The sequence below is a fragment of the Neobacillus sp. BF23-41 genome (genome assembly GCF_041106275.1).
Genome location: NZ_JBGBPR010000003.1, coordinates 288,357 through 384,225 on the forward strand (window position 1 = coordinate 288,357; position 95,869 = coordinate 384,225).

Below are 95,869 nucleotides of genomic sequence, written 5' to 3' on the forward strand. Positions count from 1 at the left end.
TCGATCCCGATACCTGCTTTAGCTGAAGCTAATACAGCTTCTGAAGCATCTAAGCCGATGACTTCCTCAATTTCACCGCGGACCCGTTCTGGGTCAGCACTAGGTAAGTCGATTTTATTGATGACTGGTAATATTTCAAGGTCGTTATCAAGGGCAAGGTAAACGTTCGCTAGTGTCTGTGCTTCAATTCCTTGTGCAGCGTCAACGACTAAAACAGCCCCTTCACAGGCTGCAAGGCTCCTTGATACCTCATACGTAAAATCGACATGTCCCGGTGTATCAATTAAATGGAAAATATATTCTTCTCCATCTTTTGCTTTGTATTTTAACTGGACGGCATTTAACTTAATGGTAATCCCGCGTTCTCTTTCAAGGTCCATTGAATCTAATAGCTGGTCTTTCATTTCCCGAGAGGTTAAGGCATTGGTTTTTTCCAAAATTCGGTCAGCCAATGTTGATTTCCCATGATCGATATGGGCAATAATCGAGAAATTTCTAATTTTTGATTGTCGTTTAAGTCTTTCATCATTGTTCACGGTATTTCACTCCTACTATACTCGCACATATACACTATTTTGAATTATAACAATAGGATTAAGAAGATTCAATGGAAACTCTAATAAGATTATTTCCTGAAATAAAATAGCGGCACCCAAAAGGTGCCACTTACACGTTTTAATCAGCTATGAGATCAACTATTTTTTCGGAGGCACCTGATATCCCTTCAGACATCTTCTTTCCCATCGAAGAAAAAAAATTATAAGCACTTATTTCTTCGAGTTTCTTCTTCTTTGCCTCAAGATCATGGCTTGAGATATCATTCCCCAGAAAGGTAGCTCTTAGGTCACTGTCCGTTTCATTTAAACTGACAGCATTTTGAAAATTGGGATCATCATAGCCTTTCATTTTATGAATACCATCATTAGCTAATTGCATTCCTACTAAAACAGAGATTAACATGAGAGCGCTTAAGCATAAGCTTTTTAACATGAACATCTTCATAAAAAATGCTCCCTTACATCTATTGTTTATTGGTTGATTGCTCAACATCCTGGTTAACTTTTTCAGCCTGCCAGTAAAATTCACTAAATACATCGGCAAGCGCGTCAGCCGAGCGATTTAATTCTTCAAACGTATTATCCACTCCGCCAAATTCAATCAAAAGTGCATTTTCAGACAGGTTTTGATTGTAGATACTGTTAGAGCCAGCAGCGTTTTTAATCATAACTCCCCTGCTTAAACCTTTATACTTCTTTTGTAGGAGATCGTGTAGCTCCTTTGCTAGTTTTGCATTCTTTTCATAATTTGGGTTTTTACCACCGATAATAAATGCAAGTCTGGCATATGATTTACCATTTATACTTACGGTTGTTTGTGGTTTTCGTTGTGAATCCCGATGAATATCAATAATATAATTTATATCTCGGTTTGATGCCATTGCTGCTTGAACAACCGGACGGGATTCTTGGTACGATTTAGCATAACTTAAATGTTTTTTATTTAAGTTCCCTTGAATATCAGTTTTATCAATAAAAGTACCGATTCCTCGATCTTCTAAGCTCGTTTTTAGTTGATCGCCGATTTTGGTAACGTTTATCTTTGAATGATATGCCGTATCAGGATCGTTGACCCCTTTTAGATATGGGATATACGATTCCCGATTATGTGTAAAGTAAACATACATAACCTTACGCTTGCCTGTTGTTTTACTAGGATCAGCAGGCGGCTTTTCACCTGCAGGCGTTTCGATACTATCTAAATTCTGCAGTGATGCCTCCCGCTCGGCTTTCATAATTTCAATCGGTGGGGCGGATTCTATTGGCATATTGGTATAGTTAGTTCCCTCGCCAGCAACAACAATTTTCCCATCAAATTGAAAGAATCCAGGAAGCTCTCTGCCAAGCAGGCTTCGGGGATCATTTAAATTTATATTGCTTGATAGCTTAAATACTAAGTTGGTTAATTTAGGAGTTGCCGTCCAGTCTTGTCCAACTGATAAAAAATGATGGTTTTCCCAGCCCATTAATTGATAAAGCAATTCTCCATTCACATTTGTTGCAGCCTGATTTACTGAAGATGACATAGGCCGATATTGTGGTTTTAACGAGGTTAATAATCCACTAATAGAGAAAATCATTATCATAAATATTAACAGTAATCCAGCGGCTTTAAGTAAACTTGATCCTTGTACCATAACAAACGTTCCTGAATTTCTAGCTTTCATGGTTCCACCTCGCAAATCGGATTCTAGTAAATGTTATGAAGATACTAGAATCGATAGAACCACTAGTTATATTTTCGAGGCACTTCCTGTAAAACATAGATTTCGAAAGCACCTCTAAAAATTCTGCTATTTTGTATAATACCCAGCATTCTCTTGGTCCACTGCACTATGAAGCGAGGAATTCAATCCGTTCGCAATCAAATTTGCCATATCTTCAATAAAAACGTCTACTTCCTTTGGAGTGACCATTAAATTATGTCCGATCGGAGATAACACCTCATAAATTAATTTTCTTTTTTCATCATCCTCTAGTGTACCAATCATCCCAAGAAACGTCTTACGGTGCTGTTCCTCAGGTAAATCCTCTTCGGTCAATTTTCGCTTTTCTCCGAAACTCATTCCTGCTGGTGCAAGTGCCCTCGAAGGCCGATTTCCTTCACGAAGTTCTTTCCCAAAATGCTTGAGAATAAAATCAATCGTATCACTTGTAATGGAGACGGCATCGACAACGGTCGGAACTCCAATCGCAATGACAGGAATACCCAAGGTTTCCTTACTCAGTTCTTTTCTTTTATTACCGACACCGGAACCAGGATGAATGCCTGTATCAGAGATTTGGATCGTCGAATTAACTCTTTCAATCGATCGTGATGCTAGTGCATCAATGGCAATCACAAAATCAGGTTTTGTTTTTTCAACAACTCCAAATATGATGTCACTTGTCTCAATCCCGGTTAAACCCATAACACCAGGTGATAATGCACTTACGGATCGATAGCCTTCTTCGACATTTTCCGGCTGAAGCTGAAAAAGGTGACGCGTAACCAACAAGTTTTCACATACCATGGGTCCAAGTGCGTCTGGGGTTACATTCCAATTTCCGAGCCCAACAACAAGACACGAATCCGTCTTTTTAATCCCAGTTCCCTCCAAAAAGTAAGCAAACTCTCTAGCGAAAATTTCTTCCACCTTTTGCTGTACCTCTGTATTTTGCTGGCGAATCCCTTGTACTTCTACCGTTAAATATCTACCAGCCTTTTTGCCCAGCTGTTGTTCACCCTGTTTGGTCACTTCAACTAATGAAATCTTTATGTCATCAACATCTTTTTCCTTAATAATCACGCCTTCAATTTGTGAAAGATCTTTCTCTTGCCCGACAGTTCCTTTCTGCTGTGTAAGGACCATTTCCCTTGCTTCAATTGCCAAATCCGTTCGAACGGAGTACTGACTTAAGTCAATCGACTCACCCATTGTTATTCACTCCCATCAAAATTTTCCTAAAATCTAGAAACTATTCCCTATTTTTGCCCTTTCCGGCATAAATCATGCAAATGATATTCTTCTTCGTAGAAACAAGTATTGCATTATAGGCTTCCATTTGATAAAATATTTCATGTTCTGAATTATTTTTTATGAATGTTAAGTCGAGTTCATATAGTGTCTCGATTCTTTGTAGGAGGTGAAAGTAATGCCTAATATTAAATCTGCTATTAAGCGTGTAAAAACAAGCGAAGCTCGTAATGCTCAAAATACAACTGCGAAATCTGCAATGCGTACTGCTGTTAAGAAAGTAGAAGCTGCTATTTCTACTAACGACGGTGCTGCTGCTAAAGAAGTATTTGCAACTGCTGCTAGTAAATTAGACAAGGCTGCTGCAAAAGGTCTTATCCACAAAAATGCTGCTGCTCGTAAAAAATCCCGTCTAATGAAAAAAACTAACGCTCTATAATTGAGCGTAAAAAAACGATTCCCTTTAACAGGAATCGTTTTTTTATTTCTTTAAATGAAATAGAAACATCTCAATTAATAAAGATTTATTCATGCCTCCTGTTTTCATTTGGTAGTCCGCTTCAGCAAGGAGGTCAATTATATTAGCCAATTCTTCATCTGTAAATTTAGGAGCTTGACCGAGAGCAAGTTTGACTCGGAATGGGTGTGTTTTCAAGAAACCTGCTATTTGCTGCTGTCCATATCCTCTTCTAGAGAGCTCCTTCACTTGATAAATTAACCTAAATTGTCCTGCCAACAATGCCAGAATCTTAATCGGCTCTTCATTTTGTTTTAACAAATCATAATAAATTCTTAGGGCCTCATCGAGTTTTCGCTGAACCACTTTTTCAATGAGCGTAAAAATATTTTGCTCTAGTGAACGAGCAACTAATTTTTCCACTAGGCTGACATCAATTCTTTTTTCATCTGCAGCATATAATGCTAATTTGTCCACTTCACTGGTAATCATAAACATATTTGTTCCAACCAAAGCGAGCAATTGTTCAATAGCATCAGGTTCAAATTCAATCCCACTTCTTTTCGCCCTGCTCTTTACCCAGTTCCGTAAATCATGTTCATTTAACTTTTTGGCTTCGACTATTTCAGCATTTCTTTTTAATTCTTTCGTTATTTTTTTCCGTTCATCCAATTTTTCATATGGTGCCGAAATAACTAATACTGAGTAGGGTGCCGGCTCTTTTAAATACATTTCGAACCTAGATAAATTATGATCAATCTTTTCTTTTGATTTTTCAGCCGTTAAAAAAACAGGATTATGTAAAAAGATAATTTTCTTTTCTCCTAAAAAAGGAAAAGTTTCCGCATCTTCGATTGCAACCTCAATTGGCGTTTCCTCTAAATCATAGCTCGCAAAATTAAAATCCTTTTCTTCTTCGTTTAAAATATGGTTAAGTAATAATTGCTTTGTTTCATTTATTAAGAATGTCTCTGTTCCAAATAATAAATAAATAGGAGCAATTTCCTTTTGTTTAATTTTTCTCCAAATATCCACTACCATTTGTCAGCGCTCCCCTTCTCCCACTCATATATATGGTAAAGAAGCTTGGACAATTTGACAAGCATTTAAAGGGAATTAGCACTTATCAATAAGTGCTAATTCCCAATCTATAATGAACGCCTGCAATAGAAGCCCTAGGATATTCTATTATCTGGCGGAGTTCCTTGTGTAAGTTTAGTGTAGCCTTTTATCAGTCTCACTATTTTGACAACTCTTGTCAGTTAAGGAAAGCATTTTGATGTACGCTGGATTTTTTCTTGAGAATGACTTATACTATATGTGAAATAGGAGGGGTAGACTGTGAATGAATTTGAAAAAGATGTGCAAAGTAAACGAAACGACGCGATTGATTCTGGGGTAGGATTTGGGGTTTCCTTTGGTTTTTTTGCCATAATGTTTATTGTTGCTACAGTCATTAAATTAATCGGTTCATAATGAATGGCTACATATGGGTAATTTAGGAGACTGCATTCGTGCAGTCTTTTTTAATTTTTCTTGAGATGCTTTATCCTATGGTAAATAGGGAGAAATGGTTCCTTTTCCTTGATAAAATTTATAGGTTATTGCTCCTTGCTGATCTGTTCGAAAAATAACTGTATTTGTTTTTCTTAACCGGTTAAGCACCTCTGAATGTGGGTGACCAAAACGATTTTTTTCACCGACCGAAATTAATGCTATTCTTGGGCTAATTTGATTAATAAAAGATTCTGCACTTGATGTTTTACTCCCATGATGACCAGCTTTTAAAACATCAACCTTTAAATTAGGATATTTTTTTATGATTTTCTCTTCCCCTTCTTGATCAAGATCTCCACCAAAAAACCAACTAACTCCCCCTAATTGAGCAATAAAGGCTATGGAGCCGCTGTTTCTTTCACCAGCAAAATTCTTTTCAGGTGAAAGGATATCAAATTCATTTTCCCCGATAATCCACTTGTCTCCTTCTGACACTTTTATGACAGTAATGTTTTTCTTCTTCGCCTCCTCCAAAATGGCAAGTTCAGTAATTGATGGCTCCACTACAGAAGGCATTAGGATTTGTTTTACTTCAAGCTCTTTTATAATCGAGAATGCCCCCCCAATATGGTCCATATCCCCATGAGTTAAGATTAGTTTGTCAATTTTGGTAATACCTTGTCCTTTTAAAAAGGGAACAACTACATCCCTTCCTACCTCAAAGGCTCTGGCTCGTTCCCTCCACTTTTCTTCTGTGTAGTTCATTGTCCCGCCTGTATCAATGAGATAGGTTCCTTTATCATGTGCAAGGTGAATCAAAATACTATCCCCTTGGCCAACATCAATCATGGTCACTTCACCATATGGATTTAACCAGTTCCAGCCTTGTTGAAAAATAATCAGCACAACAATCAATACGAAAAGATGGACCTTCCTTTTCGGATACGCTTTAGTTTCCCAAATAAAAAAAATCAAAAGCAGGATAAAAATATACACAATGAGTAAAAACCAATTTGGTCTTCCAGGGATAAAGCGGAAGAAGGTAAAGTCAGCAAGATATTCTATAAGATAATTGGAGAGGCTAATGATTGTTCTGAAAATGCTAATAAGTATAAGCGGAGTTTTTCCGAACATAAACTGGATGATAAACAAAAGGTACAATCCTGGGAGGTATACAAATGAAAAAAGCGGAATATAGACCATATTGGCGATGATACCTATCATTGAAACCTCAAAGTAATGATACAGTAAGAACGGGAGTGCAGCTAATTGAGCAACTAACGAAGTCGCAAGCATACGCGTTATCGTCTTTTCATAGCCTTGCAAAATATATGGAGCAGACAAAATGATCACCAGACTCACTGAGAATGAGAGTTGAAAGCCAGCATCAAAAATCACCATTGGGTTAAAAAATAAATAGGAAATAAATGCCAAGCTAATAGCATCCAGGGGAAAAAGCCTTAAGCGAGCTTTTAACTTTACAGTAAGTAACACGAGGAAAATCATCATCGCTGAGCGAATAACAGATGGTGAACCGCCTGTCAGAATGACATAAATCGGCAGGATGATGAGAAGAAAATTGATCATAAACTGTCTCGTTAGGCCAAATCGAATGCCGATATAAAAAACCATCGCAATTAATAACGAAACATGGAGTCCAGAAATGGCGAGCAAATGAACAATACCGGTTTTTTGGTACGCAGTTAAAACTTCCGGGTCAAACAAATTTCTGTCACCAAATAGTAAGGCGGCGGAAAGTGAAGCAATTTCTATCGGAAAATGTGACTCAAGATAATTAATACCAGAATATCGAAGTTGTTTTATCAATTCCACTGGAGAAGGATTCATCGGAGAGCAAGTTTGCAATGGGTTTTCTTGGATCTCGATGATCCAATAAATGTTCTTCCTAGATAAATACTTTCGGTAATTAAATGCATTAGGGTTTTTGGCAATCGCCGGTTTTCCCAGAGTGCCTGACACCCTGCATAAACAATGATAAAAGGTTTTCGTCTTTAATAGATCTTTTTCTTGTTCTGATTGGATTTTGTAGCGGATGAGGAGTTTTTCCTTGTACCGTGCATCAGCAGCCTGCACTTGTAATAAGTCACCATCAATTTTTGGGTCTTCGGTATATTGAAGATAAAAGGTGGTAGTGGATGAGGGGATCGCTGTTTTATTGGTTGAGACTGCATGTTGACCGATAAAAAAGAAGGTCAAAAAACACACAGCTACAAGCCCAAGTTGAAATTTCATAAATCGTTTATATTTATATAGAAGATAAAGATACAGGGTTTGTAATAAGAAAAAGGGGAGAAATGTTAATTGAACACATAACACACCTAATAAAGCTGCAATTGCAAAATAAATATATTTTCCATTCATTTGACTTCTCCATTTAGGTATTTTCATTACAAAATACGGAAGAGCCGGAAATAACCGGCATCAATCCGTAGAATTATTGACTAACCTTCCGTAAATCAATCACTGACTCATGCAGCTCTACCTTCTCAATGGTAACATTTGCCTGCTGAAAAAGTTCAATTGCATACGGGTGATTTTTATAATCCTCCGCGTAATAAACGGTTTTAATACCCGCTTGGATAATCGCTTTACAGCATTGTAAGCAGGGGAAATGGGTGACATAAATTTCAGCTTCTGCAGTCGGAACACCAAATTTAGCACATTGAAGCAGCGCATTCATTTCAGCGTGTATGGTTCTTACACAGTGATTGTCAATCACGAAGCAACCTTCATCAATACAATGGTCTCCACCAGCTATTGAACCATTATAGCCACCAGCAATAATTCGTTTATCCCTTACAATTGTAGCTCCCACTGTCAGCCTAGTACATGTGCTTCTTAGTGCGAGCAAATGGCTTTGTGCCATAAAATATTGATCCCATGAGATTCGTTCCACTTCTCCCACTCCCTTTTATGTTCATTCACTTAAGTTTAATAGTGATTGTCCCTATAGGTCAATTAGAGATTTACTATATAGCAAGTAAATCTTTAAATTTTTCGAAGGTTTTATCCCCAATACCGCTAATATTTTTCATGTCTTCAATAGCTTTGAAAGGGCCGTTTGTATTCCTATATTCAATAATGGCAGCCGCTTTGGCAGGACCGATGCCCGGGAGATTTTGCAATTCAGTTTCATCCGCCTTATTTATATTAATTTTTGATTCCTTTTGATTGCCGCCTGAAGAAATTTGGCTGCCTCCCAAGGGTGCAGAAGGAAGTCCTGCCTCACCCTTCGCTGGGATGTAAATGATCATTTCATCTTGGACATGTTCGGCAAAATTCACCTGACCTTGGTCGGCCTTGTCCGTTAAACCACCCGCTCGACTGATAACATCAATAACTCTCTCACTTGTATTTGCTTGGTATACTCCTGGAAGTTTGATTTGGCCCTTGACATCTACCATTATTTTCTCTGGTAATTCTGGGAGATTAGCAGGTTTCGTCTTTTCTGTTTCCTTCTCTTCCCCTTGAAATTTCTCTTCGATACTTTGGGAATTAGTGGGGATAGGCTCAGGGGCATCATTGACATAAAAAAAATAAAATCCACCGAGTGCAATAATCGCAACAACTACAACAATGATCTTGTGTTCAATCAACCAGTCTTTCACTTGAATCCTTCCTTTCTAAAGGTATATTTCACTTACAGATTTCATATGGTTATAAAAGAAACTTGCATGCGAAGGAGGGTCGGAACAATGAAAATAGGCATTATCGGTACCGGTAATATGGGGAGAATATTGGTGGAGGCCTTGATTGACGGAAAAGCCATTTCCCCTTCCTCTATCATGATTACAAACAGGACAAAATCAAAAGCTATGGTGCTTAAAGATAAATATAGGGAACTAAGGGTTGGAGCGAATCCAAGAGAAGTTGCCGCGGAGTCCGACTTGGTATTTATTTGTGTAAAACCATTAGATGTATTTCAAGTTCTAGATGAAATTAAACCACATTTAAGCCCAGAAAAATGTCTCATTTCTATAACGAGCCCTATCAGTACAAGCCAAATTGAAAAGAAGGTTTCCTGTTCAGCCGTTAGAGTAATCCCAAGTATTACGAATCGCGCATTATCTGGGGTGTCATTGATTACCTATGGGGAAAATTGCAGTGACCATTGGAAAAGGAAAGTGGAGAAATTAATTACGAAGATTGGGGTGCCGTTTCATATTGATGAAAAAATAACGAGGCCTGCCTCTGATATCGTTAGCTGCGGGCCAGCTTTCTTCAGCTATCTTCTCCAAAGTTTCATCCAAGCGGCAGTAAAAGAGACAGAAATTGACGAAGATGCCGCAACAATTATGGCAAGTGAAATGATTGTGGGACTGGGTGAATTATTAAAGCAAGGGCATTATACGCTTTCATCACTGCAGGAAAAGGTATGTGTAAAGGGCGGGATAACCGGTGAAGGTATAAAAGTACTGGATAACGAGCTCGGAGACGTATTTGAGCACCTATTTCAGGCTACGCAGGCAAAATTTAAAGAGGATCTAGATAAAGTAGAGGTGCAATTCTCTAATTATTAATTTCGCCATTTACTGACAAACTCCTTCTTTTCTCATAATAAAAAGCCATCTTTTTTTAGATGGCTTTCTCTATTTTTTTCGCTACAAAAAAGATTCGCTCTGATTGTGTTGAGGGCTTAGCATCTTTAAAATCAGCACAAACCTCCAACAATTCAAAACCAGTCTCGACTAACCAGTCTGAATATTGCTGGACTGGATATGTTCGTTGAAAATGAATCTCATCAAATCGGTCATACTTTCCTGTCCGTTCATCCAAAACAAAAAAGCTTAACTCATGTTCCACACTATTCGAACTTTCTCCAGGGAAGCTATTCCAGATAAATGAGACATGATCCTCACTGGAAGCAAAGGTTTGATTAATGAATAAATGAGAAATTTTATAAATCGAATGAACATCAAAAACGAATATGCCTTCATCGCTCAAATGCTGGAAGGCGTTTGAAAAAGTAGCCATTACCTCTTGCTCGCTCTGAAGATAATTTAACGAATCACAAAAAATACCGATGACATCAAATTCCCCCTGGCCCTCCAAGTCAGCCATATTCTGCTGAAAAAACGGAATTCTAACCCCTTCATCCTCGGCCTTCGCCTGTGCCACAGCTAGCATATCCTCAGATAAATCGACTCCCGTTACTTGAAATCCGTCTTTCGCTAACCGGACGGAGAGTACACCTGTCCCACATGCTAGGTCAAGCAAGCGAGTGCCAGTAACGTTATAGTTCACGCATTTATCTTTGACAAACTGGACCCACTCATCATATGGTGCGTCCTTCATCAGTTCATCATAGAGATACGCAAATTGCTGATAGCTCATGTATTTAGCGCACTGTGGATGTCTTCCAACGGCGCATCGCCCCATAGACGCTCCAATTTGTAATAGCTTCTTTCGTCACGATGGAATACGTGGGCAACAACATCGCCAAGATCAATCAACACCCATCTTGCTTCATCATAACCCTCAATTCTTTTTACGTCATATCCATGTTCTTGGGCTTTTTCTTTCATTTCCTTTGCAATCGCCTGTACTTGTTTATCTGAGTTTCCGTGACAAATGATAAAGTAATCAGCAATTAAAGAAATCCCCTTCATATTAAGGGCTAAAATGTCTTCAGCACGTTTGTCATCCGCTGCCTTAACAGCAATTTTTAGTAGTTCTTGATTATCCATTAATCAATCCTCCAGTTTTTTGATTAGATCATTGTACGTATAGAATGTATCAGGGTATATTGTTTGATTCTTTTTAAATAAAAACATGATCGTATTTTGAATGGCCTTAATTAGTGCTCTATCTAAATTTTCTTTAGCCATATCTCGTACCTCTTCCACGCCTGGAAAATGACGGCCTGGTTCAATGTAATCGGCTAAATAAATAATTTTATCCAGTAAAGTCATTCCTGGTCTTCCCGATGTATGATAACGGATTGCTTCCAATACTTCACGGTCGCTGATCCCCGCTTCTTTTTTCACCAAGTAGGCCCCTGCAGGTGCATGCCACAATTCTGAATTAAATTCAAGCAAATCCTGTGGAAATCCTTGACCAGTAATGATTTCCTTCATTTCGTCTTTTGGACGAAATTTTGCATAATCGTGAAAAATCGCAGCTAATTCGGCTTTTTGTTCATTGCCTCCATATTGCTTTGCAAGTGCTATCGCTGTCTCCATTACTCCCAAAGTATGCTGATAGCGATGATCGGTTAATTGTTCCTTTACAAGCTTTAACGCCTCTTCACGTTCCATATAAATGCTTCTCCTCGATATATTGAACGACCGGATCAGGCAGTAGATAACGAACTGTCTTTCCGTTTTTCACCCTATCCCTAATCATACTAGATGACACATCCAGTGCCGGAACATCTACATAAAGGACAGGGTAGTCTGTTTGACTGCTATATGCCGGTCTTTCAACTCCAACAAATTGGACAAGTTTAATAAGTTCGTCTATTTTATGCCATTTCGGCAGGTATTCAATCATATCCGCCCCAATAATAAAGAAAAACTGATGGTCAGGGTACTGGTCATTAATCATCTTCATGGTATCGACCGTATAAGAAGGACCTTCCCTATGAAGTTCAATCGTTTCCACTCGAAAAGCAGCATTTCCACCGATTGCTAATTCCAGCATTTGCAGGCGATCTTCATTTTTAATCGATTCTGATTTTCTCTTATGGGGAGGCTCTTGGTTTGGCATAAACCAAATTTCATCAAGCTGAAGAGTGGAAAGAACCTCATTTGCAATTAAAAGATGTCCATAATGCGGAGGATCAAAGGTTCCTCCCAATATTCCCACCTTCAACATGCGATCGTCTCCTTATACATTCAATTATGGAAGTTTAATTGTTTTCTTTTCCACAGACTCTTTATAAAGGACAATGGTATTTCCGATAAGTTGAACAATTTCTGCACCCGTACCTTCAGCTAACTGCTCAGCAACGGCCGCTTTATCTTCTTCACAATTTTGCAAAATGCTGACTTTAAATAGCTCTCTTGCTTCAAGTGCATCAGCTACTTGTTTAATCATATTTTCGTTTACTCCACCTTTACCTACTTGAAATATCGGATCTAGGTGGTGCGCCTTTGAACGTAAAAAACTTTTTTGCTTACCTGTTAACATGTTCTTCCTCCTAATTGTTTTAAAACATTATCTCTCATTCTTTCCACATCAGGGAAAATTCCCGTCCATTTTTCAAAAGCAAGTGCGCCCTGATATACAAACATATCTATCCCGTTTTGGATGCTTGCTCCATTAAGACGCGCTTCTTGTAAAAATTGCGTTTCAAGCGGATTGTATATGATATCACAAAAGACAGTTTGATTCCTTATTTTATTTAGTGGGAATGGCTGCTCATTAATTTTTGGGGACATGCCAATCAGTGTCGTTTGAATAACTAAATCATATTCCCCTAATGATTCACTTGCCTCTTCAAACGAACAAGCACTAGAACAAACTGAATAAGGACATTCTTTGATTAGTTCCCAGGCTTTCTCTATCGTGCGATTGGCAATGTTCAAGACGAGCGGGTTTTCCTTTGCCAAAGTTAAATAGATGGCTCTCGCAGCCCCGCCTGCTCCAATAATCAGAACCTTTTGGTCTGTTATTTTAGGCAGAAAAGCATTTAAGCCTTTTAGAAAACCAGGGCCATCCGTGTTATAGCCAATTAGTTGACCGTTTTCATTTACAACGGTATTCACAGCCCCGATGTTCGCGGCCAATTCATCTATGCCATCCAGAAAGGGAATGATTTTACTTTTATGCGGTACAGTTACATTAAATCCACTGACGCCCAGCGCTTTTAATCCCTTGACAGCATCATGTAAATCCACTTCCTTAACTTGAAATGGCAGATAGGCTGCATCAATGTTATAAAATGAAAATAAATCATTGATCATAACCGGAGACATACTATGTCCAATTGGATTCCCCAAAACAGCAAATAATTTCTTCATCTGAATTCCCCCCACCCATGTCAGCACGTGAAAACCTGACCTTAAAGATATCTATTTATATTAAGGATTTTCGAATTAATGCTTGTACACCTTTTGGTACATAGGCAGCTACTTTTGCACCCGCCTCATTTACGGTAATCCAACCAAGTCCTGAGAAAACGATATCCGTTTTTGCTTCTTTCACAATAAATTCCTGTTTCACAAGCTCAGGAAAAGATTCTAATTGTTCCATACGAGGCGGTGTCAGCATTTCCCCCACATGCTTTTCATAGAGTTCGTCCGCATTCTCGATTTTGGTCCTGTGAATATTCAATTCATTGGAAACATAACAAACAAAGGATCTACGGCCGCCACTAATATAATCAAAGCGGGCCAAGCCGCCAAAGAATAAGGTTTGTCCTTCATTCAATTGAAACACTTTTGGCTTGATTTCTTTTTTGGGGGTGATAATTTTTAAATCCCTCTTATCAACATAATGCGCCATTTGATGATGGTTGATAATACCTGGCGAATCAATTAATGATTTTTCATCATCAAGTGGAATTTTGATAATATCCAACGTCGTTCCCGGAAAATGGGAGGTGGTAATAACATCGGATTCTCCTGTTACTTCTTTAATGATTCGATTGATAAACGTAGATTTTCCAACATTAGTACACCCAACCACATAGACGTCTTTACCATTTCGGTGTTCATCAATGGCCGCCGCCGTTTCCTTAACAAATAAGCCTTTCGCAGCACTTACAAGGAATACATCTTCTGGCTTTAACCCCAGTTCTTTGGCTTCATGCTTCATCCAGTGAATTAGCTTACTATGCTTCACAGATTTAGGCAATAAATCCACCTTGTTTCCAACAAGAAGCACTTTATTGTTTCCTACAAAACGGTGTAAACCTGGAAGCCAGCTGCCATTAAAATCAAAAATGTCAACAATCATCACGATTAAGGCATCCGACTTTCCCATTTCATTTAATATTTTTAAAAAATCATCGTCGGTTAAGCTAACATCCTGAACCTCATTATAGTGCTTAAGACGAAAACATCGCTGGCAAATAATCATTTCTTTTTCCAAGGCCGATGTTGGGGCGTATCCTAGATCCTCTGGGTTTTCTGTTTGGACCTTTACTCCACAACCCATACAAATATGTTGATGTTCACTCACACATTAATCCTCCCATTGAAGCATACCTTTTTTTCGAAACCAATTTAAAATTCTTCTCTCGGCAAAGCGGTTAAATTTTGTAAAAAACCCGTCAGTCTGAGCAACAGGGACAACCAGGATCGTATGAAAACCACCCCGGTTCCCGCCAAGTACATCTGTCAGTAACTGATCTCCAATTACCACTGCCTCTTCTTTTCTAATTCCCATTTGTGAAATGGCCTTGTGAAAGGCAATGGCAAACGGCTTCCTAGCCCTAAAAATAAAGGGGATTTTTAAAGGATCAGAAAAGGCTTTGACACGTTCTTCATTATTATTAGAAACAATTGTCACGAGGATATTATGTTTTCTAATTTCATCAAACCATTTGATTAATTGAGGAGTGGCATAGGGGCGATCCCATTCCACTAACGTATTATCCAAATCAGTAATGATCCCCTTAATCCCTTTTGCATTCAACTGTTCAGGGGATATATCAAGAATGCTTTTAACATGTTCATTCGGTAAAAATTGTTTTAGCACTAAGCTTACACCTCATTGAATTCTAAATATAATCGTTCAATATTTTTTTCTTGTACAATCATAACCAATTTTAACCTTTGTTTCAAAGATTAAATGTAATTTGTTTATAGTCTTATTATTCATCAAAAACTGATAATACATGATTTTAAAATATTATTGCTTTTTATATGAGCGCCTAAATCTTTCTAAAATAGGATGAGATTAAAAAAATCAAAAAATATTTTTCGACAAAAATCTTCATTTCACACCTTTGTGGATAAAGTTATTAACATTATACCCATTGAATCATACACATTTCATCATTTTATAAACAAAGTAATCACAAGTTATCCACCAGAAGCTGTGGATAGTTAGAACGATTGTTCTATAGGAATAAATTTGGTAGATTTAGGGTACACCAATTGAACATACCATTTTATGCTTATGGTTCATATAATAGAACAATTTATTTTCAAATCGGAGGTGGATTCTGCCGTGCGGAAACTGTCAGATGAATTATTAATTGAGTCATATTTTAAAGCAAGAGAATTGAACTTAAGCCCTGATTTTATTGGACTTATTGAGTCAGAAATGCTCAGACGCTCCTTATACCATAAAATAAAAATTTCATCATAAAATTAGCAATAGCTCTATAAGGGCTTTTCTTTTTGTCTAGCCTCAAGACCAAGTCTCTGAGGCTGTTTTTTGTTACTGATTTCTCAAAACCCCAAGTTTTTCTCCAACCTTAATGTCCTTAGGGGTCTGAACGTTTGAATCCATTTGAAAAATATCTTTTTCGAATAACAGGACTACGGTCGAACCAAAACTAAAATAAGCCATTTCGCCGCCCTTCACTAATTCTGATCCCTTGTGTGTGGTTTCAATTGAATTAACAAACATAGCCCCAACCTTTACGATTGCAACATGCCCATAATCCGTTTTCACTTCAGTTATCACTCGATAATTCTTGGCGAGTGTTCGAACCCCATATTTTAGCCCCAGCTTATTGACTGGATATGATTTTGAACCAAGCGTCCATTGTTTGGTGACGATTCCATTGACAGGGCTGTGAATACGATGATAATGACTTGGGCTTAAATAAAGGATCATGTATGTACCATTTAAATACTTGGCTAATAGTTGTGGATTTCCCAGCATTTCTTCAATGGAATACGTCTTTCCTTTGACATGAATATCACTCGTCTCTTTAATCGGACCCACATCTTCGATAACCGCATCCACCGGACTGACAACTGAATTCTCACCTTTATCAATTTCTCTTGCATCCTTTTTCAATGTCCTGACGAATAAATCATGAAGAGTAGGATATTCTGACAAGTCCTTCTCCATTTCTTCTAGATTTAAATGATAAATCTTTGCAAAGGATGGTACCACGAAACGACTGACATGTGAACGAGCAAACCTTCTTAAAATTCCTGATGTCCACCTTCCATTTGTTAACTCAATCAATAGACGATAAAAGCCTTGGATCATCTAACTACCCCCAAATAGTGTAAAAATACTCTTTACGAAAAGACATAAAACACTTAAAATTAAATAATATAGAATGAATGAAAGAAATTAATTTACCTTCCGGCTTGTAAGAAAGGAGTGGTGTGGAGCATGTTTTTATTAGACGTACTAGATCAAACAATAAAAAAACTCAAATCACAAACAGCTAATGTTATCACTTTAACAAACTTATCATTGGGCGGTTTTGCCATTGTATTCGGGCTTCATGGGAATTTGAGATTAAGCCTGCTGTTAATTTTTATTGCCGCATTGGCCGATCGTTTTGACGGAATGATTGCACGAAAATTTAATATTGAATCTGAGTTAGGAAAACAATTGGATTCCATGAGTGATATTATATCATTTGGCGTAGCACCTGCACTATTACTATATCAAGGAATTTTACATGAATTTGGCGGACCGGGTTCATTTTTTACCGTTTTCTACATCGGTTGTGGCGCCTTCAGATTAGCACGCTTCAATATAACGGAAAGCAATGGTTATTTTACTGGTCTACCAATTACAGCAGCAGGATGCTTGGCAACCTTAAGCTTTTTAGCCATTCCCTATATCCCTTCCCAAACATTCTTATTTATCATCATCATTCTATCATTCCTAATGGTCAGTCCATTTAAACTGAAAAAAGTATAGAAATAGCAAGAAAGCACCAACCAGTCCTTGGTTGATGCTTTTTTTATAAGGATCTGTTAAAGGTTATTATTGATTTTGGCACATGTTGATTGGAGCGGAAATCAACAGCCAAGTATAAAGAGCCTTTTATAATAAAATTCCTACTTAAATAAAAAAGTTTATGGACAGACACAATTTCCCTTTTCCTTCATAGGAATTAATAATAGGCGAATAAGCCAAAAAAGACGGGGGTAGATGTGGATGTCTGGAATCTTAACAGCTCTCGGATATTTAATGAAGGAATTCTTATTTCTTGTTTCCTATGTAAAAAATAATGCCTTTCCTCAACCCCTATCTGCCGCAGAAGAAAGAAAATATCTTCGATTGATGGCAGAGGGAGATTCCCATGCGCGCAATATGTTAATTGAACACAACCTAAGATTGGTCGCGCATATAGTAAAAAAATTCGAAAACACTGGGGAGGATTCGGAAGATTTAATATCAATCGGAACCATTGGGTTAATTAAAGCGATTGAGAGTTACTCCGAGGGGAAAGGAACAAAGCTCGCCACCTATGCCGCACGTTGTATTGAGAATGAAATTTTAATGCATTTACGAGCTCTTAAGAAAACAAAAAAAGATGTTTCCTTGCATGATCCAATCGGTCAAGATAAGGAAGGAAACGAAATATCATTAATCGATGTGCTTAAATCAGAATCAGAAGATGTGATTGATACGATTCAGCTAAACATGGAACTGGAGAAAGTAAAAAAATATATTGAAGTGCTGGATGACCGAGAAAAGGAAGTAATCATCGGGCGATTTGGTCTTGACCTACAAAAAGAAAAAACACAACGGGAGATTGCCAAAGAATTAGGAATATCACGAAGTTATGTTTCAAGGATTGAAAAACGTGCCTTAATGAAAATGTTCCATGAATTCTATCGAGCCGAAAAAGAGAAGAAGAAAAAATAGAAACGCACGCTTCCTTTGCGCGGCGTATGGACTGGAGCGCTTCGACTGAGATAAAGGAAACACGGAGAGCGTAGCGATCCGATGTTGACTTATCGTAGGGAGAAGAGCGAAGTCCATTAGCCGCTGGGCGCTGGAGCTAGACAGTTATCTAAGTTCAAAATTTTATATTTTTTTCTTTTAACCTAAAAAAAAACAGAGCTAAAGATTATTTCAGCTCTGTTTTTCCATTTTGTAAAGGATTATTCCACTTCATTCCACCATCAATAGATTCATATACATCATTCTTATAAGTAGTGAAGGCGATTTGCTTCGGATCTCTTGGATTAATCGCTAAATAAGTAATTGGATTATCATAATCAAGGAATGGGAAAGCGATATTCTTTTGTTCTCCAGTTGCAGGATTGATTGTTTTTAATAGTACTTTTTCGTTTTCCACACTTGAAAATAAAATCGAGTCTCCACTAAATGTAAGTGCCGTAACCATAAATGGATCTGTAATTTGCTTCATAGTGTTCCCATTGTCGTTCGAATAAAAAATACCAGACCTTGTCGACATCGCGATAATATTGCCATTTTTCGGATGAACCGCGATCATCCCAAATGAATCCGCGTTAAAATCCTTTAATGCACTTTTTTTCCACGTCGCTCCATTATCCAGAGAATAATTCACGCCTTGACCCAGTTTTCCATTAGGTTCTTCGTTTATTACATAAAGACCTTTTCCTGAAAAACTCGCACCCACGAAATGGAAGAGCGACTGATTATAAAAGGATAATTTCTTGAGGGTTTGTCCTTTATCAACACTCTGAATTACACCGAGAGGGTCCTTAAGACCCGATCCTTTTTGAGGTTGACCACTTGCGATAAAACCAGCACTTATAGCTTGAAAGCCAAAGTAATCATGTTGGTTCGTTGTTGTTTCATACCATTCAGAACCATTATACATTTTTAGGCCGTCATCTGTAGCTACGTACAAAGCAAAATCATTTCCTGGATAGCCAATACCCAGAATCTGACCTACTTTTAATGATTTCGCCTGGATAATATCAAAGTTTACTTTTGCTATCTTTTCCTGTTCTGGTTTCTGTTCTTGGCTTTTATTTGTGCAGCCTAAGGCCAAAATCAGCATGATTCCTGTCAAAATAGCAAGATAGACTTTCATTGTAATCTTCACTTTTTTCCCTCCATATTAAACTATGAGGTATTCATTTATGAATCCTTATCCATCCACTTATACCCCAGTCCCCATACGGTTGTCAAATAATCGTCAACAGGAAATCCCGTTTTCCGTAATTTATCCCGTAAATTCCGAACATGGGAATCAATCGTCCGGTCTTCTGTTGGAGCAGCATAGCCCCATATCGTCGTCAATAGATGTTCCCGGGTAAACACTTTGTTATGATTCTTTAGTAAAAGCGCTAATAAAGAAAATTCCTTTGGTGTGACAGGTATATGCTGATTCTTGTATGAAACATCAAAAGAATCCTCGTTTAATGAAAGACCATTAAAGTCAATGAATGCTGGATGACCTGTTTGTCTTCTTAAGACAGCGTCGATACGAGCCGTTAACTCCTCTTCGTCGAAGGGTTTAGAAATATAATCATCAGCACCCATTTTTAGGCCTTTAACAATATCATTTTTTTCACTGCGTGCGGTTAGCATAATGATCGGGATGTCCCAGTTTTTTCGAATCTCCTTACATGCTTCCCACCCGTCCATTTCGGGCATCATAACATCTAACAAGATTATATCTGCTTTCTCCTTTTCCAAGTAACAAATTGCCTTGAGAGCGGAAGACATTTTAATGCAGGTATACCCTTTGGGAGTTAAATAAAGAGAAAGTAAATCTAACATTCTTGTTTCATCATCAACGAGCAGTATTTTTTTCACTAGTTTCCTCTCCCGTATATTAATTCTTGGATTAAATTATACTACATACGGTTGAAAAACAAATTTGAACATTAGGTGAATTACTTTTTTATTCCCTTTTGCATTCCATCCTTCGGGAAGCGTAATGTATAGAATTTTTAGAAAAATAACTATATAATAATGAAAGTACATAAATAAAGGAGGTATATTGAATGACAGCCACTCCATATTCGGATGTGTGGGACCTGGAAATAATTTTTAAAGGCGGCAGTGATTCCAAAGAATTTGCAGACCACTTAACCCTTACTTCAGAGTTAATTGATCTTTTCCAAGCAAAAGCTAGCAGTTGGACTCCACTCAATACAACTGAGGATTCAAAATTCCTACAAGAGTTACTTGAAGACTTTGAGCATGCCGCCAAAAAGCTTCGTCAAGCCGGTGCCTTTGTTGGATGTTTGCAGGCACAAAATACCGAAGACAAGAAAGCATATAACCTGGAAGCAAGAGTGACCAGTTTAAGTGCTGCTTTCCAAACTGCTCTTGGTAGATTTGATAGCTTATTAACAACAATCAACGATGACGTTTGGGTACAGTTGTTAGCAGATGAAAAACTCAAAGTGCTCTCTTACATATTAAATGAACGACGAGATCGTGCAAAAGATAAGCTCTCTAAAGAAGAAGAAGCTATTATCAGCGCCCTTGGTGTGGACGGTTACCATAGCTGGGGTCAACTGTATGATTTAATCGTTGGAAAAATTAAAATCTCATTTAACGAAAATGGCAAAGAGAAACTACTCTCTGTCGGGCAGGCTTTCAACAAATTTTCCAGCCCAGACAGGGAAATTCGAACAGCTATTTTTGAAAATTGGGAAAAAGCTTGGGGAGATCAAGCAGACATCTTGGCTAAAACACTTAATCATCTTTCTGGTTTCCGTTTAAATGTCTACAAAAAGCGTGGCTGGGAGGATGTTTTGAAGGAACCGCTTAGTATTAACCGCATGGAAAAGAGAACGCTGGAAACAATGTGGACAGTTATTTCGGAAAATAAACAAATGCTGGTTAAATACCTAGAGCGTAAAGCTACGCTGTTAGGACTTGAAAAATTAAGTTGGTATGATTTAGATGCTCCATATGGAAAAACAGCCTCAAAGGTTTCTTATCAAGAAGGTGCTGAATTTATCGAACAGAACTTTGCTATCTTTGGTGAGAAAATGGCTTCATTTGCTCAGAAGGCGTTTAAAGAACAATGGATCGAAGGAGAAGATCGCCCTGGAAAAGCACCTGGCGGCTTTTGTACTTTCTTCCCTGAAAGTAATCAATCCCGTATTTTCATGACTTATTCAGGCACTCCATCTAACGTCTCAACCCTCGCACATGAACTGGGACACGGATTCCATACATTCGCAATGAAGGGTGTTCATCATCTCAATCGAAATTATGCGATGAACGTTGCTGAAACCGCCTCAACCTTTGCCGAAATGATTGTAGCTGACGCGGCAGTGAAGAATGCGAAGGACGAAGAAGAAAAGCTCGTTTTATTAGATGATAAAATCCAAAGAACGGTTGCACTATTAATGAATATACATGCCCGTTTCTTGTTTGAAACGCGTTTTTATGAAGAAAGAAAGCAAGGTCCTGTTGCAGTAGAACGGTTGAATGAACTGATGCTTGCCGCACAAAAAGAGGCATATAGCAATGCTTTGGAAGAATATCATCCGTTATTCTGGGCTTCGAAGCTCCACTTCTTTATAACCGGTGTTCCATTCTATAACTTCCCATATACATTTGGTTATCTTTTTTCACTTGGTATCTATGCTCAGGCTCTTGAGGAAGGCAGGGGCTATGAAGATAAGTACATTGCCTTGTTAAAGGATACAGCCTCAATGTCGGTCGAGGACCTAGCGCAGAAACATTTACAAGTAGATTTGACGCAACAGGACTTTTGGGAGAAGGCAGTCCGTATTTGTCTTGATGATATTAATGAATTCTTGGCTTTGACTGAAGATAAATAAGATGAAAAAATAAAGCATCGACCGATTATTTTGGTCGATGCTTCTTAATTATTCCACACTAATTTCAGCTGAAATAACACAGCCGATTGCCGCAGTAATGACGATAGCCATCACAACCATGAACATACTCTCCACCCCTTAGATAGATCCTGTTCTTTCTAATATGAATTTATCATATTTTCACAGGAACTAGCTTAAGGAAATGTGGAGATTTTGTTAACAAACACTTATGGCTATTAGCAATTCGATTTCAATATGATATCATTATGACCCTTTTTTCTTTGGTATAAAAAATAGCGACAATAATAAAATATGCAGCGGCATGATTGTTACCTCCTAAATTTTATGACTAGCTAGGTGGTATCCTTCGAAACCCAGAGACTAGCGCCACGACCTTGCATTAGTAAAAACAACATATTTAAAACCACCTTTCTAATCAGCAAATTTTTTTCTAATTACATACCACGGTACATAGATGCTTGACGGTCTTTGTTTTGTTCGTAGAGCTTCTCAACCATTTCTTGATGAATAGCTTCTTCCGTGCTTACTTTTCGTTTCTTAATCGTAATTGAAAAGAAGATTATATTTAGCGTCATTTCTGTTCACTTCCTTATTTCATTCATTAATTATTTCCACTTACATATATCGATACATGGAAATTTGCCTATCCTTGTTTTGTTCATAAAGCTTTTCAACCATTTCCTGGTTTACTGCCTCTTCAAGACTCACTTCAAGTTTTTTAAAAGTAATTGAAAAAAAGAATATATTTAGGGTCATGATTAACCACCTCCTTTAAGTAATCATTTGTAGTGAAATCGCAACAAATTCAATTTATGCTGTACATATCCAAAATGCTCGTAAAAAGGGCACAAAAAGGCCGCAGAAGAGTATCCCTGCGGCTCTGGTTTTTTAGGCACAAAAATACCGCAAGACGTCATTCTCCCTGCGGCATGGATATGTATAGTAACTTAATTTAAAATTAAGCAATCCATTCCAGACTGGTCGAATGTTTGATATTCATATTCAATTGTTGCGATCATTCCAGTTGCTGATACCATTCCGTTTAACGCCATCGCTCCAGTTAATGTAAACATCATTTTCTTCGACCTCCTTTTTTGGAATTTTTTACTTACTACGGTAATTATATCCACACACAAATCCTATGTAAACCTTTTTATGGAAATTTTTTTAAAATTAATTCAAAAGCCCAAAAAGGTGTCAGGCACCATGTGAATTTTTCACATGGTGCCTGACACTCAATCATTTTAATGCATTCTCTAGGTCTTCAATAAGGTCTTCTACGTCTTCTAGGCCTACTGAGATTCTTACTAGGCCATCGGTAATCCCTAGTTCAGCTCGGCGCTCTGCTGGAATTGACGCATGGGTCATCCTTGCTGGTACTGAGATTAAGCTTTCAACTGCTCCAAGGCTTTCTGCCAAGGTAAAATATTTCACTTTACTAAGTAATTTGTCTGCATTTTCGGCACTCCCGACATCAAACGAAACCATACCGCCAAACCCTCTTGTTTGTTTTTTAGCGATCTGATGATTAGGATGGGTTTCAATTCCTGGGTAGTAAACTTTTTTTACATTTGTGTGCCCTTGTAAAAATTCCACAATTGCTTTCGTATTTGCTTCCATCTCTTCCAAGCGAATTCCGAGTGTTCTAATTCCGCGAATTAACAGCCATGAATCTTGCGGACCCAAGATCCCACCGGTAGAATTTTGCACAAAATGGAGCTCCTCAGCAAGCTTTTCACTATTTACCACAGCTAAACCTGCGACAACATCACTGTGCCCGCCAAGGTATTTTGTGGCACTATGCAAGACAATATCCGCCCCAAGTTCGATAGGGTTTTGCCAATATGGCGTCGAAAATGTGTTATCAACAATAGTTAAAAGATTATGTTCTTTTGCAAGCTTTGCGACTGCTTCAATATCAGTAATCTTTAGAAGCGGGTTTGTAGGTGTTTCTAAATGAATGGCTCTTGTATTTGGTCGAATCGCGCTTAATATCGTTTCAGATTTACTTGTATCCACAAAGGTAGAGTCAATTCCCAATCGATTCAATACTTTCGTCATTACCCGAAACGAGCCGCCGTAAACATCATCAGTTAAGATCACATGATCCCCACTGTTAAACAGCATCATCACAGCTGTCATAGCTGCCATTCCAGAGCCAAAGGCAAATCCAGCCTTGCCTCCTTCAAGTTCTTTGATCAATTCCTCAAGCGCATGTCTGGTCGGATTTCCTGTTCGTGAATATTCGAAGCCTTTATGCCCGCCGACACCTTCTTGCTTAAATGTACTCACTTGATAAATGGGAAAGGTAACTGCACCAGTAGCTGGATCGTTACTAATTCCTCCATGAATTAATTGCGTTTTTCTTTTCATTTTAAATTCCTCCTTCAAAAATCTTCTTACTTAAGTAACGCTCACTGCCGTCTGGAAAAATAACCACAATATTTGTTCCAGGCATTGCCTTTTCTGCCTCTTTAAGTGCAGCATAAAAAGCGGCACCAGAAGAACTGCCGACTAGAAGTCCTTCCTTTACAACTAATTCCTTTACATGGTTGAAGGCTGTCACATCCGGAACAGTATGGATTGCATCAAAGTAGTCCGGGTCCATATACCCTGGCAAGAACTCCATTCCGATGCCTTCGGTCCGATGCGGACCAGATTCCCCGCCATTTAGGATCGATCCTTCCGGTTCAACGATAACCGTTTTAACTGCTTTTTTATGGTCCTTTAAATACCGAGCAGTCCCCATAAATGTTCCGCCTGTACCTGCGCCAGCAACAAATATATCAATTTGACCGTCCATTTGATCCCAAAGTTCAGGGCCAAGCGTTTTATAATACGTAGCGGGGTTAGCAGGGTTGGCAAATTGCTGCGGGCAATAAGACCCTGGAATTTCTTTTAGAAGCTCCTCAGCCTTTGCAATCGCGCCCTTCATCCCCATTTCTGTTGGCGTGTGAACGATTTTGGCCCCTAGTGCTTTCATCAGCTCTTGCTTTTCGATACTAAACTTTTCAGGAACACATAATATTACTTGAATTCCTTTGTTTATAGCCGCAAGCGCTAGGCCAATCCCGGTGTTCCCTGCCGTTGGCTCAATAACTGTTCCGCCCGCCTGCAATCTCCCACTTGAAAAAGCTTCGTTTAACAGTTCGATCCCAAGGCGGTCTTTTACACTGCCTCCAGGGTTCATAAATTCTAGTTTTGCAAAAATACGAACTCCCTCAGACAAAGGAAATTGTGTTATCTCGACAATAGGTGTATGCCCAATTAGTTCATGTACATTTTTGTAAACCTTCATTTTTCCACCTCTACTAACTATCGTAAAGCTGCCACCATCTTCATAACTAATGTCGCAGAATTAGTTGCCGCTTTATCGATAAATTGGTCAAAAGAAACTTCAGATTCTTTTCCAGCAATATCAGAAAGTGAGCGAATAATGACAAAAGGTACTCCAAAACGATGAGCTACTTGTGCGATTGCCGCTGCTTCCATTTCCACGGCTTGCAGGTCATGAAATTTTGACCGGACAAAATCGACACGGACAGGGTCCTCCATAAAGGAATCTCCAGTGACAATTAGGCCTTTAACAATTTGGAAGTTTTCAAGTTCTGATGCTGCTGCTTCTGCGACTGTAATTAATTTTTCGTCCGCTAAAAAGGCAGCTGGCAACTGCGGAACCTGGCCATATTCATAACCAAAAGCAGTTACATCTACATCATGATGGCGAACCTCCGTTGAAATAACGGCATCTCCTACATTTAGTGCAGGATTAAAGCCACCAGCAGACCCTGTATTGATAATGCAATCAGGCTTATATTTCTCAAGCAGAATAGTAGATGACATGGCAGCGTTGACCTTACCAATTCCAGAACGAAGCAGAATGACATCCACTCCATGCATTTTTCCAAAGGTAAATTCACAGCCTGCTATAGTTTCCTGTGTTTGATTGTCGATATTATCTCTAAGTAAAGTTACTTCTTCTTCCATTGCTCCAATGATTGCGATTTTCATACTGTGACCTCTTTCTTGTATTCATAATTATTATCAGATTTACTGCTTATAATCTTCCTCGGAACCATACATTGTATCCGCAAACACTATTCTACCGCTTTTGATAAAAGCATGCTACAATGTGCTGCACCTTCTTACATATTCACTCCTAATTGAATACATCAATCCTATAAGTATACTATGGGTTCGTGAAAAACCTGTTCCCAACTTATCATATTTTACAAATTCGTCAATATTTTCGTTGTGAGAATGCCTCGAAATGTCTAAAATACCGCAAAAAACCTCTCGAGATTTCGAGAGGCTTTTTCAATATCGATTACTGATTTAATTCAGCCAGTTCTTCTACCTTAGTAGGTTTCCAACCTTGACCATCAACCCATTGGAGATATACATTAAACTTTTGCTGTTTATCCTTTGAAGCGACGGTGCCAAACGAGCCATTTGTTGTAGATCTATCTCTTCCCAGCCAATAAACGGTCATATTACCTTTATCTAAACCAGTTGCATAAGAAATGGCATTCAACATTTCTTGCCAGTCAGCCGAAGACTGGTCATAAACTGGAGTATGCTCGCCTGTTTGCGATGTACCAACAGGTTGCCAAGCAGGATTTTCAGTTGCTTTTACCACATTCGAATTGCCGTCTCCCTCTGTCACCACAGCCTGTGATTCATCTGCATCTTCCGGTGTCGCAGTATCCTCCGATGCGGAAGAATCCTCTGTTGTCGCAGCATCTTCACTTAGTTCTTCTTCGGCAGCAGGATCAGTTACACTGTCATCGTCATTTGTAGTGACAGTTTCAGACTCTTTTTGTTCATCTTTATTTTCCTTTTGCTCTGTTTTTGTACTTTCCTTTTTTGGTGATGCATTGTCATTTCCAGTAGCAAAGATATTATATGCGACAAAAATAATTAGTAAGAGCACAACGATAATTAAACTATTTAAGACGATATTGGTCTTTTTTCTTTTCGAACGGTAACCTGAACGCGAATTAGAATTCAAATCATTAGTCAAATTAATTCCCTCCTAAAATAAAATACGGAAGCTCCCTTGGTACAGGAGCCAGACATTTATAGACTCTCAATATTCTAACATGATTTTATGAGAACTTGAAGGAAAAAACATTACCTATTGCATCCCTTTATCTTTTTCATACAGCATTTTAACCATATCAGCAAACAACAAATTTACCCCGCCCTCTGAATCTAGGACATCCAAATTCACTGCCACAAGTACATATTTTGGATTCTCATAAGGAAAGTAACCAGCGAACCATTTATTATGCAACTGCCTGCCTGCTTCATATTTTCCTGTTTCAGCTGTGCCTGATTTTCCTGCTACCTCATAAGGCAAGTCCTTAAACCATCTTCCTGTGCCGTTCGGGTTCAAGACAACTTCCCGCAATAACTTTTGCAACTTCATCGCGGTATAGGGAGAAATGGTATCTCCCTTGAAGCTTTGCTCCGGAAAATTAACCATCGTCGTACCGTTTTTGTATTCAATTTTTGATACGACCCTAACCATCTCTTTTTCACCACCTCTTGCGATCGTCGCCATCATATTAGCGACGGCTAAAGGGGTAGCCCGTACTTCATGTTGTCCAATTCCAGACATCGCGGCGAAATTAGCGTCCTTCCTAGCGTCCTCAGAAAGAAACACTCTTCCTTTATCCTCATCCGCGAGCTGTTTAAAATCATTCGTATGATAGATATCCCCCTGCCAGCCAACCAAACCGGTAAGCGACAATTTTTCTGCATAATCTTCTAAAAGGTTGGGATTCATTTTTTGTAATTCACTAGCTAGCTCTCCAAAGGTACGATTACAACTTCTTGCAAAGCTATTCGTGAAATCCAACATTCCATAATTGTATATTAACTCTGGTTTACCATTGATTTTCTTACTACAATCAAATAGACGCTTCGGGTCATCAAGATTATGGTCTATCGCCGCAGCCGCTACAACCGTTTTGAAAACTGAGCCCATTATCTGTTGTTTCAACATCATATTTGTTATTCCAGCACCATTGTAGGGGTCATTTTTATTAATCGTTGGCCGCGAGACAAGTGACAAGACGCTATTATCCTGAATATTAAGGAGAACCAAGCCCCCTTTTTTTATCTGATAGTGGTCAACTAAATTCTCCGCTTTTTGTTGAAGTGTCCTATCCAGGGTTGTCCGAATATTGACAGGATAAAACGGATTTGCCGGATCTACATATCTTACATTAATTCCAAAAAGCGGTGCACCACCGCCGTCTACATGATAAACCAGCTTTGATTTACCTTCAGGGAGCAGGAATTCATCAAAACTTTCCTCCAGCCCTGACACGCCAATTAAGGTTTTCTCCGACAATTCCTTACTCGGATATCGCTTCTTTAACTCTTTAGAATTTTCACCTGTCATCCCAAGCAACTGTTCCGCTGGTACTTGGGCACGTTCAAACTTTTTTTCTATCGCAAATACACCAGGTATTTTTAAGCTATTGATTCTTTCCATTTGTGAACTAGTAAGTTCATATGGTTCAGGGTCCCCATAGGCAAAAGGCTTTTTCGCCCCTTCAACAGCCATTTTAAGGACAGTTACTGGTATTCCAGAAATACTTGAAACCTTGTCGGTCTCCCAATCCATTTTTTTTAAAAAGGGAAAAAGGACAAGAACTGCCACCTTTTTATGCGTGAGCATTGCACCATTTCGGTCAAGAAAGTTACCTCTGCCATTATCAATTACCAGTTCTTGAGTTCTTTGTTTGACACTTTCTTCAAGTAAATTTACGTTATGTTTAGAAAAGGTTTCTGTCTCAATTAACTGAATTTGCATTAAACGTACTAAAAGCAACAACAAACCTGTAATAGAAATAATAAGCCACCCAATGGCTCGTCTTCGCCACATAAAAAACACCTCGTCAAAAGTTTTGACGAGGTTTTCTCATTTCAAACAATATTCAAAAGAATAGTTATAATTTCGATTATTTAATGCTGACGATACGGACGCTCATTTCACCGCCGGGAGTTTGAACCGATACTTGGTCACCTACTTTTTTACCTAAAAGGCTTTTGGCGATTGGTGAATCGTTTGATATCTTCCCTTCAAATGGATCAGCTTCAGCGCTTCCAACAATGGAATACGTTTCTTCATCCCCATCTGGGAGCTCAACAAATGTAACGGAACTTCCTAATGTTACAGAGTCACTCGCCATAGCGGCTTCTGCAATAATCTTCGCATTGCGAACCATATTTTCTAAAGTTGTTATTCGCCCTTCAACAAAAGCCTGTTCTTCTTTCGCAGAATCATACTCAGAGTTTTCAGATAAATCCCCGAAACTTCTTGCGATTTTAATTCTTTCAACCACTTCTTTACGTTTCACTGATTTTAAGTATTCAAGTTCTTGAACAAGTTTTTCTTTACCTGCTTGTGTCATTGGAAATACTTTCTCTGCTGCCAAAACCCTCACTCCTTCTAGTCATTAAGAATTGTGTATGTAAAATATGTAATATTATGCCAATCGGCATAATAGATAGTAGCGCGTCCTTTAATAAAAGGGCGCGCAACAAAAATAATTTTTCCAGTCTGAATTTTTCTATTTAGACTTGTCTTTTGCTATTGTTTCATAAAATTGACTTTTGTTCAAGAATTGTTTGAATTTTTGTGACCATTAAATCAATCGCCACATGGTTATGGCCGCCTTCAGGGATAATAATATCTGCATATCTCTTCGTAGGCTCAATAAATTGGTTATGCATCGGACGAACAACATTTAAGTATTGGTCAATGACAGAATCAAACGTCCGCCCGCGATCTCTAATATCACGAGTCAAACGGCGGATTATTCTTAAATCAGCATCTGTATCAACGTACAACTTGATGTCCATTAAATTCCGGAGCCGCTCGTCCTCAAGTACTAAGATTCCCTCTAAAATAATAACATCTTGGGGTTGAACTGGAATCACTTTGTCTGAACGGGTGTGAATTGAATAATCATAAACCGGTTTTTGAATCGTCTCATAGCGTAAAAGCTTTTCGATATGTTCAATCAGTAAGTCGTTATCAAAGGCAAGTGGATGATCGTAATTTGTTTTTAAACGTGCTTCAAATGGTAAATCACTCTGGTCCTTATAATAATAATCCTGTTCTAGCACCAAAATGGAATGATCTTTCAAACTTTCATAAATTGCTTTTGTTACACTGGTTTTTCCGGAGCCGGAGCCGCCGGTTACACCAATAACAACGGGTTTGCGCATCATGCTAGTTCTCCTTTCGCATCATGTTGTTAGGGTAGACCGGTTTGTCCACTTTAAATTGTACAATTTGAAGTGGATGTCTTGCTGCGTCCAATTCAATACCTTTTTCATCCCAGATTTTATCAATGACATGGGTAAAGTTTTGTATCTCAGGTCCGAAAAACTCTACTTCTTCCCCTGGTTTAAAATGATTACGTTGTTGAAGTGTAACCATTTTTGTTTCTTCGTCATAATCCAGAACAAGGCCTACAAATTCAAAATTTGTCTTCTTGCTATGATTACCAAACATTTGCTCTTTATACCCTGGCACACCTTCAAAAAATGCAGGAGCCGTTTCCCGGTTTGCACATTTGTCGAGTTCCAATAGCCAGTCTTTCTGAATGACAAAATTCTCAGGATCCGCGCAATAGGCATCGATCACTTTCCGATAAACACTGACAACGGTTGCGATATAATGAATCGATTTCATTCGGCCTTCGATTTTCAAACTATCGATACCTAGTTCGATCATTTGTGGAATGGCTTGAATTAGATTAAGATCCTTCGGGCTCATTGCAAACGGTGCGTCACCTTCTTCAAAAAGGGCAACTTCCTGCTTGCTGCCTTCTAACTTGTAAAGGTCATAATCCCAGCGGCATGATTGACAGCAGCCACCGCGGTTCGAATCCCTTGCAGTCATATGGTTGCTCAATGTACAACGTCCGGAATAGGCAATACACATCGCCCCATGAATAAAGGTTTCAATCTCAACATCGACCTTTTCTTTCATTTCTCTAATTTCTTCTGCACTTACTTCACGTGCCAAGACAACACGTTCTGCCCCTGCCTCTTTCCAAAACTGGGCAGCTTTCCAGTTGGAGAGTGATTGCTGTGTGCTTATATGGATTTCAATTTCCGGAGCAAGACGGCGGCAAGTTTCAATAATTAACGGGTCAGCGACAATTATTCCCGCAATCCCAGTTTCCTTCAACCCAAGGATATATTCATCTAAACCGTCCAAATTTTCATTATGAGCGAAAATGTTGGTGGTCACGTAAATTCTTGCTCCGTATTCTCTTGCAAACTCCACGCCTTCCTTCATTTCTTCGAAGGTAAAGTTATCGGCATTTGAACGAAGTCCATATTCTTGGCCGCCGATAAATACGGCATCTGCACCATAATGTACAGCAATTTTTAATTTTTCAAGATTACCTGCTGGAGCAAGGAGTTCCGGCTTCTTAACAATGACACGTTTTCCGTCAATAATTTCAGAAATGTTATCTTTAACTGTATTCACAGCTGAACCCCTCCTTAATAAACCGTCTCTTTGAAATAAAATCCTGTATCTAATGAACGATTGGCCGGCTGAATTTCTTCAATTGCCGCTAACAACTCGTCCTTTTTATCTTCATAAGCGTCCGGATCTTCGCTAAACAAATCAATTGCTTCACGGTAAGCCTTAGTTACTGCAAGAATATATTCAGAGCTTTTTAGGATTCCGTCGATTTTAAACGAGTCGACACCCGCTTCAAGCATCTCTTGAAGTTCATCAATGATACAAATATCATTTGGACTCATAATATGTGTACCGTTTTCGTCTTCAAAGATTGGATATTTATTTTCTCGTTCCTTATCATGTAAGAACATGTTTTCTTGCATATTTCGATTTTCAATTTCCATTACTTTTCCTTGGTACTCATAATAATTTCCTAGCAGCGAACGTTTGGATTGGAACATACAGCTCATGCCGTGAACCTGCACTTCGATTTCCACTTCCGCATTTTCTTTCATTTCAACGATCGCATCCATATTAATTTCTCGTGCTAACACTGCCCGTTTCGCACCTTTTCTACCCCAATAATTGCAAGTGTACCAGTTTGTTCCTGTTGTTTCGGTACTCCAGTGCAGTTTCATATCTGGGGCAACTTCTCTTGCCGTCATTAAAACAGCCGGATCACCAAAAATGATCGCATCAGCCTTTGACGCTGACACAAATTGAATATACTCGCCGAGCTCTTCAATTTTTTCATTATGAAAAATCGCATTCATGGCCACATATACTTTTTTCCCTTTTGAGTGGGCTAGTTCGATCGCCTTTTGGACATCTTCTCGGTTAAATTCCCCTGCAAGTCGTAAGCCATACCGTTGTTCACCGACCACAAACGCGTCTGCACCAGCTTCACATAATGGCAAGATATCATTGACAGTCAAAGGAGTTACCAGTAATTCTGATTTTTTCATATCCTATCACCTCTCCTTTTGCTTATCGCAACCCCGTCCCCGACGGGCAGTATAACAGAATCAAAATCTGGATGATTCATTAACCATTGGTTAAATTCATCTATCTTTTTGACGAGATTCCTTATTCTTTTTGTTTCAATTACAGGTTCTGCAACCAGGCCTTTAAACAAAACATTATCGGTAATAATTAGACCATTATCCGTTAGATATTTAGAATAAATTTCAAAAAACTTTTTATATTGACCTTTCGCTGCATCAATAAAAATCGCGTCAAAAGAGGCATGTCCACCTACGGCATCCTCAACCTCTAGTGCATCACCCTTGATTAAAGTGATTTGATGACTATGTTCCGAACGACTGATAAACTGTTCAGCCAAGTGTATACGGTCCACATCGCGCTCGATTGTAACAATTTGGGCATTTGGGAGCGCCTCTGCCATTCGTAAAGCAGAATAACCTATCGCTGTTCCCACCTCAAGTATTTTCTTTGAATCTTGAATTCGTAATAATTGCAGCATCGTTTCTATACCTGACAGTTCCATAATAGGAACATTATGAACACTCGCATAGTTTTCCATTTCTGTAAACAATAGATTTCGTTCAGAAATAAGACCTTCAATATAAGAATGCAGCTTCTCATTTAACAAGCTGCCCTCACCTCTATCCCTAATAAGAATTGCGCTTGGGCTAGCAATTCTCTAAGTCAAATACTTTTATTATCTCTATAGATAAAACTATTTAGACATGAAAAAATAGCGTTCACAGTAATCTTCAGCATTAACGGGTAGAATTCCGACATAATGCGTTCCAGGCAGCTATGGCCAGGTTACCTTACTGTGAGTTACGCTATGGATCATTTATTAAAACACTTGAACTATTTTAACATAGATCAGTATAATATTTCAATAGAAAAACGGAGGAATGATAACATTTCCTCCGTAATGCAATTAATTTTTACTTGTAATATGCTTTGCTTTTTCCTTATTATGCTCTTCCAGAGTTTTTGTAAAAATAACATCACCATCTGCCGTTGCCAAGAAATAATAATAGTCAGTCTTCTCAGGCTCAAGTGATGCTTCAATCGAAGATTTTCCGGCATTGGCAATTGGACCTGGAGGTAGACCCTTATTTTGGTATGTGTTATATGGTGAATCCACTTCAAGATCTTCATATAACACCCTTTCCTTGTGTTTCCCTTGAGCATAGAGAACGGTCGGATCGGTTTGGAGCATCATACCCTTTTCGATCCGATTATAAAAAACACTCGCAATCGTTTTACGGTCCGCTTTTTCGGTCGCTTCCTCTTCAACTAATGAGGCCATGGTTAATAGTTGATGAACAGATAGCTTTTTTTTCTTACTTTGCTCTGAATAGGCAGATACAATCGTCCGGGTTTTATCAAGCATAGCAGTGACCATTTCTTCAACAGAGGGATTATGTTTGTAGAACGGATAGGTCGCCGGGAATAAATAACCTTCCAGTGGATATTTTACTGAAGAATTTAAGATTTCCTCGGTTAATATATCCGGATATTTAGCCATTAGCGTTTTAATAAATTCTTTGTCATTTAATTTATTAAAAACAACATCTTCCTTCTGTTTGGTTGCTTTCGCCATCATGGCCGCAATTTCTTTCAGTTGTTTTCCTTCAGGAATGGTAATTTTGAAACTGGCCTTAGCCAGTACCTTACCGGTTTTTAGACGGCTAACGATTTCGGGGACATCCATGGAAGGACTTAGTTGATACTCCCCTGCCATAAACCCGCCTTCATTCTTTAGCTTTACATAATATTTAAATACTTTTGCACTTTTTATGACCCCACTTGATTCTAACTTTTCGCCGATACCTGTGACTGATGAGCCAATCGGAATATCCACTGTTTTCAGTTTCTTACTGCCTGCGTCAACAGGATTAAGTGCTGATTCTATGTACAAATATCCTCCACCACTAATTAAAACTATTAATAATAGCAATATAATTGAAATAATCAAAACAATTTTTCTGACAACTTTTGCTTCGTTTTGATGTTCAAGCATTTTTTTACGGATAATATCTTTTTTGTCTGTTGTCATTTGACTCCCCCTTCCCTTTATACCAACGCAGATCTAGGTTTTGTAAACTACTAATGTGTAACATTAAAAAAATAGACATCTTAATTATTTCAGCACATAGTAAGAAAAATGTCAATTTAACAATAAATTTGTCAGTTTTTAATACAGTAAAGACAAAAAAACCGGCTATTAAATCAGCCGGTTTATCCATATTCTATTCTTCTTCCGCTGCTTGGTCCTCATTGAAGGTATTGAACACTTCTTCAACCATGTCCCATTCCTCGTCCGTTTCAATTTGCAATAACGGACCATATCCGCCATCTTCCGTAGGAATATAAGCGTAAACATGAATATCAACATCTTCTTCATCATCATCAAAAGATCCTACAGGATAAAAGAATACATAAGATTTTTCGAACTCATCAGAATCAAAAGTAAAAAGCACTTCATGTAATTGTTCGTTACCATTTTCGTCTACTAGTGTAATAAATTGTTCTTCATCATGTTCGTGTTCGTGATCATGTGCCATTTCTTCACCTCATTAATTTTTACTATCCAGATAGCCTTGCAGGATCATCACTGCAGCCATCTTATCAATTACTTTCTTACGTTTTTTCCGACTTACATCGGCTTCAAGTAATACGCGCTCAGCTGCCATTGTTGTTAGACGCTCATCCCAAAGGACAGTAGGCACTGCAAATTTACTTTCAATTTCTCTTGCATATTGCATACTCGCTTCTGCGCGCGGTCCAATCGTCCCGTTCATGTTCTTAGGCAGACCGATGACAACCGTATCTACTTGATACTCTTTTATTAATTGACCAATTTCCTCAAAACCAAACACATTTTTTTCTTCATTGATTTTGAGAGTTGTAAGGCCCTGGGCAGTCCAGCCAAATTCATCGCTTAAAGCGACACCGACTGTCTTAGTGCCTACATCTAAACCCAATACGCGCATTCATTAACCCTCTCGCTGTTGTTTTAGATAGGATTTCACTAATTCTTCAATAATTTCATCTCGTTCAAGCTTGCGAATAATATTGCGGGCATCGCGATGACGCGGAATATAGGCAGGATCTCCTGATAAAAGATAACCAACAATTTGGTTGATCGGATTGTAGCCTTTTTCCTGCAAAGCTTCATAAACTTGAAGAAGAACGTCATTGATATCATGCTCAAACGGTTCTTCAGGAAAATTAAATCGCATCGTTTTGTCAAATGAGCTCATTGCATACACCTCGCTTTTTATTTGAGGAGAGAATTGTATTGTCTAGCGGAAGCGCCTGGGCACTTCCGCTTTTTAGCTTAGTTACCTACATTTTACACTACTTTGTCCTATTATCAAATGGATTTTACCCATTCATCAACGAATTGAAGTGCAGCATCCAGTTTTTCCGGATCCTTACCACCTGCTTGAGCCATGTCAGGACGACCGCCGCCGCCGCCGCCGCAGCGAGAAGCAACTTCTTTGATCAACTTTCCAGCATGATAACCTTTTTCAATTAAATCCTTGGTCACTGCTGCAATTAAGTTAACCTTTCCTTCATGGGCACTACCCAGAACAATTACGACCGAGCCCAGTTTTTGCTTCAAATCATCAGCCATATTTCTTAAGTTATTCATATCAGCACCTTGAACATTTGCTGCTAACACGGTTACCCCATCAATTTCTTTCGCCTTTGATACGAGATTTCCGGCTTCGATATTTCCAAGTTTTGTTGAAAGAGATTCGTTTTCTCTGTGAAGTTGTTTGATTTCTAGCATTAAACTATCAATTCTATTAACAATTTCTTTCGGATTGGTTTTTAGTTTCTCAGCTGCATCCTTTAACAAGCTCACTTGCTCATTTAATGATTTGTAAGCTGATTCACCAGTTACCGCTTCTATCCTTCTCGTTCCAGCACCAATTCCGCCTTCAGAAATAATTTTAAACAACCCAATCACAGATGTATTTGGAACATGGCAGCCGCCGCAAAGCTCTAAGCTATAATCGCCAACTCTTACTACACGGACAATATCGCCATATTTTTCTCCAAAAAGAGCCATTGCCCCCATTTCTTTTGCTTCAGCAATTGGCTTTAAGCTGATGTCAAGCTCGATGTTTCTCCAGATTTTTTCATTGACGATTTTCTCGACTTGTTCAAGTTCTTCTGGTTTAATTTGACCAAAATGCGAAAAGTCAAAGCGGAGACGATCTGGTTCTACAAGGGAACCAGCTTGGTTCACATGTTCGCCTAGAACGTCTTTTAAGGCTTGGTGTAACAAATGGGTCGCTGTATGGTTTTTAATAATCTTCACACGGTTTTCAGCATCAACTTCAGCTGTCACCTTGTCGTTCGTTGTTAAGGTTCCTGATTTCACAACTACTTGGTGAAGGTTTTGACCATTTGGTGCTTTTTGAACATCCTTAACCGTTATGCTAGAATCTACACCTGTTATCAAACCACGGTCAGCAATTTGCCCGCCGCTCTCTGCATAAAACGGTGTCACATCTAGAATTAACTGTACTTCCTCACCGCTCGATGCTTTGTCGACAAGTTCACCATTTTTAATGATTGCTGCCACAGTAGAATTCGTTGTAAGTTCGTCATAGCCGACAAACTTACTTTCGACCTTAACATCTCTAAGGACACCGCCTTGGACCTGCATCGAGTCGACATCTTGTCTTGCTGCCCGGGCACGCTCACGCTGTTGCTCCATTTCTACTTCAAAGCCTTCATGATCAACCTTCATGCCCTCTTCTTCAGCATATTCCTCTGTTAATTCAACCGGGAACCCATATGTGTCATAAAGTCGGAAAATATCCGCACCAGTGATGGTTTCACTCCCTGTCTCTTTTTCCTTCTTAATCACAGTTGCTAAAATCGCTAAGCCTTCATGAAGTGTTTCATGGAAGCGTTCTTCCTCACTTTTGATGACTTTTTGAATAAAATCGGTCTTGTCTTTCACTTCTGGATAGAAATCATCCATGATTTCGCCTACGACAGGAACGAGTTCAAACATAAATGGACGATTAATATTAATTTGTTTAGCATACCGAACAGCCCTGCGAAGTAAGCGGCGCAGTACATAGCCACGACCTTCATTTGAAGGCAATGCCCCATCGCCGACTGCAAAGGCAACCGTACGAATATGGTCTGCAATTACTTTGAAGGCAACATCGGTCTCTTTGTTCTGTCCGTATTTTTCGCCGGCAATCTCTTCTGTTGCACGAATAATAGGGATAAATAAATCTGTATCAAAATTGGTAGGGACGTTTTGAACAACGGAAGCCATTCGTTCTAAGCCCATCCCCGTATCAATATTTTTCTTTGGCAGCGGTGTATAGGTACCATCCGGGTTATGGTTAAATTGAGAAAATACTAGGTTCCAGACTTCAAGATAACGGTCATTTTCTCCACCTGGGTAGAGTTCAGGATCCGTAGGATCATCTCCATACTCTGGACCGCGGTCATAGAAAATTTCTGTATTCGGGCCGCTTGGACCTTCACCAATATCCCAGAAGTTCCCTTCAAGACGAATAATGCGCTCTTCTGGCAGACCAATGGTGTTATGCCAAATTTCAAACGCTTCGTGATCTTCAGGATGGATCGTAACCGAAAGAAGTTCTGGATCCCAGCCAATCCATTTCTCAGAAGTTAAGAACTCCCATGCCCATTCAATAGCTTCTACTTTAAAATATTCACCGATTGAAAAGTTACCGAGCATTTCAAAGAATGTATGGTGGCGGGCTGTTTTTCCGACATTTTCAATGTCATTGGTTCTGATAGATTTCTGCGCATTTGTAATTCTAGGATTTTCAGGAACGACACGTCCATCAAAATACTTCTTTAAAGTTGCAACCCCACTGTTAATCCATAATAGTGATGGATCATCATGCGGCACAAGTGATGCACTCGGTTCAATAGTATGACCTTTTTCTATACTAAAAAACTCTAAAAACATCGAACGAATTTGAGAACCTGTTAAATTTTTCATTTTTAGACCTCCCTTTTTTATAAAAAAGCATACAAAAAAGCCCTCATCCCAAAAACAGGGACGAGAGCTTGTCTCGCGGTACCACCCTGATTACGGATACAAAAAACGTATCCATCTCTCAATAATCCCTTAACGCAGGAAACGGCAGTGGTTAGCTGCACTCCAGATTAGCTTTCTGTCGTCCTTCATCTAGAGCTTCTTTCAGCCAGGGAAGCTCCTCTCTTCTACGCAAATGCGTTACAGATGGTCTCTACAACATACTCAATCCTTCAACATTTTCATACAAATAATCATTCTATATCACGAATTATAGCTACCCGAAAAAAGTTTGTCAATCTATCACCCGCTTATGTGGAAGGTTCTTTTGCTTTCCTGCGAATAAAATGATTTTTCGCGTGAATAATAGCCACTTTTATTACCACTAAAACAGGAACAGCCAAGATAAGTCCAAGTATTCCACCGACTTCCCCCCCAGCGGTTAACGCCATCATGATTATTAAGGGGTGCATATGAAGACTTTTACCTACAATCAATGGAGATAGGATGTTTCCTTCTAGAAATTGAAGCCCAAAAACAATCACCATTGTAATCACAACTAATTTTACGGACGATGTGGCAGCGATGATGACTGCTGGTACAGCTCCGATGATGGGTCCAAAATAGGGAATGACATTGGTCACTCCAACAATCAAGCCTAAAATTAAAGAGTATTTTAGATGAAATATCCAAAACAAAAGGGCTGAGACACTGCCAATGATCACACATACCAGAAGTTGACCTCTTATGTAACTGCCCAGCGATTCATCAACGTCTTTTAGGAAAAGTGTCCCCTTCTTCCGCCACTGTTTAGGGGTAATATACCATAGGGATCGTTTAATCAATTGAAAATCCTTTAGCATATAAAAGGCAATGAACGGAATGATCATCATAATTAATGCAGAATTAAAAAAACTAATTAAAATATTTACAATGACCGACAAAAGAGAATCGAGCTTTTTTTCAAACGCATCAATTCCATCATTAATTCTAGTTTGCAAGCCGTCGGGCCATTCTCTTGTATGCGATTGAAGTTTATCAACCCAACCTCTGTATTGCTCTGCTAAAACAGGCGCGCTCTCGGAGAGGTCTTTTATTTGGTCGATCATTGCCGGAACTCCTTTATAAACGCAAATGCCAAGACCACCAAAAAATAAAATATAAATAAGAAAAATAGCGAGTCCTCGATGCAAGCCTTTTTGATGTAATTTTTCGACAATCGGATGCAGCAAATAGGTGATAAATCCTCCGATCACAAAGGGGAGGATAATAATTATAGCTACCCTAAAGACAGGCATCCAAACAAAGCGGATTTTTAGAAACACATAGATGGCACTTAATAAAAGGAGTAAAAACCCGATGCGGTAATACCATTTCATTTGAATCTCCACGTTTTAAGCCTCCTTTTCATGTTAGTTTTAGAGACACTTGGTGGAATTATGCATCAGAAAAGCGGTAGCGCATGTTAACAGGTATGAACCGAAACGCAAAAATCCCCCTCCAATTTGAGGGGGATTCAGTTCTAAAATATCGCGCGCCTTACTTTCTTTGTCATTCTTTTCATATTTCGGGCTGACATCATATTGTTTCTTGAGGCCACAGTATAGGCAGCCATCCCAGCACCAATAGCAATCATCGTCGTCGTCATAATTTTATTCATACGTTTCACCTCTTTAATAGACGTTAAATAAGTTTACATGGTTAACTTTGATAACGGTCTAACACAAGCGCTTCCGCTTTTTTATCTTAAAGGGTGTAACGACGCTCTTCTTCTTCAAACAAATCATCTAAGGAACTAAGTGACCCGTCTTCTTCGACTTGATGGGTACTGATTAGGCCTTTGTTTACTGTAAGTTCAATAAAGCAATTCCAGCAATAATATTGGTTGATACCAATTTTACCGATATCCTTGCTTTGACAATTGGGACACTTAAACATGGAAAGACACCTCACGTATTATTTACGTCTACGATAATGGCATCCTTTCCGATAGCTAAGGGCTTCCCGGATTGAATGACTTGTTTGCCTTCCGTAAGATCCGAAAAGAAGCCATCCGTGATTTCGTACCCTATGATTGTGCCCAATTCTTCCTGAAAATATACATCTTTTAACAATCCAAGCGATTCCCCGCTCTTAGATAGCATCATCATTCCATTTAGAGAATGTTGATGAGTAAGTGTATATTCTGGGTCATCTTTCAGTTTTACCAAATGGCCGTCGTCATCAATCATTATTCCATCTAAGCCGAAGGAAGCCACTTTCTCGATGTCCAGAAAAAAGGATTGTTTGAAAAAAACGCCTTTTTTAATCAATAAGCCGTTTACCTTACCGTTACTTGAGATACATAAATCACAAACCTCACCAATTTTCTGGCCGCTTTTTGTATTAAAAACAGGCTGTCCTTTCAGTAACGAAAATGTCCGCAAAGAGTGTCCCACCTCCTGTGAACATTTATAGTGTTAGTCATTTAACATAAAATCATAAGGTGAAACGTTTTCCATGCCAATCATTGGATCTTCCTGTATGAAAAGATCCTCGTAGGACAAGCCATCGGTAGAATTTTCACCTTCTGCTGATTTAGGAACGATTGATTCATGATTTTCTCCAGCATTTGGTCTAGCAGTAATCGATTCTTGGAGCTTTTGGCATAGGGTTGTTTGTCTAGAGAGTTCATCCGCTCTTTCTACTCCCATTTTAAGCGCATCTACTTCGCCGCAAAGGATCAAGGATTGTTTACTTCTGGTAATCGCTGTATAGATCAAATTTCTACGTAACATCCGATAATAACTTCTTGTCACTGGTAAAATGACAATCGGGAATTCACTGCCCTGCGATTTATGAACAGAACAGCAATATGCATGCGTGATTTGATTTAAGTCCTGCTTTGTATACTCGACTTCATTCCCTTCAAAGGAAATATAAATCATATCCTGCTTTTCGGTATTTTCCTTCGCATAAATTATCGAGATGATTTCCCCAATATCCCCGTTAAAAACATTACTTTCAGGTTGGTTTACAAGCTGTAGAACCTTATCACCGATCCGATACTTTACCTCACCAAAAGCAATTTCCTTCCTCTTGCCGTCAGGGTTGGGATTAAATATCTCTTGCAGCAATACATTTAAACGGTCGATTCCAGCAGGCCCTCTATACATGGGGGCTAATACTTGAATATCCTTTGCCGAATATCCTTTATTCTTGGCATTTAATGCAACTTTTTCAACAACCTGAGATACTTGCGCTGTTGAACATTTGATAAATGAACGGTCTGCTTGCTTCACCGTAATATCGGCAGGTAAATAACCCTTTTTGATTTCATGGGCAAGTTCGATTATTGAAGAACCCTCTGCCTGGCGATAAATATCGGTTAGGCGGACCGTGGGAATCCGTTCAGATTCCAGCATATCCTTTAAAACCTGGCCTGGTCCTACGGAGGGCAATTGATCCTCATCCCCGACTAGAATGACTTGAATATTTTCAGGGAGTGCCTTAAACAGTTGATTAGCAAGCCAAATATCAAGCATCGACGTTTCATCGACAATGATAATTTTCCCTTCAAGCGGGCTCGCATCATCACGGTCAAATCCTTCCTGCCCATTAAATCCGAGGAGACGATGAATGGTTACCGCTGGAAGTCCAGTCGATTCACTCATTCTTTTTGCCGCTCTACCAGTCGGTGCTGCAAGCAAAAATGGGAATGGCTCCCCCTTTTTATGGTAATCCTTAGGCTCTAAGGTACAGCCATGCAATTCGGCATAAAGCTCAACAATCCCTTTAATAACAGTCGTTTTTCCTGTTCCAGGTCCACCTGTTAAAATCAACATCGGCGACATTAACGCCGTTTGGATGGCTTCTCGCTGCGTCGGTGCATATTGGACCCCAAGCCGTTCCTCTAAACTTCCTAACGATAGCAGAAACTCAGATTCGGGAAATTGATCTTTATATTCGGTTTGTTCAAGGATCCGGTGGATATTCGTCACAAGCCCTTTTTCTGCAAAATATAAAGAAGGCAAGTAAACGCGTTTCTCTTCCCCAATTAATTTACCCTCTTCTTGCAGCTTAATGACTTCATTGGATATATCTATGTAGTCGATTTGATCACGCTTGTTATCTTCTAATAATGCTTTTACTTGCTCCAATAAGTCTTCAGCATTTATGTATACATGCCCTGTTTGCATGCTTTCATTTTCAAGGATGTAGAGACAGGCCGCTTTGATCCGGTCAGGATGGTTCCCGGAAATACCCAACTGGTAGCCAAGCTCATCGGCTCGGCCAAAACCGATTCCTTCAATATCCTCAACCAGTTGATATGGATTCTTCTGCATAATGTCAAGTGTTTCATCTTTATAGGCTTGATAAATCCGCATCGAAATCTGCGGTCCAAATCCATATTGATTTAAAGCAACCATTACTTGCTCGAGTCCTTGATGCTCCATCAACGTATCGTAAAGTAATTTTGCTTTTTCAGGAGGGAGCTTTGGGATGGAGTCCAGCAAAGACGGCTGATTAAGAATTTTGGATATGGCGTCTTCTCCTAAGGTTTCTACAATGTTTTCAGCGGTCTTTTTTCCGATCCCTTTGAACATTTCTCCAGATAAATAGTTGATAACCCCTTGTTTCGTTTGGGGCATGTCCTTGCGAAAATGATTGGTATGAAATTGCATCCCAAACTTTGGATGATCCTTAAATTCTCCGAAAAAGATATAGGTTTCTTGTTCATGAATTTTCGGAAAATAACCGGTGACCACTGCTTCTTTGTCCTCATAAGGATGATTTGTTTCATCGACGCGAATCCTTAGCACGGTGTAAAGGTTTTGTTCATTGTGAAAAATGGTCACAATCGGTCTTCCTTTTACGAATTTTCCTTGTTCAGTAAATAAATCAAGTGTATCTTGCTTTTCCATTCGGCTCCCTCCTTTCTGAAAAAATAAGAAAATTACTGGTTACCTTCGATTAAATTTTTCGCGTGACCAGCAAGTAAATGGTCGGGTTGAATATCAAGTGCTTTATTAAACATTTCAACTGCCTTCGCAGGATTTTCTTGAAAAGCGTAGGTGACACCTAAATTATAATAGGCATCGGAATGTTCCGGATCTAGTTCGATACATTTTTCAAATTGAATCACCGCTTCAGAAATTAACTCAAGCTGCGCAAGACATAACCCATATTGAAAACGTGCTTCCGCATCATTTTCATTTAACTCGACGCTTCTTTGTAAATACGGAAGCGCAAATTTCCCTTGATCCAACTGAACAAGTGTCAACCCTAACATGAAGTAATTGTCACTTGATTGCAGACCTTTTTTCATAGCTGTCTCAAACATATTCTTGGCTTCGTTGAAGAGGTCGTTACTAAATAACAAGGTTCCAATACTATAATAAGCCGCCGCAGCGTTTTCATCTATTTCAATTGCTTTTTGATAAAAATTCAGTGCCTTTTCGTCGTCCCCAACAGCGGAAAGTACATTTCCGAAATTAATATAGGCAACGGGGTCGTTTGGGTTTTCTTGAATGGCTTCATTAAAGGCCTTTGCCGCCTCTTCCAGGTTGCCATCATGCATGTATTGCACACCTAATTGGTTTTTATCCATTTATTTCAGCTCCAATCCTAAGTGAAAGTATATCATATTTTATAAAAAAAAAACCTGACTCCTTAAAAAGGAATCAGGGTCTGTATTAGCCGACATATGTTAACTGTTCACTATTTTTAAAGACGTGGTCAATTGTCCCTCCGCCAAGACATTCATCGCCATTGTAAAAAACAACAGCTTGTCCTGGAGTGATGGCACGAATCGGTTCATCAAAAACGACCTCAACTTGAGCATCTTCTAAAAGTCGCACGGTTACTTTATGGTCTTCCTGACGATAGCGGAATTTTGCCGTGCATGTAAATTCAGCAGGCTTTTCTCGGTCCGATACCCAGCTTACGCCGACAGCAGTAATCGAATCTGAATATAGTTTTTCATGATGAAAACCTTGGCCCACATAAAGGACATTTCTTTCTAAGTCCTTACCGATGGCAAACCAGGGTTCACCCGCTCCACCAATTCCTAAGCCATGTCTTTGACCGATCGTATGATACATTAACCCCTCGTGCTTGCCTTTGACCTCACCATCGAACGTCTCCATGTTTCCTGGCTGAGCTGGGAGATATTGACCTAGGAAATCTTTAAAATTTCGTTCCCCGATGAAACAAATCCCTGTGCTATCTTTCTTTGTAGCAGTGGCAAGATTCGCTTCTTTGGCAATTTCACGAACTTTTGGTTTTTCAAGATTACCTATCGGGAACATAACTTTACTAAGCTGTTCCTGCGTCAACTGGTTCAAGAAATAAGTTTGGTCCTTATTGTCGTCAAGACCGCGGAGCATCTTATATTCTCCATCACGATATTCAACTTGTGCATAATGACCAGTAGCCAGATAGTCCGCACCTAATTTCATTGCATGCTCTAAAAAGGCTTTAAATTTAATTTCCTTGTTACACATGACATCCGGATTAGGTGTCCTGCCTGCTTTATATTCTTCAAGGAAATAGGTAAATACCTTGTCCCAATATTGTTTTTCAAAATTTACCGCATAATAGGGGATCCCGATTTGATTGCAAACGCGAATGACATCCTCATAGTCTTCGGTTGCCGTACAAAAACCGGTATCATCCGTGTCATCCCAGTTTTTCATAAAAATGCCGATGACATCGTACCCTTGCTGCTTCAACAAAAGTGCTGCTACGGAAGAATCTACTCCCCCTGACATTCCAACAACAACCCTCGTGTTTTTTGGATCTTTTCTTTCCATTGATTTTCACCTCTCTTATGCTGCAAAGTCGTCGAAGATTTATTTTTTCAGACGAGTAACAACTTTAGCTGTTTCCTCAGCCGCCTTGATTACTTCCTCGGTTGTCGTATTATAGCCAAAGCTGAAACGAATCGAATTAGTTAATCGTTCTGATTGTTTCCCAAACATGGCAACAAGCACGTGGGAAGGTTCAATTGAACCCGCAGTGCAAGCCGAACCGCTCGAAACAGCAATTCCCGCTAAATCGAGATTAACTAGCATTGCTTCCACACTTGTCCCAGGAAAGCTTAAGTTTAATACATGTGGCAAAGAATATTCAAGCGATCCGTTTCTGTCAAATTCTACATCTAGCTGACGGAGCCTTTCCATCAAGTTCTTTTTCAAATCAAAGAATTTATCACGCTTGTCTGTACGTTCTTCATGTGCAATCAACACAGCTTCATGAAATCCAACAATCGCCGCAATATTTTCCGTCCCAGCACGTCTTTTTCTTTCTTGCTCACCGCCGAAGGAACGAGGAGACAGTTTCACATTGGACCTGGCATAAAGAAATCCTGTTCCTTTTGGCCCGTTGATTTTATGGGCAGAGACAGATAACAAATCAATCTGGCTTTCATTGACATCAATGTTTTCGACACCGTAAGCCTGAACGGCATCGGTATGGAATTTCGCTTGATGATCTTTTAATAACTGTCCAATCTCGGTAATTGGTTGGAGTGTGCCAACTTCATTATTACCATACATTATCGACACCAAAATGGTATCTTCCCTTAAGGCAGCACGAAGTTCAGTCATTGATATTCGCCCTGTTTCATCCACAGGTAAATACGTGACTTCAAAGTCCATTTTTTCTAACTTTTTGCAAGCATGAAGAACCGCATGATGTTCCGCTACGGAGGTAATAATATGCCTGCCATTTTGCTGATAGGTTTCCGCAACCCCAAATAACGCCATATTATCTGCCTCGGTTCCTCCACTTGTAAAAATAATCTCGTTTTCCTTTGCACCAATGCTGTCCGCTAGCACCGCGCGCGCTAAGTCAATCTGGTGCCGTGCTTCCCTGCCAAAAGAATGGATGCTTGAGGGATTTCCGAAAGTTGATTTCATCACCTCGAGCATTTTTTCAATAACCCTTGGATGCATGGGAGATGTGGCAGCATGGTCGAGATAGATTCGTTCCACATTTACACCTTCTATCAAAATAATTCTCCAATGTTACTTTTTACCCTAAATATAAAACATATAACCATCCGGCTCTTCATCATTACTATGATTTGCTAAATCTTCTAACGTAGTGTTTTCCAAAACATCCTTAATAGCATCCCGAATCCGAATCCACAGTTCCCGTTTGGCTGGTTCTTCATCTTCAATACCTTCAACAGGTGTGATCGGTCCTTCTAGGACACGAATGACATCACCAGCCGTAATTTTAGATGGAATGTCTGTTAAGATATAACCACCGTATGCACCCCTAATGCTTTTTACTAAACCTGCATTCCTCAATGGGGCAATTAATTGTTCCAAATAATGTTCAGATAAATCATTTGCTTGCGCAATCGTTTTTAATGAAGTCGGGCCCTCACCATGTTTTTTAGCAAGTTCAATCATGATCGTCAGACCATAGCGACCCTTTGTTGAGATTTTCATACCGCACCTCTATTCATATCTATATTAAAAATAAAAATCCTTAGTAATTTGATAGGCATTAGAATTATATCATATTCTTCTTTAATATGCTTTTTCAAGGAAAAATGATAATGTAAAGCTAAACATAATCTAAATGACAATTAGAAAAACCTTTTTTTTGGAGAGATGTAACATGCAGCAAAAGCCTTTAGCCTTTCGGATGCGGCCTCGAACGATTGAAGAAGTTGTCGGACAGGAGCATCTGGTAGGTGCAGGAAAAATAATTTCAAGAATGGTGAAGGCCAAACAGCTGACCTCGATGATCTTGTATGGACCTCCTGGTATTGGCAAAACTTCGATTGCCAGTGCAATTGCCGGCAGCACAAAGTACGCTTTTCGAACACTGAACGCGGTGACGAATAATAAAAAAGATATGGAAATTGTTGCTGCTGAAGCAAAAATGTCAGGAAAAGTTATTCTGCTCCTCGACGAAGTCCATCGTTTAGATAAAGCAAAGCAAGACTTTTTATTACCTTATTTAGAAAATGGAATGATTGTATTAATCGGTGCTACGACAAGTAATCCCTACCATGCCATTAATCCTGCGATCCGGAGCCGCTGTCAGATTTTTGAGTTAAAGCCGCTAACACCGGATGAAGTCAAGCAGGCCTTAATTCGCGCCCTGGAGGATGATGAACGCGGTTTTGGTAAATTAAAGGTTGAAATTGAGGATGCCGCGTTAATGCATTTTGCACAAGGTTCGAATGGTGATGTAAGGAGTTCTTTGAACGCACTAGAATTAGCGGTACTCTCAACCGATAAAGATGACAATGATCTTATCCATATCAATGTCGAAACAGCCGAAGAATGCTTGCAGAAGAAAAGCCTTGTTGCCGATAAAGACGGGGATGGCCACTATGATGTCTTGTCAGCCTTTCAAAAGTCGATACGTGGCAGCGACGTCAATGCTGCTCTTCATTATCTAGGCCGATTAATTGAAGCCGGTGACCTGCCGAGTATCAGTCGCAGATTGATTGTCATCGCCTATGAAGATATCGGACTAGCCAACCCACAAGCAGGCGCGCGCACGTTAGCTGCGATTGAAACCGCCGAAAGAATTGGTTTTCCAGAGGCAAGAATTCCACTTGCAAATGCCGTGATTGAACTATGCTTATCACCAAAATCTAACTCGGCTGTCTTAGCCATTCAGGCCGCACTCGAAGATATTCAAAAAGGCATCGTCGGCGAAGTACCTGACCATCTAAAGGATGCCCATTATAAAGGGGCAAAAGAGCTTGGCAGAGGAATTGACTACAAATACCCACATGACTATGAAAACGGTTGGGTACCGCAACAATATTTACCCAACAAATTAAAACACAAACAATACTACCAACCAAAGAAAACCGGAAAATTCGAGCAGGCACTTGCTATTGTCTATGAGAAACTATCAAGGAAGAAATAATAATAAGGGTGTCAGGCACCATGTGAAAAATTCACATGGTGCCTGACACCCTTTTCTTTATCTAGGCAGCCACATCTCGTTTTTTGAAGACAAGAAAGGCTAATAATTGGAATGCTATAAAGTAGATGAGGAGCATGATGACTGAGAATGACATTGACATTCCTTCCATCATGGGTGTCCCGTCCACATATTGCATTAGATCGGTGTTGGCAAACAAGATGTATTTGGCCCAGCTAAACTTTATCGAAAGCAATACTGTAAATTGAGCCCCTGTGAATAACAAAAATAATGATAAGCCAATTGCTAGAGAACTGTTCCGGAAAACTGATGAAATCATAAACGCCATCGTCGCAAGCATTATCGTGTCAATCGATCTAAACCCATAATAAATCATTAGATAAACAATAATATTTTGCTCCGATACCTGCCCATTGGCATAATTCAAATACGGCACAGGATGGTCTGGCGTTCCAAACAGGATGGCACCAAGTAAAGTAGAGAAAGCAAATAGGATAGCCAACATCAGCAACGCAAACAGTAAAACGGTAAGATATTTGGATGCTAAGATTTTGCTGCGATTTATCGGCCGGATTAATAATAGCTTGATGGTACCCCAGTTGAATTCACTCGCAACAATCCCTGCCGAAATAATTATCGTAAATAATCCTGCTAGGATAATGAGTTGTGACGCATCTTTTACGAACGTCCAGACATTATATTTTTCATTATAGGGAATATGATGCTTTATTCGGTAGTCATTAATAGCAATTTCTTCCTTATAAAACTGCTTCTCCAGCTTCGAATTGCTTTGCTTCATCTGCTTCTTTAGTGCATCATTTTCCTGCTGTGATGTTTGTTCCCAGTTTTTATCGAGGTTGAAATCCTGTTCCTGGTATTTATGAAAAATACCAAAAATAGATATGATAACTATCAGGATGGCAATCATTACATACGTTCCAGGGCGTCTAAAAATTTTCATCCATTCATTTTTAATTAAATTAACCACGACTTGGCGCCTCCTTTTCGGTTGTCAGTTCAAGGAAGCGATCTTCTAACGTCTTCGCTACTTCTTTGATCGCAAAAACTTGAATTTCCTCTGAAACAAATGTTTTCACTAGATTCGGAATTTCTTCTTTTGGAAGTTCCACAGTTATACCATTCCTTGAACTTTTAGCTCGAACATTGGGATAGTGGATCTCCAAAAGTGCCAACGCCTTTTCGCTAGGGACTACTTCCATTTCATAGGTCATTTCAGTTTCACCGTGGACTAGTTCATGGACAAGCTGCACATCGATCAAGCGCCCATTTTGAATAATCCCAATCCGGTCACACATCATTTCCATTTCTGAAAGCAAATGACTTGAAACGATCACGGCTAGGTTTTTTTCACGTGCCAGGAGACGGACATAGTCACGAATTTCCCTTATTCCAGCAGGGTCTAAACCGTTGGTTGGTTCATCAAGGATTAACACCTGTGGATCATGCAATAGACACTGTGCTAACCCTAATCTTTGTCTCATACCCAGGGAGTAGGTTTTTACCTTGTCATTTATGCGGTCAGTTAATCCCACAAGTTCCACTGTTTCGGCAATCTTCTCCTTAGAAATTCCTTTTGACATTCTTGCATAGTGGACCAGGTTTTGATAGCCAGTTAGAAATTTATACATTTCCGGATTTTCAACAATCGCACCAATATAACGCACCGCGTCTTCAAAATCACTTTTAATACTTGAACCGCCAACACTGATATCCCCTGATGTCATACTCATTAAACCAACTATCATTCGAATAGTTGTAGTTTTCCCAGCTCCATTTGGACCTAAGAAACCAAATACCTCGCCTTTGTTTACTTGAAAGCTAATATTATCTATTATGGTTCTTCCTTTAATTACTTTTGTAACATTTTTTAACTCAACGATTTTTTCCAACCTCTCACTCCTCTCAATGTATCCTCACATAGTTTATCTTATTGCAGAAGTATTTACCTCATAAAAAGGTTATCACCAAAAATGATTTCGGCAAATTTTAACAAAATATTCTTATACTTTCCCCTAAACCTACCCTCTTTTTTGTAAAATAAGATTAGGTTCTATTAAAATGAGAGGAAGTCGACTATGGCATTAAAGTCTCGTTGTGAGTCGAAGGAATTAAAAATTATGAGATCTTTAAACATACGAAGTAATTTATCTCCAACAGAAAAGAAGTACTTTTTTAAGCTTGAAAAAGGCTACCAAGGTGAATTGATGTTTGATCTGTTAACCGAAAAGCTTCAAGGTGATATGTTAGTAATAAACGACTTGTGCCTTGAGGTTAACGACACTGTGTTTCAAATTGATACTTTAATCATTGCTCAAGATAGGATTTATCCATTTGAGGTAAAAAACTTCTCCGGAGATTATTATTACGACACTGAAGGGTTCCATAAAATATCCGGGCCCGATATAACTAATCCATTAGACCAGATAAGACGCAGTAAATTATTACTCCTCCAGTTGCTTCAAAATCTTGGCTATAATATACCCGTTGAACCAACCGTCATTTTTATCAACCCCGAGTTCACCTTATATCAAGCGCCTCTTAACCAGCCGATTATTTATCCAACTCAGATTGATTGTTTTATGAAAAAGTTTGATGGGACACCGTCAAAACTAAATGACAGACACAAAAGGTTAGCGGACCGATTAATATCTTTACATTCGAACGAGTCACCCTATCCGACCCGATTACCTACTTATGAATATCGAAAACTTAAGAAAGGTATGGCTTGTAAAAAGTGCGACTCATTGATGATTTCTGGTGAGGATAATATTATTGTTGTGTGTAAAAAATGTGGGTATGTAGAACCGGTTGAATCAGCAGTACTACGTAGTGTCGTGGAACTAAAGTTCCTTTTCCCAGATATAAAAATTACCACTGTTTTGGTTTATGAATGGTGTCAGGTAGTAAAGTCTAAAAAGATGATTAGAAGGGTACTAATGGAAAATTATAAAGCAATAGGGTATGGTCGATGGTTCTATTTTGAATGAATCGTGGATTGTATCTTAAATTGAGAAAAACATTTATCATAAATACCCTTTCCTTCTTTTATTAATAAGTTTGGTCACTTAGTGGATCCTAAGTGACCATTTTCTTTTGCTTTTCATATTCACAATCACATAAAACATAAGATGTTGCCATCCCATCATTCTATTTACGGTTTCGGCCACGTAGACCCTTCCTACGTTACCCTTCCATCCTTTTTTGAACGGTTCCGGTCACGTAGACCCTTCCTACGTTACCCTTCCATCCTTTTTTGAACGGTTCCGGTCACGTAGACCCCTCCTACGTTACCCTCTCTTCCTTTTTTGAACGGTTCCGGTCACGTAGAACCCTCCTACGTTACCCTCCCATCCTTTTTTGAACGGAATCTGTCTCGTAGAGCCCTCCTACGTTACCCTCCCATCCTTTTTTGAACGGTTCCGGTCACGTAGAGCCTTCCTACGTTACCCTCTCTTCCTTCTTTGAACAGTTTCGGCCACGTAGACCCTTCCTACGTTACCCTCCCATCCTTTTTTGAACGGAATCTGTCTCGTAGAGCCCTCCTACGTTACCCTCCCATTCTTTTTTGAACAGTTTCGGTCACGTAGACCCTTCCTATGTTACCCTTCCATCCTTCTTTGAACGGTTTCGGTAACGTAGAACCCTCCTACGTTACCCCCCCATCCCTTTATTCCAAGTTTAAGTAAGCCTAGAACCTTACTACGTAAAAAAAATAACCCTAAACGAATAAAAGTTTAGGGCCCCACTATAACGCTTATTTCTCATCAGATACTCGTTGGATTTTTATGCTGCTCAATAATTGTCTTACCACATAGCTTGCCATGATCAGACCTGCCGCAGATGGAACAAAGGCATTGGATGCTGGAGGCATCTGTGCTTTGCGGATAGGTGCATTTTCATTGCCGACTTCTTTTTTAATATCCTCACGAATAACTATCGGACTTTCATCGGAAAAAACAACCGGAATCCCTTTATGGATTCTTTCCTTGCGCAGCTTCGTACGGATGACTTTTGCGATTGGATCCGTATGAGTTTTCGAAATATCAGCAATCTTAAAACGGGTTGGGTCCATTTTATTGGCTGCTCCCATACTTGAAATAATTGGAATATCTCTCTTCAAGCATTCCTTCATTAAATGAATTTTATAGACAATCGTGTCAGAAGCATCGACGACAAAATCCAAATTATGGCTGAAAATCTGTTCATAGGTCTCTTCTGTATAAAACATTTTTAATGAAATGACTTCACAATCTGGATTAATATCTTTGATCCGCTCTTCCATAATCTCTACTTTAGGTCGACCAACAGTGGAAAGCAAAGCAATCAGCTGTCGGTTGATGTTGGTAATATCAACATCATCTTTATCTATTAAAATTAACCGGCCAACGCCAGAACGGGCCAGAGCTTCAGCAGCAAAGGAACCTACCCCGCCGATACCTAAAACAGCAACCGTGCTATTTTTCATAATATCAAGGCCTTCTTTGCCGATGGCAAGTTCATTACGTGAAAATTGATGCAGCATTATGTTCACTCCAATTTATTAAATTCGTTAAGTTTCTTTTTCCCGATTAAAAATATATCATACACTCCATTAAAAACAAGTATCTTGATAGGAATAATAAAGTTGGAAAGCAAAATAAAACCTCCCGCAACGTTCAGGAGGTTGGTTTTAAGCAAATAGAAAAGAGTCCCAATTATGCCGTCACTCTTAATTCCTTAGTTTTGATCCCGCACTCAGCAGGTGGGTGTCCTATTCCCGAAATTGTAAGTCCCCTTACCCGTATAAGGGTGAGGCATTTACGCAATCAGGAAACTCTAGACTCCCGTATAAATAATGTTCGGTCAAAACTTCAGGCAACGCAACGTACATTTCAGGACTCTTCTTTGATGCTTTTATAATAACATATTAAAAATCGGTATTCAAGGATTCATGAAAGCGATTTCCTGCTATTTTTTTACATTTAGTGACAAATTTAATTCCTTTAATTGCGCCTCAGAAACTTCACCAGGTGCGTTCGTTAACAAGCAGCTTGCACTTGCGGTTTTTGGAAAAGCAATCGTGTCCCTTAAATTCGTACTGCCAGCAAGCAGCATGACTAATCTATCAAGACCGAGCGCGATACCACCGTGTGGAGGGGTTCCATATTCAAACGCATTTAACAAGAAACCAAATTGTTCCTTTGCTTCTTCAGGTGTAAACCCAAGTACGCTGAACATCTTTTCTTGGATATCACGTTCAAAAATCCGGAGTGACCCTCCGCCTAATTCATAACCATTTAAGACAATGTCATAAGCCTGGGCACGTACTTTAGATGGATCTGAATCTAAATACTCTAGATCTTCCCTAAACGGCATCGTAAACGGATGATGGGCAGCGTAATAACGACCATCCTCTTCATCATACTCAAGAAGCGGCCAGTCCGTGACCCATAAGAAATTGAACAAACTTGGATCAATTAAATCTAAATCTCTAGCCAGCTTTTGTCGAAGTGCACCTAAAGCATCGGCGACAACCTTCTTCTTATCAGCAACAAACAGAAGCAAATCCCCTGATGAAGCTTCAAGCGTACTCGTAAGTGCTTTTGCGTCTTCTTCAGAGAAGAATTTTGCAATCGGACCCTTAAGTCCTTCTGCGTCCACCTTAAGCCAAGCAAGCCCCTTCGCGCCATACACAGCAACGAAGTCTGTTAAGGCATCAATGTCTTTACGTGAGTATTTCTCAGCTGCACCTTTAACATTGATCGCCTTAACTTGCCCGCCATTTGCCACTGCCGAAGCGAATACTTTAAAGCCTGAGTCCTTGACGATTTCTGAAAGATCGACAAGCTCAAGTCCAAAACGAGTATCAGGTTTATCCGATCCAAACCGGCTCATTGCTTCGTCGTAAGTCATGCGTGGGAAGGCAGCAGGTACGTCTACTCCTTTTACTTCTTTCATTAACTTCGTCATCATTTTTTCCATCATACCCATGATATCTTCTTGGCTTAAAAAGCTGGTTTCGATATCGATTTGTGTGAATTCAGGCTGACGGTCAGCACGTAAGTCCTCATCGCGGAAACAGCGCGCAATTTGATAATAGCGTTCAATTCCACCTACCATAAGTAACTGTTTAAAAAGTTGTGGTGATTGTGGTAACGCATAGAATTCACCCGGATGAACACGGCTTGGCACTAAATAATCACGTGCACCCTCAGGTGTACTTTTTGTCAAAATGGGTGTCTCAATATCTAAAAAGCCTTCACCGTCTAGGAAATCCCTGATTTGCTTTGTTACTTGGTGACGCATTTTTAAGGTTTCAAAAATCACCGGACGGCGGAAGTCTAGGTAACGGTATTTTAACCGAACGTCCTCTGAAGCATCGGTTTTGTCAGAAATCATGAATGGCGGTGTTTTCGCTTCATTAATGATCGTTACTTTTTCCGCTTGCACTTCAATTTTACCTGTTTTCAAATTCTCATTGAAGGTTGCCTCATCGCGGGCTACCACAGTACCCACAATATCTAAAACAAATTCGTTACGGATCTTTTCAGCAATTTGCAACGCTTCTTTAGATAAATCTGGATTAAAAACTACTTGAACAACACCTGAACGGTCGCGAAGGTCGATAAAAATTAATCCGCCAAGGTCGCGTCTTTTTTGGACCCAGCCTTTCAAGGTTACTTTTTCACCAACTGCTGATTCAGGTACTTCCCCACAAAAATATGATCTGCCAAACATAAAATATCCTCCCCTTATTCCTGCAACTCTTGGAATTGTTTAATAAAAGTTGCTAAATCGATTTCTACTTGCTCACCAGTCGCCATATTTTTCACATTAATTTTATTATTTTTAAGCTCCTCATCGCCAAGAACCGCCACATATTTTGCTTTTAGACGATCGGCTGCTTTAAATTGAGCTTTAATTTTTCGATTTAAATAATCTCTTTCTGCTGAAAAGCCAGCCCTGCGCAGCTGCTGCAACAGTCCGACCGTGTAATCCTTTGCTTCTTCCCCTAGTGCAGCCAGATAGCAATCAATGCTTTCGTTAATCTCCAGCTCGATTCCTTCTGCATTAAGAGCCGCAATAAAACGTTCGATACTTAAGGCAAATCCTATTCCAGGCGTTTCAGGACCGCCAATTTCTTCAGCTAGCCCGTTATAACGGCCGCCTCCACAAAGCGTGGTAATTGCCCCAAAGCCTTCCGCATTACTCATAATTTCGAATGCGGTGTGGTTATAATAATCCAACCCGCGCACTAAGTTGGCATCCACTTCAAAGGGAATATCAAGCTGGGTTAAATAGCGCTGTAATTTTTCAAAATAATTCTTTGAAAAATCATTCAGAAACTCAAGAATCGATGGCGCTGTTTTCATTAATTCATGCTCACGGTCCACTTTACAATCCAGAATACGGAGCGGATTTTTTTCAAGACGATTTTGACAATCCTGACAAAACTCGCCAATTCTTGGTTTAAAGTGATTGACTAACGCATCGCGGTGGGCGTTCCGACTTTCCTTGTCACCCAAACTATTAATAATCAGCTTCAGCTTTTTTAAGCCCATTTCTTTATACAAGTTCATCGCGAGCGAAATGACTTCTGCATCGATAGCAGGGTCATTACTGCCTAAGGCTTCAATTCCAAACTGAACAAACTGGCGAAACCGTCCTGCTTGTGGGCGTTCATATCTAAACATTGGCCCCATATAATAAAGCTTTACAGGCTGATTAGGCAGCCCAAACATTTTTTTCTCGACATAGGAGCGAACTACCGCAGCAGTTCCTTCAGGTCTAAGTGTGAGACTCCTTTTGCCCCTGTCTTCAAATGTGTACATTTCCTTTTGAACAATATCGGTGCTATCGCCAACGCCTCTTGAAAAAAGATCGGTATGTTCAAAAATTGGGGTGCGAATCTCCTTGTATTGATATTTCTCACAAAGTTCTCTAGCTTTTGCTTCAATCAGCTGCCACTTTTCAACCTCTCCGGGTAAAATGTCTTGCGTTCCCCGTGGAATGCTTATTGACATAGTGGAAAACCTCCTCATTTAATCAGTTATGTAAGTATAGTGTCTAGCTCCATTAGAGTAAGCTTCGAAAGCGATACCTCGCACGAAAGAAAAGCGTTAGCTTTTCTAAAAGAGCGTCCAGCGGCTAGTGGACCTCGCTAAACGGACGCTTCCGCTTTTCTTTTAAACAACAAAAAACTCCCATCCCTTGTACGAATACAAGGGACGAGAGTTATAATAATCCCGCGGTGCCACCCTAGTTGAAGGCATAGATTTCATGCACTTCCTCTTTAACAGTTAACGCCTGCTACGTTCTTCTCCTACTAAAGTTGATCCTTTTTCAGAGAGAAGCCTACGGAGTGTTCCTTCATTAAGTTCCATGTAGAAATGCTTTCAGCCTAGGGCATTTCCTCTCTTTTCATGACTGTGCTTAATTACTATGCTCCATCATTGGTTATGTCGCAATATGTCATTTTATTTTATTAATATTACGGAGCATCGATGGTAATGTCAATAGTGTTTTATGATCTTTCTAAATGTTTTTTTAACTTTCTGACATCACCGATCGTTAATCCAAATTCTGATGCCAGTTCAAACGAGGTAGTATGCTGTTCCTTTTGAATAAAATCATGAAAATCAACTCCGAAAAGTCGTCCATCCATTGACTGGATATTCATTCCTTTTTCACTCGCTCTCATTCTTAATCACCTCTGCCCTTTCTTCAATACTGATATTATTTCCACCATTCGTGAAAAACTTGCATAATCAATAAGTATTTCTCAATTTATTGGACAATATTAGCAATTTAGGAATGATTTTCAGCTTTTAATACGTTAAAATTGAATTATTAGAAAAGGAGGGGGTTATGGTCAAGAAGTATAGTTTATTGCTATTATCTATTATTCTTATTTTTGGAGCCTTCCTTCCTCAAGGGAAAAGTGTAGCAGCGACAGGTTCCATTACTATTTCCACCGATTTAGTCAATATCCGCGGCGGCCCAGGCTTGAGTTATCCCCTTGTAAAAATAGCCAATCGGGGCGAGAATTATCAGATTGTAAAGGAGCAAGGTGATTGGATTCAAATTCAATTATCATTTGGTAAAACTGGCTGGTTAGTTAATTGGCTAGTCACAAAAGATAACGATTTCCAACAAGATAGTAAACCAGAAAGTACTGCTACGAAAAATAATATTGGTATCGTCAATGGTGATACATTAAACATAAGACGTGAACCCTCCACATCGAGTCCCGTTATTGGGAAATTAACAGGTGGGACAAGCGTAACCATTTATTCTAAACAAAATAATTGGTCAGAGGTTGGCTTTTCTAATTTAAGGGGATGGGTCAGTTCTGAGTTTATTGACAGCCAATCATCAAGCGCTCAAAATGGCACGACTCAAAACGAAAAGACTACCAGTACCGTCACCGGAACCGTAACAGCGAATAGTCTTAGTATTCGCTCAGCGGCCTCATTTAATTCAAACCTCATTGGGACTGTAACCTATGGTTTAAGTTATAAGATAATAGAAGAGAAGAATAACTGGGCAAAAATAGAATACAAGACTGGTAGTTTCGGATGGGTTGCCGTATGGTATCTTGATAAAAAAACAGTGAAATCCCAATCTGGACAAGCTGTGAAGGAAAGTATCATTACGATAATACATAACGGGACAAATATCCGAAAAGAACCAAATGTGCAGTCAGGTGTCCTCGAGCGTGCAAATAAGGGCAGTAATTATTCCGTTAAAAGGGTAATTAATGACTGGTATAAGATTAAGCTGAAGAACGGAAAAACAGGGTATGTTGCTGGCTGGCTTGTTTCCATTAACGGAACGAAACAACAGATTGAAAAGCCAGGAGCCGAATTATATCTTAAAAATAAAACCATTGTTCTGGACCCAGGACATGGCGGCGTGGATAAAGGGGCTACCGGAGGCAGCGGAACATATGAAAAAGAGCTTACACTTAGGACATCCCAGCTTTTATCTAATAAATTAAAAGCCGCAGGAGCTAATGTTTACGTAACGAGAAAAAATGATTCTTACTTACAACTCGCTGCACGAGTGAATATGGCACGTAATTACAAGGCGGATGCTTTTATCAGCCTTCATTACGATAGTAATTTAGATCGTAGTGTTCGTGGAATGACTGGCTTTTATTATCATTCCTATCAAAAAGCCCTGGCTGAATCCATTTTTACATCAACTATTGGACAAACAAAATTGAAAAACCGTGGGGTGCAGTTTGGCGATTTCCATGTGATCCGTGAGAATAGTCAAAAAGCTGTTTTAATAGAACTTGGCTATTTAAGTAACCCGGAAGAAGAAATGACGATAAAATCCAGTGGATTCCAAGAAAATGCCGCTTCTGGTTTGTTTAATGGATTAGCCAGATATTTTAAAGAGAATGAATAAGGGCCTTGGAAGGTTTCTACAAATTCCTCGATCTAGCAAACGCCAAAATTATAGGTACTCCAAGGAGCGAAAAGATAAGAAAGACGACAAAGACGATGATGAAGATGAGGATGATTAATGACACTTTTAATTTCAAATCAATGTAAGGCACCCTTTGCTATTCGTTACTTTAAACTGCAAAAAATAGTATAAGAAATACAAACAAGCACACGACAATAACGTGTGCTTGTTTTGTTGTGGGCTACCGAGACTGCTCCACCCATAATTTGGATCGCCTATAGACTCCATTATCCAGGTTCGTAAAACAATTATTATGTAATTATAACATCACAGTAAAGCTGCTTAATCGATCTTCCATTTGTTTTTTAGCATCATTCATCATGCCGTCGAGCAGTTCTTTCACGGTTGGAATATGTTCAATGAGTCCGGCCACCTGACCGCAATTCATGAAACCATTCTCAGCATCTCCCTGGATCGCACCAGCAATGTGATGGTCCTCTGATGTCATTTCGAGGTATTGTTCTGAAGCCACTCCACTTCGTTCCGATTCGATAATGCTATCAGCATATGGTGCTTTTAAAACGCGTCTTACTTGTCCGACTGACCGGCCTAAAATAACGGTTTCGTTATCCCCTGCATCAAGAAGCCTTTGTTTATAGGTTGAATGAAATGGTGCTTCTTTCGTTGCTATCAAGCGGGTACCTAACTGTACGCCAGCTGCTCCGAGCATCAAAGCCGCTGCCAGACCTTGACCATTTCCAATTCCACCCGCTGCCACAACCGGGATTGTGACATGGCGGCTTATTTGTGGAATGAGCGTAAATGTGGTTAATTCCATACTTGAATTAATACCGGCTGCTTCAAACCCTTCTGCCACCAATACATCTGCCCCTGCAGCCTCTGCCTTTTGAGCTTGTTTGACCGACGCGACAACCGCAATTACTTTTATGCCTTTTTCATGCAGGAGTGGAATAAAAGGAGCAGGATTGCCAGCCGATAATGAAACAATTGGTATTTCATGCTTAAACACAAGTTGAATCATTTCTTTTGTATAAGGACTAACATTAATTGGTATATTCAATGCAAAACTGTTATTCGTTTTATCTTTGGTTTCAAGAATAATGGCTTCGACCTGCTCAAGGGTCATCGTTCCACAGCCTATCGTACCAAGACCTCCAGCTTCAGATACAGCAGCCGTAAGCTGAGCATTGCTTATATTCCCCATTCCCCCCTGAATGATTGGATATTGAATAGAAAAAAGTTCGCAAATATATTTCATTTTTTCAACCCCCTATTAATTTCATGTTATACTATAATCAATAGAAAAACAATTCTGATTTTTTAAAAGGAGCGAAAGAAATGATCATCCCATTCAATGGCATAACCCCTTCCATTCATAAAACAGTTTTCGTGGCACCTGGTGCTCACTTAATTGGCGATATTACGATTAAAGAAGAATCTTCCATCTGGTTTAATGCTGTGTTACGAGGGGATGAGGATTCGATTATTATTGGCGCAAGGTGCAGTATTCAAGATAACTCTACCATTCATTTATTCGAAGGATGTCCTGTTATCATTGAAGACGAGGTTACAGTCGGGCACAACGTTATTCTGCACGGCTGCAAAGTGGGTAAACGTTCAATTATCGGTATGGGCTCTACCATATTAGACAACGTAGAAATCGGCGAAGAATGCATTATTGGTGCGAATACACTGATTGCCGCGGGCAAAAAGATACCGCCACGCTCACTTGTCGTTGGATCACCGGGAAAAGTCGTCAGGGAATTAACCGATAAAGACCTAGAACTTATTCGCCTCTCTACTGATTCATATGTACAAAAAGGACGGGAATTTAAAGAGATCCTTAAATAGATAATTTAAGATTTTAAGAACAAAAGCCGCAAGCGCCCGTTAAGCGACGTATGGACTGGAGCACTCCAACTGAGATCAATGAAAAAGGAAAGCGGAAGCGCCTTGCTCAGGGGCAACAGGCATAAGACGAGCCGGCGAGAAGGTTGTTCTTTAACCTTCTTGAAGGATTGGCTTATGACCCGAGCCCCTTGGCGCTAAGCTAGACAACACGGAGCTGCGCAAGATTCGATGTTGACTTATCGTATGGCGGAGGGCGAAGTACACTAGTCGCTGGGCGCTGGAGCTGGATTCAGATAACCATTCTAATTATCCACATTAAAATTTTTTTATAATTTCCTACCAAACAAAAAAAGCTGCTTCGAAAGTCTTCCATTCAAGACTTTTGGGGCAGCTTTTATTTTTTTGAATGAATAATTAACGGATGATTTTTCGCGTCATAGGAATGATCCTTTCTGCGCAAATCATTATCCGCTTCAAAGACATTTTCAAAAAACCTGCTAGCTGATTCCGCTAAAAGTTGATAATACTGACTAAACAGCAGTGCCGCATGATTACCACTCCACATTGGCGGTAAAAGTTCCTTTGGCAGACCTGGATCAATGAACAGAAATTTTCTGTATTCATGAACAAGATTTGTTCTCTCCACAAAGCACTCTGAGTCGGACATTTCTCCATTGCTTAGCACACTTTGATGTACAATGAATTGCTTACTGTACTTTGAGATAAACTCCTCATACTTATTCTCGATTTCCTCAAGCGGCCAGCTTTTTTCCACAAGGGATTGACTATCTTTTGGCCCTTTATAGTCCGAGACGAAGAAATCAACGTATTCACTAATATCATACTTTTCGATTAAAAGATTCACTTCTTTTTCAAGGTTATTCGGTGAAATCCAGCAGGCATTAGAGAAACTGCCAAATCCACTCCACAATAGTTCCTGTCGAAGCTCATCACGAATCTGTCGTTTTTCTTCCGGAATCGAATACATTAAAATACGCCATTTTCCGTCCCATTCATGCGGGTTCAGCTTAAAAATTCGGTTGGCGGCCTCATCCATCCGGGAAACACCTCGTTCAGTCAAAAAGTAAAAACTTTTGTTTCCCTGCTTTTCTGACTGAATCCACCCTTGCTTCACCATTCGGGAAACAGCGACACGAACGCCCTGTTCATTATGCCCAAACTCTTTCAATAAACGAACCAAGCTGCCAATCCAAATTTTATTTCCATAGTGACGTAAATAATCTCCATAAATGGTGAAAATCATCGATTGTGTGTTTGCACCCATAAACTCTTCACTCTTTCTTTTTCCCTGCCCCTTACAAATTTTGAACGAGACGTTTTTTCTATTATATCACAAACGTCAATATCATCTCCCTGAAAATTGAGGTATTCTCCGCTCACTAAATGCATCGAGCGCCTCGATTCGGTCTTCTGTTGGAATCGTCAGTTCATACGCTTTCGCTTCAATTGCAAGCCCCGTCTGTAAATCTGCGTTCATTCCCTGAGTAATCGCATATTTCGCCTGTTTTAATGCGACAGGCCCATTTTTCATCATGTTTGCCGCAAATTGTTTACACTCTTCAGAAAGAACATCATGCGGCACCACTTTTAATACAATACCAAGGTCGAGCGCCTCCTCAGCTGAGATTTTTTTCGCCGTTAAAATTAATTCTTTGGCCTTCATTTCACCAATCAGTCGTGGAAGGCGCTGTGTTCCGCCTGCACCAGGAATGATTGCCCAGCTCGTTTCGGTCAACCCCATGGATACACCTTGTGCCGCAATCGCAAAGTCACACGACAGTAGCCACTCAAATCCTCCGCCCAGCGCGTAACCATTAACCGCTGCGATTGTCGGCTGCGGCAAGCTGGCAATACTATTAAACAAATCACGAATCGCTTTCACATTTCTTCTTACCTCTGACTCATTTAAGGTTTTTCTTTCTTTCAAATCAGCACCGGCACTGAATGCTTTTTGGCCGGCTCCTGTAAAAATAACAACGCGTACCTCAGGATTTACATGAATGGAATCAACAGCCTCCTGCAGTTCACGAAGTGTATCATAGTTAAAACAATTCAATACGTCCGGTCGGTTTACTGTTACATATCCGATATGACCTTTCACTTCATATAATACGTTTCCCATGGCCGTTCCCTCTCTTTTTTAAGGCTGTGCTAAATTTGCCTATTGATTTCCGCTACAGGCACTTCACTTTCCGCGGGCGGTCCGGGTGTCTCCTCGGCGCTTTTGCGCCTGTGGGGTCTCCCAAGACCTTCTTTTCCCGCAGGAGTCTCGTGCCTTCCGCTCCAATCAACATAGTTTGCAAAATCAACATTGAGCTTTAACACAGCCTTTTTTAAAATAGAGGCCATCCCACAAATTCGAGACAGCCCATTTTAGATCCTAGTCTATATTTTCAATAATCGCCGCTATCCCCTGACCGACTCCTACACACATTGTCGCCAGTCCATATTGAACATTTTGTTTTTTCATTTCATATAAAAGCGTCGTCAAAATACGGGCTCCGCTTGCACCAAGTGGATGTCCAAACGCAATAGCACCGCCGTTTACATTGACCTTTTCCTGATCAAACTCAAGCTGGCGTATGCATTCCAGCGACTGTGAGGCAAAAGCTTCATTTAGTTCTACAAGACCGATATCGTTTACCGATAAGTTTGCCCGATCAAGCGCTTTTTTCGTTGCATAAATTGGACCAAGGCCCATAACCGCAGGCTCAAGACCGGCAACCGCTCCAACCACATATTTTGCAAGGGGCTTCAAACCAAGTTCTTTTGCTTTATCCGCACTCATTAATAACAAAGCGGATGCACCGTCATTTACTCCGGATGCATTACCAGCTGTTACTGTACCGCCTTCAAAAATCGGACGCAGTTTAGCAAGTTTTTCAATCGTTGTATCTGGACGTGGATGCTCGTCTTGATCGAAGACAACCTCGTTTCCTTTCCGATCATGAAAACGAACGGGTACAATTTCTTCCGCAAAACGATTGGATTCCATTGCTTTTTTTGCCCGCTGCTGGCTTTGAAGTGCAAACTGATCCTGATCTTCCCGTGAAATTGAGCAGCGTTGCGCCACATTTTCAGCTGTCTGAGGCATGGAATCTGCTCCATACATCTCTTCTAGCTTTTTATTCGTAAATCGCCATCCAATCGTTGTATCCTGAAGCTCCATCGATCCCCGAGGGAAGTCACTCTCAGGTTTTGCCATGACATATGGTGCTCTTGTCATACTTTCCGTTCCCCCTGCGATGTAAATATCGCCTTCCCCTACAGCTATAGATCGTGCAGCATACATAACCGCATCAAGTCCTGATCCGCACAAACGATTAATAGTAGTTCCACCAACGTTCACCGGAAGACCAGCTAAAAGTGCGGACATTCTCGCTACATCTCGGTTATCCTCTCCTGCCTGATTCGCATTTCCGAAGATGGCATCTTCAATTTGTTCCGGCGGCAGCCCTGGATTCCGCTCTGTCAGCGCTTTAATGACAATTGCTCCGAGATCATCTGGACGTACACTTTTTAATGCTCCTTTATACTTCCCGATAGGTGTTCTTACCGCATCAACAATGACAACGTCCCTCATTTTCCCACCAGCTCTTCAATTTTTGTATAGTCGTACACACCTTTACCAGACTTGCGGCCCAGTCTTCCCGCTTTTACATACTGTTCAAGAAGTGGCGCTGGACGGTATTTTTCACCAAGTTTTTCATGTAAATATTTTAAATTATTTAAACGGGCATCTAGTCCTACTAAATCCCCCAGCTCAAATGGGCCCATAGGATAATTCAATCCTAGCTTGATTGCTTTATCAATTTCTTCAGGTGTTCCTAACCCTTCTTGAAGCATATAGAATGCTTCATTCCCAACCAGGCAGCTGATCCGACTTGTTACAAAACCAGGAAATTCGTTAATGACCACTGTCTCTTTTCCCATCTTCTCAGCAACCTGTTTTATGACTGCTGCTGTTTCATCACTCGTTTCGAGGCCGCGTACAATTTCGACTAGCGGCATTTTCTGTACAGGATTGAAGAAATGCATCGCAATCGTTTTTTCAGGACGCTTTCCATAAGAACCAATTTCTGTCGGGCTCATAGTGGAAGTATTAGTAGCAAAATAGCAGTGATCCTGTGCATGTTCTTCTATTGTTTCAAAAACAGCTTTTTTAACTTCTGCACGCTCTGGAACGGCCTCTATAATTAAATCAGCTTTAATAGCAGCTTCTTTTAAATTGGAAGAATATAACAATCGACTTTTTCCTGCATCCGCTTCTTCAGAAGTGATTTTTCCGTAACGTACACCTTTTTCAAAAATAATATCAATCTCTTTTTTCGCGCTGTCTAATGCAGATGAATTCACATCTACTAATGTTATGTCAAATCCTCCAGTCGCTCCTACATAGGCGATCCCTCTGCCCATTACTCCAGAGCCTACGACTACTATGTTTGTAATCATCTAACTGTCTCCTTCCACATAATAGAGGCTGGCTGCGATAGAATCAGATTAGCATCCAGCTATACCCGAATGATTTTTCTGAAATATGTTTCAGCCAGCCTTTATTCACTATTTTGTATCTCGGTTTAATATCCATCAACGGCAGGCCCCTGATAGAAGTTTCACCTTATTAAATGCCGAAAGGATTTAATGGGCGGCTTCCATAATAGGAAATAAAACTTTTTGTTTCAGTATAAAGATCTAATGTCTCAATACAAAGCTCCCTTCCGAACCCCGATTGTTTATAACCGCCGAAAGGTGTTCCTGGGAAAGCTGAGAATGGGCAGTTTACCATGACAATCCCTGCTTGGATTTGGTTACCAACACGAGTTGCACGGGCACCATCTTTCGTCCAAAGAGCAGAACCAAGACCAAACTCTGTGTCATTTGCTAGTCTAATTGCCTCTTTTTCATCTTTGAACTTCATGATTACAACAACTGGTCCAAAGATTTCTTCTTTCACTACTTTCATATTGTGATTTACATTACCAATGACCGTCGGCTCGTACCAATAACCGCCTTCGAATCCTTCAACTACAGCCGGCTTTCCACCTACTAAGATTTCAGCTCCATCTGCAATAGCTGATTGAACATAGCTATCAACAACATCTAATTGACCTTGATCGATAACGGACCCAACATGTGTTTCTTTATCTAATGGATTTCCCAATTTAAGCTTTTTCGTTTTTTCTACGAATCTAGTAACAAATTCATCATAAATATCCTCGTGTACGTATAAGCGAGATCTAGCCTCACAAGATTGTCCTGTATTATAGAAAATACCGAATAGTGACCCATCTATAGCCGCTTCAATATCAGCATCCTCGAACACGATATTCGGAGATTTCCCGCCAAGCTCCAATGTTACACGCTTTAATGTTTGTGAAGCCTTGCCCATGATATCTCTGCCAATTGGTGTAGAACCTGTGAAAGCTACTTTACTTACATTCGGATGTTCAACTAGATAATTTCCAACGTCAGAACCAGAACCAGGAATAACATTAACTACTCCTGCGGGAACTCCTGCTTCAATACAAATTTCACCTAAGACAATGGCAGTTATCGGAGTTAACGAAGCCGGTTTCACAATGACAGAACATCCAACCGCGATTGCAGGTGCAATTTTCCACGCCGCCATCATCAAAGGGTAGTTCCAAGGAATAATTTGTGCGCATACACCTACAGGTTCTTTCTCTGTATAGTTATGGAATTGACCTGCCATATTATTTACGGAGCCGCTATGTCCTACAATGGCACCTGCATAAAATTCGAAAACTTCAACAGCTTGCATAACTTGACCTTGTGCGGCCGAAATCGATTTACCGCTATTTAATACTTCTAATTCAACTAATTCATTAAAACGGGAACGCATAATCGCCGCAATTTTATTTAAAGTACGAGAGCGTTTATTAATAGGAGATCTCTTCCACTTACCGTTTTCGAATACTGCAAGAGCTGCTTGTACCGCTCTTTCTGCATCTTCTTGTGTAGCTTTTGCAACCTTGGCAAGGATTTCACCAGTGGCAGGATTGTAAGCATCAATAGTGGCTCCATTAGAACTTTCCACTCTTTCACCATTAATAACTAGATGGTAATAATCACGCTTCATTTCTACTTTTTCAAAAATTGCTGCTTCCTGTACTTTTACCATTTCATCCCACTCCCTTTTTTATGTTACTCACCTATAAATTGAGCTTTGCGTTTCTCAGTAAATGCCGTTACCCCTTCAACATAATCTTTCGTTAAGCCGGCAATTCGTTGTCCTTCCGCTTCTTCTTTCAAATATTCTTCAAAAGAATGATGGTAGGAGGCTTCTAAATACCTTTTGATTAAGCCGATTGCTTTCGTTGGTCTGCTGGCAATATTTTCTGCAAAGGCTGTCACTTGCTCGTTCCAGTCCTCTACACCGATTACTTTTGTAGCAAGACCCATTTTTTCTGCCTCAGTAGCAGGTACCTTTTCTCCCAAAACAGATAGCTCTAATGCTTTTGCATGACCCACAATTCGTGAAAGGTAATACAGATTACCCGAATCAGGAATTAACCCAATATTGACAAAGGCATTTAAAAAGCTTGCTTTCTCAGAGACAAGACGGAAATCGCAGGCTAATGCCAGACTGAAGCCCGCCCCTGCAGCCACACCGTTTACTGCTGCAATAATTGGTTTTTCACATCTGGCGATTTCCTTCATCATCGGACCGTAATTGTTACGGAGCATTTGACCTAAATTCATGCTGTCATCCACATCTGCTAGGTCTTGGCCGGAACAAAAGGCCCTTCCTTCTCCGTTAATGACAATCGCACGCACTTCATGAGAGTTTGACGATTGTTTAATTGCCCTTTGGATTTCTTTATTCATTTGTGATGTAAAAGCATTCAGTTTATCAGGTCGGTTTAGACTGAGCCAAGCTACCCCGTTTTCAATCCGATAAGTAATTGTTTCGTACATAGCATAACTCCTTATCTGCCTGTAAAATTAGGCTTTCTTTTTTCTACAAACGCTTCCATGCCTTCCCTTTGATCTTCTGAAGCAAAGAGCAAGTAGAAATTTTTTCTTTCATATTGCATTCCTTCATATAAGGAGTAATCCACTGCCTTATTAACAGAATCTTTGATCATTCTGACCGCTAAAGATGGCTGTACCGCAATCTTTCTTGCGAAAGCTATTGCTTCCTCCATCAATAATTCAGGTGCGACAATTTTATTAATAATGCCATATTTTAAGGCTGTTTCTGCATTGATTCTTTCGGCGGTCAAGATCCATTCAAGTGCCTTTGTTTTACCTACTAGCTTCGTCAGTCTTTGTGTCCCTCCTGCTCCAGGCATAACTCCAAGTGTTACCTCTGGGAAGGAAAACAGTGTATCTCCTGCAGCTATAAGTAAGTCACATGATAGGGCAAGTTCAAAGCCACCGCCGAATACAAAGCTTTTGACTGCACCAATGATAGGCTTTTTAACGAGACTTAACCGGTCCCAATCAGCGAATTGATTTAACAATTCCAACGTAATTGGATTATCATTGGCCATCTCATCAATATCCGCCCCAGCAGAAAATGCTTTTCCATGACCGGATAATAGGATTACTTTCACTTGGGTATCACGGTCGAATTCTTCTGCTGCAGAAACAATTTCACCGACCATCGTCCGGTTAAGCGCATTCAATTGTTTAGGCCTATTTAAGGTAATAAAACCAATTTCATTCTCGACAGAAGTTTCAATATATTGAAACAGTCCCATCCTTAAACTTCCTCACCAATCATCATGGTTACGAGTTTCCCAGCAAAGCCCATCAAGTCTTTTCCTGATGCTTTTCCTTCAGGGGAACGCATACCTTGTTGAAGCGCTTCATGATTTTTATAATACATTTCGCATAGAATGTGATATTCAGAGTCTTTCCCCATTGGTGTTCCGACGATTTTCGTAACGACCATTTTTTGAAGACCTGGGATTTTATCTGTGAGCGGACCGTGAACATTAAAATAATGTTCATCAAATTCTTCTTTATTTTCCGGCTGCTTATATAGAGCAATTAACTTTACCATTTTATTCCCTCCATATTTTACATAAATTTAATCATTGGTTTCATTGCTTCAAATGGATTTTTACATGATTTACAATATAAAATGCTGCGACACGCTGTTGGTCCGAATATGTTTTCCATCGTGACATACGTCGATTCACAATACGGACAATCTATATGCCACGATCCATCCTCTTTCATTTGTCGAGGGGGAGGGGAGATTCCGAATACCTTTAGTCCCGCTTTCCCCTTTTCCGTAATCCGGTCAGATGTCCAGGATGGGAAACGTAGGAATTCTACGCTCACTCCTTCTACGCTTGGCAGCTGTTTAACAGCCGTTTCAACATTTTTTTGAATGATAGGAAGAGCTGGGCAACCTAGAAAGGTAGGCAGTATTTTTACTGAAACATCTGATCCTGATATCTCCACATTTTCCACCATTCCTAAATCTAGAATGCTGACTGTATTAATTTCGGGATCTTTTACGTTTTCCAGTAGTTTATATATTTCTTCTGATGTTAATAACACGGTAGGCATCGTACCCCTCCCCCTTTTCCTTTTGTATTACCAGGAAGCTGCTTTATTACTAGCGTATACTTCACTTAAAGTTTCGAGTGCCTTCTCTAAATCCTCTGTGTGCTTCCCATTTCGTCCATCGCCTTGAGCCATTCCTATTTCAAGGGGTCCTTGGAGCCCAACACTTTCCAATATAGGTGCAACAGCCTGATTCCACTTATTCAGTAAAACCACTTCGCTTTCAATTAAACCTTGTTGCATGATTTTATTTCGATGTTCTCCCAGAGAGAACACACCTTGGAAATCTTGCAACGTTATTTCAATAGCTGCTTTCATTCGGGAAACAGCTTCTTCATGGCCTGAACCTAAAAGTTGAACGAACCATGTTTTCCAATGCATTAGATGATAGTAAAGTTCCATTTGCACTTTTGCGGCAACTTCAGCCAGCGGCTCATACGAACTTGAATGTAATGATTGAATCTTAATCATTTTGGCTTGGGTATAAAAATAATTTCGTACTACCGCAAAAGCCCAATCATAATCCGGTTCTTTCATATAATAGCCAGGTCCATTCACGAGTTCCAAGATAATCGCATTGCGCCTTGCATTAGCTGGACGATCATGGGCCAGCTGATTTGCATTCCCTTCACCGAGTTCTTCTAGCAATTGATAGAATATGGCCGCATGGCCCATTGTATCTTGGGTGATGGAGGAAGTTGCTACGTCTTCCTCAATGTGAGGAGCGAGACCCAGCCATTCAGATCCACGATAGGAATGGATAAAATCATCGTCTGCTAATTGAAATAGCAACTCTTTAATTGCCGTTTTCTCTACTGATGAATTATTTGCCATTTTTTACGCCTCCTGCCCAAGACAAAATTTCCTTCTCATCAAGCATTTCTTGTTCATATTTCCGCCATTTTTTCTTTAAATAGCCATACCCTTTTGTTGTGCGGTATTCTTTATTATCTAAACGTTGAAGCGTTTTCTTTTCTTCCGAAGTCATTTTACGTATATTCTGACGTTTCACAACCCAGATATCATCCACTGCTTCACGTCGCATAAAGTTTTCCTGTGCCATCAGGATCGCAATATCCTCATTTGGTGCGAGCAAGCTAAAATGATATTGTACTGGTGCAGTTGGGGTCTTGCGGCTAAATACTTCAAACTCTTCAAAATATGATTCTTGCCTAGTTTCCATGTTCCTTCCCCTCCCTTAGACAGTCTTTGGAGACAATGCTTCACGTACCCATTGGTTATTTTTGTATGAAATTCTCCTAAGATTCAAGCGCTCTTGTGAACGAGGTCCTTCATTTCTAGCAATCTTCTTCAATTTATTCCAGTCAGGCTGTTTATAAATCCATTTTCCTGTTTCTTCATCAAATCGCAGCGTTTCATCCGGAATGGTAAAACCAAGTGAATGAATCCGCTTAATATACTTGCTAAAGAAAGATTGACGAAGTCCTTCATTCGTGCCCGTTCTGATTCTATACTTTAAGGTAACATCTTGTTTTGAAGCACCCATTTCATTCTTGCTTGGCGGTCCGAAGAAAAGCAGCAAAGATTCCCACCAATAATTAAGTGCATCTTGCACCATTTGTCTCTGTTCTTCTGTCCCTTCAGCTAAAGCCATAATAATGGCTTCTCCGTGTTGAGCGTGGAAAACCTCTTCTGCACAAATTCTGTGTAAGGCACGGGCATATGGACCGTAAGATGCACCAAGCATATCCGTTTGGGTGATAATGGCAGCTCCGTCAACTAACCAGCCAATCAGCCCTGCATCTCCCCATGATTTAGCTTCCATATGGAAAACATTATGGAACTTTAATTTCCCAGTAAAAAGATCCTGCATCAGATCGTCCCGCTTTTTTCCATATGGTTTCAATAAATCTTCCGCCACACGAAGCAATAATTGTCCGTGTCCCATTTCGTCTTGTACCTTCGCCATAATCCCAAGTTTCCTATGCAAAGTAGGAGCTTTCGGTACCCATTCCTTTTCAGGAAGTGCTCCCATTATTTCGCTCATACCATGCATGGAAATTAATTTGATTAATGTATTCCGATATTCATCTGGCATCCAATCATCTGCTTCAATTTTATCTCCAGCTTCGATCCTAGCTCTAAATTGCTCCAGCTTTTCCTGTTCTGTTATTTCATTTAAAAGAACGCTCATTTCAAATCCCCCTTTTCTTAAAAACAATATAACGTTTATTTAACGTAATTATATTTTATTGTTATATAGAAAGCAAGAATATTGCGTCATTATTTCAAAATAAAAAGAATGGGCAATACTTTCCATTATTTCAACGATACTTTAAACCGTGACGACCCTACTTTATTCGCTAAATTGTGGATGCGGTGCACGGGCACCAGAAATTTTTGATTACAATCGGAAGGGAATGGCATTTGTTCTTCTTGACGAAAATGAAGGAACTGCATGCATCATTCCCTGCTGGGATAATGACAGATTCATTATACGCTGATCATAGCACTTTTTCGCTTATCAACAATACGAATGGCCTTTCCTTCAGAACGCGGGATGCCTTTTGGAATGTTGACAACGATATCCATCGTCACTAGACATGTGTTTTTCATATGGTGCTGGACCGTCTTCTTCAATTTCTGAACATTGGCATGTGTTAAGTCTCCATCAATTCCAGTATAGAAATCACTTTCAATTTCAACATGTAATTCAACACTGTCCATTGCACCTTTCTTTACAAGGTGAATCTGATAATGAGGAACGAGTCCCTTCACTTGCAACAATGCCCGTTCAATTTCAGAAGGGAAAACGTTTACACCTCTGACAATGATCATGTCATCTGTTCTACCTTTTACCCTGGACATTCTTGTTGTCGTACGTCCGCATTTACATTTTTCTCGAGTAATAGAGGAAAGATCCCCTGTTCGATAACGAATAATTGGCAGCGCTTCCTTCGTTAAGCTAGTAAAAACAAGTTCTCCAACTTCTCCATCTGCTAACGGTTCGAGCGTATCTGGATTAATCACTTCAACCAGGAAGTGATCATCTGCGATATGAAGTCCATCCTGTGCTTCATGACATTCTATCGCAACACCCGGTCCCATTACTTCACTTAAGCCGTAAATATCAACCGCTTTCAAATTTAATTTCTTTTCAAGTGTCGCTCTCATTTCTTCTGACCAAGGCTCAGCGCCAAAAATACCATATTCGATTCCATTATCAGCAGGGTCCATCCCCATTTCTTCCATCTTTTCAGCAATATTTAGAATATAAGATGGCGTTCCGCAAATACCCCTCGGTTTCAAATCATTAATAAGTGTAATTTGTCGATCTGTGTTTCCCCCTGAAATTGGTAATGTTGCAGCGCCTAGCTTTTCTGCTCCGTAATGAAGACCAAGTCCACCTGTAAACAATCCATAGCCATAGGCGTTATGAAAAATATCAGATTTCCGGCCACCTGCAGTGACAATTGCACGCGCAACCATTACGGACCAGTTTTCAATATCATTTTTTGTATATCCTACAATTGTCGGTTTTCCACTCGTTCCAGACGATCCATGAACGCGGACAACCTCATCCATGGGAACTGCAAATAGACCGAATGGGTATTGCTCACGAAAGTTCCGTTTTTTGGTAAATGGAAGCTTTGTCACATCGCTTAACTGTTGAATATCTTCTGGCGTAATACCCAGTTCATCAAATTTCTCTTTGTAAAATGGTACATTCTCAAATACATTACTAACCGTTTTTTGAAGACGTGCCAGCTGCAAGCTTTCCATTTCAACACGGGTAGCAGTTTCAATTTCTGGATTGTACATTGTGTCAGTCCCCCTCATTTGCTTTTCATTGTTCCTGAAATTACATAACAGAATTAAAACGAAAATAAAAAATCTAGTAATATACATTTTCAGATTAATACGACATTTCCACGTTGTCAATAGTGTTAACTTTGAATTTTAATAGAAAATATAAAATTTTATTAAATATTTTAATTTACTTAATATTCTAATTATGATAGGTTTAAAACGAAAGTGACATATATCACTTTTTATCAATACCGTTTTAAAATCGTTTTATTCAAGGAGGGGTTATTATGGAATCACCAGTAAAAAAAAGCTACTTAACCGAAGAACATGTCGAAAAGAGGCCCTATTATCAATTGGTTGAAACAGAAGATTTTAAGGGTTTACTTCAAAAGAAAAAAGCATTTATTATCCCGGTCACCACTTTCTTCCTTACGTTTTATTTTGTTCTACCTGTGTTAGCTGCTTATACAAATGTATTAAAAGGAGAAGCTTTTCTTGGTATAACATGGGCATGGGTTTATGCACTTCTTCAATTCGTTGTGGTTTGGATCGGTGGAATTGTCTACCTTAAGAAATCAGAGAAGTATGACAAAATGGCCCAAAATATTTTAACTAAATACCAGAAGGAGCTTGGCTGATGAGTACATTATCTCTTATACTTTTTTTAGGCATTATATTGTTAACGCTTACAATAACCTATTATTCTTCTAAAAAAACGAAAAACGCGAGCGATTTTTATACAGCTGGCGGCGGGTTGACTGCATGGCAAAATGGATTGGCTGTAGCTGGTGACTTTATGTCTGCCGCTTCTTTTCTCGGTATTACTGGGGCTATCGCTCTGATTGGTTTCGATGGATTTTATATGAGCATTGGCAATCTTGTCGCGTTCCTTGTCTTATTATACCTTGTTTCGGAGCCGCTTCGTAATCTTGGAAAATACACGTTAGCCGATATGATTTCTGCTCGTTTTAAGTCCAAAAAGGTACGTGGGATCGCTGCAGCGAACACTCTTGTCATTTCTATTTTTTATATGATTGCTCAACTTGTTGGTGCGGGTGGATTGATTAAACTTCTTCTCGGAATCGATTATGGTCTTTCAGTTCTTCTCGTTGGTGTATTAATGACAATTTATGTTATTTTCGGTGGGATGCGGGCGACAAGCTGGGTACAAATAACAAAAGCCGCGCTTTTGCTGGGCGGTTCTTCCGTTTTGACGTTTATTGTATTTTCCCGATATAACTTTAACATCTCAGAAATGTTCCACCATGTTAAGACAGCAACACCCCTTGGTATTGACTTTTTAAATCCAGGTAATAAATACACGAATGGACTTGATATGATTTCATTTAATATGTCACTTGTCCTCGGCGCAGCAGGACTTCCGCATTTACTTGTCCGCTTCTTTACTGTAAAAGATGCGGCGACGGCACGAAAATCTGTTGTATATTCAACATGGTTTATTGGCGTATTTTTTATTATGACGATTTTCCTAGGGTTCGGTGCTGCTTCATTCGTCGGTTTTGACCGCATTGTTGAAGCAAACCCTGCTGGAAACATGGCCGCGCCGCTTCTCGCATTAACCGTAGGCGGTGAATTCTTGTTTGCATTCGTCTCAGCTGTCGCATTTGCCACTATTTTAGCGGTAGTATCCGGCCTTGTTTTAACGTCAGCATCCGCCTTTGCACATGACATTTATGGAGAAATTATTAAAGACGGAAAAATGACTGAAAATCAGCAAGTTCTTGTAGCACGTATCTCGGCAATTAGTGTTGCGGCTATTTCAATCGTGCTAGCCTTGTTCGCACAGTCGCTGAATGTTGCTTTTCTTTCTGTACTTGCATTAGGTATTGCAGCAAGCGCCAACTTGCCGGTTATTCTTTGCACAATTTACTGGAAACGATTTAATGCAATCGGAGCGATCACTGGCATGCTGTTTGGGTTAATCAGCTCTCTAGTTTTAGTTTTGCTTAGTCCGAATGTATGGAATCCCCAACCTGGAATGGGTATTTTCACAGGAGACCCTATTTTCACAATGAGCAATCCGACCATTTTCACCGTGCCTCTTGGCTTTATAGGTGCCTATATAGGTACAATGTTGTCTAAAGCAAAAGAAGACAAAAATAAATTCGCAGAAGTATTGTTTAAATCAAACACTGGGTATGGCATTAGCTCAGCAAAAGATCATTAAGGAAAGGAGAATTCCATGACAATTCAATTAGATGATCAGGCAATTCACGATTTACATTATGATGAAATTAAGCAAGTTCTAAAAGACGAACCATTTGCAGCTTTTCTTGGCATGAAGCTGACAAATCTAGGACCTGGAACAGCGGAAGCGGAATTAATCCCTGACGACCGGATGCTTAATGCACATGGAACAGTTCACGGTGCCATTATCTTTTCACTTGCAGATTACGTATTTGCCGCAGCGAGCAACTCATATGGCAAAACAGCTGTGGGTGTCACAACCAATGTTAACTTTATATCAGCTGGCAAACGTGGCAGGACTCTAACTGCAAATGCAAAAGAAATAAAGAAAAATCACAAACTCGCTTGGTACAAAATCGATGTCCAAAGTGAAAATGAACTAATCGCAACAATGGAAGCGATGGTTTACAGAAAGAGTCATTATTTTGTTAAACAGGATAAATAAAGCTTTTATTAACCGGGCAAATCAATCGATTCGTCCGGTTGTTTTTTACAATGGAAGTAATAAGAAAAACCGGGCAAAAACTGGAGAGACCTAGTTAAATAAGACAGAGGAAAAAGCACCCCCTGAATCGTATTTAAATAATACGAAACTCAGGAGGTGTTTTCTTTTGGGGAAAAAAATACTTACTCAGAAGAAGTTAAAATGACTGTTATTCAAATGAAATTAAGTGGTGAATATTCAAACACTACTTCAGGCAAAATTAAAACTACCTATCCCCTATTGAGTTGAGGGAACAGGTAGCGTAATTGATGCTTTTTCAATGTCTCATTTGAATAGGTTAGTTCAAACTGCCTAAGTCTTTTTTTAAATGTCCTTTACAACGGGTACACTTTAAAAGTGCCAAGCCTTTTTTATGATTTACTTTCGAGTATCAACGTCACGGGACCGTCATTGATGAGTTCAACATCCATCATCGCACCGAATATGCCGGTTTCAACACAAATCCCTTTTTCCCTCAGCAAGCTGTTAAGTAACTCATAAAGTTGAACAGCTTGGTCTGGCCGGGCCGCTTCCATGAAGTTTGGCCTTCTCCCCTTTCGGCAATCACCGTAAAGAGTAAATTGCGAAACAGAAAGAATTTCACCGCCAACATCTAATAAAGATAGATTCATCTTTTCATCGGCATCCTCAAAAATACGGAGGTTGGCAATTTTATCGGCTAGGTAGATGGCATCCTCTTCTTTGTCAGCATGGGTGATACCGACAAGTAAGACAAACCCCTTTGTTATTTGACCAGTTACTTCCCCGCCAACAGTTACGCTGGCACCTTTACTTCGTTGAACAACTACACGCATTTTTGGAAACTCCTTAATTCATCATTCGACGGACGGAATAAATATCGGGGATCTGTTTAATTCGTTCAACCACCTTTTGTAAATGGTTCACATTGTGGATGGCAATCGACATGTTAATCGTCGCCATTTTATTCCGATCCGATTTGCCTGAAACGGCAGAGATATTTGTTTTCGTTTCATTTACCGCTTGAAGTACTTCATTCAGAAGCCCTCTACGGTCATAACCGTTAATTTCAATATCGACATTATATTCTTTCCGATCATTTAAGGACGATTCCCATTCTACCGGGATTAACCTTGACTGAGCATCATTAGAATCAATGTTCGTACAGTCCGAACGATGTACAGAGACCCCGCGGCCTTTTGTAATAAAACCAACAATTTCATCGCCTGGAACCGGATTACAGCATCTTGATAACCGAATCAGTAAATTATCAATCCCGGAAACTCGGACACCGGATTCACGTTTTTTGGAAGATGGGAAGGTTTTTAGGTCCGTTATGGCATTGGTAATATTTGAACTCTGCTCCTGATCCCTCTTTTTGCGCCATTTCTCGGTTAATCGGTTGGCGACCTGTAAAGCCGTTACACCATTATAACCAACTGCTGCATACATATCTTCTTCACTGGAGAAATTAAACTTTTCAGCAACCTTTTTCAGATTGTCAGCGGTGAATATTTCTTTAATATCGAACTCCATATTACGGATTTCTTTTTCAACCATCTCTTTGCCCTTATCGACATTTTCATCACGGCGCTGCTTCTTAAAGAAGGCCCGAATCTTGTTTTTCGCTTGCGATGTTTGCGCCAGCTTCAACCAATCCTGACTTGGACCGTATGAATGTTTCGATGTAAGGATTTCGATGATATCACCAGTCTTAAGCCGGTAGTCCAGCGTCACCATTTTGCCATTCACTTTTGCGCCTATCGTCTTATTGCCAATTTCGGAGTGAATTCGATAAGCAAAATCAATAGGAACAGAACCAGACGGCAACTCAATGACATCACCTTTTGGTGTAAACACAAAAACCATATCCGAAAATAAGTCAATTTTCAATGACTCCATAAACTCTTCCGCATTGGCGGTATCATTTTGGAACTCGAGTATTTCTCTGAACCAGGTTAATTTCTGTTCAAAAGAAGTGCTCTCGTTAAGTGCTTCTTTGCCCTCTTTATAAGCCCAGTGTGCTGCCACCCCGAATTCAGCAATCCGATGCATCTCATACGTTCTAATTTGAACCTCAAGCGGATCTCCTTTTGGGCCGATTACGGTAGTATGCAAGGATTGATACATATTAGGCTTCGGCATCGCGATATAATCCTTGAAACGGCCGGGCATTGGTTTCCAGCAAGTGTGAATAATCCCTAAAACAGCATAGCAATCTTTAATACTGTTTACGACGATTCGAACAGCTAGCAAATCATAAATTTCACTGAATTGCTTGTTTTGCAAAGCCATTTTCCGATAAATGCTATAAATATGCTTCGGACGGCCAGAAAGCTCTGCTTTAATGGACACTTCACCCATTCGGTTCTTTACTTCTTCAATGACATCCACTAAATATTGCTCACGTTCAGCGCGCTTCTTTTTCATTAAGTTAACAATTCGATAATATTGCTGCGGATTTAAATACCTTAATGCTGTATCTTCCAGTTCCCATTTAATCTTAGAAATACCAAGACGATGTGCCAAAGGTGCAAAAATTTCAAGTGTTTCATTTGAAATCCGACGCTGCTTTTCTATAGGAAGATGTTTAAGTGTCCGCATATTATGCAAACGGTCGGCAAGCTTAATAAGGATGACCCGGATATCCTGAGCCATTGCCACAAACATTTTTCTGTGGTTTTCTGCCTGCTGTTCCTCGTGAGATTTATATTTAATTTTCCCTAATTTGGTTACGCCGTCGACAAGCATGGCCACTTCGTCATTAAAAGAAGACTCAATATCTTTTAAAGATATACTCGTATCTTCAACGACGTCATGAAGAAAACCAGCTGCAACCGTGGCAGGATCCATCTCCAAGTCAGCTAGAATGCCAGCAACCTGGATCGGATGAATAATGTACGGTTCCCCCGATTTTCGATATTGTTCACGATGAGCATGTTTTGCAAATTCGTATGCTTTTTCCAAAAATTTAACATGTTCATCATTTAAATAATTCCGAGTCTTGTCGATGACTTGGTCGGCTGTTAACACTAGATCATTCGCCATGAAATCACCTTTATTTTCGTCTCATTTTATTTATATAAATGTCATTCTCTAAAAATTTGTTCTAAATAGGAATGATTGTTATTATTATCGAAAAAAAAAGCCAAGTTGTAAAGAGATAGAGAGTCTTTTTCCACACTATTCAGGAAAAATTGTGCATTCGTTCTTAATATTTGGATAACTGTCTAGCTCCAGCGCCCAGCGGCTAGTGTCCTTCGCTCTTCTCCCTACGATAAGTCAACATCGGATCGCTAACGACCTCCGTGTTTCCTTTATCTCAGTCAAAGCGCTCCAGGCCATACGCCGCTAAACGGGCGCTTCCGCTTTTTTATATAAAGAGAGCACTCGTCCCGAGTGCCCTCTTTAATGGTTTAATAATGCATCAATGTTAAAACATCATAACCATCAAGTTTTTTTCTACCTTCTAAATAACTTAACTCAACTAAGAAAGCAATCCCTGCAACCACACCGCCAAGTTGCTCCACTAATTGAATCGTCGCATCGATTGTACCGCCTGTAGCCAACAAATCATCCGTGATTAGGACACGTTGGCCTGGTTGGATGGCATCTTTATGGATGGTTAGAACATCTTTACCATATTCAAGCCCGTAACCAACTTTAATCGTTTCCCGTGGAAGTTTACCTTCTTTACGGACTGGGGCAAAGCCTATGCCTAAGGCATATGCAACCGGACAGCCAATAATAAATCCTCGGGCTTCAGGTCCGACAATCAGATCAATTTGTCTTTCTTTTGCATAAGCAACGATTTGGTCTGTTGCATATTTATAGGCCTCACCATCATTCATTAAAGGGGTGATATCTTTAAATTTAATTCCTTCTTTTGGCCAGTCAGGTACGATTGTAATAAATTCTTTTAAGTCCATTCTTCAATTGCCTCCTCAGTTTCAACCGACTCTTGAAAAACTTGATCGAACCAGGCTTTTAAATCCTGAAAGGATGAAAACAATAGTTCCCTTTCAAGTTCATATTGTGCTTGTTTTATTTTGTAGGTTCGAGAGTCAGTTAGGTCACGCTTTTGCGCTCCGGTGTTTAAAGTTATAAATCCATTGTTTATTGTAACAAAATCCAGGTCAGAAAACACCTTTGACATAAAGTTTATCGTTTCCTGCGACCAACCGCGATGCTTCGCGAGGTCACCCCCATGTCGTTTAAGATCAACCGGACCCTTTTTTAACAGAAAAGCATAAAACCATTTAAAATGGTCACGGGTCGGGACAGTACTAAAGAAATCACTGGATTCTTTATAAAAATATGCATAAATCCTAGCTGGCTGTTTCCCTTTAAATAAAACCTTTAGGATTTCTTTTGATGAAGGAAAGTCAACCAGAACAATATTTGCCTTGTTCCCAGTGAACGATTTTGCATCTTCCACATCTTTAATAAAAATGGTCTCATCGATCAAATTAGGGTTTATTTTTTCAAGGTGTTCTTGATTAAAAATAATAAACTTCCTGTTATCAGCAGGGACAGCATTTGAAAGGCTGTTGATCCGCTTTTGTCCGCGATAGTCAAATAATTGCCATGACTCCACGGCAATATCGTGGATGAAAATTTGTGGTTTACGCATATTGTTCCATTCATTAACAGATAATTCTCCAATTAACGAAATTTTTGATGCAGGTGAGATATGATCCACTAAGGGTCCTAAACCAAAGCCTACCCCATCCAGATTAGCACCACTTTCATTCACTAATACCTTTAAGTGGTTTTGCTCACTGCCAATTTTTCTGATATTTGTAATATCGACATTGTTGATTAAAACCTTTGGTTTGGGGTTGTCCATTCCAAAAGGAGCAAGTAGACTCATTTCATCTAATGAAGATAGATTTACATGTTGAAGTTTAATTTCCTCATCGAGATATGTTACTGGAATTAAATCTTCATGAGTCAGTTGAGCATCTGCCAGTAAATTTAACCTTGTGCGGAGTTCCGCAACATTCTCTAGGTTTAAGGTCATCCCTGCTGCCATGGGGTGACCTCCAAAGTGCGGTAAAATATCACGGCAGGTTGATAAATTTTTAAATAGGTCAAAACCTGCAATACTGCGGGCCGAACCCTTTGCCACTCCCTTATCCGGGTCAAAATTCAGTACAATCGTTGGCCGGTAATACTTTTCAACGAGTCTTGAGGCAACAATTCCGATGACTCCGGCATTCCAACCTTCCTTACCGATGACTAGAACTTTATTAGACTCGATCGGGAAATTCTTTTCAACCTCTTCCATCGCCTCAGTCGTAATCGAATTAACAATCGACTGTCTTGACTTATTGAGAGCATCCATTTCTGAAGCAAGGCTTTCTGCTTCAAGTGGATCATCGGTTAAGATCAGCTGAACAGCTAAGTCAGCATCTTCTAAACGCCCCACGGCATTAATCCTTGGCGCGAGGGTAAAGCCAATTGTTTCTTCATTTATCGACATGGGATCGACCCCTGCCAGCTTTAAAATGGCTCTAAGGCCAATATTATTCGTTGTTTTTAGTTTTTCAAGTCCTTTTTTGGCGATCAGGCGATTCTCATCTTTTAACGAGACTAAATCAGCAATCGTCCCAATCACAGCTATTTCTAACAAATGCTCTGGAACCTCCCCATAAAGGGCATGGGCAAGTTTAAAGGCTACACCCACTCCTGCCAGTTCTCGAAACGGATAGGTACTATCAGGAAGTTTGGGATGAATGATCGCAAGTGCCTCAGGTAATACCGGCCCAGGCTCATGGTGATCGGTAATGATGAGATCCATGCCTAGCTCTTTTGCAACGGATGCCTCATAGGTAGCTGATATTCCAGTATCCACAGTAATAATTAAATTTATTCCATTTTCCGCTGCACTCCGGAATGCGGCCTCATTCGGGCCATATCCTTCAGTGAAACGATTAGGGATGTAAAATTGAACATTTGCACCAAGGTCACGAAGCGTGATCATTAAAACTGATGTGCTGCTTACTCCATCAGCGTCATAATCGCCGAAAATGAGGATCGGCTCTTGGTTTTCGATGGCTTCACGAATTCTCGTAACTGCAATATCCATCCCTGTTAAGAGAAAGGGATCGTGGAATTCTTCCTTTCCAAATAAAAAATACCGTGCAGACTCAACGGTATTAAAGCCACGGTTGACAAGCAGTGAAGCGACAAGAGGCGTTATTTTCAATTCAGTTTCTAGCTTATTGATCAGTTGTTCATCGGATTTCCGAACAATCCATCTCGTTTTCGAACTTAACATGTGTATGTTCACCCCTCAGACCTTCTTATTATACAGGAGTGGAATACAGGATTCAATAAAAGAAAAGCGGAGGCGCCCGGTTAGCGACGTATGGACTGGAGCGCTCTGACTGAGATAAAGGAAACACGAAGAGCGAAAGCGCATTCGTGCTTGACTTATCGTAGGGAAGAGAGCGAAGTCCACTAGTCGCTGGGCGCCGGAGCTAGACAGAAGGAAAAACCGCAGGATATCTGCGGTTTTCAACTAATTTATACTTGTGGTTGATCAGAATACTTTCTTTTCTCTTTTACCGTTTTAATAACGCCCTTCTTCTTCAACTCTTTACATTTCAACACATACCATAAAGAACCTGCGACAAAGACGGAGGAATATACCCCAATAATTAATCCAACGAATAAAGCGATAGAGAAATTGCGAATTGCTGGGCTTCCAAAAATCATTAAGCATACTGTCGTAATGAGGACTGTTAAAACGGTGTTAAACGACCGTGTTAAAGTTTGGCGAATACTAACATTTACCACTTCAGCAATATCCTGAACCGTTTTAAGCCGTTTTTTCTTTTGCATATTCTCGCGAACCCTATCGAAAGTAACAATCGTATCATGGTTTGAGTAACCAATAATGGTTAAAATTGCGGCGATAAAGTTTAAATCTACTTCAAGTCTTGTAATACTAAAAATAGCAATCATGAAAAATGCATCATGAAGGATGGCAGCAATCGCGGCGATTGCCATATATGCTTCAAACCGAATCGAAACGTAGAGAATGATACCAATTGATGCAATCAAGACTGCAAAAAAGGCATTTTTCGCTAGTTCTTTTCCAATCGTCGGAGAAACGGTGCTAACATTCGGCTCATAGCCAAATTGCTTTTTAAAATCTGCCTTTAAAGTTGAAATTTCATCTTTTGACAGTACCCCAATCATTCGGACGGCACCAATTTGCTTTTTATCACCAGAAATGACGACATCATCTGGAGTTAAATGAAGTTTGTTAAAAGCATTTTCCACCTGGGTAGTGGTTAAAGGTGTTCTTGATTGAACCTCTACACGTGTTCCGCTTGAAAAATCAATTCCTAAATTCATACGGAAAATAGCGAGAATGATTACACCGGCAACAAGGAGAACTCCAGATAGGATGAATACTTTATTCCTAAGTTTAACAAAATCAATTTTATCAAATCGAGTCGGAAGATCGATTGTATCTACATTATCGTTAATAGATTTAATTTGGGACTTGCGTACTGAAAACCAACCAGGTTTATTATTTAATAAACCGCTTTGGACCCATAGCCCTAGCAATAACCTTGCGCCGTATACATTCGTGAGGAAGCTCATCAGGACACTCACTATTAACATTGTCGCAAACCCTTTTACAGAGCTTGTCCCGTAAAAGAATAATACACAAGCTGTTAAGATTGTTGTTAAGTTGGCGTCAAGAATAGCTGTAAAAGCATGCTGCTCACCAGCTTGGAACGCTGATTTAATGCTTCTACCTACCTTTAGTTCTTCTCTAATCCGTTCATAAGTAATAATGTTGGCGTCGACGGCCATACCGATTCCGAGAATAATCGCGGCAATTCCCGGCAAGGTCAGAACCCCATTCATCCAATCGAAAATTAATAAGACGAGAAATATATAAATTGATAACGTAACAGTAGCAATGAAACCTGGAAAACGGTAATAGAAAAGCATGAAAAGATATATGATTACAACACCGATGATTCCAGCTAAGACCGTATCATGTAATGCCTGTTCCCCGAACTTAGCTCCGACGGAAGTTGAGTACACCTCTTTTAACTTAACCGGTAAGGAGCCTGCATTTAAAAGCGAAGCCAAGGTTTGAGATTCTTTTGCAGTAAAACTTCCTACAATCGAAACTGTATTTTGATTAAATATTTGCTTTACTGTTGGGGCTGATAAAAATTTAGGGTGCGCTTTTGTTACTTCCTCTTTAAATGAGTCTTTTCCTTCTTCAAAATCCAGCCAAATAACAAGAACATTGTTTGGTGCCATTTTCATAATTTCTTCGGACACCTTGCGGAATTTATCGGCACTTTTTAATGTTAAAGAAACGCTTGGTGCACCATTTTCATCAAAAGTTTGCTTAGCTCCGCCTTGTTTTAGGTCAGAACCATCCATCATCAGACGGTCATTAGCATCACGGAAGGTTAGATTTGCTTGAGTAGATAAGATTTCGCGAGCTTTATTCTGGTCTGTTACCCCAGCAAGCTGCACACGAATCCGGTTCTTTCCTTCAATTTGAATACTAGGTTCACTTACCCCAAGGACATTGATCCGCTTGTCGAGTGCCTCAGCGGTACTAGCCAAAACCTTTTTGTCAATCTTTTGACCTTTTTTCGCTTCCTTAACATCGTACAAAACTTCAAATCCACCTTGAAGGTCTAGTCCTAGCTTCATATTGTTTAAGATGTTCTTTGTTGTTGCTCCCATTGTGCTTCCTATAATTAGAACGACAAGAAAAAAAGCAACAATTCTACTGCGCTTTACCATTATGTATTGTTCCTCCTTAGTGCATGTGCATTAGCACTGTTCCGTATAATCCTTATATAAATTACCAAAAAGTCACTTCCTTCATTATGAAAGAAGTTAGATTGGCTGTCAATTTACAATAATATGAATTCATAAGGCATTTTCATTTTAAAAGCTCTTTCAATTCATCTTCATTATCAAATGAGAATTCGGTCGTTTTATATGCCTCAATCGTCGCGAAGCTGAGATAATCGCTCGCCTTAACAGACAGGATTTCTTGGATAATTTCGTACAGTTTCATTTCTTCCTTTACCTTTTTCCACTTTTTCTTAATTAAAAAATCCCAAAGTTCCTTCTCCGTTACAGAATCAATCCCTAGCAATTGAAACTCCGTGAGTTTACTTGCTACTGCTGGTTGGACCTGGGTGCGAAAATGTTCGAATCTGTGACTATTATCCATTATGACTGCCTCCTTGGGACCTCTCCCACCTGAATTGAACTTTTCAAAAAGCTTTTACTACTTGTCATGCTTTGTCCACCATTAGGCATATAGATAATTGTATATGAATTCTTCTTATTTGAGAAGGTGGGAATCCGCATGTCGAAGTTTTTAAAGGGGACTTTTATCCTATTAATCGCAGGTCTTGTTACAAGAGTCCTTGGTTTTATTAATCGGATTGTAATAGCAAGGAGTATCGGGGAAGAAGGTGTTGGCTTATACATGATGGCGTTTCCTACATTCATCCTTGTAGTGACGCTTACTCAGTTAGGGCTCCCTGTTGCTATTTCAAAAAATGTCGCGGAGGCAGAAGCAAAAGGAAATTTTGCAGAAATTAAAAAAATTCTTGTTGTATCCCTAGCGACGACTATTTCTTTATCACTTATATTTACGCCAGCGCTAATCTTACTTGCACCCATTCTATCAAAAACATTGTTTACTGACCCAAGAACGTTTTATCCTTTAATTGCAATAGCTCCTGTGGTTCCAGTAATTGCGATTTCCTCTGTGCTTCGGGGCTACTTTCAAGGCAGACAAAACATGCGTCCCTCGGCAATCTCACAAATTTTAGAACAATTTGTGAGAATTTCTTTGATTGCTGTGATGACAAAAGCGTTCCTTCCTTATGGAATTGAATATGCCGCCGCAGCAGCAATGGTTTCCTCAGTAATCGGCGAACTTGTCTCACTCATCTACTTAATGACTGCCTTTAAATTAAAAAAACGTTTTAAGCTTAGGAAAAATTTCTTTCAATTTGTCCACAGCGGGAAACAAACCTTCAAAGAACTCATGGATATCGCTTTACCGACAATGGGGAGCAGAATGATTGGATCTGTGGCATGGTTCTTTGAACCAATAGTTGTCGTCCATAGCTTAGCCCTTGCTGGTGTCATCACTGTAGAAGCTACCAAACAATATGGTGCCTTAACTGGTTTTGCGATGCCCCTGTTAATGTTACCGTCTTTCATCACCTTTTCTTTAGCAACATCACTTGTGCCAGCGATTAGCGAAGCCAATACGCAGAACAACAAAAAATTGATTGAATACCGATTACAGCAAGCATTACGCTTTGCCTTTTTATCGGGTGGACTGGCCGTTGTCGTTCTATATGTGCTGGCTAACCCATTGATGGAACTCATGTATGGCTCAGCGAAGGGCTCTTATTTTATTAGATTGATGGCTCCCTTCTTTTTATTCTATTACTATCAAGGACCGTTACAAGCTGTGTTACAAGCATTGAATCTTGCACGAGCAGCGATGATTAATAGTCTTATTGGTGCCATCGTTAAGACAGCTGTGATTTTTTTACTGGCTTCGCAAGCCTCATTTGGAATTAACGGGGTGGCATTAGGAATTATCGTTGGCTTTGTATTAGTCACTGTTCTTCATTTTGCAACGGTGTTAAAAAAGATTTCCTTCTCATTTTACGTTCGCGATTATCTGAAGGGATTTCTAGTCATGGGAGTTACAGGCTGGTTAGGCTATTGGTTATTTGAGAACACCTTCCTAACTGAACCGTTAACCATTAAAGTTATATTTTCGTTAATGGCTATGTCCATTTCCTATTTGGTCATGATTATTTTGTTAGGGCTTATTAAAAAGGAAGAGCTAAAACGTATTCCCTGGCTTCGAAACTTGTTTGCCTAATTACTTTCTTTACAAATAAGACACGCATTCTTAGCGTGTCTTTTGTTCATTCATCTTGTAGATCAATAAAGAATTTCCCATTTTCATAACTGCAAAAAGAAATCTTCTTCACATCGCGATAGCCCTGTTTTTTCAATTCCTGCCGAAGCCAGAGATTTGTTTTGTTAATTCTTTTCAAATTTTCTTCGTCAATGTTTCCATCTAGGATTAAAGGGATGGTTATATCGCCTAGCTCAGGTTCATTATTATTATTCTTTAATTTTTCAATGACGGACAAACTTCCAGAGGATTCTAATATCGCAAATTCCACGTCAGCAATACTGCGAATGTTCTTTTCTCGAAGCTGGGTCATTAAATCATCAAAATTGTACCGCTGCTTCCGCATTGCGTTCTCATCTATTTTCCCCCTATTAATAATAATGCTTGGCTGCCCATCAATCAGATTACGAAATTTTTTACTTTTCAACGAAAAAATCGCTAAGGTAATTTGAATCAGCATGAGCAACACCATTGGAACCACTGTATGGAACAAAGGTGTATGAACTCTTTCGATGGCCACAACTGCCATCTCACCAATCATAATAAAAACAACTAGATCTAAAATGCTTAATTCCCCAATTTCTCTTTTCCCCATGACTCGAAAAATGACTAGGATAACTGCATATAATAAAAGCGTTCGAAATACAATCGTTAAATAATCCTCCACAACCGTCGCCCCTTTTTTTACGTTCAACGATATTGTTTGCCGAAATGGATAAAAAATTAGCGGAATAAAATACCAACCCGCTCTTCATAGCAGAAAATTAAAGAAAATATATTCTACTTTTCTCCTTTTACGAATACGCTTGTACTAGGAAAGAAACATGTATCTAGGGTCTGGCAGTACTGATTTTTAAGGATAATTTGCCAGCCTGAAGGCAACTGAAGGGGGAGAGTTAAAATAGAACCGAAAAGCTTTCGTGTTTCCATTTTGTACGGATTAATTTTTATTCTTGTTTTTGCCGTGATATGCAGCATTATTTTTGCTTTTATTCTCAAGTTTACGTCTGCACGTGAAGTATCACTACAATATGTCATCACGGCATTATCATTCATCGGGCTATTCGGAGGCGGTTTTCTATCTGGCGGAAAAAGAAAAGAAAAGGGTTGGCTTATTGGCGGACTAACTGGACTTATCTACTCGATCGTTGTTTTTTTATTCCAATACTTAGGATATGATCGCCTATTTAACGCCGAACAAGTAATTTATCATACTTGCTATACCTTAATTGCGATGATGGGTGGAATTTTAGGGGTAAACATTTCTACCAACAATTCACGGAGATCTGCTTAGCATCGAAAAGCGGAAGCGCTGGAGCTAGACAATTAAAAAAGGAAGCCATACAGGACGGCTTCCTTTTCGTTTGTTCCTATTTCGTTAGATTGACGCTTCCTTCACTTGCATCCGCAGTGACTTCGCGAATGGCATTACGGTCAAATGTAAGACGGCTTCCGTCACCACATTTAATTACGGCTTTATTCTCATCAATTGAATCTATAAAACCATGTAATCCACCAATCGTGACTACTTTATCACCCTTTTTTAAATCACTTTGCATTCTCTGAACCGCTTTCTGGCGCTTTTGCTGCGGGCGAATTAATAGGAAATAAAATAACACAAACATTAATATTAATGGAACTATGGTACCAATTCCTCCTGACATCTTGTTTCCCTCCTTTCAAAAATCATCTATTAGAAATTTTTCGCATTCGGTTTGTTAAAACCATACTGCTCAAAAAATTCTTCTCTAAAATCACCAAGCCGGTCTTCCATGATGGCTTGTCTGACTTTCTCCATTAATCTTAACAGAAAATAGAGATTATGGTAAGACGTTAAACGAATTCCAAATGTTTCGTCACATTTAATTAAGTGACGAATGTATGCACGGCTATAATTTCGGCAGGTATAGCAATCGCAATTTTCATCCAGCGGGCCAAAATCTCTTGTAAATTGTGCATTTTTTACAACAAGTCGGCCAGTGCTTGTCATCAATGTACCATTTCTGGCAATTCGTGTAGGCAGCACACAGTCGAACATATCAATTCCGCGGATTGAGCCATCAATTAATGAATCAGGTGATCCTACACCCATTAAATACCTTGGTTTATTTGTAGGTAAAAGTGGTGTCGTGTGTTCAAGCATGCGATTCATAATGTCCTTTGGCTCACCCACTGACAACCCACCAACCGCATAGCCAGGGAAATCTAACGAAACAAGATCTTTCGCACTCTGCTTGCGAAGCTCCTCATATTCTCCCCCTTGGACGATCCCAAATAAACCTTGGTCATTGGGGCGGCTATGTGCATTTAAACAGCGCTCCGCCCATCTTGATGTTCTCTCGACAGACTTCTGCATGTACTCATATGTTGCAGGGTATGGTGGGCATTCATCAAAGGCCATCATAATATCGGAACCAAGGGCATTTTGAATTTCCATCGCCTTTTCTGGTGATAAAAATAATTTTTCACCGCTCATATGGTTACGAAAATGGACTCCTTCTTCCTCAATTTTACGGAATTCACTTAAACTAAAAACCTGGAATCCACCCGAATCTGTTAGGATGGCTCGGTCCCAGTTCATAAATTTATGTAGTCCGCCTGCTTCTCTGATGATTTCGTGCCCCGGCCTGAGCCACAGGTGATAGGTATTACTTAAAATGATCCCCGCTCCCATTTCTTTTAAATCTTCAGGAGACATTGTTTTCACAGTTGCCAGCGTTCCTACCGGCATAAATGCAGGGGTATCAAACGAACCGTGCGGGGTATGGACTCTGCCAAGCCTGGCCCCTGTTTGTTTACATGTCTTGATTAATTCATAACGAATCGCAGTCAAATTTTTTTCTCCTTCCTTATGTACCTCTTAGATGATGAACATTGCATCGCCAAAGCTAAAAAAACGATACCGCTCTATAACGGCAGTTTGATAAGCATGTAAAACATGTTCTCTGCCTGCTAACGCACTGACGAGCATAATCAGGGTTGATTTTGGCAAATGAAAGTTCGTAATCATGCCATCGATTGCTTTAAATTCGTACCCTGGGTAAATAAAAATATTGGTCCAGCCGCTGCCCTCGATAAAACGTCCATCATTAGCGGAGGCAATTGTTTCAAGGGTTCGTGTTGAGGTAGTTCCAACGGTAATAATTCTACCCCCATTGCTGCGTACCTCGTTAAGCAGACGTGCGGTCCCCTCTGTTACGATATAAAATTCGGAGTGCATATCGTGTTCCAATACATCATCTACACTTACAGGACGGAAGGTTCCGAGCCCTACATGTAGGGTAATAAAGGCGATATGAACACCTTTTTCTTTAATCTCTTCTAATAAGCTGTCTGTAAAATGAAGCCCTGCCGTTGGTGCCGCGGCTGAACCAGGTTCACGGGCAAACACGGTCTGATACCTATCCCGGTCCTCGAGCTGCTCTTTTATGTAGGGAGGAAGCGGCATTTCACCTAATTGGTCAAGGACCTCATAAAAAATACCCTCATATTTAAAATCTAATATTCTCCCGCCATGGTCCGAGGTCCCTGTGCAAACGGCCGTAAGAAGGCCATTACCGAAATCTATTTCCGTTCCTTCTTTTACTCTTTTTGCAGGCTTGATAAGTGTCTCCCATTGATCGCCTTCCAGCTGCTTCAAGAGTAAGACTTCGATTTTTGCACCTGTATCTTTTTTGACGCCAAAAAGACGTGCAGGAAGTACCTTGGTATCATTTAAAACAAGGCAATCTCCTTCACGCAAATAGTCGATAACATTTTTAAAAACTTCATGCTTTATTTCGCCTGATTCCTTATCTAGGACCATTAATCTGCTATCCGTCCGATTATGAAGCGGAACCTGTGCAATTAATTCCTCAGGCAAATGAAAATCAAACAAATCTACCTTCATATTATGACACCCTAATCTTTATTTAATAATCAATCAGTGGCAGGCGAATCCATCCCAAAATGGTGATAGACCAATGGGGTTACCACCCTGCCCCGTGGAGTTCTTTGCAAAAAGCCAATTTGTAATAAATAAGGTTCATACACATCTTCAATCGTTTCGGCTTCTTCCCCAATCGATGCGGCAATCGTATCAAGGCCGACAGGGCCGCCGCGGAATCTCTCGATAATGCCCTTCAGCAGTTTATGATCGATATGGTCTAAACCAAGTCGATCTACTTGGAGGAGTTCGAGTGCTTCTCGTGCTAGGGCCAGCTCAATCGTCCCATTCCCTCTTACTTGGGCAAAATCTCTAACCCGGCGAAGAAGACGATTCGCAATTCTCGGCGTCCCTCTAGATCTCCTGGCTATTTCTGATGCTGAGAGGTCATCGATTTCGGTACCGAACACTTCCGCTGTTCGCAAGACAATATTTTTTAATTGATCTTCCTTATAATACTCGAGTCGGCTTAAAACTCCAAACCGGTCTCTTAAAGGAGCTGATAGAGAGCCTGCCCTCGTTGTCGCTCCAACAAGCGTAAAGGGTGGGAGGTCGAGGCGGACTGATCTCGCACTTGGGCCTTTACCAATGACAATATCAAGACAAAAATCTTCCATCGCTGGGTAAAGTACCTCTTCAATCGTCCTTTGCAGGCGATGAATTTCATCAATAAATAAAACGTCCCCAGGTTCGAGTGCGGTAAGAATCGCAGCTAAATCACCAGGCCTTTCAATCGCAGGTCCTGAAGTGGTGCGGATGTTCACGCCCATTTCATTGGCGATAATGACAGCGAGTGTTGTTTTCCCTAATCCGGGCGGACCATAAAGGAGCACATGGTCTAACGTTTCCTTACGCATTTTTGCTGCCTTAATATAAATATCAAGATTTTCCTTTACTTGATCCTGTCCGATGTATTGTCTTAAGGTTTGCGGCCTAAGGCTTTGTTCTATGCTGATTTCACTCTCATTGACTTCACTCGAAATAATTCGGTCATCCATGAATCATCACCTATTTTAAAAGCCGCTGAAGGGCTTTCTTAATGTATTGGTCCGTTGACATTTGTTCCTTTCTTAACTCAGGTGAAATCTTTTTGATTTCTTTTTCGGAATACCCCAATGCTTTCAGAGCAAGAATGGCTTCTTCCAAGTTCGAGTTGTTTGCTTGTGTATGTAAGTGAAGTTGGTCGGTATTAAATAAATTGGGGAAATAGTCGGGAACGATATCCTGCAATTTTCCTTTTAGGTCCAATATCATTTGCCGGGCTGTTTTTTTGCCAACCCCGGGGAATTTGACTAGGAAGCTTTCATCTTCGTTTTCAACGGCGGTAACCACCTGTTGTACTTCACCGGAAGCAAGGATGGCCAACGCCCCTTTTGGACCGATTCCTGATACATTTAGTAATTTTGTAAAAAGCTTTTTCTCTTCTCTTGTTTCGAAACCGTACAGGGCCATTACATCCTCACGAACGTAGTGGTAGGTATAGACGGTTACCATTGTTTCCATTTTACTAGCATAAATAAACGGATTGGGTGTAGATATTTGATAGCCAATGCCGCTGTTCTCGACAACTATATATTCTGGTCCGACAAAATCGACGGTCCCTTTTATAAATTCGTACACTACATTCTCTCCCCTAGTTTTTCACTGTATTTCATTCTATCATACAATTTTAGGTTAGTTGTAGAAAATAGGCTGGTAGACGAAACATCAGAGTATTCAAAAAAAGAACCAGGCTGAAGTGACGGCATCAGTCTGATTCGGTGATATTACTATTCTTTTTTTAAAGAATAAGGCTTAAATGTCTCTAAAACTTCAACATATCGATCTTTTGTTTTGATTGGTATGCCTTGAAGAAGTTCTTCTTGCTTCGTACTTTCCAACTTCTTAATATCTATTTGAAAAAATGATTGAATAATTCTCAATTGGTCCGGTCTTCCATTAAAAATGCTCAATACATTATCTTCTGTTATCCCAAAAAATCCATTTGCTTTAAGCAATGGTGATATGTCATTGACCTGTTTCCGAAATACCATTGTCGATTCATCGATATCAGTCAGCTGCCATTGGTCATATTTTGCCCAGAAATTCTCGGCAGACCAGCAAGTCTCGTGGACTACTTCTTGACTTATTTCCCCATCTAAATAGACCCTTTCCAAAATAACGGTCATGTGTAAAGGTTCAGTCTTTTTCTGGGTATCCATTTGTGAAGCAGCGGCGATAATGGTCATTCCTTTGGCATTAAAAATAAACATGAAGAGAAGAACAGCGAATCCGGCGAGACTATACCGATACCATGCCATCCACTTAAACCTCATGCTACTCACCTCTTATTGTTAAAAATTGAACAATCTATCCAGTACTAGTTTAGCCTTATTTTGCCTTTTTATCCTTCATTCAATATTAAAAGGGCAAAGCTCGTAAGCTTTGCCCTCACCAGGCATTACCTTCCTGATAGAAGGCAAAGCTCGAAAGCTTCTTTGCCCTCTACCGCGGAAGGAATTACCTTCCGCCCTTTTCACGCTGACTATCTTTGTAGAAATTGCGGTCGCGGCCAAGGGTTCCTTCATCGGTTATGACCTTTACCGTTCTTCCGTTTGCATAGGGCCTCACAGCTCTTTTAATTGCACTTTTTGTAGCAGAGGCTTTATCTTGATCATTTAACACCACTGAAACAATGACAGTATTTCCATAAGCGACGGATCTTACGGTCTGTACATTTGGAATCGCTTCTACTTTGTTTCTGACTTTATTCGTAAAATTATCCTGGAAGTCAGGGTCCGTAACAACCCCGGCATTTCCATTTTTTACATTCAGATGACCGTGATAGTTCATATCGCTTGTACTAAAACGATTATCGCGTTGGAAAAAATTACGGTCTTTGGAAGCTAAAGGTGATGATGGATTCTTTGGATTTCCATTTTCGTCTCGTGATTGAAGCTGCCTTCTTCTGTTTTCATTTGTAATTTGATCCTCATCCCCAAGAGAATGGTCCATCATTTCCGTTATTGCCCCGTCATCATCTCTAAATAAATCGTTATCTGAAGTTGGGTGGTTTTCATTGGAATAATATCCAACCGGCCTTAACGAGTTCTTGTTAACACCTGTACGATTATTATCATTTGCACATCCAGCCAGCCCCAACATCAATGCGGCTGAAAGAGGAATCATCCACTGCTTCTTGTTCAAGCGAAAAACCCCCTCCATTAACATCCTGAGCATGAGCTTAACATGCTCATTAATAGGGTGTTATTTTCGGGGGGATTTCATTCAGACGGAAAATTCCAAAGCTGCTCAGTCCAATAACTCCTTTAAGTGGTCAATAAACTTTTTTCTTGCATAAAACTGACTAATGGTTAAGTCCATTACCTGTTTATATTTTGTATGATCTGTGTACGATTTTTCACGGATCATTCGATTCCATTCCCGAAAAATATCAGCGGGATAGGCTAAGGCAAATACAAAAGCCTCTTCGTGTAAGTATTTCTTAATTTGTTTAAGGCTCGACAGTCTTTCAAATGACCAATCGATAAAAGGCAAAATCCGGTTTGCATATTGTAAATAATCAAATGATGCGGGTCCGATACTAATTAAATCAAAATCAATGAGATGTAACTGCCCCTCTGTATCCCTTAAAAAGTTATGATGGGCTACATCCCCATGCAATATGACGGTTGGTTCTTTTTGAAAACACACACGATTATTTTCCATACCTTCAAGTGACCATTTTGCCCAAGACATCATTTCCGAGATGAAGGGTTCATTGATAAAATACCCAAGATAGGGAAGATTATTGGAGAAAACATTTAACCTTTCTGTCCATTTTTCAATAAGGAGCCCTTTTGGCAGTAAGGTTCGATAGCGTGATTCAAACGAAGCTGTGGTTTGGTGAAATTGCTCTAATAACTCCATTCCTTCTTGGCGATTTTTATGAGTATGAAAAGAAAATACGTTTTTATTCGGCGGAATGTACTCCATACATCCGAAGTAAGTTCCCTCAAAAAAAAGCTGGTCTCTCACTGGGGATGTTAAAAACAAATATGTCTTTTTAAACCCTTCTTTTTTCAATGTTGCTGTAAAGGCTTCTTGGAGTCTAAGTCTACTGTTGGTATGATATCCTTTTATGACATAATCATTTTTATCTGTTCTTAAAAAAATAACGGATTTTCGAATCGGAATCATCTGAAGGATTCTATCATAGAACTGTGATTGAAAATAAGAGAGGAGACGATCAAAATAATCATCGTCTCCCTTTTTATTATTTGCTGTATTAAAGGCTCTCATCTTGGTAACCCGGCATACCGTAAGGACTTGTTCCAACCGGACCCATACCATATGGATTCATATAAGGAGGCTGTGCAGCATTAACAGGTCCTGTATATGGTGCGCTATAGATTGGCGGCGTTGGCGGTACAAAGTTCGGTGGCATGGCTGCCTGCTGCGGTGTGGCTTCAGGTCCAGGCATTCCAGCTGGTGAAGCTCCACAGCCGCAATCCCCCAGCGCTCCGGTTCCTACTGGTAACCCCTGCGTTGGACTTGGCTGCTGCATGAATGAACCTGGTCCCGCCATTTCTGGTGTTCCAAAGCCTGCAGGTGCACTCATTGGATCACCCATCTGCGGGTATCCGTATGGCATTTGGCCATATGGTGCGCCCATTCCATACGGATTAGCCACTGCTGGATTTCCGAACGGGTCTCCATGCATTACCGGAGGTCGAGCAAAGTCAGTTGGGTTTTGTGGTGTATCGAATCCTGAAGGGCTTTCCATTGGATAACCTGTTGGCATTTGGCCATATCCTCCTGGCAATTGCTGGTCATATCCCGCTGGCATTTGACCATATCCTCTTGGCACTTGTTGGTCATACCTTGCTGGCATTTGACCGTATCCTGCTGGCATTTGCTGACCAAAGCCCGCTGGCATTTGACCATATCCCCCTGGCGTTTGCTGGCCATATCCCGCTGGCATTTGACCATATCCTCCTGGCATTTGTTGGCCATATCCTGCTGGCATTTGACCATATCCTCCTGGCATTTGATGGTCATGGCCCGCTGGCATTTGACCATATCCTCCTGGCATTTGATGGTCATGGCCCGCTGGCATTTGACCATATCCTCCTGGCATTTG

General features: G+C 39.9%; 97 protein-coding genes, 1 other RNA gene, 1 pseudogene and 1 other annotated feature (1 of these 100 running past the window's edge). Of the genes and pseudogenes, 16 read left to right on the plus strand and 83 right to left on the minus strand.

The window, feature by feature from the left end; genetic code table 11:
• The 4 genes from lepA to gpr form a co-directional block, all read right to left on the minus strand.
• Positions 1-536 carry the start of a translation elongation factor 4 gene (lepA, locus tag AB7942_RS07280; RefSeq protein WP_098931368.1) on the minus strand. 1,300 nt of this gene lie to the left of the window's left edge, so only the first 536 of its 1,836 coding nucleotides appear in the window; the start codon lies at positions 534-536; its stop codon lies beyond the left edge, outside the window.
• Positions 537-675: 139 nt separating this feature from the next.
• Positions 676-1,002 (minus strand): DUF3679 domain-containing protein, encoded by a 327-nt coding sequence (locus tag AB7942_RS07285; protein ID WP_088089038.1) that lies wholly within the window; start codon positions 1,000-1,002, stop codon positions 676-678.
• Positions 1,003-1,021: 19 nt separating this feature from the next.
• Positions 1,022-2,224: a stage II sporulation protein P gene (gene spoIIP / locus AB7942_RS07290; protein ID WP_088089039.1), complete on the minus strand. Its 1,203-nt coding sequence runs from the start codon at positions 2,222-2,224 to the stop codon at positions 1,022-1,024.
• A 126-nt stretch (positions 2,225-2,350) separates the two neighbouring features.
• Entirely contained in the window at positions 2,351-3,475 is a 1,125-nt protein-coding gene (gene gpr / locus AB7942_RS07295) for a GPR endopeptidase (RefSeq protein WP_088089040.1), read from the minus strand.
• 217 nt (positions 3,476-3,692) lie between these two features.
• Here gpr and rpsT point away from each other — a divergent pair, with 217 nt between their 5' ends.
• A complete protein-coding gene (rpsT, locus tag AB7942_RS07300; RefSeq protein WP_088089041.1) occupies positions 3,693-3,953 on the plus strand; it encodes a 30S ribosomal protein S20 in 261 nt (86 codons plus the stop codon).
• Positions 3,954-3,995: 42 nt separating this feature from the next.
• Here rpsT and holA read toward each other — a convergent pair whose 3' ends face one another.
• On the minus strand, positions 3,996-5,012 hold the full coding sequence (holA, locus tag AB7942_RS07305; protein ID WP_369446334.1) for a DNA polymerase III subunit delta: 1,017 nt from the start codon (positions 5,010-5,012) through the stop codon (positions 3,996-3,998).
• A gap of 300 nt (positions 5,013-5,312) precedes the next feature.
• Here holA and AB7942_RS07310 point away from each other — a divergent pair, with 300 nt between their 5' ends.
• A complete protein-coding gene (locus AB7942_RS07310) occupies positions 5,313-5,447 on the plus strand; it encodes a YqzM family protein (RefSeq protein WP_369446335.1) in 135 nt (44 codons plus the stop codon).
• 75 nt (positions 5,448-5,522) lie between these two features.
• On the opposite strand, the gene AB7942_RS07315 is transcribed toward AB7942_RS07310, so the two are convergent.
• From AB7942_RS07315 to AB7942_RS07325, 3 genes and pseudogenes are all read right to left on the minus strand, one after another.
• A complete protein-coding gene (locus AB7942_RS07315; RefSeq protein WP_369446336.1) occupies positions 5,523-7,850 on the minus strand; it encodes a DNA internalization-related competence protein ComEC/Rec2 in 2,328 nt (775 codons plus the stop codon).
• Between the two features lie 88 nt (positions 7,851-7,938).
• Positions 7,939-8,385 (minus strand): annotated as a pseudogene (locus tag AB7942_RS07320) (ComE operon protein 2); the annotation flags it as partial.
• A gap of 73 nt (positions 8,386-8,458) precedes the next feature.
• A complete protein-coding gene (locus AB7942_RS07325; protein ID WP_369446337.1) occupies positions 8,459-9,097 on the minus strand; it encodes a helix-hairpin-helix domain-containing protein in 639 nt (212 codons plus the stop codon).
• An 87-nt stretch (positions 9,098-9,184) separates the two neighbouring features.
• On the opposite strand from AB7942_RS07325, the gene comER reads away from it, so the two are divergent.
• Complete coding sequence (gene comER / locus AB7942_RS07330; RefSeq protein ID WP_369446338.1) at positions 9,185-10,009, plus strand: late competence protein ComER; 825 nt, start codon at positions 9,185-9,187, stop codon at positions 10,007-10,009.
• Positions 10,010-10,064: 55 nt separating this feature from the next.
• Here the strand turns inward: comER and AB7942_RS07335 are convergent, their stop codons facing one another.
• The 8 genes from AB7942_RS07335 to AB7942_RS07370 are packed head-to-tail and all read right to left on the minus strand — an operon-like array spanning position 10,065 to position 15,134.
• A complete protein-coding gene (locus tag AB7942_RS07335) occupies positions 10,065-10,823 on the minus strand; it encodes a class I SAM-dependent DNA methyltransferase (protein ID WP_369446339.1) in 759 nt (252 codons plus the stop codon).
• The gene (rsfS, locus tag AB7942_RS07340; protein ID WP_168245136.1) at positions 10,820-11,176 is read right to left on the minus strand and encodes a ribosome silencing factor; all 357 of its coding nucleotides are present in this window, start codon (positions 11,174-11,176) and stop codon (positions 10,820-10,822) included. The genes AB7942_RS07335 and rsfS overlap by 4 nt, the downstream gene beginning before the upstream one ends.
• A gap of 3 nt (positions 11,177-11,179) precedes the next feature.
• Positions 11,180-11,746 (minus strand): bis(5'-nucleosyl)-tetraphosphatase (symmetrical) YqeK, encoded by a 567-nt coding sequence (gene yqeK, locus AB7942_RS07345; protein ID WP_369446340.1) that lies wholly within the window; start codon positions 11,744-11,746, stop codon positions 11,180-11,182.
• Entirely contained in the window at positions 11,736-12,305 is a 570-nt protein-coding gene (locus AB7942_RS07350; RefSeq protein WP_369446341.1) for a nicotinate-nucleotide adenylyltransferase, read from the minus strand. Before AB7942_RS07350 ends, yqeK begins: the two co-directional genes overlap by 11 nt.
• A gap of 24 nt (positions 12,306-12,329) precedes the next feature.
• Positions 12,330-12,620: a ribosome assembly RNA-binding protein YhbY gene (gene yhbY / locus AB7942_RS07355; RefSeq protein WP_088089051.1), complete on the minus strand. Its 291-nt coding sequence runs from the start codon at positions 12,618-12,620 to the stop codon at positions 12,330-12,332.
• A complete protein-coding gene (aroE, locus tag AB7942_RS07360; protein WP_369446342.1) occupies positions 12,614-13,453 on the minus strand; it encodes a shikimate dehydrogenase in 840 nt (279 codons plus the stop codon). The genes yhbY and aroE overlap by 7 nt, the downstream gene beginning before the upstream one ends.
• 55 nt (positions 13,454-13,508) lie before the next feature.
• Entirely contained in the window at positions 13,509-14,615 is a 1,107-nt protein-coding gene (gene yqeH / locus AB7942_RS07365; protein ID WP_369446343.1) for a ribosome biogenesis GTPase YqeH, read from the minus strand.
• A gap of 3 nt (positions 14,616-14,618) precedes the next feature.
• Positions 14,619-15,134, minus strand: coding sequence for a YqeG family HAD IIIA-type phosphatase (locus AB7942_RS07370; RefSeq protein WP_088089054.1), 516 nt, complete (start codon positions 15,132-15,134; stop codon positions 14,619-14,621).
• A 474-nt stretch (positions 15,135-15,608) separates the two neighbouring features.
• Here AB7942_RS07370 and AB7942_RS07375 point away from each other — a divergent pair, with 474 nt between their 5' ends.
• Positions 15,609-15,749 (plus strand): sporulation histidine kinase inhibitor Sda, encoded by a 141-nt coding sequence (locus AB7942_RS07375; protein ID WP_088089055.1) that lies wholly within the window; start codon positions 15,609-15,611, stop codon positions 15,747-15,749.
• Between the two features lie 72 nt (positions 15,750-15,821).
• Here the strand turns inward: AB7942_RS07375 and AB7942_RS07380 are convergent, their stop codons facing one another.
• Entirely contained in the window at positions 15,822-16,607 is a 786-nt protein-coding gene (locus AB7942_RS07380) for a phosphatidylserine decarboxylase (RefSeq protein ID WP_369446344.1), read from the minus strand.
• 129 nt (positions 16,608-16,736) lie between these two features.
• Between AB7942_RS07380 and pssA the strand changes: the two genes are divergently transcribed.
• A complete protein-coding gene (pssA, locus tag AB7942_RS07385) occupies positions 16,737-17,276 on the plus strand; it encodes a CDP-diacylglycerol--serine O-phosphatidyltransferase (RefSeq protein ID WP_088089057.1) in 540 nt (179 codons plus the stop codon).
• Positions 17,277-17,516: 240 nt separating this feature from the next.
• Positions 17,517-18,230, plus strand: coding sequence for an RNA polymerase sporulation sigma factor SigK (gene sigK, locus AB7942_RS07390; RefSeq protein WP_066257756.1), 714 nt, complete (start codon positions 17,517-17,519; stop codon positions 18,228-18,230).
• 205 nt (positions 18,231-18,435) lie between these two features.
• On the opposite strand, the gene AB7942_RS07395 is transcribed toward sigK, so the two are convergent.
• On the minus strand, positions 18,436-19,404 hold the full coding sequence (locus AB7942_RS07395) for a F510_1955 family glycosylhydrolase (RefSeq protein WP_369446345.1): 969 nt from the start codon (positions 19,402-19,404) through the stop codon (positions 18,436-18,438).
• Positions 19,405-19,439: 35 nt separating this feature from the next.
• Positions 19,440-20,120, minus strand: coding sequence for a response regulator transcription factor (locus tag AB7942_RS07400; RefSeq protein WP_369446346.1), 681 nt, complete (start codon positions 20,118-20,120; stop codon positions 19,440-19,442).
• Positions 20,121-20,311: 191 nt separating this feature from the next.
• Here AB7942_RS07400 and AB7942_RS07405 point away from each other — a divergent pair, with 191 nt between their 5' ends.
• Entirely contained in the window at positions 20,312-22,111 is a 1,800-nt protein-coding gene (locus AB7942_RS07405; RefSeq protein WP_369446347.1) for a M3 family oligoendopeptidase, read from the plus strand.
• Between the two features lie 455 nt (positions 22,112-22,566).
• Here AB7942_RS07405 and AB7942_RS07410 read toward each other — a convergent pair whose 3' ends face one another.
• The 27 genes from AB7942_RS07410 to cymR form a co-directional block, all read right to left on the minus strand.
• Positions 22,567-22,707, minus strand: coding sequence for a YrzI family small protein (locus tag AB7942_RS07410; protein WP_098934402.1), 141 nt, complete (start codon positions 22,705-22,707; stop codon positions 22,567-22,569).
• Positions 22,708-22,747: 40 nt separating this feature from the next.
• Positions 22,748-22,888 (minus strand): YrzI family small protein, encoded by a 141-nt coding sequence (locus tag AB7942_RS07415; protein ID WP_088089062.1) that lies wholly within the window; start codon positions 22,886-22,888, stop codon positions 22,748-22,750.
• Positions 22,889-23,079: 191 nt separating this feature from the next.
• Positions 23,080-23,208 (minus strand): hypothetical protein, encoded by a 129-nt coding sequence (locus AB7942_RS07420; RefSeq protein ID WP_256942456.1) that lies wholly within the window; start codon positions 23,206-23,208, stop codon positions 23,080-23,082.
• 163 nt (positions 23,209-23,371) lie between these two features.
• Positions 23,372-24,505, minus strand: a complete 1,134-nt coding sequence (locus AB7942_RS07425) for a bifunctional cystathionine gamma-lyase/homocysteine desulfhydrase (RefSeq protein ID WP_088089063.1) — start codon at positions 24,503-24,505, stop codon at positions 23,372-23,374.
• Position 24,506: 1 nt separating this feature from the next.
• On the minus strand, positions 24,507-25,430 hold the full coding sequence (locus AB7942_RS07430; protein ID WP_369446348.1) for a PLP-dependent cysteine synthase family protein: 924 nt from the start codon (positions 25,428-25,430) through the stop codon (positions 24,507-24,509).
• 17 nt (positions 25,431-25,447) lie between these two features.
• Complete coding sequence (gene mtnN, locus AB7942_RS07435; RefSeq protein ID WP_098934403.1) at positions 25,448-26,143, minus strand: 5'-methylthioadenosine/S-adenosylhomocysteine nucleosidase; 696 nt, start codon at positions 26,141-26,143, stop codon at positions 25,448-25,450.
• A gap of 316 nt (positions 26,144-26,459) precedes the next feature.
• Positions 26,460-27,155, minus strand: coding sequence for a DUF1510 family protein (locus AB7942_RS07440; RefSeq protein WP_369446349.1), 696 nt, complete (start codon positions 27,153-27,155; stop codon positions 26,460-26,462).
• A gap of 114 nt (positions 27,156-27,269) precedes the next feature.
• Positions 27,270-29,030, minus strand: a complete 1,761-nt coding sequence (locus tag AB7942_RS07445) for a peptidoglycan D,D-transpeptidase FtsI family protein (protein ID WP_369446350.1) — start codon at positions 29,028-29,030, stop codon at positions 27,270-27,272.
• A 76-nt stretch (positions 29,031-29,106) separates the two neighbouring features.
• Positions 29,107-29,583, minus strand: a complete 477-nt coding sequence (gene greA / locus AB7942_RS07450) for a transcription elongation factor GreA (RefSeq protein ID WP_335440225.1) — start codon at positions 29,581-29,583, stop codon at positions 29,107-29,109.
• Positions 29,584-29,746: 163 nt separating this feature from the next.
• On the minus strand, positions 29,747-30,382 hold the full coding sequence (udk, locus tag AB7942_RS07455) for a uridine kinase (protein ID WP_088089069.1): 636 nt from the start codon (positions 30,380-30,382) through the stop codon (positions 29,747-29,749).
• Between the two features lies 1 nt (position 30,383).
• Complete coding sequence (locus tag AB7942_RS07460) at positions 30,384-31,655, minus strand: peptidase U32 family protein (RefSeq protein WP_369446351.1); 1,272 nt, start codon at positions 31,653-31,655, stop codon at positions 30,384-30,386.
• A 14-nt stretch (positions 31,656-31,669) separates the two neighbouring features.
• Positions 31,670-32,599, minus strand: coding sequence for a peptidase U32 family protein (locus tag AB7942_RS07465; RefSeq protein WP_369446352.1), 930 nt, complete (start codon positions 32,597-32,599; stop codon positions 31,670-31,672).
• Entirely contained in the window at positions 32,596-33,246 is a 651-nt protein-coding gene (locus AB7942_RS07470) for an O-methyltransferase (RefSeq protein WP_369446354.1), read from the minus strand. The genes AB7942_RS07465 and AB7942_RS07470 overlap by 4 nt, the downstream gene beginning before the upstream one ends.
• A 300-nt stretch (positions 33,247-33,546) precedes the next feature.
• A complete protein-coding gene (mltG, locus tag AB7942_RS07475) occupies positions 33,547-34,671 on the minus strand; it encodes an endolytic transglycosylase MltG (RefSeq protein ID WP_369446355.1) in 1,125 nt (374 codons plus the stop codon).
• A 193-nt stretch (positions 34,672-34,864) separates the two neighbouring features.
• Entirely contained in the window at positions 34,865-35,179 is a 315-nt protein-coding gene (locus AB7942_RS07480; protein WP_369446356.1) for a DUF1292 domain-containing protein, read from the minus strand.
• A gap of 12 nt (positions 35,180-35,191) precedes the next feature.
• Positions 35,192-35,608 carry a Holliday junction resolvase RuvX gene (gene ruvX / locus AB7942_RS07485; RefSeq protein ID WP_088089075.1) on the minus strand — a complete coding sequence of 139 codons (417 nt, stop codon included), beginning with the start codon at positions 35,606-35,608 and terminating at the stop codon, positions 35,192-35,194.
• A 3-nt stretch (positions 35,609-35,611) separates the two neighbouring features.
• Positions 35,612-35,878, minus strand: coding sequence for an IreB family regulatory phosphoprotein (locus AB7942_RS07490; RefSeq protein ID WP_066257787.1), 267 nt, complete (start codon positions 35,876-35,878; stop codon positions 35,612-35,614).
• 113 nt (positions 35,879-35,991) lie between these two features.
• The gene (alaS, locus tag AB7942_RS07495; protein ID WP_369446357.1) at positions 35,992-38,628 is read right to left on the minus strand and encodes an alanine--tRNA ligase; all 2,637 of its coding nucleotides are present in this window, start codon (positions 38,626-38,628) and stop codon (positions 35,992-35,994) included.
• Between the two features lie 347 nt (positions 38,629-38,975).
• A complete protein-coding gene (locus tag AB7942_RS07500) occupies positions 38,976-40,055 on the minus strand; it encodes an AI-2E family transporter (protein ID WP_369446358.1) in 1,080 nt (359 codons plus the stop codon).
• A gap of 131 nt (positions 40,056-40,186) precedes the next feature.
• Positions 40,187-40,324: a YrzQ family protein gene (locus AB7942_RS07505; protein ID WP_369446359.1), complete on the minus strand. Its 138-nt coding sequence runs from the start codon at positions 40,322-40,324 to the stop codon at positions 40,187-40,189.
• Between the two features lie 86 nt (positions 40,325-40,410).
• Positions 40,411-40,602 carry a hypothetical protein gene (locus AB7942_RS07510; protein WP_168245164.1) on the minus strand — a complete coding sequence of 64 codons (192 nt, stop codon included), beginning with the start codon at positions 40,600-40,602 and terminating at the stop codon, positions 40,411-40,413.
• Positions 40,603-40,613: 11 nt separating this feature from the next.
• Positions 40,614-41,090 carry a PRC-barrel domain-containing protein gene (locus AB7942_RS07515; protein ID WP_369446360.1) on the minus strand — a complete coding sequence of 159 codons (477 nt, stop codon included), beginning with the start codon at positions 41,088-41,090 and terminating at the stop codon, positions 40,614-40,616.
• Between the two features lie 33 nt (positions 41,091-41,123).
• Positions 41,124-43,568, minus strand: coding sequence for an SF1B family DNA helicase RecD2 (recD2, locus tag AB7942_RS07520; protein ID WP_369446361.1), 2,445 nt, complete (start codon positions 43,566-43,568; stop codon positions 41,124-41,126).
• Between the two features lie 32 nt (positions 43,569-43,600).
• A complete protein-coding gene (locus AB7942_RS07525; RefSeq protein ID WP_369446362.1) occupies positions 43,601-44,254 on the minus strand; it encodes a tetratricopeptide repeat protein in 654 nt (217 codons plus the stop codon).
• 85 nt (positions 44,255-44,339) lie between these two features.
• Positions 44,340-45,458: a tRNA 2-thiouridine(34) synthase MnmA gene (gene mnmA / locus AB7942_RS07530; RefSeq protein ID WP_369446363.1), complete on the minus strand. Its 1,119-nt coding sequence runs from the start codon at positions 45,456-45,458 to the stop codon at positions 44,340-44,342.
• A gap of 39 nt (positions 45,459-45,497) precedes the next feature.
• Positions 45,498-46,640, minus strand: coding sequence for a cysteine desulfurase family protein (locus AB7942_RS07535; RefSeq protein ID WP_369446440.1), 1,143 nt, complete (start codon positions 46,638-46,640; stop codon positions 45,498-45,500).
• Positions 46,641-46,685: 45 nt separating this feature from the next.
• Positions 46,686-47,105, minus strand: a complete 420-nt coding sequence (gene cymR / locus AB7942_RS07540) for a cysteine metabolism transcriptional regulator CymR (RefSeq protein ID WP_088089084.1) — start codon at positions 47,103-47,105, stop codon at positions 46,686-46,688.
• Positions 47,106-47,277: 172 nt separating this feature from the next.
• Between cymR and AB7942_RS07545 the strand changes: the two genes are divergently transcribed.
• Entirely contained in the window at positions 47,278-48,549 is a 1,272-nt protein-coding gene (locus AB7942_RS07545; RefSeq protein WP_369446364.1) for a replication-associated recombination protein A, read from the plus strand.
• 61 nt (positions 48,550-48,610) lie between these two features.
• On the opposite strand, the gene AB7942_RS07550 is transcribed toward AB7942_RS07545, so the two are convergent.
• Positions 48,611-49,555, minus strand: a complete 945-nt coding sequence (locus tag AB7942_RS07550; protein WP_369446365.1) for an ABC transporter permease — start codon at positions 49,553-49,555, stop codon at positions 48,611-48,613.
• Complete coding sequence (locus AB7942_RS07555) at positions 49,548-50,477, minus strand: ABC transporter ATP-binding protein (protein ID WP_369446366.1); 930 nt, start codon at positions 50,475-50,477, stop codon at positions 49,548-49,550. Before AB7942_RS07555 ends, AB7942_RS07550 begins: the two co-directional genes overlap by 8 nt.
• A 186-nt stretch (positions 50,478-50,663) precedes the next feature.
• On the opposite strand from AB7942_RS07555, the gene AB7942_RS07560 reads away from it, so the two are divergent.
• A complete protein-coding gene (locus AB7942_RS07560; protein WP_369446367.1) occupies positions 50,664-51,575 on the plus strand; it encodes an NERD domain-containing protein in 912 nt (303 codons plus the stop codon).
• A gap of 767 nt (positions 51,576-52,342) precedes the next feature.
• Here the strand turns inward: AB7942_RS07560 and AB7942_RS07565 are convergent.
• The 5 genes from AB7942_RS07565 to AB7942_RS07585 form a co-directional block, all read right to left on the minus strand.
• Positions 52,343-53,110 (minus strand): tRNA threonylcarbamoyladenosine dehydratase, encoded by a 768-nt coding sequence (locus AB7942_RS07565; RefSeq protein WP_369446368.1) that lies wholly within the window; start codon positions 53,108-53,110, stop codon positions 52,343-52,345.
• Between the two features lie 161 nt (positions 53,111-53,271).
• Positions 53,272-53,469, minus strand: a non-coding RNA gene (gene ssrS / locus AB7942_RS07570) — 6S RNA.
• A gap of 66 nt (positions 53,470-53,535) precedes the next feature.
• Positions 53,536-55,305 (minus strand): aspartate--tRNA ligase, encoded by a 1,770-nt coding sequence (aspS, locus tag AB7942_RS07575; RefSeq protein ID WP_369446369.1) that lies wholly within the window; start codon positions 55,303-55,305, stop codon positions 53,536-53,538.
• Between the two features lie 14 nt (positions 55,306-55,319).
• The gene (gene hisS, locus AB7942_RS07580; RefSeq protein ID WP_088089091.1) at positions 55,320-56,591 is read right to left on the minus strand and encodes a histidine--tRNA ligase; all 1,272 of its coding nucleotides are present in this window, start codon (positions 56,589-56,591) and stop codon (positions 55,320-55,322) included.
• 197 nt (positions 56,592-56,788) lie between these two features.
• Positions 56,789-57,030, minus strand: a binding site (T-box leader).
• A gap of 61 nt (positions 57,031-57,091) precedes the next feature.
• Positions 57,092-57,268 (minus strand): hypothetical protein, encoded by a 177-nt coding sequence (locus AB7942_RS07585; protein WP_166253587.1) that lies wholly within the window; start codon positions 57,266-57,268, stop codon positions 57,092-57,094.
• A 167-nt stretch (positions 57,269-57,435) separates the two neighbouring features.
• On the opposite strand from AB7942_RS07585, the gene AB7942_RS07590 reads away from it, so the two are divergent.
• On the plus strand, positions 57,436-58,983 hold the full coding sequence (locus AB7942_RS07590; RefSeq protein ID WP_369446370.1) for an N-acetylmuramoyl-L-alanine amidase family protein: 1,548 nt from the start codon (positions 57,436-57,438) through the stop codon (positions 58,981-58,983).
• 319 nt (positions 58,984-59,302) lie between these two features.
• Here the strand turns inward: AB7942_RS07590 and AB7942_RS07595 are convergent, their stop codons facing one another.
• Entirely contained in the window at positions 59,303-60,262 is a 960-nt protein-coding gene (locus AB7942_RS07595; RefSeq protein ID WP_369446371.1) for an NAD(P)H-dependent flavin oxidoreductase, read from the minus strand.
• A gap of 80 nt (positions 60,263-60,342) precedes the next feature.
• Between AB7942_RS07595 and AB7942_RS07600 the strand changes: the two genes are divergently transcribed.
• Positions 60,343-60,855 (plus strand): gamma carbonic anhydrase family protein, encoded by a 513-nt coding sequence (locus AB7942_RS07600; RefSeq protein ID WP_088089094.1) that lies wholly within the window; start codon positions 60,343-60,345, stop codon positions 60,853-60,855.
• Positions 60,856-61,249: 394 nt separating this feature from the next.
• On the opposite strand, the gene paaX is transcribed toward AB7942_RS07600, so the two are convergent.
• From paaX to AB7942_RS07665, 13 genes are all read right to left on the minus strand, one after another.
• On the minus strand, positions 61,250-62,140 hold the full coding sequence (paaX, locus tag AB7942_RS07605) for a phenylacetic acid degradation operon negative regulatory protein PaaX (RefSeq protein WP_335719180.1): 891 nt from the start codon (positions 62,138-62,140) through the stop codon (positions 61,250-61,252).
• An 81-nt stretch (positions 62,141-62,221) separates the two neighbouring features.
• Positions 62,222-62,998 (minus strand): enoyl-CoA hydratase-related protein, encoded by a 777-nt coding sequence (locus tag AB7942_RS07610; RefSeq protein ID WP_335719181.1) that lies wholly within the window; start codon positions 62,996-62,998, stop codon positions 62,222-62,224.
• 258 nt (positions 62,999-63,256) lie between these two features.
• Positions 63,257-64,459: a thiolase family protein gene (locus tag AB7942_RS07615; protein ID WP_369446372.1), complete on the minus strand. Its 1,203-nt coding sequence runs from the start codon at positions 64,457-64,459 to the stop codon at positions 63,257-63,259.
• Entirely contained in the window at positions 64,456-65,328 is an 873-nt protein-coding gene (locus AB7942_RS07620) for a 3-hydroxyacyl-CoA dehydrogenase (protein WP_088089098.1), read from the minus strand. The genes AB7942_RS07615 and AB7942_RS07620 overlap by 4 nt, the downstream gene beginning before the upstream one ends.
• 169 nt (positions 65,329-65,497) lie before the next feature.
• Entirely contained in the window at positions 65,498-67,018 is a 1,521-nt protein-coding gene (locus tag AB7942_RS07625) for an aldehyde dehydrogenase family protein (RefSeq protein ID WP_369446373.1), read from the minus strand.
• A 23-nt stretch (positions 67,019-67,041) separates the two neighbouring features.
• Positions 67,042-67,815: an enoyl-CoA hydratase-related protein gene (locus tag AB7942_RS07630; protein WP_088089100.1), complete on the minus strand. Its 774-nt coding sequence runs from the start codon at positions 67,813-67,815 to the stop codon at positions 67,042-67,044.
• 11 nt (positions 67,816-67,826) lie between these two features.
• Positions 67,827-68,603, minus strand: coding sequence for an enoyl-CoA hydratase-related protein (locus AB7942_RS07635; protein ID WP_369446374.1), 777 nt, complete (start codon positions 68,601-68,603; stop codon positions 67,827-67,829).
• Between the two features lie 2 nt (positions 68,604-68,605).
• Positions 68,606-68,908, minus strand: coding sequence for an EthD family reductase (locus tag AB7942_RS07640; RefSeq protein ID WP_088089102.1), 303 nt, complete (start codon positions 68,906-68,908; stop codon positions 68,606-68,608).
• 17 nt (positions 68,909-68,925) lie between these two features.
• The gene (gene paaD, locus AB7942_RS07645; protein WP_369446375.1) at positions 68,926-69,423 is read right to left on the minus strand and encodes a 1,2-phenylacetyl-CoA epoxidase subunit PaaD; all 498 of its coding nucleotides are present in this window, start codon (positions 69,421-69,423) and stop codon (positions 68,926-68,928) included.
• Between the two features lie 27 nt (positions 69,424-69,450).
• Positions 69,451-70,254 (minus strand): 1,2-phenylacetyl-CoA epoxidase subunit PaaC, encoded by an 804-nt coding sequence (paaC, locus tag AB7942_RS07650; protein ID WP_369446376.1) that lies wholly within the window; start codon positions 70,252-70,254, stop codon positions 69,451-69,453.
• Positions 70,244-70,603 carry a 1,2-phenylacetyl-CoA epoxidase subunit PaaB gene (paaB, locus tag AB7942_RS07655; protein ID WP_088089105.1) on the minus strand — a complete coding sequence of 120 codons (360 nt, stop codon included), beginning with the start codon at positions 70,601-70,603 and terminating at the stop codon, positions 70,244-70,246. Before paaB ends, paaC begins: the two co-directional genes overlap by 11 nt.
• A 15-nt stretch (positions 70,604-70,618) precedes the next feature.
• A complete protein-coding gene (paaA, locus tag AB7942_RS07660) occupies positions 70,619-71,575 on the minus strand; it encodes a 1,2-phenylacetyl-CoA epoxidase subunit PaaA (protein WP_369446377.1) in 957 nt (318 codons plus the stop codon).
• Between the two features lie 299 nt (positions 71,576-71,874).
• Positions 71,875-73,203: a phenylacetate--CoA ligase family protein gene (locus tag AB7942_RS07665; RefSeq protein WP_369446378.1), complete on the minus strand. Its 1,329-nt coding sequence runs from the start codon at positions 73,201-73,203 to the stop codon at positions 71,875-71,877.
• Positions 73,204-73,478: 275 nt separating this feature from the next.
• Between AB7942_RS07665 and AB7942_RS07670 the strand changes: the two genes are divergently transcribed.
• Genes AB7942_RS07670 through AB7942_RS07680 form a run of 3 tightly spaced genes read left to right on the plus strand, consistent with a single transcriptional unit; the run spans position 73,479 to position 75,844 of the window.
• The gene (locus AB7942_RS07670) at positions 73,479-73,829 is read left to right on the plus strand and encodes a DUF485 domain-containing protein (protein ID WP_369446379.1); all 351 of its coding nucleotides are present in this window, start codon (positions 73,479-73,481) and stop codon (positions 73,827-73,829) included.
• On the plus strand, positions 73,829-75,379 hold the full coding sequence (locus tag AB7942_RS07675) for a solute symporter family protein (protein WP_369446380.1): 1,551 nt from the start codon (positions 73,829-73,831) through the stop codon (positions 75,377-75,379). Before AB7942_RS07670 ends, AB7942_RS07675 begins: the two co-directional genes overlap by 1 nt.
• A 15-nt stretch (positions 75,380-75,394) precedes the next feature.
• On the plus strand, positions 75,395-75,844 hold the full coding sequence (locus AB7942_RS07680; RefSeq protein ID WP_088089110.1) for a PaaI family thioesterase: 450 nt from the start codon (positions 75,395-75,397) through the stop codon (positions 75,842-75,844).
• Positions 75,845-76,254: 410 nt separating this feature from the next.
• On the opposite strand, the gene dtd is transcribed toward AB7942_RS07680, so the two are convergent.
• The 6 genes from dtd to AB7942_RS07710 all read right to left on the minus strand — a co-directional run bounded on the left by dtd (position 76,255) and on the right by AB7942_RS07710 (position 85,097).
• Positions 76,255-76,698, minus strand: a complete 444-nt coding sequence (gene dtd / locus AB7942_RS07685) for a D-aminoacyl-tRNA deacylase (RefSeq protein WP_369446381.1) — start codon at positions 76,696-76,698, stop codon at positions 76,255-76,257.
• Between the two features lie 13 nt (positions 76,699-76,711).
• A complete protein-coding gene (locus AB7942_RS07690) occupies positions 76,712-78,910 on the minus strand; it encodes a RelA/SpoT family protein (protein WP_369446382.1) in 2,199 nt (732 codons plus the stop codon).
• Between the two features lie 368 nt (positions 78,911-79,278).
• Entirely contained in the window at positions 79,279-79,791 is a 513-nt protein-coding gene (locus AB7942_RS07695) for an adenine phosphoribosyltransferase (RefSeq protein ID WP_088089113.1), read from the minus strand.
• The gene (recJ, locus tag AB7942_RS07700) at positions 79,782-82,145 is read right to left on the minus strand and encodes a single-stranded-DNA-specific exonuclease RecJ (RefSeq protein WP_369446383.1); all 2,364 of its coding nucleotides are present in this window, start codon (positions 82,143-82,145) and stop codon (positions 79,782-79,784) included. The genes AB7942_RS07695 and recJ overlap by 10 nt, the downstream gene beginning before the upstream one ends.
• 248 nt (positions 82,146-82,393) lie before the next feature.
• Positions 82,394-84,658 carry a protein translocase subunit SecDF gene (gene secDF, locus AB7942_RS07705; protein WP_369446384.1) on the minus strand — a complete coding sequence of 755 codons (2,265 nt, stop codon included), beginning with the start codon at positions 84,656-84,658 and terminating at the stop codon, positions 82,394-82,396.
• 142 nt (positions 84,659-84,800) lie between these two features.
• Entirely contained in the window at positions 84,801-85,097 is a 297-nt protein-coding gene (locus AB7942_RS07710; protein ID WP_098934420.1) for a post-transcriptional regulator, read from the minus strand.
• 138 nt (positions 85,098-85,235) lie between these two features.
• Here AB7942_RS07710 and spoVB point away from each other — a divergent pair, with 138 nt between their 5' ends.
• Positions 85,236-86,783: a stage V sporulation protein B gene (gene spoVB / locus AB7942_RS07715; protein ID WP_088089117.1), complete on the plus strand. Its 1,548-nt coding sequence runs from the start codon at positions 85,236-85,238 to the stop codon at positions 86,781-86,783.
• A 46-nt stretch (positions 86,784-86,829) separates the two neighbouring features.
• Here the strand turns inward: spoVB and AB7942_RS07720 are convergent, their stop codons facing one another.
• A complete protein-coding gene (locus tag AB7942_RS07720) occupies positions 86,830-87,489 on the minus strand; it encodes a DUF421 domain-containing protein (protein ID WP_369446385.1) in 660 nt (219 codons plus the stop codon).
• Positions 87,490-87,753: 264 nt separating this feature from the next.
• Between AB7942_RS07720 and AB7942_RS07725 the strand changes: the two genes are divergently transcribed.
• Positions 87,754-88,116, plus strand: a complete 363-nt coding sequence (locus tag AB7942_RS07725) for a TIGR04086 family membrane protein (RefSeq protein WP_088089119.1) — start codon at positions 87,754-87,756, stop codon at positions 88,114-88,116.
• Positions 88,117-88,192: 76 nt separating this feature from the next.
• Here AB7942_RS07725 and yajC read toward each other — a convergent pair whose 3' ends face one another.
• The 9 genes from yajC to AB7942_RS07770 all read right to left on the minus strand — a co-directional run.
• A complete protein-coding gene (gene yajC / locus AB7942_RS07730; RefSeq protein WP_088089120.1) occupies positions 88,193-88,486 on the minus strand; it encodes a preprotein translocase subunit YajC in 294 nt (97 codons plus the stop codon).
• A 29-nt stretch (positions 88,487-88,515) separates the two neighbouring features.
• Positions 88,516-89,655, minus strand: coding sequence for a tRNA guanosine(34) transglycosylase Tgt (tgt, locus tag AB7942_RS07735; protein WP_168245203.1), 1,140 nt, complete (start codon positions 89,653-89,655; stop codon positions 88,516-88,518).
• Positions 89,656-89,682: 27 nt separating this feature from the next.
• Complete coding sequence (queA, locus tag AB7942_RS07740; protein WP_369446386.1) at positions 89,683-90,711, minus strand: tRNA preQ1(34) S-adenosylmethionine ribosyltransferase-isomerase QueA; 1,029 nt, start codon at positions 90,709-90,711, stop codon at positions 89,683-89,685.
• 29 nt (positions 90,712-90,740) lie between these two features.
• A complete protein-coding gene (gene ruvB, locus AB7942_RS07745) occupies positions 90,741-91,745 on the minus strand; it encodes a Holliday junction branch migration DNA helicase RuvB (RefSeq protein WP_088089123.1) in 1,005 nt (334 codons plus the stop codon).
• A gap of 10 nt (positions 91,746-91,755) precedes the next feature.
• Positions 91,756-92,367 (minus strand): Holliday junction branch migration protein RuvA, encoded by a 612-nt coding sequence (gene ruvA / locus AB7942_RS07750; RefSeq protein WP_088089124.1) that lies wholly within the window; start codon positions 92,365-92,367, stop codon positions 91,756-91,758.
• A gap of 149 nt (positions 92,368-92,516) precedes the next feature.
• Positions 92,517-93,062, minus strand: a complete 546-nt coding sequence (locus AB7942_RS07755; protein ID WP_369446387.1) for a BofC C-terminal domain-containing protein — start codon at positions 93,060-93,062, stop codon at positions 92,517-92,519.
• A 184-nt stretch (positions 93,063-93,246) separates the two neighbouring features.
• The gene (locus AB7942_RS07760) at positions 93,247-93,933 is read right to left on the minus strand and encodes a YhcN/YlaJ family sporulation lipoprotein (protein WP_369446388.1); all 687 of its coding nucleotides are present in this window, start codon (positions 93,931-93,933) and stop codon (positions 93,247-93,249) included.
• Between the two features lie 105 nt (positions 93,934-94,038).
• The gene (locus AB7942_RS07765) at positions 94,039-95,028 is read right to left on the minus strand and encodes a phosphotransferase (RefSeq protein ID WP_369446389.1); all 990 of its coding nucleotides are present in this window, start codon (positions 95,026-95,028) and stop codon (positions 94,039-94,041) included.
• The coding region (locus AB7942_RS07770; protein WP_369446390.1) for a chromosomal replication initiator protein DnaA at positions 95,015-95,869 on the minus strand (855 nt) is incomplete at its 5' end. The genes AB7942_RS07770 and AB7942_RS07765, both read right to left, overlap by 14 nt.

What these genes read in the sequence shown, in the direction of transcription:
- AB7942_RS07285 (WP_088089038.1), bottom strand. Translation starts at nt 1,002, where the DNA reads ATGAAGATGTTCATGTTAAAAAGCTTATGCTTAAGCGCTCTCATGTTA.
- spoIIP (WP_088089039.1), bottom strand. Translation starts at nt 2,224, where the DNA reads ATGAAAGCTAGAAATTCAGGAACGTTTGTTATGGTACAAGGATCAAGT.
- gpr (WP_088089040.1), bottom strand. Translation starts at nt 3,475, where the DNA reads ATGGGTGAGTCGATTGACTTAAGTCAGTACTCCGTTCGAACGGATTTG.
- rpsT (WP_088089041.1), top strand. Translation starts at nt 3,693, where the DNA reads ATGCCTAATATTAAATCTGCTATTAAGCGTGTAAAAACAAGCGAAGCT.
- holA (WP_369446334.1), bottom strand. Translation starts at nt 5,012, where the DNA reads ATGGTAGTGGATATTTGGAGAAAAATTAAACAAAAGGAAATTGCTCCT.
- AB7942_RS07315 (WP_369446336.1), bottom strand. Translation starts at nt 7,850, where the DNA reads ATGAATGGAAAATATATTTATTTTGCAATTGCAGCTTTATTAGGTGTG.
- comER (WP_369446338.1), top strand. Translation starts at nt 9,185, where the DNA reads ATGAAAATAGGCATTATCGGTACCGGTAATATGGGGAGAATATTGGTG.
- AB7942_RS07335 (WP_369446339.1), bottom strand. Translation starts at nt 10,823, where the DNA reads ATGAGCTATCAGCAATTTGCGTATCTCTATGATGAACTGATGAAGGAC.
- rsfS (WP_168245136.1), bottom strand. Translation starts at nt 11,176, where the DNA reads ATGGATAATCAAGAACTACTAAAAATTGCTGTTAAGGCAGCGGATGAC.
- yqeK (WP_369446340.1), bottom strand. Translation starts at nt 11,746, where the DNA reads ATGGAACGTGAAGAGGCGTTAAAGCTTGTAAAGGAACAATTAACCGAT.
- AB7942_RS07350 (WP_369446341.1), bottom strand. Translation starts at nt 12,305, where the DNA reads ATGTTGAAGGTGGGAATATTGGGAGGAACCTTTGATCCTCCGCATTAT.
- yhbY (WP_088089051.1), bottom strand. Translation starts at nt 12,620, where the DNA reads ATGTTAACAGGTAAGCAAAAAAGTTTTTTACGTTCAAAGGCGCACCAC.
- aroE (WP_369446342.1), bottom strand. Translation starts at nt 13,453, where the DNA reads ATGAAGAAATTATTTGCTGTTTTGGGGAATCCAATTGGACATAGTATG.
- AB7942_RS07380 (WP_369446344.1), bottom strand. Translation starts at nt 16,607, where the DNA reads ATGATCCAAGGCTTTTATCGTCTATTGATTGAGTTAACAAATGGAAGG.
- pssA (WP_088089057.1), top strand. Translation starts at nt 16,737, where the DNA reads ATGTTTTTATTAGACGTACTAGATCAAACAATAAAAAAACTCAAATCA.
- sigK (WP_066257756.1), top strand. Translation starts at nt 17,517, where the DNA reads ATGTCTGGAATCTTAACAGCTCTCGGATATTTAATGAAGGAATTCTTA.
- AB7942_RS07405 (WP_369446347.1), top strand. Translation starts at nt 20,312, where the DNA reads ATGACAGCCACTCCATATTCGGATGTGTGGGACCTGGAAATAATTTTT.
- AB7942_RS07410 (WP_098934402.1), bottom strand. Translation starts at nt 22,707, where the DNA reads ATGACGCTAAATATAATCTTCTTTTCAATTACGATTAAGAAACGAAAA.
- AB7942_RS07415 (WP_088089062.1), bottom strand. Translation starts at nt 22,888, where the DNA reads ATGACCCTAAATATATTCTTTTTTTCAATTACTTTTAAAAAACTTGAA.
- AB7942_RS07420 (WP_256942456.1), bottom strand. Translation starts at nt 23,208, where the DNA reads ATGATGTTTACATTAACTGGAGCGATGGCGTTAAACGGAATGGTATCA.
- AB7942_RS07425 (WP_088089063.1), bottom strand. Translation starts at nt 24,505, where the DNA reads ATGAAAAGAAAAACGCAATTAATTCATGGAGGAATTAGTAACGATCCA.
- AB7942_RS07430 (WP_369446348.1), bottom strand. Translation starts at nt 25,430, where the DNA reads ATGAAGGTTTACAAAAATGTACATGAACTAATTGGGCATACACCTATT.
- mtnN (WP_098934403.1), bottom strand. Translation starts at nt 26,143, where the DNA reads ATGAAAATCGCAATCATTGGAGCAATGGAAGAAGAAGTAACTTTACTT.
- AB7942_RS07445 (WP_369446350.1), bottom strand. Translation starts at nt 29,030, where the DNA reads ATGTGGCGAAGACGAGCCATTGGGTGGCTTATTATTTCTATTACAGGT.
- udk (WP_088089069.1), bottom strand. Translation starts at nt 30,382, where the DNA reads ATGATGCGCAAACCCGTTGTTATTGGTGTAACCGGCGGCTCCGGCTCC.
- AB7942_RS07465 (WP_369446352.1), bottom strand. Translation starts at nt 32,599, where the DNA reads ATGAAAAAATCAGAATTACTGGTAACTCCTTTGACTGTCAATGATATC.
- mltG (WP_369446355.1), bottom strand. Translation starts at nt 34,671, where the DNA reads ATGACAACAGACAAAAAAGATATTATCCGTAAAAAAATGCTTGAACAT.
- AB7942_RS07480 (WP_369446356.1), bottom strand. Translation starts at nt 35,179, where the DNA reads ATGGCACATGATCACGAACACGAACATGATGAAGAACAATTTATTACA.
- ruvX (WP_088089075.1), bottom strand. Translation starts at nt 35,608, where the DNA reads ATGCGCGTATTGGGTTTAGATGTAGGCACTAAGACAGTCGGTGTCGCT.
- AB7942_RS07490 (WP_066257787.1), bottom strand. Translation starts at nt 35,878, where the DNA reads ATGAGCTCATTTGACAAAACGATGCGATTTAATTTTCCTGAAGAACCG.
- alaS (WP_369446357.1), bottom strand. Translation starts at nt 38,628, where the DNA reads ATGAAAAATTTAACAGGTTCTCAAATTCGTTCGATGTTTTTAGAGTTT.
- AB7942_RS07505 (WP_369446359.1), bottom strand. Translation starts at nt 40,324, where the DNA reads ATGAATAAAATTATGACGACGACGATGATTGCTATTGGTGCTGGGATG.
- AB7942_RS07510 (WP_168245164.1), bottom strand. Translation starts at nt 40,602, where the DNA reads ATGTTTAAGTGTCCCAATTGTCAAAGCAAGGATATCGGTAAAATTGGT.
- recD2 (WP_369446361.1), bottom strand. Translation starts at nt 43,568, where the DNA reads ATGGAAAAGCAAGATACACTTGATTTATTTACTGAACAAGGAAAATTC.
- AB7942_RS07525 (WP_369446362.1), bottom strand. Translation starts at nt 44,254, where the DNA reads ATGGATAAAAACCAATTAGGTGTGCAATACATGCATGATGGCAACCTG.
- mnmA (WP_369446363.1), bottom strand. Translation starts at nt 45,458, where the DNA reads ATGGAAAGAAAAGATCCAAAAAACACGAGGGTTGTTGTTGGAATGTCA.
- cymR (WP_088089084.1), bottom strand. Translation starts at nt 47,105, where the DNA reads ATGAAAATCTCAACAAAGGGTCGCTATGGTCTGACGATCATGATTGAA.
- AB7942_RS07545 (WP_369446364.1), top strand. Translation starts at nt 47,278, where the DNA reads ATGCAGCAAAAGCCTTTAGCCTTTCGGATGCGGCCTCGAACGATTGAA.
- AB7942_RS07560 (WP_369446367.1), top strand. Translation starts at nt 50,664, where the DNA reads ATGGCATTAAAGTCTCGTTGTGAGTCGAAGGAATTAAAAATTATGAGA.
- AB7942_RS07565 (WP_369446368.1), bottom strand. Translation starts at nt 53,110, where the DNA reads ATGCTGCATCAATTTTCACGTAATGAACTTGCCATCGGCAAAGAAGGC.
- aspS (WP_369446369.1), bottom strand. Translation starts at nt 55,305, where the DNA reads ATGTTTGGCAGATCATATTTTTGTGGGGAAGTACCTGAATCAGCAGTT.
- hisS (WP_088089091.1), bottom strand. Translation starts at nt 56,591, where the DNA reads ATGTCAATAAGCATTCCACGGGGAACGCAAGACATTTTACCCGGAGAG.
- AB7942_RS07585 (WP_166253587.1), bottom strand. Translation starts at nt 57,268, where the DNA reads ATGAGAGCGAGTGAAAAAGGAATGAATATCCAGTCAATGGATGGACGA.
- AB7942_RS07590 (WP_369446370.1), top strand. Translation starts at nt 57,436, where the DNA reads ATGGTCAAGAAGTATAGTTTATTGCTATTATCTATTATTCTTATTTTT.
- AB7942_RS07595 (WP_369446371.1), bottom strand. Translation starts at nt 60,262, where the DNA reads ATGAAATATATTTGCGAACTTTTTTCTATTCAATATCCAATCATTCAG.
- AB7942_RS07600 (WP_088089094.1), top strand. Translation starts at nt 60,343, where the DNA reads ATGATCATCCCATTCAATGGCATAACCCCTTCCATTCATAAAACAGTT.
- paaX (WP_335719180.1), bottom strand. Translation starts at nt 62,140, where the DNA reads ATGGGTGCAAACACACAATCGATGATTTTCACCATTTATGGAGATTAT.
- AB7942_RS07610 (WP_335719181.1), bottom strand. Translation starts at nt 62,998, where the DNA reads ATGGGAAACGTATTATATGAAGTGAAAGGTCATATCGGATATGTAACA.
- AB7942_RS07615 (WP_369446372.1), bottom strand. Translation starts at nt 64,459, where the DNA reads ATGAGGGACGTTGTCATTGTTGATGCGGTAAGAACACCTATCGGGAAG.
- AB7942_RS07620 (WP_088089098.1), bottom strand. Translation starts at nt 65,328, where the DNA reads ATGATTACAAACATAGTAGTCGTAGGCTCTGGAGTAATGGGCAGAGGG.
- AB7942_RS07625 (WP_369446373.1), bottom strand. Translation starts at nt 67,018, where the DNA reads ATGGTAAAAGTACAGGAAGCAGCAATTTTTGAAAAAGTAGAAATGAAG.
- AB7942_RS07630 (WP_088089100.1), bottom strand. Translation starts at nt 67,815, where the DNA reads ATGTACGAAACAATTACTTATCGGATTGAAAACGGGGTAGCTTGGCTC.
- AB7942_RS07635 (WP_369446374.1), bottom strand. Translation starts at nt 68,603, where the DNA reads ATGGGACTGTTTCAATATATTGAAACTTCTGTCGAGAATGAAATTGGT.
- AB7942_RS07640 (WP_088089102.1), bottom strand. Translation starts at nt 68,908, where the DNA reads ATGGTAAAGTTAATTGCTCTATATAAGCAGCCGGAAAATAAAGAAGAA.
- paaD (WP_369446375.1), bottom strand. Translation starts at nt 69,423, where the DNA reads ATGCCTACCGTGTTATTAACATCAGAAGAAATATATAAACTACTGGAA.
- paaC (WP_369446376.1), bottom strand. Translation starts at nt 70,254, where the DNA reads ATGGCAAATAATTCATCAGTAGAGAAAACGGCAATTAAAGAGTTGCTA.
- paaB (WP_088089105.1), bottom strand. Translation starts at nt 70,603, where the DNA reads ATGGAAACTAGGCAAGAATCATATTTTGAAGAGTTTGAAGTATTTAGC.
- paaA (WP_369446377.1), bottom strand. Translation starts at nt 71,575, where the DNA reads ATGAGCGTTCTTTTAAATGAAATAACAGAACAGGAAAAGCTGGAGCAA.
- AB7942_RS07665 (WP_369446378.1), bottom strand. Translation starts at nt 73,203, where the DNA reads ATGTACAATCCAGAAATTGAAACTGCTACCCGTGTTGAAATGGAAAGC.
- AB7942_RS07670 (WP_369446379.1), top strand. Translation starts at nt 73,479, where the DNA reads ATGGAATCACCAGTAAAAAAAAGCTACTTAACCGAAGAACATGTCGAA.
- AB7942_RS07675 (WP_369446380.1), top strand. Translation starts at nt 73,829, where the DNA reads ATGAGTACATTATCTCTTATACTTTTTTTAGGCATTATATTGTTAACG.
- AB7942_RS07680 (WP_088089110.1), top strand. Translation starts at nt 75,395, where the DNA reads ATGACAATTCAATTAGATGATCAGGCAATTCACGATTTACATTATGAT.
- dtd (WP_369446381.1), bottom strand. Translation starts at nt 76,698, where the DNA reads ATGCGTGTAGTTGTTCAACGAAGTAAAGGTGCCAGCGTAACTGTTGGC.
- AB7942_RS07690 (WP_369446382.1), bottom strand. Translation starts at nt 78,910, where the DNA reads ATGGCGAATGATCTAGTGTTAACAGCCGACCAAGTCATCGACAAGACT.
- AB7942_RS07695 (WP_088089113.1), bottom strand. Translation starts at nt 79,791, where the DNA reads ATGGACTTAAAAGAATTTATTACAATCGTACCTGACTGGCCAAAAGAA.
- recJ (WP_369446383.1), bottom strand. Translation starts at nt 82,145, where the DNA reads ATGTTAAGTTCGAAAACGAGATGGATTGTTCGGAAATCCGATGAACAA.
- secDF (WP_369446384.1), bottom strand. Translation starts at nt 84,658, where the DNA reads ATGGTAAAGCGCAGTAGAATTGTTGCTTTTTTTCTTGTCGTTCTAATT.
- AB7942_RS07710 (WP_098934420.1), bottom strand. Translation starts at nt 85,097, where the DNA reads ATGGATAATAGTCACAGATTCGAACATTTTCGCACCCAGGTCCAACCA.
- spoVB (WP_088089117.1), top strand. Translation starts at nt 85,236, where the DNA reads ATGTCGAAGTTTTTAAAGGGGACTTTTATCCTATTAATCGCAGGTCTT.
- yajC (WP_088089120.1), bottom strand. Translation starts at nt 88,486, where the DNA reads ATGTCAGGAGGAATTGGTACCATAGTTCCATTAATATTAATGTTTGTG.
- queA (WP_369446386.1), bottom strand. Translation starts at nt 90,711, where the DNA reads ATGAAGGTAGATTTGTTTGATTTTCATTTGCCTGAGGAATTAATTGCA.
- ruvB (WP_088089123.1), bottom strand. Translation starts at nt 91,745, where the DNA reads ATGGATGACCGAATTATTTCGAGTGAAGTCAATGAGAGTGAAATCAGC.
- AB7942_RS07755 (WP_369446387.1), bottom strand. Translation starts at nt 93,062, where the DNA reads ATGAGGTTTAAGTGGATGGCATGGTATCGGTATAGTCTCGCCGGATTC.
- AB7942_RS07765 (WP_369446389.1), bottom strand. Translation starts at nt 95,028, where the DNA reads ATGAGAGCCTTTAATACAGCAAATAATAAAAAGGGAGACGATGATTAT.